This window comes from Kitasatospora sp. NPDC001132 (genome assembly GCF_053598415.1).
The window spans coordinates 1-110,499 of record NZ_JBSFKF010000026.1 but is presented as its reverse complement, the minus strand read 5'-3'; the positions used below and the strand labels follow the sequence as shown (position 1 = coordinate 110,499).

General features: G+C 73.5%; 108 protein-coding genes, 1 tRNA gene and 1 pseudogene (1 of these 110 only partly in view). 42 read left to right on the top strand and 68 right to left on the bottom strand.

From position 1 onward, the window contains the following. From kdpA to ACWDBE_RS28715, 4 genes are all read right to left on the bottom strand, one after another. A protein-coding gene (kdpA, locus tag ACWDBE_RS28730; RefSeq protein WP_449788138.1) for a potassium-transporting ATPase subunit KdpA crosses the window boundary here: on the bottom strand, positions 1–367 show its 5' end (the start). It extends 1,298 nt beyond the left edge of the window; only the first 367 of its 1,665 coding nucleotides appear in the window; its start codon is at positions 365–367; its stop codon lies off the left edge, out of view. Position 368: 1 nt separating this feature from the next. After that, positions 369–458: a K(+)-transporting ATPase subunit F gene (kdpF, locus tag ACWDBE_RS28725; protein WP_045693083.1), complete on the bottom strand. Its 90-nt coding sequence runs from the start codon at positions 456–458 to the stop codon at positions 369–371. Positions 459–954: 496 nt separating this feature from the next. Further along, positions 955–2,787, bottom strand: coding sequence for an APC family permease (locus tag ACWDBE_RS28720; protein ID WP_449809481.1), 1,833 nt, complete (start codon positions 2,785–2,787; stop codon positions 955–957). 380 nt (positions 2,788–3,167) lie between these two features. Then, positions 3,168–3,248, bottom strand: a tRNA-Tyr gene (locus ACWDBE_RS28715). Positions 3,249–3,469: 221 nt separating this feature from the next. Between ACWDBE_RS28715 and ACWDBE_RS28710 the strand changes: the two genes are divergently transcribed. Further along, positions 3,470–3,958: a YajQ family cyclic di-GMP-binding protein gene (locus ACWDBE_RS28710; RefSeq protein WP_355262984.1), complete on the top strand. Its 489-nt coding sequence runs from the start codon at positions 3,470–3,472 to the stop codon at positions 3,956–3,958. A gap of 104 nt (positions 3,959–4,062) precedes the next feature. Here the strand turns inward: ACWDBE_RS28710 and ACWDBE_RS28705 are convergent, their stop codons facing one another. Continuing rightward, positions 4,063–4,557, bottom strand: a complete 495-nt coding sequence (locus ACWDBE_RS28705; RefSeq protein ID WP_449788136.1) for a hypothetical protein — start codon at positions 4,555–4,557, stop codon at positions 4,063–4,065. 619 nt (positions 4,558–5,176) lie between these two features. Here ACWDBE_RS28705 and ACWDBE_RS28700 point away from each other — a divergent pair. From ACWDBE_RS28700 to mug, 3 genes are all read left to right on the top strand, one after another. After that, a complete protein-coding gene (locus ACWDBE_RS28700) occupies positions 5,177–6,256 on the top strand; it encodes a M24 family metallopeptidase (RefSeq protein ID WP_449788297.1) in 1,080 nt (359 codons plus the stop codon). 199 nt (positions 6,257–6,455) lie between these two features. Further along, positions 6,456–7,559, top strand: coding sequence for a phosphatase PAP2 family protein (locus ACWDBE_RS28695; RefSeq protein WP_449809480.1), 1,104 nt, complete (start codon positions 6,456–6,458; stop codon positions 7,557–7,559). Between the two features lie 14 nt (positions 7,560–7,573). Beyond that, positions 7,574–8,116: a G/U mismatch-specific DNA glycosylase gene (mug, locus tag ACWDBE_RS28690; protein WP_449788296.1), complete on the top strand. Its 543-nt coding sequence runs from the start codon at positions 7,574–7,576 to the stop codon at positions 8,114–8,116. Here the strand turns inward: mug and ACWDBE_RS28685 are convergent. Beyond that, a complete protein-coding gene (locus ACWDBE_RS28685) occupies positions 8,056–9,084 on the bottom strand; it encodes a LysR family transcriptional regulator (protein ID WP_449809479.1) in 1,029 nt (342 codons plus the stop codon). The genes mug and ACWDBE_RS28685 overlap by 61 nt on opposite strands. A 146-nt stretch (positions 9,085–9,230) precedes the next feature. Here ACWDBE_RS28685 and ACWDBE_RS28680 point away from each other — a divergent pair, with 146 nt between their 5' ends. Continuing rightward, positions 9,231–10,235, top strand: coding sequence for an NADP-dependent oxidoreductase (locus ACWDBE_RS28680; protein ID WP_449809478.1), 1,005 nt, complete (start codon positions 9,231–9,233; stop codon positions 10,233–10,235). 273 nt (positions 10,236–10,508) lie between these two features. Beyond that, positions 10,509–10,655, top strand: a complete 147-nt coding sequence (locus ACWDBE_RS28675; RefSeq protein WP_449809477.1) for a hypothetical protein — start codon at positions 10,509–10,511, stop codon at positions 10,653–10,655. Here the strand turns inward: ACWDBE_RS28675 and ACWDBE_RS28670 are convergent. The 13 genes from ACWDBE_RS28670 to ACWDBE_RS28610 all read right to left on the bottom strand — a co-directional run bounded on the left by ACWDBE_RS28670 (position 10,642) and on the right by ACWDBE_RS28610 (position 23,403). Then, positions 10,642–11,598 (bottom strand): M48 family metalloprotease, encoded by a 957-nt coding sequence (locus ACWDBE_RS28670; protein WP_449809476.1) that lies wholly within the window; start codon positions 11,596–11,598, stop codon positions 10,642–10,644. The two genes, ACWDBE_RS28675 and ACWDBE_RS28670, sit on opposite strands and share 14 nt — an antisense overlap. Positions 11,599–11,601: 3 nt before the next feature. Next, positions 11,602–12,027, bottom strand: a complete 426-nt coding sequence (locus tag ACWDBE_RS28665) for a BlaI/MecI/CopY family transcriptional regulator (RefSeq protein ID WP_449788130.1) — start codon at positions 12,025–12,027, stop codon at positions 11,602–11,604. 129 nt (positions 12,028–12,156) lie between these two features. Beyond that, a complete protein-coding gene (gene htpX / locus ACWDBE_RS28660; protein WP_392867550.1) occupies positions 12,157–13,020 on the bottom strand; it encodes a zinc metalloprotease HtpX in 864 nt (287 codons plus the stop codon). 198 nt (positions 13,021–13,218) lie between these two features. After that, entirely contained in the window at positions 13,219–14,763 is a 1,545-nt protein-coding gene (locus tag ACWDBE_RS28655) for an NADH-quinone oxidoreductase subunit N (protein ID WP_449788129.1), read from the bottom strand. Positions 14,764–14,819: 56 nt separating this feature from the next. Continuing rightward, positions 14,820–16,376 (bottom strand): complex I subunit 4 family protein, encoded by a 1,557-nt coding sequence (locus tag ACWDBE_RS28650; RefSeq protein ID WP_449809475.1) that lies wholly within the window; start codon positions 16,374–16,376, stop codon positions 14,820–14,822. A gap of 53 nt (positions 16,377–16,429) precedes the next feature. Further along, on the bottom strand, positions 16,430–18,490 hold the full coding sequence (locus tag ACWDBE_RS28645; protein WP_449809474.1) for an NADH-quinone oxidoreductase subunit 5 family protein: 2,061 nt from the start codon (positions 18,488–18,490) through the stop codon (positions 16,430–16,432). Then, a complete protein-coding gene (gene nuoK, locus ACWDBE_RS28640) occupies positions 18,487–18,879 on the bottom strand; it encodes an NADH-quinone oxidoreductase subunit NuoK (protein WP_449788126.1) in 393 nt (130 codons plus the stop codon). The genes ACWDBE_RS28645 and nuoK overlap by 4 nt, the downstream gene beginning before the upstream one ends. Beyond that, complete coding sequence (locus ACWDBE_RS28635; RefSeq protein WP_449788125.1) at positions 18,879–19,637, bottom strand: NADH-quinone oxidoreductase subunit J; 759 nt, start codon at positions 19,635–19,637, stop codon at positions 18,879–18,881. Before ACWDBE_RS28635 ends, nuoK begins: the two co-directional genes overlap by 1 nt. Next, positions 19,634–20,206 carry a NuoI/complex I 23 kDa subunit family protein gene (locus ACWDBE_RS28630; protein ID WP_392867566.1) on the bottom strand — a complete coding sequence of 191 codons (573 nt, stop codon included), beginning with the start codon at positions 20,204–20,206 and terminating at the stop codon, positions 19,634–19,636. The genes ACWDBE_RS28635 and ACWDBE_RS28630 overlap by 4 nt, the downstream gene beginning before the upstream one ends. Beyond that, the gene (gene nuoH / locus ACWDBE_RS28625; RefSeq protein WP_449788124.1) at positions 20,203–21,162 is read right to left on the bottom strand and encodes an NADH-quinone oxidoreductase subunit NuoH; all 960 of its coding nucleotides are present in this window, start codon (positions 21,160–21,162) and stop codon (positions 20,203–20,205) included. The genes ACWDBE_RS28630 and nuoH overlap by 4 nt, the downstream gene beginning before the upstream one ends. Then, positions 21,159–22,316 carry an NADH-quinone oxidoreductase subunit C gene (locus ACWDBE_RS28620; protein WP_449809473.1) on the bottom strand — a complete coding sequence of 386 codons (1,158 nt, stop codon included), beginning with the start codon at positions 22,314–22,316 and terminating at the stop codon, positions 21,159–21,161. The genes nuoH and ACWDBE_RS28620 overlap by 4 nt, the downstream gene beginning before the upstream one ends. After that, the gene (locus tag ACWDBE_RS28615) at positions 22,313–22,996 is read right to left on the bottom strand and encodes an NADH-quinone oxidoreductase subunit B (RefSeq protein ID WP_449788122.1); all 684 of its coding nucleotides are present in this window, start codon (positions 22,994–22,996) and stop codon (positions 22,313–22,315) included. Before ACWDBE_RS28615 ends, ACWDBE_RS28620 begins: the two co-directional genes overlap by 4 nt. Then, positions 22,987–23,403, bottom strand: a complete 417-nt coding sequence (locus ACWDBE_RS28610) for an NADH-quinone oxidoreductase subunit A (protein WP_392867575.1) — start codon at positions 23,401–23,403, stop codon at positions 22,987–22,989. The genes ACWDBE_RS28615 and ACWDBE_RS28610 overlap by 10 nt, the downstream gene beginning before the upstream one ends. Before the next feature lie 339 nt (positions 23,404–23,742). Between ACWDBE_RS28610 and ACWDBE_RS28605 the strand changes: the two genes are divergently transcribed. Beyond that, positions 23,743–24,912, top strand: coding sequence for a sensor histidine kinase (locus tag ACWDBE_RS28605; protein WP_449788295.1), 1,170 nt, complete (start codon positions 23,743–23,745; stop codon positions 24,910–24,912). Between the two features lie 136 nt (positions 24,913–25,048). Here the strand turns inward: ACWDBE_RS28605 and ACWDBE_RS28600 are convergent, their stop codons facing one another. Then, positions 25,049–26,116 carry a S1C family serine protease gene (locus ACWDBE_RS28600; protein WP_449788294.1) on the bottom strand — a complete coding sequence of 356 codons (1,068 nt, stop codon included), beginning with the start codon at positions 26,114–26,116 and terminating at the stop codon, positions 25,049–25,051. A gap of 242 nt (positions 26,117–26,358) precedes the next feature. On the opposite strand from ACWDBE_RS28600, the gene galE reads away from it, so the two are divergent. Next, entirely contained in the window at positions 26,359–27,345 is a 987-nt protein-coding gene (gene galE, locus ACWDBE_RS28595; RefSeq protein WP_449788121.1) for a UDP-glucose 4-epimerase GalE, read from the top strand. Between the two features lie 41 nt (positions 27,346–27,386). Here the strand turns inward: galE and ACWDBE_RS28590 are convergent, their stop codons facing one another. Beyond that, positions 27,387–29,759 (bottom strand): outer membrane protein assembly factor BamB family protein, encoded by a 2,373-nt coding sequence (locus ACWDBE_RS28590; protein WP_449788120.1) that lies wholly within the window; start codon positions 29,757–29,759, stop codon positions 27,387–27,389. 449 nt (positions 29,760–30,208) lie between these two features. Here ACWDBE_RS28590 and ACWDBE_RS28585 point away from each other — a divergent pair, with 449 nt between their 5' ends. Then, positions 30,209–30,856 carry a TetR family transcriptional regulator gene (locus ACWDBE_RS28585; RefSeq protein ID WP_049651546.1) on the top strand — a complete coding sequence of 216 codons (648 nt, stop codon included), beginning with the start codon at positions 30,209–30,211 and terminating at the stop codon, positions 30,854–30,856. Positions 30,857–31,074: 218 nt separating this feature from the next. Here the strand turns inward: ACWDBE_RS28585 and ACWDBE_RS28580 are convergent, their stop codons facing one another. From ACWDBE_RS28580 to ACWDBE_RS28555, 6 genes are all read right to left on the bottom strand, one after another. Next, positions 31,075–32,022 (bottom strand): beta-ketoacyl-ACP synthase III, encoded by a 948-nt coding sequence (locus ACWDBE_RS28580; RefSeq protein ID WP_449788119.1) that lies wholly within the window; start codon positions 32,020–32,022, stop codon positions 31,075–31,077. Between the two features lie 122 nt (positions 32,023–32,144). After that, positions 32,145–33,431, bottom strand: a complete 1,287-nt coding sequence (locus tag ACWDBE_RS28575; protein WP_449809472.1) for a L,D-transpeptidase family protein — start codon at positions 33,429–33,431, stop codon at positions 32,145–32,147. A 127-nt stretch (positions 33,432–33,558) separates the two neighbouring features. Further along, complete coding sequence (gene mqnE / locus ACWDBE_RS28570) at positions 33,559–34,722, bottom strand: aminofutalosine synthase MqnE (RefSeq protein WP_449788117.1); 1,164 nt, start codon at positions 34,720–34,722, stop codon at positions 33,559–33,561. Between the two features lie 52 nt (positions 34,723–34,774). After that, positions 34,775–35,737: a threonine ammonia-lyase gene (locus tag ACWDBE_RS28565; RefSeq protein WP_392867594.1), complete on the bottom strand. Its 963-nt coding sequence runs from the start codon at positions 35,735–35,737 to the stop codon at positions 34,775–34,777. A 3-nt stretch (positions 35,738–35,740) separates the two neighbouring features. Further along, positions 35,741–36,199: an Lrp/AsnC family transcriptional regulator gene (locus tag ACWDBE_RS28560; protein ID WP_030055719.1), complete on the bottom strand. Its 459-nt coding sequence runs from the start codon at positions 36,197–36,199 to the stop codon at positions 35,741–35,743. A 119-nt stretch (positions 36,200–36,318) separates the two neighbouring features. After that, positions 36,319–36,993, bottom strand: coding sequence for a UbiX family flavin prenyltransferase (locus ACWDBE_RS28555; RefSeq protein WP_392867597.1), 675 nt, complete (start codon positions 36,991–36,993; stop codon positions 36,319–36,321). A gap of 115 nt (positions 36,994–37,108) precedes the next feature. On the opposite strand from ACWDBE_RS28555, the gene ACWDBE_RS28550 reads away from it, so the two are divergent. The 4 genes from ACWDBE_RS28550 to ACWDBE_RS28535 all read left to right on the top strand — a co-directional run bounded on the left by ACWDBE_RS28550 (position 37,109) and on the right by ACWDBE_RS28535 (position 40,107). Then, on the top strand, positions 37,109–37,852 hold the full coding sequence (locus tag ACWDBE_RS28550; protein WP_449788115.1) for a cyclase family protein: 744 nt from the start codon (positions 37,109–37,111) through the stop codon (positions 37,850–37,852). Positions 37,853–37,919: 67 nt separating this feature from the next. Next, the gene (locus ACWDBE_RS28545; protein WP_449809471.1) at positions 37,920–38,639 is read left to right on the top strand and encodes an MOSC domain-containing protein; all 720 of its coding nucleotides are present in this window, start codon (positions 37,920–37,922) and stop codon (positions 38,637–38,639) included. Between the two features lie 258 nt (positions 38,640–38,897). Further along, positions 38,898–39,287 (top strand): glycine cleavage system protein GcvH, encoded by a 390-nt coding sequence (gene gcvH, locus ACWDBE_RS28540; protein WP_449788113.1) that lies wholly within the window; start codon positions 38,898–38,900, stop codon positions 39,285–39,287. A 64-nt stretch (positions 39,288–39,351) separates the two neighbouring features. Then, a complete protein-coding gene (locus ACWDBE_RS28535) occupies positions 39,352–40,107 on the top strand; it encodes an alpha/beta fold hydrolase (RefSeq protein ID WP_449788112.1) in 756 nt (251 codons plus the stop codon). A gap of 103 nt (positions 40,108–40,210) precedes the next feature. Here the strand turns inward: ACWDBE_RS28535 and mqnP are convergent, their stop codons facing one another. Both mqnP and ACWDBE_RS28525 read right to left on the bottom strand, forming a co-directional pair. Beyond that, the gene (gene mqnP, locus ACWDBE_RS28530) at positions 40,211–41,125 is read right to left on the bottom strand and encodes a menaquinone biosynthesis prenyltransferase MqnP (RefSeq protein ID WP_449809483.1); all 915 of its coding nucleotides are present in this window, start codon (positions 41,123–41,125) and stop codon (positions 40,211–40,213) included. Then, positions 41,104–42,561: a menaquinone biosynthesis decarboxylase gene (locus ACWDBE_RS28525; protein ID WP_392867623.1), complete on the bottom strand. Its 1,458-nt coding sequence runs from the start codon at positions 42,559–42,561 to the stop codon at positions 41,104–41,106. Before ACWDBE_RS28525 ends, mqnP begins: the two co-directional genes overlap by 22 nt. Positions 42,562–42,653: 92 nt before the next feature. Between ACWDBE_RS28525 and ACWDBE_RS28520 the strand changes: the two genes are divergently transcribed. From ACWDBE_RS28520 to ACWDBE_RS28505, 4 genes are all read left to right on the top strand, one after another. Beyond that, a complete protein-coding gene (locus ACWDBE_RS28520) occupies positions 42,654–43,067 on the top strand; it encodes a PLD nuclease N-terminal domain-containing protein (protein WP_449788111.1) in 414 nt (137 codons plus the stop codon). 452 nt (positions 43,068–43,519) lie between these two features. Continuing rightward, positions 43,520–45,121: an acyl-CoA carboxylase subunit beta gene (locus ACWDBE_RS28515; RefSeq protein WP_449788110.1), complete on the top strand. Its 1,602-nt coding sequence runs from the start codon at positions 43,520–43,522 to the stop codon at positions 45,119–45,121. An 86-nt stretch (positions 45,122–45,207) separates the two neighbouring features. Further along, on the top strand, positions 45,208–45,417 hold the full coding sequence (locus ACWDBE_RS28510) for an acyl-CoA carboxylase epsilon subunit (protein WP_392867631.1): 210 nt from the start codon (positions 45,208–45,210) through the stop codon (positions 45,415–45,417). 220 nt (positions 45,418–45,637) lie between these two features. Next, the gene (locus ACWDBE_RS28505) at positions 45,638–46,249 is read left to right on the top strand and encodes a ScbR family autoregulator-binding transcription factor (RefSeq protein WP_449788109.1); all 612 of its coding nucleotides are present in this window, start codon (positions 45,638–45,640) and stop codon (positions 46,247–46,249) included. Positions 46,250–46,313: 64 nt separating this feature from the next. Here ACWDBE_RS28505 and ACWDBE_RS28500 read toward each other — a convergent pair whose 3' ends face one another. After that, entirely contained in the window at positions 46,314–46,955 is a 642-nt protein-coding gene (locus ACWDBE_RS28500) for a ScbR family autoregulator-binding transcription factor (RefSeq protein WP_449809470.1), read from the bottom strand. A gap of 358 nt (positions 46,956–47,313) precedes the next feature. On the opposite strand from ACWDBE_RS28500, the gene ACWDBE_RS28495 reads away from it, so the two are divergent. Beyond that, entirely contained in the window at positions 47,314–48,426 is a 1,113-nt protein-coding gene (locus tag ACWDBE_RS28495) for a ScbA/BarX family gamma-butyrolactone biosynthesis protein (protein WP_449809469.1), read from the top strand. A gap of 6 nt (positions 48,427–48,432) precedes the next feature. On the opposite strand, the gene ACWDBE_RS28490 is transcribed toward ACWDBE_RS28495, so the two are convergent. The 7 genes from ACWDBE_RS28490 to hemL all read right to left on the bottom strand — a co-directional run bounded on the left by ACWDBE_RS28490 (position 48,433) and on the right by hemL (position 55,450). Next, positions 48,433–48,819, bottom strand: coding sequence for a hypothetical protein (locus ACWDBE_RS28490; protein ID WP_449809468.1), 387 nt, complete (start codon positions 48,817–48,819; stop codon positions 48,433–48,435). 139 nt (positions 48,820–48,958) lie between these two features. Continuing rightward, entirely contained in the window at positions 48,959–50,101 is a 1,143-nt protein-coding gene (gene ccsB, locus ACWDBE_RS28485; protein ID WP_449791043.1) for a c-type cytochrome biogenesis protein CcsB, read from the bottom strand. Between the two features lie 3 nt (positions 50,102–50,104). Further along, a complete protein-coding gene (gene resB / locus ACWDBE_RS28480; RefSeq protein WP_449791042.1) occupies positions 50,105–51,862 on the bottom strand; it encodes a cytochrome c biogenesis protein ResB in 1,758 nt (585 codons plus the stop codon). 2 nt (positions 51,863–51,864) lie between these two features. Next, a complete protein-coding gene (locus ACWDBE_RS28475; RefSeq protein ID WP_359902907.1) occupies positions 51,865–52,635 on the bottom strand; it encodes a cytochrome c biogenesis CcdA family protein in 771 nt (256 codons plus the stop codon). Between the two features lie 2 nt (positions 52,636–52,637). Further along, a complete protein-coding gene (locus ACWDBE_RS28470; RefSeq protein ID WP_449791041.1) occupies positions 52,638–53,255 on the bottom strand; it encodes a TlpA family protein disulfide reductase in 618 nt (205 codons plus the stop codon). Positions 53,256–53,397: 142 nt separating this feature from the next. After that, on the bottom strand, positions 53,398–54,048 hold the full coding sequence (locus ACWDBE_RS28465; RefSeq protein WP_449791050.1) for a histidine phosphatase family protein: 651 nt from the start codon (positions 54,046–54,048) through the stop codon (positions 53,398–53,400). Between the two features lie 73 nt (positions 54,049–54,121). Further along, positions 54,122–55,450 carry a glutamate-1-semialdehyde 2,1-aminomutase gene (gene hemL / locus ACWDBE_RS28460; protein ID WP_449791040.1) on the bottom strand — a complete coding sequence of 443 codons (1,329 nt, stop codon included), beginning with the start codon at positions 55,448–55,450 and terminating at the stop codon, positions 54,122–54,124. A gap of 439 nt (positions 55,451–55,889) precedes the next feature. On the opposite strand from hemL, the gene ACWDBE_RS28455 reads away from it, so the two are divergent. Continuing rightward, positions 55,890–56,372, top strand: a complete 483-nt coding sequence (locus tag ACWDBE_RS28455; RefSeq protein ID WP_374119985.1) for a hypothetical protein — start codon at positions 55,890–55,892, stop codon at positions 56,370–56,372. A gap of 93 nt (positions 56,373–56,465) precedes the next feature. Here the strand turns inward: ACWDBE_RS28455 and ACWDBE_RS28450 are convergent, their stop codons facing one another. From ACWDBE_RS28450 to ACWDBE_RS28435, 4 genes are all read right to left on the bottom strand, one after another. After that, complete coding sequence (locus ACWDBE_RS28450) at positions 56,466–56,957, bottom strand: MarR family winged helix-turn-helix transcriptional regulator (protein WP_449791039.1); 492 nt, start codon at positions 56,955–56,957, stop codon at positions 56,466–56,468. A 63-nt stretch (positions 56,958–57,020) separates the two neighbouring features. Continuing rightward, the gene (locus ACWDBE_RS28445) at positions 57,021–58,313 is read right to left on the bottom strand and encodes a glycosyltransferase family 39 protein (protein WP_449791038.1); all 1,293 of its coding nucleotides are present in this window, start codon (positions 58,311–58,313) and stop codon (positions 57,021–57,023) included. Positions 58,314–58,491: 178 nt separating this feature from the next. Beyond that, positions 58,492–60,165 carry an RICIN domain-containing protein gene (locus tag ACWDBE_RS28440; protein WP_449809467.1) on the bottom strand — a complete coding sequence of 558 codons (1,674 nt, stop codon included), beginning with the start codon at positions 60,163–60,165 and terminating at the stop codon, positions 58,492–58,494. 244 nt (positions 60,166–60,409) lie between these two features. Then, the gene (locus ACWDBE_RS28435; protein ID WP_449791036.1) at positions 60,410–60,649 is read right to left on the bottom strand and encodes a chaplin; all 240 of its coding nucleotides are present in this window, start codon (positions 60,647–60,649) and stop codon (positions 60,410–60,412) included. 494 nt (positions 60,650–61,143) lie between these two features. Between ACWDBE_RS28435 and ACWDBE_RS28430 the strand changes: the two genes are divergently transcribed. The 3 genes from ACWDBE_RS28430 (at position 61,144) to ACWDBE_RS28420 (ending at position 62,254) form a co-directional block, all read left to right on the top strand. Then, complete coding sequence (locus ACWDBE_RS28430; protein WP_449791035.1) at positions 61,144–61,386, top strand: chaplin; 243 nt, start codon at positions 61,144–61,146, stop codon at positions 61,384–61,386. Between the two features lie 110 nt (positions 61,387–61,496). Further along, positions 61,497–61,763: a chaplin gene (locus ACWDBE_RS28425; protein WP_449791034.1), complete on the top strand. Its 267-nt coding sequence runs from the start codon at positions 61,497–61,499 to the stop codon at positions 61,761–61,763. 113 nt (positions 61,764–61,876) lie between these two features. Continuing rightward, entirely contained in the window at positions 61,877–62,254 is a 378-nt protein-coding gene (locus tag ACWDBE_RS28420; RefSeq protein WP_449809466.1) for a hypothetical protein, read from the top strand. A gap of 77 nt (positions 62,255–62,331) precedes the next feature. Here the strand turns inward: ACWDBE_RS28420 and ACWDBE_RS28415 are convergent, their stop codons facing one another. Continuing rightward, positions 62,332–62,994 (bottom strand): hypothetical protein, encoded by a 663-nt coding sequence (locus ACWDBE_RS28415; RefSeq protein ID WP_449791032.1) that lies wholly within the window; start codon positions 62,992–62,994, stop codon positions 62,332–62,334. A gap of 299 nt (positions 62,995–63,293) precedes the next feature. Here ACWDBE_RS28415 and ACWDBE_RS28410 point away from each other — a divergent pair, with 299 nt between their 5' ends. The 3 genes from ACWDBE_RS28410 to ACWDBE_RS28400 all read left to right on the top strand — a co-directional run bounded on the left by ACWDBE_RS28410 (position 63,294) and on the right by ACWDBE_RS28400 (position 64,553). Next, entirely contained in the window at positions 63,294–63,638 is a 345-nt protein-coding gene (locus ACWDBE_RS28410) for a rodlet layer protein (protein ID WP_449791031.1), read from the top strand. Positions 63,639–63,724: 86 nt separating this feature from the next. Then, complete coding sequence (locus ACWDBE_RS28405; protein WP_449791030.1) at positions 63,725–64,072, top strand: rodlet layer protein; 348 nt, start codon at positions 63,725–63,727, stop codon at positions 64,070–64,072. 211 nt (positions 64,073–64,283) lie between these two features. Then, positions 64,284–64,553, top strand: a complete 270-nt coding sequence (locus tag ACWDBE_RS28400) for a hypothetical protein (protein ID WP_449791029.1) — start codon at positions 64,284–64,286, stop codon at positions 64,551–64,553. A gap of 85 nt (positions 64,554–64,638) precedes the next feature. Here ACWDBE_RS28400 and hemB read toward each other — a convergent pair whose 3' ends face one another. The 7 genes from hemB to ACWDBE_RS28365 form a co-directional block, all read right to left on the bottom strand. Further along, positions 64,639–65,619, bottom strand: coding sequence for a porphobilinogen synthase (gene hemB / locus ACWDBE_RS28395; protein WP_449791028.1), 981 nt, complete (start codon positions 65,617–65,619; stop codon positions 64,639–64,641). A 68-nt stretch (positions 65,620–65,687) separates the two neighbouring features. Next, on the bottom strand, positions 65,688–67,337 hold the full coding sequence (locus tag ACWDBE_RS28390; protein WP_449791027.1) for a uroporphyrinogen-III synthase: 1,650 nt from the start codon (positions 67,335–67,337) through the stop codon (positions 65,688–65,690). Next, the gene (gene hemC, locus ACWDBE_RS28385) at positions 67,334–68,341 is read right to left on the bottom strand and encodes a hydroxymethylbilane synthase (protein WP_392867700.1); all 1,008 of its coding nucleotides are present in this window, start codon (positions 68,339–68,341) and stop codon (positions 67,334–67,336) included. Before hemC ends, ACWDBE_RS28390 begins: the two co-directional genes overlap by 4 nt. A gap of 41 nt (positions 68,342–68,382) precedes the next feature. Then, positions 68,383–69,723: a glutamyl-tRNA reductase gene (locus ACWDBE_RS28380; protein ID WP_449791026.1), complete on the bottom strand. Its 1,341-nt coding sequence runs from the start codon at positions 69,721–69,723 to the stop codon at positions 68,383–68,385. Positions 69,724–69,748: 25 nt separating this feature from the next. Continuing rightward, positions 69,749–70,651 (bottom strand): redox-sensing transcriptional repressor Rex, encoded by a 903-nt coding sequence (locus ACWDBE_RS28375; protein WP_449791025.1) that lies wholly within the window; start codon positions 70,649–70,651, stop codon positions 69,749–69,751. A 101-nt stretch (positions 70,652–70,752) separates the two neighbouring features. Then, positions 70,753–71,502, bottom strand: a complete 750-nt coding sequence (locus ACWDBE_RS28370) for a 3'-5' exonuclease (protein WP_392867706.1) — start codon at positions 71,500–71,502, stop codon at positions 70,753–70,755. Positions 71,503–71,672: 170 nt separating this feature from the next. Then, positions 71,673–71,966: a glutaredoxin family protein gene (locus ACWDBE_RS28365; RefSeq protein WP_449791024.1), complete on the bottom strand. Its 294-nt coding sequence runs from the start codon at positions 71,964–71,966 to the stop codon at positions 71,673–71,675. Between the two features lie 102 nt (positions 71,967–72,068). On the opposite strand from ACWDBE_RS28365, the gene ACWDBE_RS28360 reads away from it, so the two are divergent. The 3 genes from ACWDBE_RS28360 to ACWDBE_RS28350 all read left to right on the top strand — a co-directional run bounded on the left by ACWDBE_RS28360 (position 72,069) and on the right by ACWDBE_RS28350 (position 76,035). Then, on the top strand, positions 72,069–73,085 hold the full coding sequence (locus tag ACWDBE_RS28360) for an HAD family hydrolase (protein WP_449791023.1): 1,017 nt from the start codon (positions 72,069–72,071) through the stop codon (positions 73,083–73,085). A gap of 567 nt (positions 73,086–73,652) precedes the next feature. After that, positions 73,653–74,474 carry an ECF subfamily RNA polymerase sigma factor, BldN family gene (locus ACWDBE_RS28355; RefSeq protein ID WP_449791049.1) on the top strand — a complete coding sequence of 274 codons (822 nt, stop codon included), beginning with the start codon at positions 73,653–73,655 and terminating at the stop codon, positions 74,472–74,474. 265 nt (positions 74,475–74,739) lie between these two features. Then, positions 74,740–76,035, top strand: a complete 1,296-nt coding sequence (locus ACWDBE_RS28350; protein ID WP_449809465.1) for a DUF5667 domain-containing protein — start codon at positions 74,740–74,742, stop codon at positions 76,033–76,035. 111 nt (positions 76,036–76,146) lie between these two features. Here the strand turns inward: ACWDBE_RS28350 and ACWDBE_RS28345 are convergent, their stop codons facing one another. The 5 genes from ACWDBE_RS28345 to ACWDBE_RS28325 all read right to left on the bottom strand — a co-directional run bounded on the left by ACWDBE_RS28345 (position 76,147) and on the right by ACWDBE_RS28325 (position 80,358). Next, positions 76,147–77,154, bottom strand: a complete 1,008-nt coding sequence (locus ACWDBE_RS28345) for a lysophospholipid acyltransferase family protein (protein WP_449791021.1) — start codon at positions 77,152–77,154, stop codon at positions 76,147–76,149. A gap of 7 nt (positions 77,155–77,161) precedes the next feature. Further along, positions 77,162–78,277 carry an NAD-dependent epimerase/dehydratase family protein gene (locus tag ACWDBE_RS28340; protein ID WP_449809464.1) on the bottom strand — a complete coding sequence of 372 codons (1,116 nt, stop codon included), beginning with the start codon at positions 78,275–78,277 and terminating at the stop codon, positions 77,162–77,164. Positions 78,278–78,425: 148 nt separating this feature from the next. Further along, positions 78,426–78,524, bottom strand: coding sequence for a 30S ribosomal protein bS22 (locus tag ACWDBE_RS28335; protein ID WP_003948845.1), 99 nt, complete (start codon positions 78,522–78,524; stop codon positions 78,426–78,428). Between the two features lie 191 nt (positions 78,525–78,715). After that, a complete protein-coding gene (locus ACWDBE_RS28330; protein ID WP_045699258.1) occupies positions 78,716–78,925 on the bottom strand; it encodes a helix-turn-helix domain-containing protein in 210 nt (69 codons plus the stop codon). A 236-nt stretch (positions 78,926–79,161) separates the two neighbouring features. Further along, entirely contained in the window at positions 79,162–80,358 is a 1,197-nt protein-coding gene (locus ACWDBE_RS28325; protein WP_449809463.1) for an acetoin utilization protein AcuC, read from the bottom strand. 178 nt (positions 80,359–80,536) lie between these two features. On the opposite strand from ACWDBE_RS28325, the gene ACWDBE_RS28320 reads away from it, so the two are divergent. Further along, entirely contained in the window at positions 80,537–81,061 is a 525-nt protein-coding gene (locus ACWDBE_RS28320; protein WP_449809462.1) for a hypothetical protein, read from the top strand. 124 nt (positions 81,062–81,185) lie between these two features. Beyond that, positions 81,186–81,716 (top strand): hypothetical protein, encoded by a 531-nt coding sequence (locus tag ACWDBE_RS28315; RefSeq protein ID WP_449791017.1) that lies wholly within the window; start codon positions 81,186–81,188, stop codon positions 81,714–81,716. A gap of 28 nt (positions 81,717–81,744) precedes the next feature. Here ACWDBE_RS28315 and ACWDBE_RS28310 read toward each other — a convergent pair whose 3' ends face one another. Together ACWDBE_RS28310 and proC are read right to left on the bottom strand one after the other, a co-directional pair. Next, positions 81,745–82,965: an MFS transporter gene (locus ACWDBE_RS28310; RefSeq protein ID WP_449809461.1), complete on the bottom strand. Its 1,221-nt coding sequence runs from the start codon at positions 82,963–82,965 to the stop codon at positions 81,745–81,747. 124 nt (positions 82,966–83,089) lie between these two features. Beyond that, positions 83,090–83,917 (bottom strand): pyrroline-5-carboxylate reductase, encoded by an 828-nt coding sequence (gene proC, locus ACWDBE_RS28305; RefSeq protein WP_449791015.1) that lies wholly within the window; start codon positions 83,915–83,917, stop codon positions 83,090–83,092. 186 nt (positions 83,918–84,103) lie between these two features. On the opposite strand from proC, the gene ACWDBE_RS28300 reads away from it, so the two are divergent. Continuing rightward, positions 84,104–84,553, top strand: coding sequence for a hypothetical protein (locus ACWDBE_RS28300; RefSeq protein ID WP_402405827.1), 450 nt, complete (start codon positions 84,104–84,106; stop codon positions 84,551–84,553). A 213-nt stretch (positions 84,554–84,766) separates the two neighbouring features. Next, positions 84,767–86,125, top strand: coding sequence for an SCO2583/SCO2584 N-terminal domain-containing protein (locus ACWDBE_RS28295; protein WP_449809460.1), 1,359 nt, complete (start codon positions 84,767–84,769; stop codon positions 86,123–86,125). Between the two features lie 3 nt (positions 86,126–86,128). On the opposite strand, the gene ACWDBE_RS28290 is transcribed toward ACWDBE_RS28295, so the two are convergent. From ACWDBE_RS28290 to ACWDBE_RS28255, 8 genes are all read right to left on the bottom strand, one after another. After that, positions 86,129–86,641: a hypothetical protein gene (locus tag ACWDBE_RS28290; RefSeq protein WP_449791013.1), complete on the bottom strand. Its 513-nt coding sequence runs from the start codon at positions 86,639–86,641 to the stop codon at positions 86,129–86,131. Positions 86,642–86,748: 107 nt separating this feature from the next. After that, positions 86,749–88,593, bottom strand: coding sequence for a dihydroxy-acid dehydratase (gene ilvD / locus ACWDBE_RS28285; protein WP_449791012.1), 1,845 nt, complete (start codon positions 88,591–88,593; stop codon positions 86,749–86,751). A 188-nt stretch (positions 88,594–88,781) separates the two neighbouring features. Next, positions 88,782–89,588: a class I SAM-dependent methyltransferase gene (locus ACWDBE_RS28280; protein WP_449791011.1), complete on the bottom strand. Its 807-nt coding sequence runs from the start codon at positions 89,586–89,588 to the stop codon at positions 88,782–88,784. Between the two features lie 53 nt (positions 89,589–89,641). Next, positions 89,642–90,445: a sugar phosphate isomerase/epimerase family protein gene (locus ACWDBE_RS28275; RefSeq protein ID WP_449791048.1), complete on the bottom strand. Its 804-nt coding sequence runs from the start codon at positions 90,443–90,445 to the stop codon at positions 89,642–89,644. Between the two features lie 662 nt (positions 90,446–91,107). Then, on the bottom strand, positions 91,108–92,070 hold the full coding sequence (locus tag ACWDBE_RS28270; RefSeq protein WP_449791010.1) for a Ppx/GppA phosphatase family protein: 963 nt from the start codon (positions 92,068–92,070) through the stop codon (positions 91,108–91,110). A gap of 146 nt (positions 92,071–92,216) precedes the next feature. Continuing rightward, positions 92,217–93,509 (bottom strand): SUKH-4 family immunity protein, encoded by a 1,293-nt coding sequence (locus tag ACWDBE_RS28265; protein ID WP_449791009.1) that lies wholly within the window; start codon positions 93,507–93,509, stop codon positions 92,217–92,219. Positions 93,510–93,705: 196 nt separating this feature from the next. After that, entirely contained in the window at positions 93,706–96,468 is a 2,763-nt protein-coding gene (locus tag ACWDBE_RS28260) for a toxin glutamine deamidase domain-containing protein (RefSeq protein ID WP_449809459.1), read from the bottom strand. Between the two features lie 105 nt (positions 96,469–96,573). Further along, on the bottom strand, positions 96,574–97,044 hold the full coding sequence (locus ACWDBE_RS28255; protein WP_449809458.1) for a hypothetical protein: 471 nt from the start codon (positions 97,042–97,044) through the stop codon (positions 96,574–96,576). Between the two features lie 328 nt (positions 97,045–97,372). On the opposite strand from ACWDBE_RS28255, the gene ACWDBE_RS28250 reads away from it, so the two are divergent. Further along, positions 97,373–98,194: a hypothetical protein gene (locus ACWDBE_RS28250; protein WP_449791047.1), complete on the top strand. Its 822-nt coding sequence runs from the start codon at positions 97,373–97,375 to the stop codon at positions 98,192–98,194. A 77-nt stretch (positions 98,195–98,271) separates the two neighbouring features. Here the strand turns inward: ACWDBE_RS28250 and ACWDBE_RS28245 are convergent, their stop codons facing one another. After that, complete coding sequence (locus ACWDBE_RS28245; protein ID WP_449809457.1) at positions 98,272–99,441, bottom strand: NADH-quinone oxidoreductase subunit D; 1,170 nt, start codon at positions 99,439–99,441, stop codon at positions 98,272–98,274. After that, entirely contained in the window at positions 99,438–100,454 is a 1,017-nt protein-coding gene (locus ACWDBE_RS28240; RefSeq protein WP_449791005.1) for an SAM-dependent methyltransferase, read from the bottom strand. The genes ACWDBE_RS28245 and ACWDBE_RS28240 overlap by 4 nt, the downstream gene beginning before the upstream one ends. Positions 100,455–100,583: 129 nt before the next feature. On the opposite strand from ACWDBE_RS28240, the gene ACWDBE_RS28235 reads away from it, so the two are divergent. From ACWDBE_RS28235 to ACWDBE_RS28200, 8 genes are all read left to right on the top strand, one after another. Beyond that, positions 100,584–101,816 (top strand): sensor histidine kinase, encoded by a 1,233-nt coding sequence (locus ACWDBE_RS28235; RefSeq protein WP_449809456.1) that lies wholly within the window; start codon positions 100,584–100,586, stop codon positions 101,814–101,816. Positions 101,817–101,852: 36 nt separating this feature from the next. Continuing rightward, on the top strand, positions 101,853–102,542 hold the full coding sequence (locus ACWDBE_RS28230; RefSeq protein WP_392867770.1) for a response regulator: 690 nt from the start codon (positions 101,853–101,855) through the stop codon (positions 102,540–102,542). Positions 102,543–102,642: 100 nt separating this feature from the next. Then, complete coding sequence (locus ACWDBE_RS28225; RefSeq protein ID WP_449791003.1) at positions 102,643–103,578, top strand: Rossmann-like and DUF2520 domain-containing protein; 936 nt, start codon at positions 102,643–102,645, stop codon at positions 103,576–103,578. Continuing rightward, positions 103,579–104,484, top strand: a complete 906-nt coding sequence (gene panC, locus ACWDBE_RS28220; RefSeq protein WP_449809455.1) for a pantoate--beta-alanine ligase — start codon at positions 103,579–103,581, stop codon at positions 104,482–104,484. 68 nt (positions 104,485–104,552) lie between these two features. Then, positions 104,553–105,002: an aspartate 1-decarboxylase gene (gene panD, locus ACWDBE_RS28215; RefSeq protein WP_392867777.1), complete on the top strand. Its 450-nt coding sequence runs from the start codon at positions 104,553–104,555 to the stop codon at positions 105,000–105,002. Positions 105,003–105,017: 15 nt separating this feature from the next. Continuing rightward, a complete protein-coding gene (locus ACWDBE_RS28210; protein ID WP_449791001.1) occupies positions 105,018–106,688 on the top strand; it encodes an L-aspartate oxidase in 1,671 nt (556 codons plus the stop codon). Between the two features lie 4 nt (positions 106,689–106,692). Then, positions 106,693–107,655 carry a carboxylating nicotinate-nucleotide diphosphorylase gene (nadC, locus tag ACWDBE_RS28205; RefSeq protein ID WP_449791000.1) on the top strand — a complete coding sequence of 321 codons (963 nt, stop codon included), beginning with the start codon at positions 106,693–106,695 and terminating at the stop codon, positions 107,653–107,655. Between the two features lie 48 nt (positions 107,656–107,703). After that, a complete protein-coding gene (locus ACWDBE_RS28200; protein WP_224283786.1) occupies positions 107,704–108,495 on the top strand; it encodes a type III pantothenate kinase in 792 nt (263 codons plus the stop codon). 7 nt (positions 108,496–108,502) lie between these two features. On the opposite strand, the gene ACWDBE_RS28195 is transcribed toward ACWDBE_RS28200, so the two are convergent. Further along, positions 108,503–109,468 (bottom strand): hypothetical protein, encoded by a 966-nt coding sequence (locus ACWDBE_RS28195; RefSeq protein ID WP_449809454.1) that lies wholly within the window; start codon positions 109,466–109,468, stop codon positions 108,503–108,505. 57 nt (positions 109,469–109,525) lie between these two features. After that, entirely contained in the window at positions 109,526–110,080 is a 555-nt protein-coding gene (locus ACWDBE_RS28190) for a SigE family RNA polymerase sigma factor (protein ID WP_449790998.1), read from the bottom strand. 162 nt (positions 110,081–110,242) lie between these two features. Here ACWDBE_RS28190 and ACWDBE_RS28185 point away from each other — a divergent pair. After that, positions 110,243–110,499, top strand: a pseudogene (locus ACWDBE_RS28185) (hypothetical protein); the annotation flags it as partial.

The window sequence follows — 110,499 nt, the reverse complement described above, 5'->3', positions numbered from 1 at the left end:
TCGCGGACTCGCCCGCGTAGGACTGCCAGTTGGTGTTGGCGACGAACGAGATGGCGGTGTTCCAGGCCTGGTGGCCCTCCATCTGCGGAACGCCCAGGCTCAGCAGCAGATAGCCCTGGAGGCGGATCAGACCGTAGAGGAAGAGGACGGAGACGGCCGAGAAGGCCAGCACCGAGCGGAGGTACACCGGCCACCGCTGATCGGCGTCGCCGTCGACGCCGATCAGCTTGTAGATGCCGCGCTCGACCCTGAGGTGCCTGGCGGAGGTGAGGAGCTTGGCGATGTAGTCGCCGAGGGGGCGGTAGCACAGGGCCAGCGCGCCGACGAGGGCGAGCACCTGCAGCCAGCCCGCGAGAGTGGATCCCATGTCAGAACTTCTCCGGGAAGATCAGCGCCACGACGAGATAGCCGACGAGCGCGACGGCCACGACCAGACCAGCGATGTTCTCGGCACTCATGCGGCCACCTCGCTGCGCTCGCTGGGCGCCTGGCGCAACACGCGCCCTCCGATGGTTCGTTCGCTGCGCTCACTCACAGCTTCTCCACCCCCCGCGCGATCAGGGCGATGACGGCGAACACGGCGACCGTGACACCGACGTAGATGAGATCGGACATGGGCTCCACCAGAGTGGTTCGGGAGATGCCGCGACCTGGGCCGGAGGGGCTCGCGCGGCACCGGCGGAAGACCGGCAGATGCAGCAAACCAGCCGTCAGGGGCGCGCTATGGGGCCCTGACGCCCTCCATACGGGTGATAGCGCGACGTTGACGCGACGTTGACGGGCGCTTCACCGGACCGAGACCGTCGTGATCGGGCCGAGACGTGGCCGGGGCCCGCGCAGCCGGCTCGGGCCGGCTCGGGAGCGGAAAACGGCGGGCCCCGGACGGCAGGCTGCCGTCCGGGGCCGCCCCGCTCCCCGTTCCCCCGTTCCCGGTCCCCCGTCCCCCGTCCCCGGTCACATCCGCATGCGCAGCCGGCAGACCACCGCGTCGGTGTGCCGCCGCAGGGCGCGGTCGATCACGGCGCCGCGCCGGTTCTGGAGCGCCCGCTGCCACCAGCGGGCCGGCTCCACCTCGGGGATCAGCACGGTCAGCCGGTCGTAGACGTGCTCCGCCCCCAGCTCGTTGACGAAGTCCGCGATCGGCCGGCCCAGCCGGCGGTGGACGTCCGGGACCTCCACCAGCGGCACGCCCGGCCGCCACAGCTCCCAGTCCCGGCGCAGTGCCTCCGCGACGGCCGGCTCGTGCACCACGGTCACCGCCATGACCTCGTCGCCGAGCGAGAGCGCCGCCGACAGGCCGTCCCTGGTCAGCCGGGTGATCGCGGTCACCGGGACGACGACCAGACTGCGCTGCCTGGTCACCGGGCCGGGCACCCGGCCCAGCTCCAGCCGCTCGCCGATCCGCCCGTAGCCGCGGTGGACCGCCTCGAACAGCACCACCAGCAGCGGCAGGGCCAGCACGATGCCCCAGGCGCCCTCGGTGAACTTGGTGCCGGTGACGACCAGCGCCGCGACGCCGGTGAGCAGCGCGCCGAAGCCGTTCAGCGCGGCCTTCCACCGCCAGCCGGACGGCCGGTGCAGCAGCCAGTGCCGGACCATGCCGACCTGGCAGACGGTGAAGCCGACGAACACGCCGATCGAGAACAGCGGCACCAGGCTGTTGACGTCCCCGCCGGAGCCGACCAGCAGCGCCGCCGAGACCGCGGCCAGGAACAGCACCCCGTACCGGTACACCTGGCGGTCCGCGCGCAGCGCGAACAGGTGCGGCAGGTGGTTGTCCCGGGCGAGCAGGTCGAGCAGCACCGGCAGCCCGCCGAAGGAGGTGTTGGCGGCGAGCCCGAGCAGCACCACGGTGGCGAACTGGACGACGTAGAAGCCGAACCCGTGGCCGAGTGAGGCGTCGGCGAGCTGGGCGAGCACCGTGACGCCCTCGACCGGCTGGAGGTGGAAGCGGCCGATCAGCACCGCCAGCCCGACCAGCATCACGCCGAGCAGGGCGCCGAGCGCGACCTCGGTGTGCTGCGCGCGCTTGACCCGCGGGGTGCGGAAGGAGGGAACGGCGTTGGCCACCGCCTCCACGCCGGTCAGCGCGGAACAGCCGGCCGCGAAGGCCCTGAGCAGCAGCAGCGCACCGACGGTGGTGGCGTTCTGGGCGAGGGCCGAGGCGTGGCCGGCGGCGGCCGCGGTGCTGACCGGGGCGTCCCGGAACAGGCCGACCACGACGATCGCCAGGATGGAGAGCACGAAGACGGCCGTCGGCGCCATGAACCAGCGCGCCGACTCGGCGATCCCGCGCAGGTTCACCGCGGTGACCAGCGCCAGCACGCCCAGACAGAGCCAGACGCGGTCGTCGTACAGGCTCGGGACGGCCGAGGTGAGCGCGGCGACGCCGGCGGTGACCGAGACCGCGACGTTCAGGACGTAGTCGACGACCAGCGAGGCGGCCGCGGTCAGCGCGGTCCGGCGGCCCAGGTGCGCCTTGGCCACCGCGTAGGAGCCGCCACCGTCCGGGAACGCCGCGATCACCTGCCGGTAGGAGGCGACCAGCACCGCCAGCAGCACCGCGATCGCCGCCGTGACCGGCAGCGTGAAGCCCAGCCCGTACGCCCCGGCGGCGGCCAGCACCAGCACGATCGACTCCGGCCCGTACGCGACCGAGGCCATGGCGTCCAGCGAGAGCGCGGCCAGCCCGCCGAGCGCGCTGAGCCGGTGCCGCTCGTCGCCCGCGCCGGTATCAGGCGGCGCGGGTTCGGCCGTGGCTGCCGGGGTGGCGGTGGCGCTGGACATCGGACGGGACCTCCGCAGTCGGTAGTTGGTCCGATCCTGCGGTCCGCGCGCCCACCGCCCCGGGGCCCGTACGCGTTCCTGACGCCGCCACGAGCGGCCTTGACACGCTCTTGACGGGGCCGTCACTCCGCGTCGGCCCCGTCCGGTGGCTGTTGGCGGGGGTGGGGCGAGCCGTTGTCCCGGCGGTCGCCGGCTGGGAAGACGATCAGCTCTGTCGAAGGACTCCCACCCCCGGGCACCACTCTGCTGCCTGCAACCCGTAATTGCAAGCAATGTGCAATAAGTCCGCCCGCCGCCCCGAGCCCGCCCGAGCCCGCCTCGAACAAGCAGAACGGCCCCCGATCCGCGTTTCCGCAGATCGGGGGCCGTTCTCTATCCTGTGGCTGGTGCAGGGTTCGAACCTGCGTAGCTTGCGCGACAGATTTACAGTCTGCTCCCTTTGGCCGCTCGGGCAACCAGCCAGGATTTTTCGTTCCCCGGGGCGTTCGCCCCGTTCGACTTGGTAAACCATACCCGATGCAGGGGGGTGCTCCGCCACTCGATAGATCACACGATGATCAAGGAGTCTCGGACGCCTGCTACGGGCGGGGCCGGTGTGGCGCTGGATAGGCTGGGCCTGCGGACACCCCGGCAGGGCGGACCCGTGTCAGTGAAGACCAGAGCATCAAGGAGACCTATACCCATGGCCGACTCCAGTTTCGACATCGTCTCGAAGGTCGAGTGGCAGGAGGTCGACAACGCGATCAACCAGACCTCCCGCGAGATCGCGACGCGCTTCGACTTCAAGAACGTGGGCGCCGAGATCAGCCGCTCCGGCGAGAAGATCGAGATGAAGGCGAACGGCGAGGAGCGCGTGCGCGCCGTCCTCGACATCCTCCAGACCAAGTTCGTCAAGCGCGGCCTGTCGCTGAAGGCTCTGGACGCCAACGAGCCCCAGCTCTCCGGCAAGGAGTACAAGATCTTCGCCAACGTCAAGGAGGGCATCACCACGGAGGACGCGAAGAAGGTCGCGAAGATCATCCGTGACGAGGGCCCGAAGGGCGTCAAGGCGCAGGTCCAGGGCGACGAGCTGCGCGTCAGCTCGAAGAGCCGCGACGACCTCCAGGCCGTGCAGGCCCTGCTCAAGGGCAAGGACCTGGACTTCGCGATCCAGTTCGTGAACTACCGCTGACCCTCCGGTCGGCCGGTCCGACGGACGACGGCGCGGCCCCGCTCCCGGGTTCGGGAGCGGGGCCGTTCGCGTGACCGGGGCGGTCCCGGCGGGCCGGGGGCGGGTCAGGCGGTCGGCTCCGCCCAGCCGCCGGTGGTGCGGTGCCGGCCCAGGCCGACCGACTCGAACTCGTCCACCCGGCCCTCCTCGGTGTGCGCGCCGAGCCGTCTGAGGGCGCGGGAGATCGGGGTGCCCTCGGCCGGGGACGCCTCGAACTCGCCGATGGTGAGCGGGCCGAGGGCGACCACGCCGTCCGCCCAGACGGCGGCGCGCTGGGTGCCGCTGCCGCCGAAGTAGTCCGCCTCGACGCAGGCGATCGGGCCGGCCTTCGACCAGGCGGCCAGCCGGAGCTCGAAGCCGTCCGAGTGCCAACCGAACCCGGCCCCACCGGCGCGCTTGCGCGCGGTGCCGTCCCCCTGGAGCGCGGCGAGGACGGCGGGGGTGACGGGGATCAGTGCCAGCCCCTGTGCCAACGGCACCACCCTGGCCGCCGGAACCTCCGCCGACGCCACCGTCATCAGCTCCAATGTTCCAATGAGCGCCTGGAGTTCGTAGGACATGGCGGACATGGTGTCCCACCGCACCGACAGTCGGCCCCGAATTTATGATTCCGTGCCCGGTCGGAGACCGCAGAGCAGACTGCGGGGCCGCATGACGGCTCAGGCCGCCTCTCCGGTCGCGCTGCCGGTCACCCGCTCGGACGCCTGCGGCATGCGGCGGCCGCGACACCCGGATGGACTGGCCCGGTACGGCCTCCACCGGCTCCTCCCCGTCTCCCGTACAGCCGGGTGCTTCCGGCCGGGGCCGTACGCAGGAGGACCGCATGCATTCCACGGACACACCCCCGCCGTACCGGACGACCACGACCATGGCGCTCCGCGGTCTGGCCCGCGCCGCCCTTCTCCGCCTCGCCCCGGCCCTCGTGCTCCTGCCCCCGACCGCCCCCGACCGGGTCGGCGGCGCGCCGCGCCGGGCCCCGGCGCGGCCGCCGGGGCCGCTCCGGCCCGCCGAGGGGCGGCCGGCCCGTCGTCCGGATCGCGCCGGTCCCTCCCCGAGGGCTTCGCCGACTCGGCGCGGAAGTGATGGAGTCGACCCGATGGCGTCTCGCCGAGCCCGTCCGGCCCCCGAGGAGGAACCGCCGTGCCCCGTCCTTTCACCGTCGAGGACCACACCGCCCGCATGGCCCGGGCCACCGCCGAGGCGACCGCCGCCGGGCTGGCCGGCCTGGTCGTCGCCCCCGGCCCGGATCTGGCCTACCTGTGCGGCTACACGCCCACCGCGGTCACCGAGCGGCTGACCGCCCTCGTCCTCGCCGCCGGACGCGAACCCGCCCTGGTGGTCCCCAAGTTGGAACGTCCGGACGCCGAGAAGGCGGTCGGCGCCCCGGCCGTCCGGCTGCTCGACTGGTCCGACGGCGAGGACCCGTTCGCCACCGCGGCCCCGCTGCTCGACCCGGCCGGGCGGTACGGCGTCTCCGACAACACCTGGGCGCTGCACCTGCTCGGCTTCCAGGGCGCGCTGCCCGGCGTCTCCTTCAGCTCGCTCACCGACAGCCTGCCGATGCTGCGGGCCGTCAAGGACGCCGAGGAGGTGGACCGTCTGGCCGCGGCCGGCGGCGCCGCGGACGCCGCCTACCGGGGCATCCTGGAGGTCCCCTTCGCCGGCCGCCGGGAGAACGAGGTGGCCGCCGACCTCGCCGCGCTGCTCATCCGGTACGGGCACAGCCAGGTCGACTTCACCGTGGTCGGCTCCGGCCCGAACGGCGCCGACCCGCACCACGAGGCCGGTGACCGGGTCATCCGTACGGGTGACACCGTGGTGCTGGACTTCGGCGGCCTCAAGGACGGCTACGGCTCCGACACCACCCGGACGGTGCACGTCGGCCCGGACGTCCCGGACGAGGTGCGGAAGGTGCACGAGCTGGTCCGGTCGGCCCAGCAGACCGCCTTCGAGGCGGTCCGCCCAGGGGTGCCGTGCCAGGAGATCGACCGGATCGCCCGCCGGGTGATCACCGAGGGCGGGTACGGTGAGTACTTCATCCACCGCACCGGCCACGGCATCGGCACCACCACGCACGAGCCTCCGTACCTGGTCGAGGGCGAGGAGCGGCCGCTGGTGCCCGGCATGTGCTTCTCGATCGAGCCCGGGATCTACCTGCCCGGCCGGTTCGGGGTGCGGATCGAGGACATCGTCACCGTCACCCCGTCGGGCGGGCGCCGCTTCAACAACACCCCGCACGAGTTGGCCATCGTGGCCTGACCGCCCCCGACCATCTCTGACCATTCCCGACCGTGCCCGACCGGATTTCGGACCGGGCACCCGACCGCCCGTCGAACCACCTGTCGAACCATCTGTCGGACCGCCCGTCGAACCGGGTGTCGACCGGATCGGACGTCCTTACGAACCGGTCATATTTCACCCAGAGACCTCCAAGTTTGGGTTGCTAGTTTCGGTGCGCATGACCAAGACCCTCCCCCCGGCCCCGTACGACGTGCGGGCCGGGCAGCCGCGCCCGGTGCCTCCGCCCCGTCCACGCGTGACGGGCTGGTCGAGACTCCGGTGGCTCGCCTGGCCGCTCTACCTGACGTGCTTCCTCTGGTTCCTGCGCACCGAGGGCATCCCCGCGGCCAACGACGTGCTGTTCCTCTGGCTGATCGCCGCCCTGCTGACCGCCGCCGTGCACAGCGGGCACGGCCCCCGCGGCTTCCTCCTGGTCCTGCGCGACTGGGTCCCGGTCATGGCCGTGGTGTGGACGTACTCGCTGCTGCGCGGCTACGGCGCGCACACCCCGTGGGCCCCGCACTGGCTGCCGCAGCTGCGCTTCGACGAGGTGCTCGGCTTCGGCGAGACCTGGACCGTCCGGCTCCAGCACGCCCTCTACACCTCCGGCTCGCCGCACTGGTACGACTACGCCGCGGTGGCCGTCTACCTCTCGCACTTCTTCGTCGTCTTCCTGCTGCTCGCGGTGCTCTGGCGGCGCGCCCACCACCGCTTCCGGCAGCTGCTCGCCGCCTACCTGGCGCTCACCTTCGCGGGCTTCGCCACCTACCTCCTCTACCCGGCCGACCCGCCGTGGCTGGTCTCCCAGGAGGGCAACCTGCCGCACCTGTCGCGGGTGGTCTGGGAGGTGATCTCGGTGAGCGGGCTGCCGCAGGCCGACTCGCTGCTGGAGAACGGCAGTCAGTTCGCCAACGACGTCGCGGCGATGCCCTCACTGCACTCCGCCTACCCGGCGATGCTGCTGTTCTTCTTCTGGCCCACCGCCAAGCGCTGGCTGCGGGCGGTGCTGGTCGCCTACCCGCTCGCGATGACCTTCACCCTGGTCTACGGCGCGGAGCACTTCATCATCGACGTCTTCGTCGGCTGGGCCTACGCGGCCGTGGTGGTGTTCGGCCTGCGCCGGCTGCACAACCGCCGGGCGGCCACTGCGGCTTCGGCCCCGGCTGCGGCTTCGGTCCCAGCTGTGGCTTCGGCTTCGGCCCCGGATGCGGCTTCGGATCCGACGTCGGCCCCGGCCACGGCGGAGAGCACGGCCAAGGGCAGGGCAGACTTGGCCGGGTGACCCCGAGCGCACCGATGAAACCCACCGCCGAGCAGCTGCTGGCCGCCAAGGACGGCACCATCCCGGACGTCTCCGGGCCCGGGCTGCGGGTGCTGTTCTGCGGCATCAACCCGGGCCTGTGGTCCGGCGCCACCGGGCACCACTTCGCCCGCCCGGGCAACCGCTTCTGGCCCGCCCTGCACCGCTCCGGCTTCACCCCGCGCCAGTACCGCCCGGACGAGCAGCAGGAGTTGCTCGCACTCGGCCTGGGCATCACCAACGTCGCCCCGCGCACCACCGCCAAGGCGGACGAACTGACCGCCGAGGAGCTGCGCGAGGGCGGCGCCGCACTGCGCGAACGGGTGCTGCGGCTGCGCCCGCGCGTCCTCGCCGTGCTCGGCATCGGCGCCTACCGGACGGCCTTCGGGCAGCGCCGGGCCGTGCTCGGGCGGCAGCCGGAGGGCATCGGGGACACCGAGGTGTGGGTGCTGCCGAACCCCAGCGGCCTCAACGCCCACTACACCCTGGACGGGCTGGCCGAGGAGTTCCGCAGGCTCCGCGAGGCCGTCGACGGCTGAACCCCGGACAGCCGAGCCGCGGCGGCCCGAGCCGCTGACGGCTGAGCCGTCGAGGCCTGACCGGCCGGGGGCCGGGCCGCCGACAGCCCTTCCGGCAAGGGCAGTTCGCGCAGCTCGCGGATCAGTGCCCGGACGGCGGCCGTCCCGGCGAGCTCGGGCGTGGTGACGTACCCGACGGAGCGGCTCGGCGGCCGCGGCCCGAGGTCGGTGACGGCGAGGGCGGCCGGAGCGCCCAGCAGGGCGGTCCGGGGCATGATCGCCATGCCGAGGCCCTGGGCGACCAGCGAGAGGGCCACCGTGTCGTCCTCCACGTCCACCGTCGCGGGCGGGATCCAGTCCTGCCGCCGCCACCAGTCCCGGGTGTACGAACCGCAGTTCTCGTCCCAGTCGACCAGCGGGAGCTCGCGCGGCGCCGGGTGGCCCAGCGGGTGCGCGAGCGCGTACGACTCCTCGTACAGCGGCACCGCGACCAGACCGGGGACGGCCGGCGGGCCGCCCGGGTCGAGCGTGGCCAGCCCCAGGTCGGCGCGCCCGTCGGCGACCTCTCCGGCGGTGCCGCGGCCGATCTCCCGGACGATCCGGACACGGGTGCCGAGCCCGGGGTGCCGCTCGGCCAGCCGGGCCAGGACGGACGGCAGCAGATGGGCGGCGGCACTGCGGAAGGCGGCGATCCGCAGCGTGCCGGTCAGCGGCCCGGCCACTCCCGCGCCGCGCACCTCGGGGCCCATCGCGTCCAGCAGCCGCAGGATCCGGCGGGCGTACGCCACCGCCCGCGCGCCGCCCTCGGTGGGGCGTGCGCCATGGCGTCCGCGCTCGAAGAGCACCGTGCCGAGCTTCCGCTCGCAGGCGCGCACGGTGTGCGAGACGGCGGACTGGGTGGTGCCCAGGCGTGCGGCGGCCGCCGTGAAGCTCCGCTCCTCCTCCACGGCGACCAGGGTCCGCAGCTCGTGCGGGGCGAGATCGGTCATGCGCCCGAACCTATCCCGACCGTCCGCGATCCATCGATCCCGCTCATGGATGCCGCCGTTCCATCGGCAGCAGCCTCTGCCCGGCCGCTCCCGCGCTTTCTACGGTGATCACGTCCCGCCATCACCCGCCCCTGGAGCAGCACCCGATGTCCCGTCCCACCGTCCACGCCGTCCACCTGGTGTCCCGCCCCGACGGCGCGCCCACCGCCGCGAACTTCGCCTTCGTCGACGAGACCGTCCCGGCCCTCGCAGCGGGCGAGGCCCTGGTCGAGAACCTCTACCAGTCCGTCGACCCGTACATGCGCGAGGAGATGGAGGAGGGCGGCTGGGAGCTGCACGCCCCGCTGGAGGGACGCACCCTCGGCCGGGTGGTGGAGTCCCGGGCCGACAGCCTGCCGGTCGGGGCGCTGGTCCGGCACCGCCAGGCGTGGCGCACCCACTCGGTGGTCACCGTGGAGCGGGCGAGCCTGCTGCCCGAGCTCGCCGGTGTCCCGCTCAGCGCCCACCTGTCGGTGCTCGGTGGCACCGGCCTGTCCGCCTGGGTGGCGCTTACCAGGATCGCCCGGCTCAGGGCCGGCGAGACGCTCTTCGTCTCGGCGGCCGCCGGCGGCGTCGGTACCGCCGCCGGACAGCTCGCCCGGCTGCTCGGCGCCGGCCGGATCGTCGGCAGCACCGGCTCCGCCGCCAAGGCGGCCCGGCTCGTCGAGCGGCTCGGCTTCGACGCCGCCTTCGACTACCACGACGGCCCGATCGCGGACCGCCTGCGCGAGGCCGCCCCCGAGGGGCTGCACGTCTACCTGGACAACGTCGGCGGCGACCACCTGGAGGCCGCCATCGGCGCCCTGCGCGAGCGCGGCCGGATCGCCTGGTGCGGCGCGGTCGCCCAGTACGACCGCCTCGGGGACCCGCCGGCCGCGCCGCGCAACCTCTTCGACGTGGTCGGGAAGAGCCTGCGGCTGGAGGGCTTCCTGGTCCGTGACCACCTCGACGCCCGGCCGGAGCTCTACGACTTCCTGGTCCCGCACCTGCGCTCGGGCGCCGTCGTCCCGGACGAGACGGTCGTGGACGGCTTCGAGCGGGTAGTGGACGCCTTCCTCGGCATGCTGCGCGGCGCCAACACCGGCAAGATGCTGGTCCGGATCGCCGACTGACCCGGCTCCGGCCCGGCCCGCCGTGCTCACCCCGGCGGCGCTCATCCGGGCAGGACGGCCGGTTCGAGCGCGGCGAGCCGGGCCGGGTCGACCACCACCTCGTAGCGGCCCCCCGGCCGTCGGCGACCGCCAGCCGCAACACCAGCCGCAGCCGCCCACCCTGGGCGATCAGGATGCCGGGCACCCCGTCCACCAGCGCCACCGCGCCGTAGCGGGCCCGGCGGCCGAAGACCGTGGTCTTCCCGGCGACGGTCCCCGCCGGAGAACCTCCACGTGGCCAACGCCGAGCTCACCAGGGCCGCGGACATCCCGGCGCTGAACGCCCTCCGGCCGCTCGCCGCCGAGTCGCCGGCGGCCGCCGAGGCCGCCCTCGACGAGTTGGCCGCGACGCTCCGGCCCCGGCGGACTACAGCGGGGTGACGGCCTTGAGCACCACCAGCAGGGCGATGGCGGCGTTGAGCGCGCACAGCGCCGACGCCGCCGTACCGATCGCCGCGACCATCGCCGCCAGGCCCGCCGGGGTCTTGGCCGGCGGCCAGTTGCGGGAGGTCGGCACCGGGCCGAGCAGGGCGGCGACCCGCCGCGGCACCGGACCGGCCGCGCCGGCCGGGGTGGCGAAGGCCGCGAAGCCGGGCGCCGGGGCGGCGTGCGAGACCAGGGCCGCCCGGGCCACCGCCCGCGCGGTGATCCGGCGGTCCCCGACGGCCTGCGCCGAGTCCTCGTCCGCCCACCGCTCCGCGCTGTACGCCACCGCGTCCTGCAGGGGCCGCAGGAACGGGTTGACGCAGGCGGCGAGCTGGGTGGCCAGCAGGTACCGGTGGTGCCGGTGGCGCAGGTGCGCCCGCTCGTGCGCGAGCAGCGCCTCGCGTTCGTCGGCGGCCAGGCCGTCCAGCATCCCGGTGGAGACCACCACCCGGCCCGGCGAACCGGGCAGCGCGTAGGCGTACGGGCTGCGGTCCGGCAGCACCGCGAGGTCACCGGACCCGCCCGGCCCGGCGGGCAGCCCGCTCAGCGCCCGCCGGGCCCGGGTCCGCACCCGCAGGTGGCGGACGACCGTCCGGGCGCAGGCGAGGCCCACCAGGGCCAGCAGCCACATCGCGGCCGTGCCGACCGTCTCGTGGTACGGCAGCGCGGCCCGCACCTCCGGGTCGGACCAGCTGTCCGGCAGCGGGTTGCCGGGGATCTGCGCGGTGCCCACCACGCCGATCAGGCCGAGGCAGAGCACGCTGCACACCGCCATCACGGCGCTGATCACGGTCATCAACCGGGTCGCGCCGCGCGGGTGCAGGTGCTGCTCGGTCAGACGCGCGATCGGGACCGCGGTGAGCGGCAGGACGAGCGGGAGGAAGACGAAGAGGCCCACGGATCAGCTCTCACGGTCGGGCGCTGCCGGATCGGCGGACGCGGCGTCCAGCAGCGCCCGGAGCAGTTCCTCGTCGTGCGGCAGCAGCGCGCTGACGAAACTGGCCAGGACGGCGTCCCGGTCCGCCTCCCCGTCGAGCATCCGGCGCATCCGCAGCGCGGCCAGCCCGGCGGCGTCCGAGGAGGCCTGCCACAGGTAGGAGCGGCCGGAGCGGGTCCGGGTCACGGCGTTCTTGGCGTGCAGCCGGGACAGGATGGTCATCACCGTGGTGTACGCCAGGTCGCCGTCCAGGCGTTCCTGGACCCATCCCGCGGCCGCCGGGCCGGGCGCCTGCTGGAGCACCGCGAGCACCTGCGCCTCCAGCTCGCCCTGGCCGCGTCGCCGGGTCGGCGCGTCCCCGGTCGTCGGGGCGTGCCTCTGGTCTGCCATGACGGCCCACTCCCTCCGGATGCCGCGCCCGGACCGACGGGCGCGGGTTCATCCTAACGAGCAAGGGGCCGCGCCGACCCGGTCGGAGGCGGGGGTTCGGGGGCGTACGGCGCCCGAGGCGCCCGGGCCCTACCGGCCGTGGCCCGCCATCCGCTCCAGGCGGGCGATGCGCTCGGCCATCGGCGGGTGGGTGGAGAAGAGCTTCGCGCCGGCCTCGCCGGGGCGGAAGGGGCTGGCGATCATCATGTGGCTCGCGGTCTGGAGCTGCGGCTCGGGCGGGAGCGGCAGCTGCCGGGTGCCGGCGTCGAGCTTCCGCAGGGCGCTCGCGAGGGCGAGCGGGTCGCCGGTGATCCGGGCGCCGTCGGCGTCGGCCTGGTACTCGCGGGAGCGGCTGACCGCCAGCTGGATCAGCCCGGCCGCGAGCGGGCCGAGGATCATGATGGCGAGCATCCCGAACAGCCCCGGGCCGTCGTCGTCCTCGCTGCGCCCGAACGGGATCAGCCAGGCGAAGTTCACCAGGAACATCACCACCGAGGCGAGCGCCCCGGCCACCGAGGAGATCAGGATGTCCCGGTTGTAGACGTGGCTGAGCTCGTGCCCGAGCACGCCCCGCAGTTCGCGTTCGTCCAGGATCCGCAGGATGCCCTCGGTGCAGCAGACCGCCGCGTTGCGCGGGTTGCGGCCGGTGGCGAAGGCGTTCGGGGCCGGGGTCGGGGAGATGTAGAGGCGGGGCATCGGCTGGCGGGCCGAGGTGGAGAGTTCACGGACGATCCGGTACAGCCCGGGTGCCTCGAACTCGCTGACCGGCCGGGCGCGCATGGCCCGCAGCGCGAGCTTGTCGCTGTTCCAGTAGGCGTAGGCGTTGGTCCCGAGGGCGACCAGCAGGGCGATCACGAAGCCGGTGCGGCCGAAGAGGCTGCCGATCACCAGGATCAGCGCCGAGAGGCCTCCGAGCAGGACGGCGGTCCTCAGTCCGTTGTGCCTGCTGTGCACGTCAGGCCCTCCAATGGTGCGGTGGGGAAGCCCTTTCTGCCTCGTCCCTCTTGCCCGGTCAACGGGTGGGGCCGGGGACCTTGTTCCCTTGTGACCGACGCGACACCGCCGGACCGCGGCCCGACACCGCAGGACCGCGCCCCCCGACGGTGCCCCGGGACCGCCCCGCCGCACCGCGGCCCGGTCCCGGCCGGGGGCTCAGAACAGCGAGCCGCCCGCCACCTGGAGGACCAGCTGCGGCGCCACCGAGAGGACCACGGCCGCCGAGGCGGTCAGCCCCAGGGTCGCGGTGAGGCTCACCGGCAGGCGGTGCCCGGCGGCGGCCTCCCCGAGGGGCGCGTCGCCCGCCGGGGCGAACAGCCGGGCCGTCCACAGCAGGTAGTAGTACAGGGCGACGACCACGTTGACGGCCATCACCACGGCCAGCCAGCCCAGCCCGGCGTCGACCGCCGCGCGGAACACCACGACCTTGCCGAACAGGCCGATCACGCCCGGCGGCAGCCCGGCCAGGCAGAGCAGGAAGAAGGCGAGCGCCAGCGCCGTCCAGCGGTTGCGGGAGAACAGGCCGCGGAAGTCGTCCACGCTGGTCCCGGCGCGGCGGCCGACGGCGGCGACCACCCCGAAGGCGCCGAGGTTCACCACGCCGTAGATCAGCGCGTACGCGGCGGTGGCGCCGAGCGGATCGACGCCGGTGGGCGCGTAGCCGGCGGCGGCGAGCGGCACCAGCAGGTACCCGGCCTGGCCGACCGAGGACCAGGCGAGCAGCCGCACCGCGCTGTAGCGGGTGTCGAAGCGCTGCCGCAGTGCGCCGACGTTGCCGACGGTCATGGTGACGGCGGCCAGCACGGCGAGCACCAGGCCCCAGGTGTGGGCGTACGGGCGGAACGCGACGGTGGTGGCGAGGGCGAGCCCGGACAGGCCGGCCGCCTTGCCGACCACCGAGAGGTAGCCGGCCACCGGCAGCGGGGCGCCGGTGTAGGTGTCGGGCACCCAGAAGTGGAACGGGACGGCGGCGACCTTGAAGGCGAAGCCGACCAGGGTCAGCACCGCGCCCGCTTCGGCCAGCGGCCTGAGCTGCCCGGGGGCGTGCTCCAGGCCCTGGGCGACGGCGCCGAGGTGCAGGCTGCCGCTCGCCGCGTAGACGAAGCCGACGCCGAGCAGCATCACGGCGGTCGCGGTCACCGAGGAGACGAAGAACTTGAAGGCGGCCTCCGCGCCCCGGCCGTCCCGGCGCAGCGCCACCAGGGCGAAGGCGGGCAGCGAGGCGACCTCCAGGGCGATCACCATGGTGGCGAGGTCCCGGGAGGCGGGCAGCAGGGCGGCGCCGGTGGCGCTGGAGAGCAGCAGGAACCAGTACTCGCCGCGCGGCAGCTTCTCGGTCTCCACCGTGTGCGCCGACAGCAGCGCCGCGATCAGCGCGCCGCCGAGGGCGAGCAGCTGGAACACCAGGGCGAAGTGGTCGGCGACGTACGAGCAACCGCCGTTGTCAGACCCCCCTGCTACGTTCTGCACGCAGAAGGTCGCTCGGGGTGATCCGCCGGTGAGGGGAAGGAGCGCGATGAGGGCGAGGGCGAGTCCGGCCGCGGTGAGGCGGCCGAGCCACCGCTTGTGCCGCTCGGGCAGGAACAGGTCCGTGAGCAGCACGGCGAGGGAGGCCACGGCGGCGATCAGCGGGGGCGCGATCGCCACCCAGTCCACGGACTGGATCAGGCTGCCCGGGTTGGCTACGGCGAGGGAGGTCACAGTGTGCTGCCCCGTGGAGTGAGGTCCGAGTGCGGCGGTCTGGGCTGCGAGCACGGTCAGCCACCCCCGAGGAGGTGCTTGACGGCGGGATCGGAGAGGCCGAGCAGCAGCGCGGGCCAGAGGCCGGCGAGCAGGGTGAGCGCGGCCAGCGGCGTCCAGCTGACGGCCTCGTACGGGCGCAGGTCGGCGAGCTCGGCCACCGGTGCGGGCTGCTCGGGGTCCCCCATGCAGACGCGCTTGACCACGATCAGGAGGTACGCGGCGGTGAGGAGGGTGCCGAGGCCGGCCAGGACCATGTAGGTGACGAACGCGGGGCGCGACAGGCCGTCGGCCGGGTCGAACGCGCCGAACATGGCGAGCAGCTCGCCCCAGAAGCCGGCCAGGCCGGGCAGGCCGAGGCTGGCGACGGCGGCGAAGGCGAGCAGCACGCCGAGCCGCGGGGCCCGGCCGTACAGGGCAGCTCCGGTGGTGCCGGCGAGGGTGTCGAGGTCGGCGGTGCCGTAGCGGTCCTTGAGCGCGCCGACGACGAAGAACAGCAGACCGGTGATCAGACCGTGGGCGATGTTGGCGAACAGCGCGCCGTTGACGCCCACCGGGGTGAGGGAGGCGATGCCGAGCAGCACGAAGCCCATGTGGCCGACGGAGGAGTACGCGATCAGGCGCTTGAGGTCGCCCTTGGCTCCGGGGCGGGCCAGCGCCAGGCAGGCCAGTGAGCCGTAGACGATGCCGACGGCCGCGAAGGCGCCCAGGTAGGGGGCCAGCGTGGCGGCGCCGTCCGGCACGACCGGGAGGAGGACGCGGACCAGGCCGTAGGTGCCCATCTTCAGCAGCACGCCGGCGAGCAGCACCGAGCCCACCGTCGGGGCGGCGGTGTGCGCGTCGGGGAGCCAGCTGTGCAGCGGCCAGGCCGGGGCCTTGACCGCGAGCCCGACCAGGATCGCCAGCGCGGCGATCACCTGGGTGGTGTGGCTCAGGCCGCTGCCGTGCGCGGCGGCCAGGGCCTGCATGTCGAAGGTGCCCGCCTTGCTGCCGATCAGCAGGAAGCCGAGCAGCATCACGGCCGAGCCGAGCAGCGTGTAGAGGATGAAGCGGTTGGCGGCCGGCACCTTCGCCCCGCTCCCCCAGCGGGCGATCAGGAAGTACATCGGGATCAGCACGATCTCGAAGGCCACGAAGAAGAGCAGGAGGTCCAGCACCGCGAAGGTGGCGAGCATGCCGACTTCGAGCAGCAGGAACAGCCCGACGAAGGCCTGCGCCGACGGGACGCCCTCCCCGTTCGGCAGCCTCTTCTCCGAGTACAGCGCGCAGAGGAAGGTGAGCAGCGCGGTCAGCACGACCAGCGGCAGCGAGACGCCGTCCACCCCGAGGTGGAGGCGCACGTGCATGGCCGGGATCCAGGACACGTCGGTGGTGGCCTGCATCCGGGCGGGTTCGTCGTGGTCGAAGGCGGCCGCGAGGGCGACGGTGAGCAGGAACACCGCGCCGGTGACGACGGTGTTCAGCCGCAGTGCCCGCCGGTCGGCCACGGCCCGGTCCGGCCCGAACACCGGCGCCAGGGTGAGTGCGGCACCGAGCAGCGGCAGCACCAGGAGGGCGATGAGGACTGCGTTCATCGGGGGCTCCCAGCAGCGGTCGAGGGGACGGAGGTGGAGGACAGCAGCACCGGCTACACCGCCACCAGGACGGCCAGCAGGACGACGGCGGCCAGCAGGGCGCTGAGGTACGTCTGGGCGTTGCCGGTCTGCGCGAGCCGGACGGCCCGGCCGAGCAGGTTGGCGCCCACCGCGCTGCCGCGCACGTAGGTCTCGACGACCTCGCGGTCGAGGAAGCGGACCAGCTTGGCGGCGGCGCCCACTGGGCGGACGAACAGCGCGTGGTACAGCCGGTCGACGCCGAAGCCGTGCCGGGCCGGGCCGAACAGCGGGCCGAGCAGGGTGCGCCCGGGGTCGGCGACGATCACCTCGGCGGCCGGGGCGGCGCCCTGCTCGGGCACCCGGCCGGCGACGGCCGGGGCCGGGCGGCCGGTGCCCAGTCGGGCGGTCGCCGAACGCCAGGCGCCGTACGCGGCGAGCGCGCCGACGACGGCGAGCCCGGTCCCGGTGACGGCGGTGACGGCGGAGGGCCGCAGCGAGCCGCCGTCCAGCAGCGCGGGCAGCCAGTCCGAGCGCAGGCCGGCGATGCCGAAGCCCATGGTCGGCACGGCCAGCACCCACAGCGGCCAGCGCATCGCGGGCGGTTCGGCGGCGGCCGGGTCGGCCTCGTCGAGCTCGGGCGAGTACGGCGCGTCGGCCTCGTGGTCGGCCGCGACGGTGCTCCGGTCGGCGGCGGGCAGCACCTGCGGGGCGGCCGCGGCGGCCCCGGCCGGGCTGTGGAACGCGACCAGGAAGAGCCTGGCCGCGTACGCGGCGGTGAGCAGCGCGGTGAGCCCGGCGGAGATCAGCACGATCCACCCGGCGGCCTGCGGCACCGCCGAGGCCGGGCCGAGCCCGTTGGTCAGCGCTTCGCCCTTGGCGGCGTGCTCGGCGGCGGTCAGCACCGCCTCCTTGCTGAAGAAGCCGGAGAACGGCGGCAGCCCGACCAGGGCGACCAGCGCGACGCCCATCGTCCAGTAGGCGTCCGGCACCCGCTTGCGCAGCCCCGGGATGCGGGACATCGCGGAGATCGAGTTGGTGTGCGCGGCGTGGATCACCACACCGGCGGCCAGGAAGAGCAGCGCCTTGAACGCGCCGTGGCTGACCAGGTGGAAGACCGAGGCCTCGCGGTCCCCGCTGGCCAGCGCGCCGGCCATGTAGCCGAGCTGGCCGACGGTGGAGTAGGCGAGCACCCGCTTGAGGTCGTCCTGGGCGAGCGCGCAGAGCGCCGAGCCGATCATCGTCACGGCGGCCATCACCGCGAGCACGACCAGCGCCGCGCCCGACAGCAGGAACACCGGCAGCAGCCGGGCGACCAGGTAGATGCCGGCCGCGACCATGGTGGCGGCGTGGATCAGCGCGGAGACCGGGGTCGGGCCGGCCATCGCGTCCGGGAGCCAGGTGTGCAGCGGGAACTGCGCGCTCTTGCCGGCCACGCCGGCGAGCAGCAGCAGAGCGGTCAGCGTGGGGTGGCCGAGCCGGCCCTCCGTCGCGGCCGCCAGCACGTCCGGGACGCGGAAGCTGCCGGCGTCCGCGCCGAGCAGGAAGATCCCGAACAGGAACGGCACGTCACCGAGCTTGGTGACCAGGAAGGCCTTCAGCGAGGCCGAGCGGGCGTCCGCGGTCTCCCAGTGGTGGCCGATCAGGAAGTACGAGCACAGGCCCATGACCTCCCAGCCGACCAGCAGCACGATCAGGTCGCCCGAGTAGACCACCAGGAACATCGCCGCGGTGAACAGCGAGACCAGCGCCGCGTACGAGGGGTAGCGCGGGTCCTTCTTGAGGTACGCGGTCGAGTAGACCTGGACGCAGGTGGCGACCAGGCCGACCAGCACCGAGATCAGCGAGCTGAAGCCGTCCAGGTGGAGCGCGAGCGCGATGTCCGGGCCACCGGTCGGGGTGAGCCGGGTGGCGGCGTCCAGCGTCTGGCCGGTGCCGAGTTGGAGGGCGACCACCAGGGCGAGCACCGCCGAGACGGCGACCGGGACGATCGCCAGCGGCCGGGCCAGCCCGGGCGCCTTCTTGCCGACGGCCAGGGTCGCGGCGGCGCCGAGCGCGGGCAGCGCCGGAACGAGTACGGGCAGGGCGAGGTTCATGCGGCGGCCCGGCCCTTCAGTGCCTCGGCTCCGACCGGCGCCTCGGCGTCGACCGGCGTCTCCTCGACGGCGAGCGCCTCGGCCGGGTCGCCGAGCGCGGTGGCCCGGTCGATGTCCGCGGTGCCCCGGGCCCGGAACAGCAGCAGGACGATGGCGAGTCCCAGCCCGATCTCGGCGGCGGCGACGGTGATGGTGAACAGGGTGAGCGCCTGCCCGGCGTGCAGCGAGTCCCGCAGCCAGGCGTCGAAGGCGACCAGGTTGAGGTTGACGGCGTTGAGCATCAGCTCGACGGACATCAGCACCAGGACGGCGTTGCGCCGGGCGAGCACGCCGTACACGCCGACGCTGAACAGCAGCGCGGCGAGGACGGCGGGGTAGGCGAGGTGCATCAGCCCTCCTGCTCAGAGGTCGACGGCTCGGCGGTCGGCTGCGCGGCCGTCGGCTGCTCGGCGGTCGAAGGCTCGGCGGTCACCGGCTCGGCGGCCGCCGGAACCGGCTTCGGCGCCGTCGCGGCGACCGTCCCGTTGGACCCGACCGGCCGCCCGGCGCGCAGCTTGCCCGCCCGGGGCGCCGGCACCCGCCGCTTGGCGCCGCGGGACAGCACGATCGCGCCGACCAGCGCCGCCAGCAGCAGCACGGACAGCGCCTCGAAGGGCAGCACCCAGTGCCGGAAAAGGCTGGCCCCGGTGACGGCGGCCGAGCCGCCGCCCTGGCCGAGGTCGATCCAGGAGGTCCGGAAGGCGTCGACCACCAGCGTGACCAGCGTCCCGGCCGAGGCCAGCGCCACGACCAGCGCCACCCAGCGGTTCTTGGAGTCGGCGTCCGGCGAGCGCCCGATCGGCGCCTTGGTGAGCATCAGCCCGAACAGCACCAGGACGACCACCGAGCCGAGGTAGATCAGCACCTGCACCCAGGCGATGAACTCGGCCGTGAGCAGCAGGAACTCCACCGCCAGCCCGCCGAGCGCGACCACCAGCCAGAGCGCGGCGTGCACCAGTTGCCTGGTGGTCACCGAGACCACGGCCGAGCCGAGCACGGCGATGCCGACCAGCAGGAAGACGATCTCCTGACCGGTCGGGGACAGGAACGAACGGGCGGCCGGCTCCAGGGAGCCGGTCGCCGCGAGAAGCGTGGTGGCACCGATCACGCGTCGTCACCCTTCTCCTCGGTAGCCGCTGCCGCGGCGGCCGCCGCGGCAGCGGCCGCCAGCTTGTCCGCCGCCTTGCGCGCGGTGGCGATCTCCTTGGGCTCCTCGGCCGCCGGGTCCAGCGCCGGCGGCGCGGGAACGGTCCACATCCACTCGCGGAGCTTCTCCCGCTCGTGGGTCAGCTCGTGGATGTCGGTCTCCGCGTACTCGAACTCCGGCGACCAGAACAGCGCGTCGAACGGGCAGACCTCGATGCAGATCCCGCAGTACATGCAGAGCGAGAAGTCGATGGCGAACCGGTCCAGCACGTTGCGGGTGCGGGCCCGGGCGTTCGGCTCGGCGGCCGGCAGCGTCTCCTTGTGGGAGTCGATGTAGATGCACCAGTCCGGGCACTCGCGCGCGCAGAGCATGCAGACCGTGCAGTTCTCCTCCAGCAGCGCGATGACGCCGCGCGAACGCGGCGGCAGCACCGGCTGCACGTCGGGGTACTGCGCGGTGACGCTCTTCCTCGTCATCGTCCGCAGCGTCACGGCCAGGCCCTTCGCGAGCCCGACACCGGGAAAACTCATGAGATCGCCACCTTGATGATGCCGGTGAGGGCCAGCTGGACCAGCGCGAGCGGGATCAGCACCGTCCACGCGAAGCGCATCAGCTGGTCCTCGCGCAGACGCGGGTAGGTGACCCGCAGCCAGATGACCACGAAGGCCAGCGCGAAGGTCTTGAGGATCATCCAGAGCCAGCCGAGCTGGTCCGGCAGCGGTCCGTGCCAGCCGCCCAGGAAGAGCACCGCGGTCAGCGCGGACACCACCAGGATGCCCGCGTACTCGGACAGCAGGAACAGGGCGAACCGCAGGCCGGTGTACTCGGTGTACGCGCCGAAGATGATCTCCGAGTCGGCGACCGGCATGTCGAACGGCGGCCGCTGGAGTTCGGCCAGACCGGCCGTGAAGAACACGAACGCGCCGATGATCTGCCAGGGCAGCCAGTACCACTCCCAGGCGTCCACGATCCCGGGCAGCGACAGCGTGCCGGCGGCCATCGCCACCGAGGCCGCCGCCAGCACCATCGGCAGCTCGTACGACATCAGCTGGGCGGCCGTGCGCAGCGCGCCGAGCAGCGAGAACTTGTTCGCCGAGGCCCAGCCGGCCATCAGCTTGCCGATCACGCCGACGCCCATCACGGCCAGCACGAAGAACAGGCCGGCGTCGACCGCCTGGCCGACGAAGCCGTCCGGGCCGACCGGGATCGCCAGCAGCACGAAGAGGTACGGCAGCAGCGAGACGGCGGGCGCCAGCTGGAAGATCCGGCGGTCCGCCCCGGCCGGGACGATGTCCTCCTTCTGCGCGAACTTCACGCCGTCGGCGACGAGCTGCGCCCAGCCGTGGAAGCCGCCCGCGTACATCGGGCCGAGCCGGCCCTGCATGTGCGCCATGACCTTGTGCTCGGTCTGGCCGATGACCAGCGGGAAGACCAGGAAGACGACGAGGGTGGCGACGCAGCGCAGCACCGTGTCGAGCAGGTTCACGCGCCGTCTCCGTCCTGGTCGGCCGCTCCGGCCGAGGTCTCGTCCTGCCGCCCGGCCGGCTCGCCCGACGGCTTCTCCTCGGACGGCTTCTCCTCGGACGGCTTCTCCTCGGACGGCTTCTCCTCGGACGGCTTCTCCTCGGACGGCTTCCCGTCCGAAGGCTTCTCGTCGTGGGCGGGCACCGGGTTGTGCCAGGGCGCGTCCGCGGACCGGGGCGCGTCGGAGGGCCGGGGCCGTACCGGAGCCGCGGGCCCGGCCGTCGGCTCGGCGGCCGGCTGGTCGGTCCCCTGGCCCACCGCCTGGCTGGCCGATCCCTCGGAGGCCGACCTGGTCCGCCGCGGCCGGTCCGCCCGCACCGGAGCGCCGCCCTCGGCCGGAACCGCCGCTGGGGCCTCGGCGGCCGCCTGGCTCGCCGACCCCTCCGACACCGACCTGGTCCGCCGCGGCCGGTCCGCCCGCACCGGAGCGCCGCCCTCGGCGGCGGCACCGGCAGCACCGGCAGCACCGGCACCGGCGGCCGCCCGGGGCGTCCGCGCCGCCGCACCCGCCGCCCGCGCACCGCGCGCGGGCCGTTCGGCGACCGGCGGCAGGGTGCCCTTGAGCGGCCCCCACTCGTTCGGGTCCGGCACACCGGCCGGCTGCATCTTGCGCCGGGCCGGCCCGCCGCCGTGGTCGGACTCGCCCGGCTCCTTGGCGCCCGGCCAGTCCTTGGCGACCCGGGCCGCGAGCACGAACTCCTTGCGCAGCGGGTGCCCCTCGAAGCCGTCCGGCAGCAGCAGGGTGACGAGGTGGGGGTGCCCGGGGAAGTCGATGCCGAACATCTCGTGGGTCTCGCGCTCGTGCCAGGCGGCACCCGCGTACACCCCGACGGCGGTCGGCAGCGCCGCCCCGTCGCGCGGCAGCCGGGTGCGCAGCGCGAGGTGCCGCACGCCCGGAGCCTCGACGGCGGCCAGGTGCGCGACCACGCAGAAGCCGTCGGCGAGCTCGTCGACGGCGCTCAGCCAGTCGAAGAAGCCCAGGCCCAGGACGTCGCGGGCGTTGGTGAGCGCCTCGATCCAGTGCTCGGCCGGGACGTCGACGGTGGTCAGCCCGTACGCCTCGGCGCCGGTCGCCCACTCCCCGACCGACGCCGCGTACTGCTCGGCGGAAGTCACGAGGCCCCTCCCTCGGTCGAAGGGCCGGCTCCCGCGGCCGGAGTGCCGGCCCCGGAAGCGGCCTGCGGCCCGGCCACCAGCGGGCGGCGCAGCGCCGCCGCGGGCGTGGTGTAGCGGTCCGGCAGGGACTCGGCGGCGATCTTCTCCTGGAGCTTGAGGATGCCCTGGAGCAGCGCCTCCGGCCGCGGCGGGCAGCCGGGCACGTAGACGTCCACCGGAATGATCTGGTCCACGCCCTTGGTGACCGAGTACGAGTCCCAGTACGGGCCGCCGGAGTTGGAGCAGGCGCCGAAGGAGATGACGTACTTCGGCTCGGGCATCTGCTCGTAGAGGCGCTTGACGGCGGGCGCCATCTTGTCGGTGACGGTCCCGGAGACGATCATCAGATCAGCCTGACGGGGGCCGGGTGCGAACGGGATGACACCCATCCGGATGAAGTCGTGCTTGGCCATGGACGCGGCGATGAACTCGATCGCGCAGCAGGCCAGCCCGAAGTTGAAGCACCAGAGGCTGTAGCGGCGCCCCCAGTTGAGCACCACCTTGACCGGGTCCGGCGCGAGCCGGGCCAGCGGGCCTATGCCGCGGCGCTCGACGGCGCCGGGGCGCGCCGGGTCCGGCAGCCCGAGCGGGACGGGACCGCCCTGCGCGCCGCCGTGGGAGTGGGAGTGCGTCACGTCCATTCCAGAACACCCTTCTTCCAGGCGTACAGCAGCCCGACCGCGAGGAAGCCGATGAACAGGAACATCTCGATCAGCGTTCCGGCGCCGTACCCGGCGGAGGCGAAGACGGTCGCCCAGGGGAACAGGTAGATCGCGTCCACCGCGAAGATCACGTACAGGAAGGCGTACACGTAGTAGCGGATCTGGGTGTGCGCCCAGTCCTCGCCCACCGGGTCCACCCCGCACTCGTAGGCGAGGAGCTTCTCGGGCGAGTACACCACGGGTCGCAGCAGCCGGTTGGCGGTGAACGCCACGGCGACGAAGAGCACCCCGACGACGGCCAGCAGGCCCATCGCGGCGTACGCGTCGAAGTAGCCGCTGCCGACCGCCGGGTCGGCCGCGACGGCAGCCGCGTGCTTCCCCTCCATGCCTTCGCCTCCACCTCGGCCGTGAATCCGCCCTCAGGACAGTTCTACGACGTTTGCTCTCACGGACCCAACCATGGCCAAAGCGTGAGTCTAAGGGGACCGCCGCGCTCCGCCCGAACCCTGCCCGCTTGGCAAGACGACCGCCGGACACCCCGGCGGACCTCCGGCACCCCCGCCCGGGGTGGGGTTAACCCCCGGCCGGGAAGATGTATCACCCCCATGGCCTGCACCGCCCGGCGTTCGGGAAGCTTGGTCCACCCGCACGACGAAGAGGGACGGTAGATCCGGATGAAGCCGCTGCACCGCGCCGTGGACGCCATCAAGGAGCAGGACGCTCGGATGGAGCGTCCGCCGCTGTACGGCACGAGGATGTGGCACCAGGTCGGCCGGCTGCTGCTCAACCTGCCGCTCGGCATCTTCGGCTTCGTGCTGGCGGTGACCACCCTGGCGGTCGGCCTGGGACTGTCGATCACCGTGATCGGTCTGCCACTGCTGGCCGGTGGCCTGGCCGTCTCCCGCTCCCTGGGCGCGCTGGGCCGGCAGCGGGCCCGGGTGGCGTACGGCTCCGGGATCGACGAGCCGGAGCCGGTGAAGCCGCGCCGCCCGGGGATGGTCGGCTACACCATCGCCCAGCTCACCGACCTGCTGAACTGGCGCTCGGCGCTCTACAACGTGCTGATGCTGCCGTGGGGCGTGCTCAGCTTCGCGCTGACCCTGGTCTCGGTGATCGTGCTCTGGCCGGTGCTGCCCTGGGTGGTCCGCGGGCTGGTGGCGGTCGACCGCATCCTGATCGAGTCGCTGCTCTTCCCGGGCGCCCTGGCCGAGCGGGTGCGCGAGCTGGAGGACGACCGCGGCACCGTGGTCGACACCGCCGCCGCCGACCTGCGCCGGATCGAGCGCGACCTGCACGACGGCGCCCAGGCCCGGCTGGTCGCGCTGGCGATGGACCTCGGCATGGCCAAGGAGCGGCTGCGCGAGGTGGAGAGCGAGGACGACATGGCGGCCGCCACCAGGATGGTCGACAACGCCCACGGCGAGGTGAAGCTGGCCCTCCAGGAGCTGCGCGACCTGGCCCGCGGCATCCACCCGGCGGTGCTCACCGACCGTGGTCTGGACGCCGCGCTGTCCTCGGTCGCCGCCCGCTGCACCGTCCCCGGCGGGGTCCGGGTGAACGTCGACCTGGCCGGCGCGGACGGGCAGCCCGAGCGCCCGGACTCGGCGGTCGAGGGCATCGCCTACTTCACCGTCAGCGAGCTGCTGACCAACGTCTCCAAGCACGCCGGCGCCCGCTCCGCCTCGGTCGAGGTCTGGCGCTCGGACGACCAGCTGATGGTGCTGGTCCAGGACGACGGCAAGGGCGGCGCGGCCCCCTACCCGGGCAGTGGACTGGCCGGACTGGCCGAGCGGATCCGCGCGGTGGACGGGGTCTTCCTGGTGGAGAGCCCCGAGGGCGGGCCGACCACCGTCACCGTCGAGCTGCCCTGGCGCACCCGCACCGCCCGCCGCTGACCGCCCCTCCCCCGGAACACGGCAAGGCGCCGGGACCCCGTCGTGGCAGAGACTGGGGTCCCGGCGCCGGTCCGGTACGGCACCCGGCCCGCTGAACCCTTGCGCGGCGTGCGGCCCGGTGTCCCCGTACCGGGGCTCAGGGCGAGGTCCGGGCGAGTGCCAGTTCGCCGAGGGTGACGGCGGCGGTCCTGGTCTCGCCGTTCCGGATGTACGTGACGGTGGTCTTGCTGCCCGGGCTGAGCGCGGCGAGCGCGGTGGTGAGCGCGTTCAGCGAGTCCACCTGGGTGTCGCCGATCTTGGTGATGACGTCCCCGACCTGGAGCCCCGCCGAGGCGGCCGCGCCGCCCGGGGTGACCGCCACGATGACCGCACCGGTGGGCTGGAACTGCTGGTTGAAGCTGGTCCGGGCGGTGATGCCGAGCGCGGCCCGGCCGGAGTTGGTGACCTTGCCCTGCTTGATCAGCTGGTCGGCGATGTTGGTGATGGTGCTCGCCGGGATGGCGAAGCCGATGCCGGGGGCGGCCGCGCCGTTGGTCTGCGGCTCGGTCGCGGCGAGCGTGTTGATCCCGATCACCTTGCTGTCCAGGTCGGCCAGCGCGCCACCGCTGTTGCCCGGGTTGATCGCCGCCGAGGTCTGCACCATGTTGCTGATCGTGGCGCCCGGCGACCCCGGCGCCTGGGGCTCGGAGACGGTCCGCCCGATGGCCGAGACGATGCCCTGGGTGACGCTGCCGGACAGGCCCAGCGGGCTGCCCATGGCAAGGGTGATCTGGCCGATCTGGACCTTGCTCGAATCGCCGAAGCTGGCCGGTTTGAGACCGCTCGGCGGGTTCTTCAGCCGGATCACCGCGAGGTCGGAGTCGGGGTAGCTGGCGACCAGGCCGGCGTCCAGCGCCGTGGTGCTGTTGGCGAGGGTCACCGTGAAGCCGGTCGCGGTGCCGACCACGTGGGCGTTGGTGACGATGTCGCCCTTGTCGTCGTAGACGATCCCGGACCCGAGGCTGTCTCCGGTGGTGATCTGCACCACGGAGGGCAGCACGTTGGCGATCACCGCCTGGTAGGCCTCCTGCAACTGGGTCGCGCCGTTCGTCGAGGCGGCCGGGGGCGAGGCGGTCGCCGGGGGCGAGGCGGTGGCGGCGAGGGTGGACGAGGAGGACGAGCCGCTGCTGCACCCGGCCGGCGCCAGCACGGCCACCAGCGCCATCGCGACGACTCCCGGCAGCCGCCGGCCCCGCGCCCACGGCCCGATCGGCCGCGGTCCGGCGGGCAGGGGGCTGGCGTGTTCCTTGTGACGGCGCACCTGGCTGCCTCCGATTCGTCACCGCGCCGAGCGGGCGCAGTCATGAACGCACGGAAATCCTTGTCAGCTTTTCACCGTTTTGTCCGCTTTGTTGTTCCGACTCGCCCGAACGTGGCGATCGAATCCGAGCGCCTAGGATTCGGGCCATGACTTGGTTGATCACCGGCGGTGCCGGATACATCGGCGGACACGTCGTCCGACAGCTGCTCGACGCCGGGGAGCGCGTCGCCGTCCTGGACGACCTCAGCACCGGCGACGCCTCCCGGCTCCCGGCCGGCGTCCCCCTGATCGAGGGCTCCACCCTGGACCGCGCCGCCCTGGACGCCGCGATCCGCGAGCACGGCGTCGAGGGCATCCTGCACTTCGCCGCCAAGAAGCAGGTCGGCGAGTCCGTCGAGCAGCCGTTCCTGTACTACCGCGAGAACATGATCGGCCTCCAGACCGTCCTGGAGGCCGCCGCCGAGGGCGGGGTGAAGCGTTTCCTCTTCTCCTCCTCCGCCGCGGTCTACGGCATGCCGGACGTCGACCTGGTCACCGAGTCCACGCCCTGCGCCCCGATGAGCCCGTACGGCGAGACCAAGCTGGCCGGCGAGTGGCTGGTCGCCGCGGCCGGCAAGGCCCACGGCATGTCCACCGTGGCCCTGCGCTACTTCAACGTGGCCGGCGCCGCCTCCCCCGAGCTCTCCGACGCCGGGGTGTTCAACCTGATCCCGATGGTCTTCGAGCGGCTCACCGCCGGCGAGGCCCCGCGGATCTTCGGCGACGACTACCAGACCCCGGACGGCACCTGCGTCCGCGACTTCATCCACGTCTCCGACATCGCCTCGGCGCACGTGGCGGCCGCCAAGCGGATGGCCGCCGACCCGGCCGGCGCGACCTCCCTGGTGCTGAACATCGGCCGCGGCGAGGGCGTCAGCGTCAAGGAGATGCTGGCGGTGATCGGCAAGGTCACCGGCTACGACACCGCCGCCGAGGTGACCCCGCGCCGCCCCGGCGACCCGGCCCGGGTGGTGGCCTCCGCCGACCTGATCCACCGGGAGCTGGGCTGGACCGCCCGTCACGACGTGACGGAGATGGTCTCCTCCGCGTGGGACGGCTGGTGCAGCCGCCACCCCGGGGCCCGCAAGGCCTGATCCGGCCCGACCCGGCCGACCGGCGGTGTCCGCCCCGCGCGTCAGCGGGCGGGCACCGCCGTTCCGTAGAAGGCGTCCAGCGCGTACACGCAGCGGTCCTTGGAGCCGACGAAGACCCGGCCGCCGACCGCCACCGGCGAGCCGGTGAGCTCGCCCTTGGTGCCGAGCTCCCAGCGCAGCTGACCGCTCGCCAGGTCCAGGGTGTGCAGCGAGTGGTCCCGGCTGCCCAGGTGGACCAGGCCGTCGGCCACCGCCGGGGAGCCGACGATCTCGCCGCGGGCGGTGTAGCGCCAGCGCTCACGGCCGGTGGCCGCCTCGAAGGCGTACAGCACCTCGCCGTTGCCGACCAGCACCATGCCGTCCGAGACCACCACCGGGTCGGCGCCCTGGCGGCGGCCGGTGACCCCGCGCCAGCGGTCCAGGCCGGTGGCCGCGTCCAGCGCGTAGACCGTGCCCAGGTAGTCGGCCACGTAGACCGCGTCGGCGTCCAGGGCGGGCGGGGTGAACAGCACCACCGGGGCCTCGAAGCGCCAGCGCTCGGCCCCGCTGGCCGCGTCCAGCGCGTACACCCGGGTGCCGGCCGACACGTACAGCACGCCGCCGCGCTCGACCGGGTGCGAGGGCACGTCCTCGCCGACCTGGAAGGACCAGCGCAGGCCCGCGCCCCGCGGGTCGACGCAGCGCAGCCGCCCGCCGCCGTAGTAGTAGGCGGCGCCGCCCACCAGGACCGGTCCCGACTGGGGGTTCTCGTAGTCCTGCTGGGCGTCGTCGGCGCGCCACAGCTCGGCGCCGTTGGCGGCCGAGCGGAGCTGGACGCCGCCGCCCCTGATCCCGCAGCAGAGCACGCCCTCGGCGGCGGAGAGCGAGTACACCCAGCCGTCCAGCGAGGTGCGCCAGCGCTCGGCGCCGTCCGCGGCGTCCACCGTGTACAGGTGGGGGCCGTCCGCGGCGTGCACCCGGCCGGCGTCCACCGCGAGCGCCCAGGCGACGTCCCGCGTCTTGTAGCGGCGCTCGCCGGAGGCGACGTCCAGCGCGTGCACCTCGAAGCTGGAGACGAAGAGCGTGCCGTCGGCGACCACCGGGGTGCCCCAGACGTCGTTGGACATCCGGAACCGCCAGGGACGCCAGCGGGCGACCGGCGGGGGCGGCGGGGTGGGGGCCCGGCGGACCCAGTCCGTCGTGGCCGGGGCGGTGTTCGGGCCCGGCTGCTCGTACTCGGCCCGGGGCCCCGGACCTATCCGCACCGAGGCGCCGGACAGCTGCACCTCGACGGAGCCGCCGGTCGGCGCCCGGTGCCGGTTCGGGTAGGCGACCTTCGCGGTCGGGATCTCGGCCTCGGAGGCCTGGCCCGGCCGCGGCAGGCTGTGCACCGGCCCGGCCGGCGGCTGCGCGTGCCGCCCGCCCGGGTTGGTGCGCGGGTCGGCCGGTGCCGGGTGCTGCGGCGGGAGGTGCGGGGGCGGCACCTGCGGGTGCGGGGGCGGCTGGGGCGGCGCGGCCGGCGGGCGCGGCGGCGGGGCGGCCGGGCGGCGGCCCCGCTTGCGCTCGATCAGCTCCAGCGCGTCGACCGGCAGCCAGTCCCCGGCCTCGCCGGAGGCGTCGTCCCGGGAGAAGAGGTGCGGGGCCAGCTCGGTCTGGATCTGCGCCGGCGTGGGCCGGCGCTCGGGGGCCTGCTGCATGCACGCGCGGACCAGGTCCATCAGCTCGGGCGGCATGCCGGTCAGGTCCGGTTCCTCGCGCAGCAGCTGGAACACCGTCTCGACCGGGTTGGTGCCCCGGTAGGGCGGGTGCCCGGTGGCGCAGAAGACCATCAGCGAGCCCAGCGAGAAGACGTCGCTGGCGCCCCTGACGGTCCGGCTGTCCCTGGCCTGCTCGGGGGACATGTAGGCGGGCGTGCCGACCGCGACGTTGGTCATGGTGAGCCGGGTGCTGGACACGCCGGCGGCGATGCCGAAGTCGATCACCTTCGGGCCGTCCTCGACCACCAGGACGTTGGAGGGCTTGAGGTCGCGGTGGATCAGCCCGGCCGCGTGGATGGACTGGAGGGCCTCCGCGATGCCGGCGACCAGCCAGCGGGTGGCCTCCACCGGCAGCGGGCCGCACTCCTCGACCAGGTCCTCCAGCGAGGGGGCCGGGATGTACGCGGTGGCCAGCCAGGGCACCCGGGCGTCCGCGTCGGCGTCCACCACGGCCGCGGTGTAGAAGCCGCCGACCGTCTTGGCCGCCTCGATCTCACGGGCGAAGCGGACCCGGAACAGCTCGTCCTCGGCCAGCTCACCCCGCACGGTCTTGATGGCGACCCGCCGCCCCGACGCGGAACGCGCCAGGTAGACCAGCCCCATCCCACCCGCGCCGAGCCGCCCCAGCACCTCGAAGGGCCCGATCCGCCTCGGATCGTGCGCCGTCAGCTGGTCCACTCCGCTGCCACCTCCCCGTTGTCCGCACCCGCCGCGTGGTGCCGGACCCGATTCTCCAATGCCGCCCCACGCATATCCAACCTCCCCCACCCGCCGGAACGCGCCGTTCGGGCCCGCACGGCGCCCCGGACAGGCCCCTGACCAGCGAGGACGGAACGGCCGGATCCTGACGCCCGCTCCGGGGCGGCTTGCGCGCGGAGCCGCGGACCGTCCACTTCCGGACGACCCCGCGATCCTCGGCCATCGTCACGCTCTGTCACCCGACCACCCCTCAGCGGACTCGCCGTCACGCTGTGAGGTCAAAAGCACACGGGGGGGCTTCAACAGGGGCTTCGAGGCCCGGTGAATATCCGTCCGAAGCGGTTCATGACGCTATAACCGACCCCCCGTGCGGAGTAATAGTCGCATCACCGAATCGCGCCAAGATCTTGCCACGGTAAGCTGACGGCATGACAGGACAAGTTCGCACCGTCGACGGTCGCGTCGCCGGGCGACGCGGACAGGAGACGCGGCAGAAGCTGCTCGATTGCCTCCGCGAGATGCTCAGCACGTCGCCCTATCGGGACGTCAAGGTCATCGACGTCGCCCGTATGGCGGGTACCTCCCCCGCGACCTTCTACCAGTACTTCCCGGATGTCGAGGGCGCTGTCCTCGAAATCGCCGAGGAAATGGCCAAGGACGCCGACCAGCTCAAAGAGCTGGTGGCCGGAAAGTCCTGGGCAGGGAAGTCCGGACCGACCACTTCGGAAGAACTGGTCGACGGATTCCTCGCCTTCTGGCGCAAGAACGACGCCATTCTCCGAGTGGTCACGCTCGGTGCCGCCGAAGGGGACAAGCGGTTCTTCAAGATCCGCATGACGGTCCTCAACGCGGTCGCCAAGCCGCTCGCCGAGGCCGTCAGGGAACTCCAGGCGAAGGGCCAGGCCGACAAGTCGCTCGACCCGAACGCCGTGGCCGGGGCCCTGGTCTCGCTGCTCGCCTCGGCGGCCGAGCACCAGAAGGCCTTCACCTCCTGGGGCGTCAAGGTCAAGGATCTCAAGCCCAACCTCGCTCCCCTGGTGTACCTGGGCGTCACCGGCAAGAAGGCGCCCAAGTAGGACCGTTCTCCGATCCACCATCCGCTCCGCGCGCAGCCCCGGCCTCCTGTCCGGGGTACGGCGGACGACGGCCGTGTCCTCGGGGGAGGTCCGCCGACGTACCCCACGCGCGCCAGACATGCCGGTGGGCGGGCACCCGCGACAGGGTGCCCGCCCACGGCGTGTTCGGGTCCGGACGGCGCCGCGGCGCATCCGGGCGGCCTCACGGGGCCATGGCGTCAGGGGCAGCGCACCACCTGGCCGGCGTAGGCCAGGCCGCCGCCGAAGCCGAAGAGCAGGACCGGGTCGCCGGGCGAGAGCTCGCCGCGCTCGACCAGCTTGGAGAAGGCGAGCGGGATCGAGGCGGCCGAGGTGTTGCCGGAGTGGACCACGTCCCGGGCCACCACCGCGTCCTCGCCGAGGCCCAGCTTGCCGGCGATCGCGTCGATGATCCGCAGGTTGGCCTGGTGCGGGACGAAGCCCTTCAGCTCGGACGGGTCGATCCCGGCCCGCTCGCAGGCCTGGCGGGCCAGCGGGGCGAGCTGGGTGGTGGCCCAGCGGAAGACCGACTGGCCCTGCTGGCTGATCACCGGGTCCCAGCCGGTGATCACCACGGCGTCGCCCCGCTCCGGCTCCGAGCCCCAGACCACCGGTCCGATGCCGGGCTCGGCACCGTCCTCCTGGGCCTCGACCACCGCGGCGCCCGCGCCGTCGCCGAAGATCACGCAGGTGGAGCGGTCGGTCCAGTCGAGGGTGTCGGACATCCGCTCGGCGCCGATCACCACGGCGCGGCGGGCCGCGCCGGCCCGGATCGCGTGGTCGGCGGTGGCCAGGGCGTACGAGAAGCCGGAGCAGACCGTGTTGATGTCGTACGCGGCGGGCGAGCGCACGCCCAGCCGGGCGGCGACGGCCGCGGCGGTGTTGGGGCTGCGCTCGATCGCGGTGCAGGTGGCGACCACCACCAGGTCGACCTCGGCCGCCGTCCGGCCGCTGTTGGCGAGCGCCTTCTGGGCGGCCTCGGTGGCGAGGTCGACCAGGGTCTCGTCCTCGGCGACGTGCCGGGTGCGGATGCCCACGCGGGTGCGGATCCACTCGTCGTCCGTGTCGACCAGCGCCGCCAGGTCGTCGTTGGTGAGGACCTTGGGGGGCTGGTAGTGGCCGAGTGCCACAATGCGCGAACCGCTCATACTGCCATGGAACCGGGTTACCCGCTGGTCAGCATGGCATGACCGGTGACAGGATCCGCCCTCTCGATCTGTAGGAGGTCCACAAGGGCCCTTGCGGCGCCCGGGTTCCGCGTACGCCGAGGTCAGGCGGCCAGAGTGGGTGCGTCGCCCATCACGATGACCGGGTGGGCCGCCGGGTCCAGGGTGCGGATCAACTGGGCCATCTTGTCCTCGGGGATCGACACGCAGCCGTGGGTCGGGCCGTCGTGGTCCACGTGGAGCCAGATGCCGCCGCCCTTCTTGGGGCCCATCGGGCGGCGCGGGTCGAGCGGGGACTTGCCGGCGACGCGGTTGTAGTTGATCGCGACCACGTAGTCGAAGGAGCCCTCCAGCTGGTCGCCGAAGAAGCCCGTGCCGGAGACCACGAAGCTCGGGTCCTTGTCGTACGGGAGCTTGCTGCCCGGGTCCGCCTTGCGGCCGCCCGCGTCGGTGAGGCCGAAGACTCCGATCGGGCTGCGCAGGTCGCCCTCGTTGTGGTCGGTGGTCCAGCCGTTCTTGCCGTTGTGGCCCTGCCAGGTCTCGCCGGCCAGCCAGCGGCCCTCGGGGGTGCGGGTCCAGAGGGTGACGGTGTTCTTGTCGGTGTTCTTGTCCTGGCCGGAGGCGACCACGACCTGGGTGGTCTCGGCGGGGATCTTCGCGGTGAAGGTCGCGCCGAGGCCGGGTATCGCGGCGACCGAGCCGTCCGCGCGGGTCTGGCTGCGGTCCGCGGCCGGGGCGGCGGCCTGCCGGTTGGAGGCGGCCTGGACGGCCGCGGGGGCCGGGGCGGGCTGGTCGGGCTTGCTGACGCCCTCCGGTCCTGGGCCGTCGGCGGCGGCGATGCCGGGCTTGGCGTCGTCCTGGCCGACGGCGTACCAGCCGGCGGTGGCGGCGACCAGCAGCGCGGTGCCGGCCATCACGGCCTTGCCGTGACGTTTCTGCTTGGCCTTGCGCCGCCGTCCCCGGGCGGCCGCCCGGGCACCCGGCGCGGGAGCGACGGGCGCGACGGCGAGCACGACGGGCTCGGGCTCATAGGCGAGCGGCTCGTAGGCGACGGGCTCGTGGTGGACGGGCTCGTGCTGGACCGGCTCGTAGGCGACGGGCTCGTGGTGGACGGGCGCGGCAGCGGGCTCCGCCTCGTAGTAGACGGACTCGGAGAGCGGCTCGGCGACGGGCTCGGCCTGGTACGGCTGGTACTGCGGGTACGGCTGGTCGTACGTCTCGTAGTACCCGTCAGACGCCTGGCCGTACGGCTGGTACTGGCCGTGGTCCTCTTGCCGGACCGGCTGCCGGTACGGCTGGAAGCCCTCGTCCTGCTGGTGTGGCATCAGGTCGACCGGCTCCTGCGACGGCTGGTGCGGCGGGTACGCGGTGGCACGATCAGAACCGGACATGCCTTCGATCCTGCCAAACGCCGCACCCGTTGGTAAACCCGGGCCCCGTGCGGAGGCCGTGAAGACAACCGCCGCCCCGGCCTTCGATCGGCCGGGGCGGCGGGTGGATCCGCGCGGGTGGAGCGGGTCAGAGGCGCATCGCCTGCGGGGACTCACGGCGCATCGGGTCCGGGCCTTCGTACTCGCGGATGACCTCGTAGCGGGTGTTGCGCTCCACCGGGCGGAAGCCGGCGTCGCGGATCAGCCCGAGCAGGTCGTCACGGCCGAGCTTGTTCGGCGTGCCGAAGTTGTCCGCGTCGTGGGTGATCTTGTACTCGACCACCGAGCCGTCCATGTCGTCCGCGCCGTGGCTGAGCGCCAGCTGGGCGGTGGTGACGCCGTGCATCACCCAGAAGACCTTGACGTGCGGGACGTTGTCGAAGAGCAGCCGGGAGACCGCGAAGGTCTTCAGCGCCTCGGCGCCGGTGGCCATCTCGGTACGGGCCATCAGCCTGTTGCGCACGACGCCGTCCTTGGAGTCGTGGAAGTCGTGCTGGTAGCGCAGCGGGATGAAGACCTGGAAGCCGCCGGTCTCGTCCTGGAGCTCGCGCAGCCGCAGCACGTGGTCCACCCGGTGGCGGGGCTCCTCGATGTGGCCGTACAGCATGGTGGCGGGCGTCTTGAGGCCCTTGCTGTGCGCGAGGCGGTGGATCCGCGACCAGTCCTCCCAGTGGGTGTCGTGGTCGACGATGTGCTGGCGGACCTCCCAGTCGAAGATCTCCGCGCCGCCGCCGGTCAGCGACTCCAGGCCGGCGTCGATCAGCTCGTCCATGATCTCGTCGGCGGACAGGCCGCTGATCTTCTCGAACCAGTGGATCTCGGTGGCGGTGAAGGCCTTCAGCGAGACGTTCGGCAGTGCCGCCTTCAGCTCCCGCAGCGAGCGCGGGTAGTAGCGCCACGGCAGGGTCGGGTGCAGGCCGTTCACGATGTGCAGCTCGGTGAGGGACTCGCTCTCCATCGCCTTGGCGAGGCGGACGGCCTCCTCGATGCGCATCGTGTACGCGTCCTTCTCGCCCGGCTTGCGCTGGAACGAGCAGTACGCGCAGGACGCGTTGCACACGTTGGTCATGTTGAGGTGGCGGTTGACGTTGAAGTGGACGACGTCGCCGTTCTTCCTCGTCCGCACGTGGTGGGCCAGCCCGCCCAGCCAGGCCAGGTCGTCGCTCTCGTAGAGCGCGATCCCGTCCTCGCGGGTCAGCCGCTCACCCGCGTAGACCTTCGCCTCCAGCTCGCGCTTGAGCCCTGCGTCCATGCGGTGCCCCGCCTCCTCCGACATTCGTTTCCTTGCCGGAACGAGGTTACGCCTATGCCCGGAGCAGCTCGGCGAGCAGTGTCGGGTCGACGTTGCCGCCGCTGACCACGGCCGCCACCACCTGGCCCCCGGTCTCGGCGGCGCGGTGGAAGTAGGCGGCCGGGGCGACCGCCCCGGAGGGCTCGGCGACCAGCCGGCCGCGTCGGGCCAGCACGGCCACGGTGGCCCGGATCTCGTCCTCGGTGACGGTGACGATGTCGTCCACGTAGGCGGTGACGTGCTCGAACGGCAGCACGCCGAGCGACGGGGTGCGCAGCCCGTCCGCGATGGTCCGGTAGGTGTCGGCGACCGGCCACTCGACCAGGCGGCCGGCCCGCAGGCTGGCCCGGGCGTCGGCGGCCAGCTCGGGCTCCACGCCGATCACCCGGATGCCGGGGCGGGTGAGCTTGAGCGCGGCCGCCGTGCCGCCGATCAGGCCGCCGCCGCTGACCGGCACCAGGACGGTGTCCAGCTCGGCGGGGGCGTCCTCGGCGATCTCCAGGCCGACCGTGCCCTGCCCCGCGATGATGAACGGATCGTCGTACGGGGGGACCCAGACGTAGCCGTGCCGCTCGGCCAGCTCGGCGGGCAGGGTGTCCCGCTCCTGCGGCGCGACCAGGATCACCTCGGCGCCGAACGAGCGGGTGGCCTCGACCTTCACCGCGGGCGAGGTGTCCGGCATCACGATCACGGCCTTGATGCCGAGCGTCCTGGCCGCGTACGCCACCGCCTGCGCATGGTTGCCGCTGGACTGGGCGACCACGCCCCGGGCACGCTCGTCCTCGGTGAGCGCGGCGAGCCGGTTGTAGGCGCCGCGGGTCTTGAAGGCCCCGGTCGGCTGGAGGTTCTCGGGCTTCAGCCAGAGCCGCCGCTCCCCCTCGGCCGCCCAGGGGGCGGGAACCAGCGGGGTGCGCACGGCGACCCCGGCGATCCGCTGCCGAGCCGCGCGCAGCTCCTCCAGTCCGACCAGTGCCATGCGTCACTCTCCTACAGGAGGAAGTTCACTCACCCGGTTCTCCCACTTCGTGGAGAGTACGACGGTGGTGCGGGTCCTGGCCACGCCCTTCGTGCCCGAGATCCGCTTGACCACCGATTCCAGGCCGGCCACGTCGGCCACCCTGACCTTGAGCATGTAGGAGTCGTCGCCGGCGATGAACCAGCAGTCCTCGACCTCGTTGAGGTCCTTCAGCCGGAACGCGACGTCCTCGTGGTCCGCCGCGTCGGTGAGTTGAAGGCCGATCAGGGCCGTGACACCGAAGCCGAGCGAGGCCGGGTTGACCGTCGCCCGGTAGCCGGTGATGACCCCGGCCTGCTCCAGGCGGTTGATCCGGTCCGTGACGCTCGGGCCGGAGAGCCCGACCAGGCGGCCCAACTCGGCGTAGGACGCGCGGCCGTTCTCCCGGAGCGCCTGGATGAGCTGTCTGTCCACCGTGTCCATATACCGTCCGCGTCCTTCCGAACCTCTCCAGACCCACAGATCATTATCCGGATTCAAAGGCGCCTCGCGCCGAAAGACCCGGATATCGCAGAGAACATACTCTCCCGCCCTCGGTCTCCTTACTCCCCCTCAGCCGCAGCGCCCTCGCCGTCGGCCGTCTTGCGGGCGGCCGCCCCCAACTCCCCTTCCCAGCGCAGGTACAGGGAATGCGGCACGTCGACGGCGTCCAGCACCCGTCCGGCCACGAAATCCACGAGTTCGCGCACGGTGGAGCCGCCGGCGTAGAAACCGGGTGCGGCGGGCAGCACGACCGCCCCCTGTGCGTCGAGCTCCACCAAGTGCTTCAACGTCACCCCGTTGAGTGGTGTCTCGCGCACGCAGACGACGAGCGGACGGCGCTCCTTGAGGGTGACGCTGGCGACGCGCTGCAGCAGGTCCTTGCTCAGGCCGAGCGCGATCCCGGCCACCGCGCCGGTGGTCGCGGGCACCACGAGCATGCCCTTGGCCGGGTACGAGCCGCTGGACGGGCCGGCCGCGAAGTCCCCGGCGGGCCAGTAGCGGACGTCGTCCAGCCCCCGGTCGCTCCCGAGCCAGGCGGCGAGGTCGGCGCGCCAGTGGGCGTCCCGGAAGGAGATGCCGGTCTCGTCCAGGATGGTGAGCCGGGCGGCGCGGCTGACGATCAGGTCCACCGCCTCGCCGGCGGCCAGCAGCGCACGGATCACCGAGGCCGCGTACGGCGTTCCCGACGCCCCCGAGACCCCGACCACCCACGGCTGACGTTTCGCAGTTCCCATGGGGCATTTCTATCCGGCTCCGTCCGCTCCGCTCACCAGCGCCCTCGCGGCGGGCCGGGTGGCGCCGGGAACCGGGGGGGTCCACGGGGTGGGCGGGGGCTGGGAGGATGGGCGCATGGCAGCGACCCTCGTCGACCTCACCCATCAGGTGACCACCGCGATGCCGGTCTACCCCGGCGATCCGGCCGTCCTGCTGGAGCCCGCGCTCACCACGGCCACCGCCGGGGTGAACGTGCTGGCCCTGCACCTCGGCTCGCAGTCCGGGACGCACGTGGACGCGCCGTACCACGTGGACGTCACCTGGCCGACCCTGGACGGGCTGCCGCTGGAGCGGTTCACCGGCCCGGCCGTGGTCGCCGACCTGCGCGGGCTGGAGCCCCGGACGGCCGTCACCCCCGAGCTGCTGGCGCCCGCACTGGAGCGGGCCGCCGAGGGCACCGTCCTGCTGCTGGCCACCGGCTGGGCCCGGCACTGGGGCACCGACGCCTACCTCGCCCACCCGAGCCTGACCCCGGCCGCCGCCGAGGCGATCGTCGCCGCCGGGGTGCGGACGGTCGGGGTGGACGCGCTCAGCGTCGACCCGACCCCCGACCCGGGCCCGGGCGATCCCGCGGTGGCCGCCCTGCTCGCCGACCTCACCGACGAGCACGACCACGGCACCGCCGACGAGCCCTCGCTCGCCGCGCACCGGGTGCTGCTGGGGGCGTCCGGCGGCGGGGTGATCGCCGAGAACCTGACCGACCTGCGGCCGCTGCTGGCCGCCCAGGAGGCCGGTCTGCCGGTGGAGGTCTCGCTGTTCCCGCTGCGGCTGGTCGCGGCGGACGGCGCGCCGGTGCGGGCGGTGGCCCGGCTGGGCTGACCGGGCGGTAACCCTTGCGGTACTTGGTCTAGACCATCCCCCGTCAACGCCAGTACGCTTTCCGGCCATGGCTGAGATCATCGGAGTGATCGAGCGACTCTGGCGCTACCCCGTGAAATCCGCCGGCGGCGAGCGGCTCGACTCCGTCGAGGTGGACGAGCGCGGCCTGGCCGGCGACCGCCTCTACGCCGTCCGCGACGCGGCCGGCAAGCTCGGCTCGGGCAAGAACACCCGCCGCTTCCGCCGGATGGACGGACTGCTCCGCCTCTCCGCCCGGCTCGGCCACCGGATCGACGGGCCCGAACTGTTCGACCCGCTCGGCCGCCCGGTCGACCGCCCGAACGCCTTCCTGCGCGCCTACCTCCAGCGCGAGGACGTCGAACTCGCCCGCGAGGACGCCGTCTCCCACTTCGACCGGCTGCCGGTCAGCGTGCTCAGCACCGCCACCCTGGACTGGGTCCGCGAGGCCGTCCCGTTCGCCGTGGTCGACGAGCGCCGGTTCCGCCCCAACATCGTGCTGCGCACCCCGCCCGGCACCCCGCCGTTCGTCGAGGACGCCTGGCTCGGCCGCCAGGCGTCCGGCGAGGCCCCCGGCAGCGCCCGGCTCTCCTTCGTCGCGTCCAGCGAGCGCTGCGCGATGACCGGCGCCCCGCAGCCCGGGCTGCCGCACGCGCCGGAGATCCTCAAGGCCGTCGTGCACGCCCACGACGGCCTGCTCGACGCCCTCGCCGAGGTCGCCGCCCCTGGCCGCCTGCGGGTCGGCGACCGGCTGCTCCTGATGGGCTGACGGGCGCCGGCCGACCCGTCGTCGCGCCCCCTTCCGGAGCCGCCGTGCCGCCGGCCCGCTTCGCCCCCGGCTTCCGGCAGGCGCTGTCCGCCCGATCGCCCTCGGTCCGCTCCCCGAGCACGCCCCGGCCTTCGCCCGGCGCGACGCCTGATTTCACCCGATCGGGTGAGCTTGGCGGCGCAGGGGCGGCGGCTGTAGCAGGCTCCTCCTCGGACCTGTCGACCCGTCAGCTCCGATGCCGACTCCCCGGAGGCCGCCATGAGCACCATCCCGACGAACCTCAAGTACACCAGCGACCACGAGTGGGTGGAGACGGTGGGGAAGGACCGGGCCCGCGTCGGCATCACCGACTACGCCCAGAAGCAGCTCGGCGACCTCGTCTTCGTCGAACTCCCCTCAGTGGGCGACAAGCTCGAAGCCGGCCAGGTCTTCGGCACGGTGGAGTCGGTCAAGTCGGTGAGCGAGCTCTACGCGCCGCTGTCCGGGACGGTCGCCGCGATCAACACGGAGCTGAGCGACGAACCCGAGGTGCTCAACGGCGACGCGTACGGCGACGGCTGGATCATCGAGCTCACCGTGACCAAGGCCGACGAACTGAAGGACCTGCTCTCGGCGGCCCAGTACAAGGCCCTCGTCACCGAGGCGTAGCGGGCCGACCGCTCCCCGCGAACCGTCCGTTCGGGCGGGCGGATCGCGGGGAACGACCGTTGGCATGACGATCCCTCACCACCTGGTCGGCACCGGAGACCACCACGTCCTGGTCCTGCACGACTGGTTCGGCACCAGCGCGGGCTGGGGCCCGTTCCTCGACTACCTCGACGGCGACGCGTTCGGCTACGCCTTCCTCGACTACCGCGGCTACGGGCGGCGCAAGGACGTCCCCGGCGCGTACACGCTCGCCGAGATCGCCGCCGACGCGCTCGCCCTGGCCGACCAGCTCGGCTGGGACCGCTTCTCGCTGGTCGGCCACTCGATGGGCGGCAAGGCGGCCCAGCAGGTGCTCGCCGAGGCGCCGCTGCGGGTGCGCAAGCTCGTCGGGCTGGCCCCGGTGCCCGCCGGGCCGTACCAGCTGGACGAGGCCGGCGAGGCGCTGTTCCACGGCGCCGCCGAGGACCGGGAGAAGCGCTTCGCGATCCTGGACCTGGTGACGGGCCAGCGGGCCGGCCGGGTCTGGCTCGACCGCATGGTCGACCAGTCCCTGCGGCTGTCCACCCCCGAGGCCTTCGGCGGCTACGTCCGCGACTGGACGACGGCCGACCTGCGGCCCCGGATCGACGGCAACCCGGTGCCGGTGAAGGTGATCGTCGGCGAGCACGACCTCGCCCTCACCGCCGAGGTGATGCGCGGCACCTTCCTCGGCCACTACCCCAACGCCGAGTTGGAGGAGCTCGCCGGCAGCGGGCACTACCCGATGTACGAGGCCCCGGTGGCCCTGGCGGCGTCGCTGGAGGGCTTCCTGCACGGCTGAGACCACCCCGGACGGGACGCGTGCCGCCCCGGTCGACCGAGCGGCCGGGGCGGCACGGTCGTCCGCCTGCCGCCCCGGTCGCTCGCTCGACCGGCCTCCGGGATCAGATCCCGAGCCCGCGGACGAGCAGGTCCACCAGGGCGAAGAAGAAGAGCGAGATCCCCACGAAGCCGTTCGTCTGGAAGAACGCCCGGTTGAGCTTCGAGAGGTCGTTCGGCTTCACGATGGTGTGCTCGTAGACGAACGCGCCCGCGACGACCGCCAGGCCCATCCAGAACGCCACCCCGGCGTCCGTCAGGACCGCGAACCAGCCCAGCAGGAGCGTCGTCAGGACGTGGCACACGCGCGCGCCCCGGATCGCCGCCGGCACCCCGAACCGCGCCGGCACCGAGCGCACTCCGTGCTCGCGGTCGGACTCGACGTCCTGGCAGGCGTAGACCAGGTCGAACCCGCCGATCCAGATGCCGACGGCCACGCCCAGCACCACCGCGTCCCAGGACCAGCTGCCCGTCACCGCGAGCCAGGCGCCGACCGGGCCCATCGCCTGGGCCAGGCCGAGGATCGCCTGCGGGAAGTCGGTGAACCGCTTGCCGTACGGGTAGACGACCATCGGCACCACGGCCACCGGCGCGAGCGCCAGGCAGAGCGGGTTGAGCATCGCGGCCGCGCCGAGGAAGACCACCAGCGCGACGGCCGAGCCGACGTACGCGGTCCTCAACGAGACCGCGCCGGTGACGAGTTCGCGCGTGGCGGTCCGCGCGTTCCGGGCGTCGATCTCGCGGTCGATGATCCGGTTCGCGGCCATCGCGAAGGTGCGCAGCCCGACCATGCAGACCGTGACGATGAACAGTTCGCCCCAGTGCACCCGCCCGTCCGCGAGGAACATCGCGGACAGCGCGGCGATGTAGGCGAAGGGCAGGGCGAAGACCGAGTGCTCGATCATCACCAGGCGCAGGAAGGCCTTCGTGCGCCCGGGGGTCTCGACGGCGGCCGTGCTCACAGTCCGTACTCCTTCCAGCGGCGCGACACCAGGGCGGCCGTGGCCGGGTCCGAGGACACCATCTCGGGCCAGCCGCCGTCCCGGGTGTAGCCCTCCTCGGGCAGCTTGCGGGTGGCGTCGATGCCGGCCTTGCCGCCCCAGAACTGCTGGTACGAGGCGTGGTCGAGGTGGTCGACCGGGCCCTCGACGACGGTGAGGTCGCGGCTGTAGTCGACGTTGCCGAAGGCCCGCCAGGCGACTTCCTGGTAGTCGTGCACGTCGCAGTCGGAGTCCACCACGATGATCAGCTTGGTCAGCGACATCATGTGCGCGCCCCAGATCGCGTGCATCGTCTTCTGGGCGTGCTTGGGGTACTTCTTGTCGATCGAGACGATCACGCAGTTGTGGAAGCCGCCGGCCTCGGGCAGGTCGTAGTCGACGATGTCCGGGATGATGATCTTCAGCAGCGGCAGGAAGAAGCGCTCGGTGAACTTGCCCAGCGGGCCGTCCTCCGTCGGCGGGCGGCCGACCACGATGGACTGGAGGATCGGCCGGCGGCGCATCGTCACGCAGTCGATCTTCAGCGCCGGGAACGGCTCCTGCGGGGTGTAGAAGCCGGTGTGGTCGCCGAACGGGCCCTCGGGCAGCATCTCGCCGGGCTCCAGCCAGCCCTCCAGGACCACCTCGGCGTCGGCCGGGACCTGGAGCGGCACGGTCTTGCAGTCGACCATCCGGACCCGCTCCCCGGCGATGAAGCCGGCGAAGAGGTACTCGTCGATGTCCCCGGGCAGCGGCGCGGTGGCCGCGTAGGTGACGGCGGGCGGGCAACCGAAGGCGATCGCGACCGGGAGGCGCTCGCCGCGCCTGGCCGCGACGGCGTAGTGGTTGCGGCTGTCCTTGTGGATCTGCCAGTGCATGCCGATGGTGCGGCGGTCGTGCCGCTGGAGCCGGTAGAGGCCCAGGTTGCGGATGCCGCTGTCCGGGTCCTTGGTGTGGGTCAGGCCCAGGTTGAAGAAGGAGCCGCCGTCCAGCGGCCAGGTGAAGAGGGCGGGCAGCTCGTCCAGGTTGACGTCGTCGCCGGTGAGCACGACCTCCTGCACGGGGGCGTCGCCGGACTTCACGTGCCGGGGCGGGACGTGCGCCATCGAGGCGAGCTTGCCGAAGGCGTCCCGGAAGCCGGTGAAGCCCTGCGGCAGCTCGGGCTTGAGCAGGCCGGCGATCTTCTCGGAGATGTCGTCCGGGCCCTTGAGGCCGAGCGCCTTGGCCAGCCGCCGCTCGGTGCCGAAGACGTTCATCGCCAGCGGCATCGACGAGCCCTTGACGTTCTCGAAGAGCAGCGCCGGGCCCTTGGCCTTCTGCACCCGGTCGACGATCTCGCCGATCTCCAGGTGCGGGTCCACCTCGGCCTTGATGCGCTTGAGGTCACCCTCGCGGTCGAGGGCGCGGAGAAACGAGCGGAGATCGTCGTATGCCATGCCTGTCAGTATCCGCCACCCGATAACCTGGCTCGGTCAAGGGCCCCTGGTAGGCGCCCGCCGCCGCCGTCGCCCGGGGGGAGATCCCAGCCGTGCCGAGGATTCTTCTGACCATCATCCTTCCGCTCGCGCTCTGGGTCTGGGCGTTCGTGGACTGTCTGACCACCCCCGAGGACGAGGTGAAGCACCTGCCCAAGGTGGTCTGGGTGCTGATCGTGCTGCTCTTCCCGCCACTGGGCCCGATCGCCTGGCTGATCGCCGGCAAGCAGCGCGGCTTCCTGCGGGCCGCGTCCGCCGGGGCCCGCACCGGGTACCCGGCCGACGACCGCCCCGGCCGCCCCGGCGGACGCCCGCTGGCCCCCGACGACGACCCCGAGTTCCTCGCCTCGTTGAAGAAGAACGACAAAGATCACGAGGACATGCTCAAGCAGTGGGAGGCCGATCTCCGTCGCCGCGAGCGGGATCTGCGCGACCGCGACGAACCCGAGGACGGCAGGAAGAGCTGATCGCGGCAGGTCCGCACGCTCGCCCGGACAGCCCACCCCCAGCACACGGGGTGGGCTGCGGTGTTTTTGGCGCTTCCCTACGACTCGCGACCCCCTCACCCCGGCGGCGGGCCCCCGACAGCCGGGCTTGAGCGGACCTTGAGCGCGCCACAAGAGGACCGACTTACAGTACCGGGAGACGGCCCTGACCTGCGCTTTTATTCATGCTCAGATCATCGGACCATCATCTGTTCGACAACCCCCGGTATCCAAGCGAACACCGAGCGCTCAGTGACCACACCGACCGCTTCTGTGCAGGCCTGACAGCTAAACGAACCCGACCTTGTACGGAATCGACGCCGAAACCAGCGCACGGCCCCTCGTACAGTCATAAGTGAAGAAAGTGATTCGCAGCCGGGGGCACAGCAGACGTTGGCTGTCGGACAGTTCCCTCACCCTTGGAGTGGTTCGAGATGACGGTTGTGCATGAGGCGCCGGTCGACGGCGAGGTTCCCGAGATTCCGGCCGACGCCCGCGGACGGGTCGCCGAGTTGCACGAGCTGCGCGAGAAGGTCCGCCGCGGCCCCAGCGACAAGGCCACCGAGGCCCAGCACGCCAAGGGCAAGCTGACCGCCCGCGAGCGCATCGAGCTGCTGCTGGACGAGGGCTCCTTCCAGGAGGTCGAGCCGCTGCGCCGGCACCGCGCCCAGGGCTTCGGCCTGGAGGCCAAGAAGCCGCACACCGACGGCGTGATCGTCGGCTGGGGCACCGTGCACGGGCGCACCGTGTTCACCTACGCGCACGACTTCCGGATCTTCGGCGGCGCGCTGGGCGAGGCCCACGCGCAGAAGATCCACAAGATCATGGACATGGCCATCGCGGCCGGCGCCCCGCTGGTCTCGCTGAACGACGGCGCCGGCGCCCGCATCCAGGAGGGCGTCACCGCCCTGGCCGGTTACGGAGGCATCTTCCAGCGCAACACCAAGGCCTCCGGCGTCATCCCGCAGATCTCGGTGATGCTCGGCCCGTGCGCCGGCGGCGCCGCGTACTCCCCCGCGCTGACCGACTTCGTCTTCATGGTCCGCGAGACCTCGCAGATGTTCATCACCGGCCCCGACGTCGTCCAGGCGGTGACCGGCGAGAAGATCACCCAGAACGGCCTCGGCGGCGCGGACGTCCACGCCGGCGTCTCCGGCGTCTCCCACTTCGTCTACGACGACGAGCAGTCCTGCATCGAGGAGGTCCGCTACCTCCTGTCGCTGCTCCCGCAGAACAACCGCGAGATGCCGCCCTCCGTCGTCAGCGACGACCCGGTCGAGCGCCGCAACGACAGCCTGCTGGACCTGGTGCCCGCCGACGGCAACCGCCCGTACGACATGCGCAAGGTCATCGAGGAGATCGTCGACCACGGCGAGTACCTGGAGGTCCACGAGCGCTGGGCCACCAACGTCCTGTGCGTGCTCGCCCGCGTCGACGGCCACGTCGTCGGCATCATCGCCAACCAGCCGCAGTCGCTGGCCGGCGTCCTGGACATCAACGCCAGCGAGAAGGCCGCCCGCTTCGTGCAGATGTGCGACGCCTTCAACATCCCGCTGGTCACCCTCCTCGACGTCCCCGGCTTCCTGCCCGGCGTCGACCAGGAGCACGGCGGCATCATCCGCCACGGCGCCAAGCTGCTCTACGCGTACTGCAACGCCACTGTGCCGCGCATCTCGCTCATCCTGCGCAAGGCCTACGGCGGTGCCTACATCGTGATGGACTCCCGCTCCATCGGCGCCGACCTGTCCTACGCCTGGCCGACCAACGAGATCGCCGTGATGGGTGCCGAGGGCGCCGCCAACGTCATCTTCCGCCGCGAGATCAACGCCGCCGAGGACCCGGACGCCATGCGCGCCCAGAAGATCAAGGAATACAAGAACGAGCTGATGCACCCGTACTACGCGGCCGAGCGCGGCCTCGTGGACGACGTCATCGACCCCGCCGAGACCCGCCAGGTGATCGCCTCCGCCCTGGCCATGCTCCGCACCAAGCACGCCGACCTGCCCAGCCGCAAGCACGGCAACCCGCCGATGTAGCGGAGCGGCTCCACCGCACGCGCGCACCGCAGCCTTCCGTACCGGCACCCACCTCAGACCACAGCAACCGGGGGAGAAACCAGGACATGACCGCTTCCGCCGAACCCCTCGTCCGCATCGTCCGCGGCAGTCTCACCGACGAGGAACTCGCCGCCCTGACCGCCGTCCTCGCCGCGCGCGCAGCCGTCGCGCAGCAGGCCGCAGCCGCCGCACCGGTCGAGCCGATCGCCAGCTGGCAGCGCCTGGAGCGCCGCCCGGCGTACTACTCGCCGTTCAGCTGGCAGCAGGCCGCCTGACGGTCCACGGCCCGAGCCGACGGCCGGTCACCCCACCCGGGTGGCCGGCCGTCGGCGTTCGCCCGGGGCCGGGCCGGCGGCGCCACCGCGTGGTCGGCCGGGGCCGGAAGGGCCCGCGGCGGGCTCGGTAGGATGCGTACTGGACGGCATGCGTCCGCCACCAGGTCCGCCCCCGTAGGATCGGCCGCTGCCGAGACCAGAACTTTCCAGGGAGGCTGCGATGGCCAGGCAGGCCCGCGCGCTGGCGACCCGCCAGGCGGTACTCCTCGCGGCGGCCGAGGTGTTCGACGAGCGGGGCTACGCCGCCGCCACCATGTCCGAGATCCTGGACCGCGCCGGCGTCACCAAGGGCGCGCTGTACTTCCACTTCCGCTCCAAGGAGGAGCTGGCGCTCGCCGTCATCGAGGGCCAGGGCATCTTCATCTCCGGCTGGTCACCGGCCTCGGACAGCCCGGTGCAGAACCTGATCGACCTCGCGTACGCCTTCGCCCGCGCGCTCCAGACCGACCCGCTGGTGCGCGGCAGCATCCGGCTGACCATCGAGCACGGCAGCTTCACCCAGCCGCAGCTCGCGGCCTACCAGGGCTGGATGGACATGGTCCGCGAGCTGCTGGCGCGCGCCCAGGAGGCCGGCGAGCTCCACCCGGGGATCGACCTGACCGCGGCCTCCGGGGTGATCACCGGGGCCGTCACCGGCATCCAGCTGAGCTCCCAGGTGCTGACCGACCGGCAGGACCTGATCCAGCGGCTGGCCGACCTCTGGACGCTGCTGCTGCCCGGCCTGGTCCAACCGCACGCGCTCGCCCGGCTGAGCGTCGCCGAGCGCGGCTGAGCGTCGCCGAGCGTCGCCGAGCGTCGCCGGGCTACCGGCTCTGATCGCCGGCCCGGGCCGGCGATCAGAGCCGGTAGCCCGCCCGCCGTTCCGACGGCACCAGGGCCGGCAGCGCGGCCGTCCAGAGCCGGCTCACGTCCTCCGGCCCGGGCCGGCCGGCCTCCTCGCCCGCGAGCAGCACCTGGCCCGCCGCCACCGCGGTGAGCAGTTCCGCGGCGGTCCGCCGGTCCACCCCAGGGCACAGCTCCCCGGCGTCCGCGGCGCGGTCCAGCAGCCGGTGGACGACGGCGGCGAGGCCGCGCCAGGCGACCTCGGGGGCCACCGGAGCAGACCCGCCCGCCCCCTCCCGGAGGCCGCCCCGGCTCGCGCCCGAGCGGCCCAGCCGGACGCCGGCCCGCACCACCACGTCCTCGCGCAGCAGCCGGGCCAGCTCGTGCGAGAAGTCGATCAGGCCCTGGAGCGCCGGGCCGTCGGCCCGCAGCGCGCGCAGCGCGGCCGAGCCGACCTCCCGCCCGGAGGCGCGCCGCACCCCGTCGGCGAGCGCCTGCTTGGAGACGAAGTGGAAGTACAGGGCGCCCTTGCTCACCCCGGCCCGGCGGCTGATGTCGACCAGGCTGGCGGCCTCGAAGCCCACCCGCGCGAAGGTCTCGGCGGCGGCGAGCAGTACGGCCTGCCGGGTCCGCCCAGCCCGTTCCTGCTTGACCACTGGCCCCCTCCGGACTCGACCGGGCGCGATCCCCGCCCCGCCCGGCAGCTGTCGGCGCGGCCCCTTCGGGAGCGGCGCTCGCATGCGGACGGCATCTTCCGAAACCGCATGGTTGGTATCTAATCTAGCGCCTGCAACGCGCTCGCCGTCCCCGCCGTCCAGCGGGTACGGGCCCCCACCGATGGTCCGAGACCCTCCGAACGGGCATTCCCCCAGTCCACGGGGCGGGTAGCGTGATCAGGCCGGCGAGTGCGGCCCGGGCACCCCCAGTCGCCGAACACAAACCGGGTGGTATGTATGTTTTGCTCGGACGGCCGTAGCGGCCGCTCCGACCGACACCCTGAAGCGGGGGCCCGTCATGCCATCGATCGTAGAGCCGGACCCGCTCGGCCCGTGCGCCCACCCCGGCCCGGGCAGCGGCGGCGGCTTCGACCTCTTCCACGACGGCCCCGCGACCGGCTACGACTTCCACGACCGGACCGTCTCCCGGCACCTGGTGCACCGCGCCTCGGTGTCCGAGGTCTTCCTCACCGGCTGGCAGGCCACCGGCCCGTACGACTTCCTGCTCGGCGCCCAGTGGCCCCGGCTGCACGGCTTCTACCGGCTGCCCGGGGACCGCTACCACGACCCGGTGCTGCTGGCCGAAACGATCCGCCAGGCGGGGCTGCTGGTCGGCCACGCCGGGTTCGGGGTGCCGCGCGGCCACCACTTCGTGCTGGAGGACCTCTCCTACGCGCTCGACGGGCCCGGGCTGCCGGGCCTGGCCGTCGGCGCCGGCCCCGCCTCGCTGATGCTGGCCGTCGGCTGCGAGGACGTCCGGATCCGGCACGGCGAACTGGCCTCGCTGCGGGTGTGCGTCGACGCCACCCGGGACGGCCGGCCGGTCGGCCACGGCAGCGGTCGGCTGCGGGTGCTCTCCCCCGCCTCGTACGCCCGGCTGCGCGGCCCTGAGCGGCGCGCCGCCCCGCCGCGGCCGCCGGCGCCGGCCGCACCCCAGCTGGTCGGCCGCGCGCAGCCCGCGGACGTGGTGCTCAGCCCGACCCTCGCCCCGGACACCTGGCTGCTGCGGGCCGACGCCACCCACCCGGTGCTGTTCGACCAGGAGCTGGACCACGTGCCCGGGATGCTGGTGCTGGAGGCCGCCCGGCAGGCCGCCCAGCGGCTGCGCCACCCCGAGCCGGTGGTGCCGGTCGAGCTGGTGACCTCCTTCGAGCACCACATCGAACTGGACCGGCCCTGCTTCGTCCGGGCGGTCCCCGAGCCGGCCTCCGGGGCGACCGGGGCGGGCGGACGGCTGCCGGTTCGGGTCCTGCTGGTCCAGGACGGCCGGACGGCGGCCGAGTGCGTGCTGCTCACCGCGCCGTTGGACGGGCCGGTCGAGAGCCCGACGGCGCCGGCCCGGCGGGACGCCTGCGAGGGCCGCCCCGCCGCTCCGGACCTCGACGGCACCCGGCTGCCGCTCGCGAGCTGACCCCCGTCAGGCGGCCATCAGGGCGGCCGGCCGGCCCGCGTGCATCACGCTGAGGTTGGTCGCCAGCCGGGCCGGGTCCTGGGCCAGCCAGAGCCGCAGCGCCGCGCCCAGGGCGGCACTCGCGGACTCGATCCGGACGTCGGTGATCTGGGCGATCCGGGCCGCGCCGGGCACCAGCAGGTCGGCCAGCGGGGCTGGCAGCCAGACCGTCAGGGCGCACGGCGCGGGCACCACCAGCGCCCCCAGCAGCCGGTAGGCGTCCCCCGGCGCGCTGAGCGCGGGGATGATGTCCAGCAGCGCGTCGGACACCACCTCGGACACGTCGCTCCGGTGTCCCTGGGCGAGCCTGCGGAGCAGCATGCGCTCGGCGGCGGTGATTCGGACGGTCAGCATGACCTCGTCGCACTCCATTGCGCGATTTCCTCCTCAATTCCCTCTCGCGCCGGCCGGCGGCCGGCACGCACTACCCCTGTCGCACCTCGGCCCGGCTACCTGTGGGAGAGCCGGGCCGGTGGGTGATCGTGTGCCCCGGTCAGATCCCCGCGTAGGAGTGCTTTCCGGTGACGAAGATGTTCACGCCGTAGTAGTTGAAGAGCCAGCAGGCGAACGCCGCCAGCGCCAGGTAGGCGGCCTTGCGGCCCTTCCAGCCGGCCGTCGCACGGGCGTGCAGGTAGCAGGCGTAGGCGACCCAGGTGATGAACGACCAGGTCTCCTTCGGGTCCCACTCCCAGTACTTGCCCCAGGCCGCCTCGGCCCAGATCGCGCCCGCGATGATGGTGAAGGTCCACAGCGGGAAGACCAGGGCGTTGATCCGGTAGGACAGCTTGTCGAAGGTGGACGCGGCGGGCAGCCGGCGCCAGATCGAGGCCGAGGTGCCCAGCGGACCGGTGGTGAGGCCGGCCGCCATGCGCTTGTCGAAGGAGTCCTTGCCGAGGTACAGCAGCGTCGCGATGAACGCCGCGTAGAAGGCGCCGCCGCAGAAGATCGCGGTGGAGACGTGGATCGCCAGCCACGGCGAGTGCAGTGCAGGGACGAGCTGCTCGGAGTCCGTGTACAGCACCGTGGTGGCGATGCCGAGGGTCAGCAGCCCAGCGAGGACGACCGGCAGGCCGAGCCAGCGGACGTTCTTCTTCGCGGCCAGCAGCACCAGGTACGCCGCCGTCATGGCGAAGGCGAACGCGCACGAGAACTCGTACATGTTGCCCCACGGCCAGCGGGAGACCGACAGGCCGCGGGTGACGATCCCACCCACGTGCAGCAGGGCCGCGAGCACGGTGAGCGAGATGGCGATCCGGCCGGCCAGGTCGGCCTTCTCGTTGGTGCCGGCCGCGCCCGGGCCGTCCACCTCGTCGGCGCCGCGCCCGCTGGTGACCACCGTCGCGCCCTCGCCCGCGACCGCGGTGCGGGTGAGCGTGGTGGTGCCGCCGCCGGCTCCCGCCACGGTGACCGTGACCTTCTTCGCGGCCTTGTCCGCGGCCTGCTGCCCGGCCGCGGCGACGGTCTCGGCGAGGCTGCCCGCCTGTTCCTTCGAGCGGACGGCGACGCCGCCCCTGCTGCCGAAGGTCCACTCGATCATGTGGGCGAACATGGCGAGGGTGTAGACCACCATCGCCGAATAGATCAGCTTGTTGGAGAGGTCGGCCAACTGTGGGTCGACCGCCGAGGCGAGTTGCACCGTCTACTCCTTGGAGTTCTGGTCGGCAGGGGCTGCGGGGGCCGGGGACGCCTTCGGGGCGGTGGGGTCCCCGGGCTCCTCGGGTACGTCCGTTTCGGTGGCGTCGTCCTCGTCCTCGTCCTCGGAGGCCGGGGCGTCGTCCTGGAGGTCGACCGCGAGCTCCGCCAGCTCCTCGGCGATCTTCGCCGACTCGCTGCGGGCCAGGCCGGCCAGCTCCACCTGGGTGCCGCCGCCGGGCAGGGCGACCGCCCGCACCCAGATCCGGCGGCGCTGGATGAACAGCGAGCCGATCAGGCCGAGGATCGCGAGCACTCCGCCGGCCAGGGCGATCTCGTTGCCCGGGCGGTGCGTGATGTTGAAGCTGGCCCACTGCTTGTAGCCCTCGAAGGTCACCGAGCCGTAGCCGTCCGGCAGGGTCCAGCCCTGGCCGGGCTTGAGCCTGGCCTTGGCCGGCTGGCCGTCCTGGGTCAGCTGGGTGAGCTTGCGGGTGTTGAGCTGGTAGACGTTCTGCGGCAGGCCGGAGTCGGTGCCGAGGTCGCCCGCGAAGGCGTTCAGCACCAGCTCGGGGGCAGCGTCGCCGGGGAACAGCGAGACCGGGCCGGTGCCCTCGAAGCTCAGCGGGGCGGTCGGCAGGAAGAAGCCGGAGAAGCCCATCTGGGTCTTGTTGCCGTCGGGGCCCGCGCCGTAGTCGGAGACCTTCACGACGCCGGTGGAGGTCAGGTTGCCGTCCTGCGGCAGGAACGGGACGGCGCCCTGGTAGACGACCTCGCCCTTGCCGTTCCTGACGGTGACGAACGGGGCGTAGCCGTGGCCGATCAGGTAGACCTTGCTGCCGCCGACCTCCAGCGGGTGGTTGACCTCGATGGTCGACTTCTTCAGCTTCGACTCGTCGCTGCCCTCGTAGTACTCGACGTTCGCGGTGAACTGCCGGGCGGCGCCGATCTGGTCGCCCTTCTCCTGGAAGCGCGAGGTGAAGCCGTTCAGCTTCAGGTAGAAGGGGTCGAGGTCCTGGCTGCCGTAGAAGCGGGTGCCGGTGAAGTCGTCGAGCTGGGTGATGGTGTTCGAGTAGCCCTCGCCCTCGATCATCAGCTTGCCGCCGGTACCGGCGGCCAGGCTGGACCAGGCGAAGCCGCCGAGCAGCGCGAACAGCGACAGGTGGAACAGCAGGTTGCCGACCTCGCGCAGGTACCCCTTCTCGGCGGACACCGCGCCGCCGGACAGGTGGGCGCGGAAGCCGCGCTTGCGCAGCAGCCGGTGCGCGGCGGCGTTCACCTTCTCGGCGTCCGCCGAGGTGCGCCAGGCCGCGTGCACCGGCATCCGGGTCAGGTTGCGCGGGGCGGCCGGCGGCTGGGCGCGCAGCACGCCGACGAACTGCCAGGTGCGCGGGACGATGCAGCCGGCCAGCGAGACGAACAGCAGGATGTAGATCGCGGAGAACCAGACCGAGCTGTAGACGTCGAACAGCTGGAGCTTCTCGTAGATCGGCGCGACCGTGGTGTGCTGCGCCTTCCAGGTCTGCACCTTGAACTGGTTCTGCCCGTTCTGCGGGATCAGCGAGCCGGGGATGGCGGCCAGCGACAGCAGGAAGAGCAGGATCAGGGCGACCCGCATCGAGGTCAGCTGGCGCCACATCCAGCGCGCCCAGCCGAACGCCCCTATGCCGGTCGGGCCCTCGGACTCGACCGGTGCGGTGCTGAGCCGCTCGGCGGCGCTGTCGTCCGGCGCCGGGGGCTGCTCGGTCTCGGTCGTGGTGTTGCTCACGGTCAGATTCCGATCTGGAAGTCGGCGGTCCAGGACTGCAGCTGGCTCATCATCGAGTCCCAGATCCCGGTGACGAGCAGCAGACCGACCGCGACGAGCATGCCGCCGCCGATCCTCATGACGAGCGGGTAGTGCCGCTTGACCCAGCCGAAGGCGCCCAGCGCCCGGCGGAACGCCACGGCGGCCAGGATGAACGGTACGCCGAGGCCCAGGCAGTAGAAGGTGGTCAGCAGCGCGCCACGCTGGGCGTCGGCCTGGTTGAGGGCCAGGTTCTGGACGGCGGTCAGGGTCGGGCCCATGCACGGGGTCCAGCCGACGCCGAAGACCACCCCGAGCATCGGGGCGCCCAGCAGGCCGACGGCCGGACGGCGGTGCGAGCGGACCTCGCGCATGCTCAGCCCGGGCACCAGGCCCATGAACGCCAGGCCCATCACCACGGTGAGCGAGCCCAACACGATGCTGATGATCCGCTTGTAGTCCTGGAGCTCCTGGCCGAAGTAGCCGAACAGGGCGCCGGTGGAGACGAACACCGCGGTGAAGCCGAGGATGAACAGCACGACGCCGAGCAGCATCCGGCCGCGACGCGAGCCGCGGGCGTCCGCGAGGTCGGCGGCGGAGAAACCGGTCACGTACGACAGGTAGCCCGGGACCAGCGGCAGCACGCACGGCGAGAAGAACGACGCCAGCCCCGCCACCAGCGCGACCGGGGCGGCGGCCAGCAGCGCGCCGCTCTGGACGGTCGAGGTGGCGTCGGCGAGGTGCAGCGGCGGCAGGCTCACTGCTTCTGCTCCGCGACCACCGGCTGGAGGATCGACTCCAGCGCGTCCTCGGTGGTGCCGCCGACGGCGCGGGCGGCCAGCTTGCCGTCCCGGTCGACGACCAGGGTGGTCGGGATGGACTGGGGGTTGAGGCTGCCCTTGGGGAACTTGAGCAGCTGGGTGCCGGCCGGGTCGAACAGGCTCGGGTAGGTGACGCCCTGCTCCTGCTCGAAGCGGAGGGCGTTCTGCTTCTCGGTGTCCCGGGTGTTGATGCCGAGGAACTGGACGCCCTGGTCCTTGTACTTCTCCGAGACGGCCTGGAGGCTCTTGGCCTCGGCCCGGCACGGGCCGCACCAGGAGCCCCAGACGTTCAGCACGACGACCTTGCCCCGGTAGTCGGAGAGCTTGGCCGCGGTGCCCTCCAGGGTCTCCCCCGTGATGTCCGGCGCGTCCCCGCGCTTGCCCGCCTCCGCCTTCGACAGGTTGGTGCCCTTGACCGTGACGAAGCCGACCTGGCCCTCGCCGCTGCCCGACGAGCCCGAGGAGGCACAGCCGGTGAGGGCGAGCGCAGCGGCGGCGACGGTGGCGGCGGCTGCTGCGGCGACACGGGGACGGGGGCGCGTCATGGCAGACATGTGAAAAGTTTCGCATGGAGTTCCGGGCGGGTTCGCCGGGGTCCTGCCTTGCGCGTCGCACCCCCTCTGACCTGCGACGAAATCGGGTCACCCGGCGTTCGCCAGGTGACCCGAAGTCATACTTACACGCCGCTTACGGAGGCTAGGCGCCGAAGCTCTTGCCCACCGGCTTGTCGCCCTTGCGGCCCTTGCCCACCAGGTGCGCGGGCAGCAGGTCGCGGGCCGGCTCGCGGTAGCCGACCGAGACGATCCTGTCGCCCTCGAAGGTGAAGCTGGTCAGCGAGGCCAGCGAGCACTGCCGGTTGCGCGGGTCGTGCCACAGCCGGCGGCGCTCGACGAAGGAGCGCAGGATCCAGATCGGCAGCTGGTGGCTGACGCAGACCGCCTCGTGCCCGCGGGCGGCGTCCCGGGCGGCGCCGAGCGCACCCATCATCCGCACCACCTGGTCGAGGTACGGCTCGCCCCAGGAGGGCTTGAACGGGTTGGTGAGGTACTTCCAGTAGCCCGGGTTCCGCAGCGAACCGTCGCCGACCCCGAAGGTCTTGCCCTCGAAGACGTTCTCCGCCTCGATCAGCCGCTCGTCCACCGCGACGGCCAGGCCGTGCGCCTCGGCGATCGGCGCGGCGGTCTCCTGGGCCCGCTCCAGCGGGGAGGCCACCACGTGGGTGACGTCCCGGTCGGCCAGGTCCTCGGCGACCCGCTCGGCCATCTTCCGGCCCAGCTCGGACAGGTGGTAGTCCGGCAGGCGCCCGTACAGGACGCCCTCCGGGTTGTGCACCTCGCCGTGCCGCATCACGTGGACGACGGTGATCTCTTTGGCGCTCACTTCTCGACTACTCCTGGGAATCGGGTTAGGGCCGCGGCGGTCAGGCCGTGGCGGCGGCAGCGGCGCGCGCGGCGGCCGGCAGGGCGGCGGCGATCCGCTCGATCGCCCGCTCGTCGTGGGACGCCGAGACGAACCAGGACTCGAAGGCGGACGGCGGCAGGTAGACGCCCTCGGCCAGCATGGCGTGGAAGAAGGCGGTGAAACGGTACGCCTCCTGGGTCTTCGCCTCGTCGTAGTCGGTGACGGCGGCCTCGGTGAAGAACACCGAGAACATGTTCCCGGCGGTCTGCAGCCGGTGCGCCACGCCCTCCTTGGTGAGCGCGTCGGCGACCAGGCCGGAGACCTCGGCGGCGACCTTGTCCACCGTCGCGTACACCTCGTCGGTGCAGCCGCGCAGCTGGGCCAGGCCGGCCGCGGTGGCGATCGGGTTCCCGGACAGGGTGCCCGCCTGGTAGACCGGGCCGGCCGGGGCCAGGTGCGCCATCACGTCCGCGCGGCCGCCGAAGGCCGCGGCCGGGAAGCCGCCGCCCATGACCTTGCCGAAGGTCAGCAGGTCCGGCGCCCAGCCCTCGTTCGCCGCCTCCAGGCCGTACCAGCCGGCCCTGGAGACGCGGAAGCCGGTCATCACCTCGTCGGAGATGAACAGCGCGCCGTTCTCCCGGCAGAGCCGGGCCAGGCCGCCGTTGAAGCCGGGCAGCGGCGGGACGACGCCCATGTTGCCGGGCGAGGCCTCGGTGATCACACAGGCGATCTCGCCCGGGTGGGCGGCGAAGGCCCGCTCGACGGCGGCGAGGTCGTTGTAGGGCAGCACGATGGTGTCGCCGGCCTGGGCGCCGGTGACGCCCGGGGTGTCCGGCAGGCCGAAGGTGGCGACGCCGGAACCGGCGGCGGCCAGCAGCGCGTCCACGTGGCCGTGGTAGCAGCCGGCGAACTTGACCACCTTCGCCCGGCCGGTGAAGCCGCGGGCCAGCCGGATCGCGGACATGGTGGCCTCGGTGCCGGAGGAGACCAGCCGGACCTGCTCGACCGGGGCGACCCGGGCGACGATCTCCTCGGCCAGCTCGACCTCGCCCTGGCCGGGGGTGCCGAAGGAGGTGCCCTTGGAGACGGCCCGCTGGACGGCGTCGACCACCGCGGGGTGCGCGTGGCCGAGGATCATCGGACCCCACGAGCACACCAGGTCGACGTACTCGCGGCCGTCGGCGTCGGTGAGGTAGGGGCCGGTACCGGACACCATGAAGCGCGGCGTGCCGCCGACCGCGCGGAAGGCGCGCACCGGGGAGTTGACGCCGCCGGGCGTCACGACGGAGGCGCGGTCGAACAGCGACTGGGACTGGGGGGCTTCGTAGGGGTAGCTCACAAAAGACATGGTCTCAAATCGTGTCCTCGCGCTCTGCATGTCCGACCCGATCATCTGGAACGATGATCCGGGCACCGTTGTCTGTACGGTTGTCCGTACAGCAGGGGCCGCTGACTGCACCGGACCGGGGACCAGTCAGACTGTGTACACAGAGTGCGCAGGGGCTCCGGTTTGTGTGCAGGGGTGTGGAGAGGACTGCCGCGTACCGCGAATGGGTACGGCGGCGCATGACGGGTAAGGAGCACGTCCGGTGGGCGCCGGATGTGCGGGGGTCTGTCGATTCCGGCGAATTCCGGTGAGGATGGTCCGAGTGTCCGAGGCGCAGGACGGCTACGACGAGGCCGCGGGGGGCTCCCGACGGCCCGCCGAGGCCGCACGCGGGGGTACGGGAGCGGGTACGGGTCGCGGTCGGCGCGGGGGTGAGAGGCGGAGCGAGGGACGCGTGGGGGTGACCTACAAGTACTTCGGAGCCCCGGACCGCGCGACCGCCGCCAGGGTTCCCACCGCCCTCGGCCCGGGCGGGCTCGGCCTGGACGCCGGCGAACTCGGCGCGCTGGGGCGGCTCGGCGACCTGATGGAGACCAGCGGCTCCCCCACCGGCCACCTCTCCACCAAGATCAAGCCGGAGACGATGAGCGCCATGGTGCTCACCGGTATCCAGGGCGTCCCGCTGCACCAGGTGCCGCCGCTGGAGCTGGTCGTGCTGCACCCCGACTACGCCGTCGTCCAGCTCCCCCACAACGTCGTCGAACCGCTGCGCAAGGCCGACGAGACCGAACTCGGCGCCGCCGCCTTCATCTGGTCCACCGTGCCGGACCGGCGCGGGCCGCGGGACGCCTTCGTGATCTACAGCATGCTGCACGAGTGGCAGGACTTCGCCAACCGGCTGCACGAGGCCGGGCACCAGCTGTACTGCCTGGTCTGGCCGTGACGCCCCGTCTCGATCCGCCGCTCGAACACGGGTCGCGGCCGGGCGAGTTGACCGATCGCCAGTTCTGACGCCCGGAAGGCGCCGCCCGGGGGCCTACCCCCGGGCGCGGCGGGCGCGGCGGACGGTGCGCTCGACCTCGACCGGCTCCGCGAGGTGGCCGTCCACCAGGTGGGCCAGGGCCGAGACGAACACCTCGCGCTCGGACTCCGGCAGCGACTCCAGCAGCTCGCGGTGCACCCGGTCGGCGATCGCGGTGCCCCGCGCCACGGCCCGCTCGCCCGCCTCGGTGACGGACACGATCCGGGCCCGCCGGTCGGTCGCGGACGGGCGGCGCTCGGCCAGGCCCGCCTTCTCCAGCTCGTCGACGGTGACCACCATGGTCGTCTTGTCCAGGTCCGCCAGCTCGGCCAGCTGGATCTGGGTGCGCTCGGCCTCCCGCGCGTGGAACAGCACGCAGTAGGCGCGCGGGGTGATCCCGAGCTCGGTGAAGGCGGCCGCCATCCGGGTGGCCAGCACGTGGCTCGCGTGGTCCATCAGCCCGGAGATGTCGCGGATCTGGCGCACGGGCGGCGGGGTCGTCGTCATGCGTCCGAGGTTAGCAACGGCCCGTCTGCTGCCGGATGATCCCGTTGCCAACCAACGCCGGGTCTACGGGATGCCCAACTCGAACAGCGCATACCCGGCGTACCAGCCCGCCGCGAGGACCGGCATCGCGAGCAGCCCGGCCAGCGAGGAGGTCCGCACCCGGCGCAGCGCCACCGCCAGGCCGATGCAGAGCGGGAAGGCGGGCAGCAGGTAGCGGGAGATGTTGCCGAAGATCTGGTTGCTGCTCAGCGCGGTGGCGATGGTGAGCGCGGTGTAGACCCACAGCACCAGCGGCGGCCGGGTGCGCCAGAGCAGCACCAGCAGTCCGGGCAGGGCCATCAGCAGGGCGATCGCGATCAGGTCCGGGACGGGGTTGGACTGCCAGAAGGTCCAGTGGCCGGTGATCACGTCCATGATCGTGCGCAGGGTGGAGGCACCGCCGTCGAAGTAGCGGTTCCAGGCGCCCTGCTGGAGCTTGAAGTAGCCGCCCCAGTCGCCCATCCGCCAGCCGACCCAGGCGATGTAGCCGATCAGGCCCCAGGGGGTGATCAGCATCGCGGTCAGCGGGCGGGCCACCCCGTCGGTGCGGCGGACCAGCGCGACCAGCGCGGCGATCGAGACGGCGGCGATCAGCGCGGCGGCGGTCGGCCGGTTGAGGCCCGCCGCCAGCGCCAGCAGGCCGGCCGCGAGCCAGCGGCGGGTCATCACGCAGTAGCAGGCCCAGGCGGACAGCGCCACGAACAGCGAGTCCGAGTAGACCGCCCACTCCACGCCGGAGCCCGGGAACAGGCCCCAGAGCACCGCGGCGATCACGCCCGCCCGGCGGCCGCCGAGCCGCTCGGCGACCGCGAAGATCCCGGCCGCGGCCACCAGTGAGGCGAGCACCGAGACCACGATCCCGGAGCCGTACGGGCCGAGCCCGGTGACGGCTCCGACCAGCCGCATCAGCCAGGGGTAGAGCGGGAAGAAGGCGGCGGAGTTCTCGTAGTAGGTGGCCAGCGGGAAGCCGTGCAGCGGGATCAGCTGCGGGTCGTACCCGTTCTCGGCGATCCGCTGGTACCAGACGCCGTCCCAGGTGCCCAGGACGTCCCAGGCGTTGGCGCCGCCGCCGCGGCCCGGCTGCTTCTTCAGGTAGTCGCCGGTGTGCGAGAGCAGCAGCATGAAGACGGTCAGGCCGATGGCCTTGACCACCGCGTACGCGCCCAGCGCGGGCGCGAAGCGGTCCACCAGTGCCCCGAACCGCCCGGGCGCCCGGCCCGCGCGCTCCTCGGAGGCCTCCGCGCGCGCCGTCTCGGACGCCGTCTCGGGCACGTCGGGCTGGGTGCTGGACGACTCGGTGCTCGATGCCGTGCTCATCTGGTCTGGGTACTCCCCGCCCCGCTCGTGGTCCGCGCGGCTCCGGCGCAACGATTTTCCCGTGAGCCTACGGCACGCCTCCGAACCGGGAACCCCCTGGCGCCCCGGACCCGGGCGGGAACGAGGCCGCCGCCGCCCCGGGCGGGGACGGCGGCGGCCCGAAGGATCCCCGGTTGGATCAGCCGTGGACGTAGACGATGCCGAGCTTGGTGAGCTGCCAGAGCTGGCCGGCGGCGCCGGTGTCGGTGGCGAGCTCGACGTAGGGGTTGCCCTTGGCGTCGAGGGTGCTGCCGACGGCCAGGACCTTGCTCTGGTCCTGGGAGTCGGCGATCTTGTAGCGGCCGTCGCCGGCCGGCTTGAACACCCAGCGCTGGTTGCCGCCACCGTTGCAGCTCCACTGCTGGATCCGGGTGCCGGGGGCGGTGGAGGCGGCGTTGGCGTCCAGGCACATGTCGCGGTTGCCGCTGAAGTCGACCTCGTAGCTGCCGCCGGCCTTGGCCTCCAGGACGAAGGACTGGTTGAGCCCGCCGGTGGCCGGGTAGCTGATCGCGGCCCGCCCGTTGGTGGAGTCGCCGTAGCTGCCGCCGCCGGTGAGGTCGAGCGCGTTGCCGGTGGCCGCGTTGGTCAGCTGGTACCAGGAGCCGTCCTCGGGAACGTCGCCGAACGGCCGGCCCGGACTGAGCGGCTGGATCGAGGTGGCGTTCTGCTGGTTGAGCGTGCAGTACGCCTGCGCCAGCTCGGGCCGGGAGTAGAACTGGCCGAGGCAGACGCCCTCACCGCGGTAGCCGGCCACCCGCAGGTGGTACGACTGGCGGACCATGTTCATGCACAGCCCGGGGATGCCGATCTGCGAGTCGCAGCCGTTGCGCACCCACTCGGAGAGGTTGATGACGTCCCCGTTGGTGTACTCGTACGGGGAGCTCGTCCACTCCGCGCAGACCTCGTGCCCGAAGGCGACCCGCCGCTGGTCCAGGTAGCGGACGCCGGGCACCTGCTCGGCCGCGCCACGCAGCGCGTCGCTGAGGGTCGGCACCACCCAGTTGTGGCCCCAGGCGAGGTCCTCGGGGAAGGCCGGGCAGCCGTCGGCGACTTTGCCGACGTAGTCGTTGCGCCGGATGTCCGGGGTGATCGGGTTGAAGTACGACTGGTAGACCAGCTGGTACGAGGAGTCGGCGTAGCCGGCCCTGCGCATGGTCTGACGGATGTTCTGGAGCGCCGCGACCACCTTGGGCTGGACGCCCTTGGCGCGACGGCGGATCTCGTCACTGCCGATGGTGTCCCGGCAGCCCTGGTCCTTGGGGATCGGGAAGTACTGCGCCAGGCAGTGCATCATGATGCCGCTGAAGTCGAAGTCGTCGTTGGCGCCGATGGTGACGACGACCATCTTGACGTCGTACTTCGCCGCCGTGTCGGCCAGCTTGACGTCCTGCTTGGGCTCGCCGAAGTCGCCGCTGCCGGGGCCGGTGATCTTCGCCAGCTCCGGGTCGCTCACCAGGTCGCCGGTCTGGGCGCCGGAGCAGGCGAGGTCGATCGGGGTGACCCCGGGGATGTCGGTGACGAAGATCTCCGACTTGGGGTGGCGGTGGCAGTAGTTGGTGGGGCTGTCCGTCTCCGGGAAGTAGCCGTCGTTGGTGTCGGTGCCGGCGCCCTCTCCGGAGATGGCGCTGTCGCCGAGGGCGACGATCGCGGCCGGACGGGTGGCCGCGGGCGCGGCCGGGGCGGGGTCGGCCAGGGCGGCGGGGGCGCCGGCCAGGCCGAGGGTGGCGAGGAGGGCTCCGGTGGCGAGCAGCGCGGCGCACCGGGACGCGCCCGTGCGCGTTCGCCGCGCCGCCGACAGTGGGGACCTGGTCACACGCGACTCCTTGCGGGGTGGGGGGACCGCCCTGGCGGGGAGCCGAGCGGTGCGGAGCAAGAGAGGAGCAGGAAAGGTGAGCAGGTCTCGCATTCTAGGAACTGACAAGTAACACAACAAGACTCGTGACATCGCCGGGAACTGACGGAGCGCCGGATTCCCGGCAAGCGAAGAGCCGCCGTCCCGCGCCCCAGGAGGGAAGCACGGAACGGCGGCTCGCACCGGCCGAACCGGGTGTGCGGGATCAGCCCACGTTCGCGCACTTGTTGCCGAACGCCGGGTTCAGCAGGCCGACGATGTCGATGGTGTTGCCGCAGACGTTCACCGGGAGGTGCACCGGGACCTGGATCTGGTTGCCCGAAACGACACCGGGGGAACCGGCGGCGACGCCCTGGGCGCCGGAGCTGGCCATCGCGGTGCCGGCGCCGGTGGCCACGATGCCCACCACGGCCGCGCCGACGGCGGCGGTCTTCTTGATGCTCATACGAGCCTCCTGACTGTTCGACAGATATGCACGGGGAGTGCGACATCTAGAACGAGACCCCACGGGACCGGTTGCGACGGGCCCCGCACTGTCACCCATCCGGAGCAATCGCGTCGCCGGCAGCGGCATTCGGGTGATGGACGGATCGGACCGTTTCCCCTCGGGCGGCGCCTCGTTCTCCCTGACGGAACCCGGTCTCCACCGGCCCCCACGCGGCGGGCCTCCCAAACCCGGCGTCCGGCAACCCGTGCCGGAACGCCCGACCGGAATTCCATCTGGTCGCGTCTTTCTCCGAACCTTTCCCGGCCGTGCGGGAATCGTTTCGAGAGGCAATGCGACCGCGCAGCCGCGGCCGCGCCCGAGCCATGGGCGAAACACGCCGACGTGCGCCGACCGAGTGACAATCACGGCAATCCCTGAAGCCTTCGGGTGAGTATTCGTGCTCGCCCGGCTCCCGACATTCCCCTTCCGTCGGGCCGAAATCGGAGGAATACATGCGCAACATCAAGAAGGCCGCGGCCCTGTCCCTGGCCGCCAGTGGCCTGGTGGTCGGTGCCGCCGGTGGCGCGTTCGCCAGCGCGGGCGCCGAGGGCGTCGCCGCCGGCTCCCCGGGCGTGCTCTCGGGCAACCAGATCCAGGTGCCGATCCACCTGCCGATCAACCTGTGCGGCAACACCATCGACATCATCGCCCTGCTGAACCCGGCGTTCGGCAACGAGTGCGCCAACATCGGCTGAGCCCGCGGTCGCCGCACCGGCGACCGCCGATTCACCCGAGCCCGTGCCGCGCCCCGCAGCGCCGGGGCGCGGCACGCTCCCCCCGTGTGTGATCGAGGAGATCAACCCCCATGCAGAACATGAAGAAGGCCGCCGTCCTCTCCGCCGCCGCTGCCGGCCTGGTGCTCGGCGTGGCCGGCTCCGCCGCCGCCAACTCGACCGCCGAGGGCGTCGCCGCCGGCTCCCCCGGTGTCATCTCCGGCAACCAGATCCAGGTGCCGCTCGACGTCCCGATCAACCTGTGCGGCAACAGCATCGACATCGTCGGCCTGCTGAACCCGGCCTTCGGCAACGCCTGCGCCAACGTGGAGCTGCCGCCGCCCGCGGACGACTGCTGATCCCCGACCGGTACGCGTTCCGGCCGTCCTGCCCCCCGACCGATCGGCCGGGGGGCAGCTCGGCGTCCCCGGACAGCCGTCCGGGCTCCCCGATCCACCGAAGGGTGATCACGATGGTTTCGAAGAAGAGCGCGGCCGCCCTGGCCGCCGCCGCGGGAGCCGCGGTGCTGCTCGGCGCCGGCACGGCGCAGGCCGCCACCGCGCCCGACCAGGCGGCCCCCGGCCAGGCCACGCTGACCAAGACCGACGTCGGCCAGGCCCTGAACGGGACGACCACCGGCCTCGGCTACGGCATCGCGCCGATCAAGAGCCTGCGGCTGGACCCGTGGGCGAACTCCGCGGCCGACTTCCTCAACAACGGCGCGGCCCTCCAGCCGGACCAGGGCCTGCCCGAGATCGGCACCGGGACGCTGACCGGCCCGCTGAGCGCCGGCGGCGGCGTCAAGGACCTCCCGCTGGTCGGCGGGCTGACCGGCCTCCTCCCGGGCTGAGCCCCCTCCGGGCGTACGAGAGCCCGGCGTCCCGCCGCGCGGTCGGGGTGCCGGGCTCTCGTACGCCCGCGGGCCGGTCAGGACTCGGCGAGGTCGGTCAGGCCGGTCTGCTCCACCACGCCTCCGGTCATCACGGTGGCGGTCCCGGCCAGGGCGCCCGCCGTGTCGGTGAGGGAGAGCCGGCTGTCCTCGCCGCCCAGGCTGGCCTTGGCCCCGGGGACCACCTGTACCGCGCCGGAGATCAGGCGGGGGTCGATCTCGTCCAGCTTCAGCCGGCCGTCGGCGAGCTGGCCGGCGCCGTCCTGGGCGAGGGCGAGCGGCTGGCCGAGGGTGAGCCCGGGGGTCTTGGCGTGCAGCGGCGCGGCCGGAGCGTCCAGCAGCACCTTGCCGAGGTCGGCGCCCTGGTCGACCAGCGGGAGCGGCAGCTCGGCGTTGGCGCTCGGGCCGACCTTGCCGGTGCTCAGCTGGGGGACGATCTGCTCCGGAAGCAGCGCGCCGCCGGTGCTGGTGGTCGGCCCGGGCACCGGCGGCATCAGCAGCGAGGTCGGGATGCCGGCCGTGAGGTGGCTGCCCAGCGGGGCGAGCGGGACGTCGGCCGGGACCTGCTGGGTGGCCAGCGCGTCCTCCAGCGCGCCGACCTGGTCGAGACCGGCGGGGGCGGCGGAAGCCGCTCCCTGGGAGGCGAGCACACCGGCACCGACCGCCAGCAGCATCGCGCCGGCCCGCTTGGAGAACTTCATGCTTTTCACCGTTCTGCTGTCCGTACTGGAGATCACTGGAAGGGCTGCGGGAGTCGCAGCCGGAAATCGATCTGCTCAACGAGTGAGCGGGAGCACGGATTGCACCGGTTAACCGGTTCGGGTTAATAATCCGACCGGATTCCCGTCGCCGCCGCGCCTCCGGGACTCTTTTCAAGAATCCCCGTAACCTTCCGTGCCGTCGTTCTTTGATCTGGACGTCAGTGACTGCAGACCGGGTCTGAGCGTTCTCAGCGTTGTACGCACGGAATCCAAAGAGCATTTCAGAGAGGGATCTCGCCATGATCCAGAAGTCCTTCGCCGCCGCCGGCCTGGCCGTCGCCGCGCTGGCCGGTGCCGCCGCGCCGGCCTACGCCATCGGTGACGCGGACGGCGCCGCCGCCTCGATCGAGGGCAACGGCGGCACCAACTTCACCGGCACGGTCGGGAACAACAGCCCGAACTTCCACTTCCTGGACAACCCGAACATCTGCCTGCCGGAGATCCACAACATCGCGGTCGCCGTGGCCGGTCTGGCCGTCCCGGTCGAGGTCCCGGTCGCCAACACCGGTGGCAAGCAGTACTGCACCATCGGCCAGGGCACCCAGAGCCAGGGCGACGGCGGCGTGTCCCACCTGATCGGCTGACGGCTCCCCGCTCTGCTCTCCCTGTACCACCCCTCTGATCCACCCCACGAATCGCTCCCCGATTCACCTCGAGAGGAAAACCGGAAATGATCAAGAAGACCCTCACCGCGGCCGGCCTGGCCGCCGCCGCGCTCGCGATGTCCGCGGGCTCGGCCTCCGCCATCGTCGACTCGGACGGCTCCGCCACCTCCGTCCAGGGCAACGGCGGCACCAACCACACCGGCACCATGGGCAACGGCAGCCCGAACAACCACGTTCTGGACAACCCGAACATCTGCCTGCCGGAGATCCACAACGTGGCCGTCGCCGCCCTCGTCGGCGTCGCGGTGCCGATCGAGGTCCCGATCCTGAACAACCAGCCGAAGCAGATCTGCGACGTCGGCCAGAACACCCAGTCCTCGGGCGACGGCGGTGTCTCGCACCTGATCGGCTGATCAAGGGGCACAGCACGGTCGGAGGGCCCGGGGAGGAACACCTCCCCGGGCCCTCCGGGCTGTGCGGACGAGGTGTCCGGCCGGCCGCGCGGCAGCGCGGTCCGGACGGGTGAGCGCGGTCCGGTCCGGCGCGTAGATCGCCGATCAGGACCGCCGGTTGTGATCACGTGTCAGAGCGCCCGCGGGGCGCTTCGAGAGAGAGGGCAGTTCCATGAAGAGCAAGCTGGCCAAGGCCGCCCTGACCGCCGCCGCCGCTCTGGCGCTCGCGGGTGCCGCCACCCCGGCCTTCGCCCACGTCGGCGTCGCCGGCGGCGGCGAGTTCGTCGCCTCCGCCGACCAGCCGTTCCTGGCCGGAGAGGCCTTCGGCCTCGCCCACGCCGGGGACACCGCCGCCGGGGGCTTCGGTGGCGGCGCCGCCACCGCGACCGACCTGGTCGGCGGCGGCGTCGGCTTCGCGCACGCCGGAGACGTCGGCATCTAGGCGACGCCGGCATCCGGCCGGAGACCCGGAAGGCCGGGCCGCTCCCCCACGGGGGGCGGCCCGGCCTTCCGTCGTACGCGGTCCGCTACTTCAGCATCGCGGCGGCTTCGAGGGCCCAGTAGGTGAGGATCTGCTCGGCGCCCGCGCGGCGGATCGAGGTGAGCGTCTCCATGATCATCCGATCCCGGTCGATCCAGCCGTTCGCGGCGGCCGCCTCGACCATCGCGTACTCGCCGGACACCTGGTACGCGGAGACCGGCACCGGGGAGGCGTCGGCGATCTGGCGCACGATGTCCAGGTAGGACATGGCCGGCTTGACCATCACCATGTCCGCGCCCTCGGCGATGTCCTGCGCCAGCTCGCGCAGCGACTCGCGGGCGTTGGCCGGGTCCTGCTGGTAGGCCTTGCGGTCGCCCTTGAGCGAGGAGCCGACGGCCTCGCGGAACGGGCCGAAGAAGGCCGAGGCGTACTTGGCGGTGTAGGCGAGGACGCCCACGTCCTGGTGCCCGGCCTCGTCCAGCGCCCGCCGGATCACGCCGATCTGGCCGTCCATCATGCCGGACGGGCCGACCAGGTGGACGCCGGCGTCGGCCTGCACCCGGGCCATCTCGGCGTAGCGCTCCAGGGTGGCGTCGTTGTCGACGCTGCCGTCGGCGGCCAGCACGCCGCAGTGGCCGTGGTCGGTGTACTCGTCCAGGCAGAGGTCCGACATGATCACCAGGGAGTCGCCGACCTCGGAGACCACGTCCCGGATCGCCTGCTGGAGGATGCCGTCCGGGTTGGTGCCCTCGCTGCCGATCGCGTCCTGCACCTCGGGGACGCCGAACAGCATGAGGCCGCCCAGGCCCGCCTCGGCCGCCTCCACCGCGGCCTTGCGCAGGGTGTCGCGGGTGTGCTGGACCACGCCCGGCATCGAGGTCACCGGGACGGGCTCGCTGACGCCCTCGCGGACGAAGAGCGGCAGGATCAGCTCCGCCGGGTGCAGCCGGGTCTCGGCCACCAGGCGGCGCATCGCCGGGCTCTGTCGCAGCCGGCGCGGGCGTACGTACGGGAATTCAGCGGACACGGCTTCTCTCTCCGAACGGTTGTGCAGTACCGGGGGTGACGGTCGGCCGCCCCCGGTTGTGAGGGATGTCAGCGGGCCTTGCGGCGGGAGCCGGGACGGCGCTCGCTGGGCCGGTAGACCGGCTCACCGGCGGCCGTCGCGGTGTCGCGCCGCTTGGCCCCGAAGTCTGCCAGCGCCTGGGCCAGCGCGGCCGCCGACGGCGCCGGGGCCATCACGTCGACCCGCAGGCCGTGCTCCTCGGCGGTCTTGGCGGTGGCCGGGCCGATGCAGGCGATGACGGTGACGTTGTGCGGCTTGCCCGCGATGCCGACCAGGTTCCGGACGGTCGAGGACGAGGTGAACAGCACCGCGTCGAAGCCGCCGCCCTTGATCGCCTCGCGGGTCTCGGCCGGCGGCGGCGAGGCGCGCACCGTCCGGTACGCCGTCACGTCGTCGACCTCCCAGCCCAGCTCGACCAGGCCGGCCACCAGGGTCTCGGTGGCGATGTCGGCGCGCGGCAGCAGCACCCGGTCGATCGGGTCGAAGACCGGGTCGTACGGCGGCCAGTCCTCCAGCAGGCCGGCCGCGGACTGCTCGCCGGAGGGCACCAGGTCCGGCTTCACGCCGAAGTCCACCAGCGCCTGCGCGGTGGTCTCGCCGACCGCCGCGACCTTGATCCCGGCGAACGCGCGGGCGTCCAGGCCGTACTCCTCGAACTTCTCCCGGACGGCGCGCACCGCGTTCACCGAGGTGAAGGCGATCCACTCGTAGCGGCCGGTGACCAGGCCCTTGATGGCCCGCTCCATCTGCTGCGGGGTGCGCGGCGGCTCGACCGCGATGGTCGGCACCTCCTGCGGCACCGCGCCGTACGAGCGCAGCTGCTCCGACAGGCCGGTGGCCTGCTCCTTGGTGCGCGGCACGAGGACGTTCCAGCCGAACAGCGGCTTGGTCTCGAACCACGAGTGCGAAGCCCGGTGGGCGACCTGCTCGCCCACCACGGCTATCACCGAGGTGGCCGGGTCGACCGGGGCGGAGACCGGCGAGGGCAGCACCCGGGCGGCCTTCAGGTCGGCCGCGATGCCGGACAGCGTGGAGGTGAAGGTCCGCTGGCGGGTGGTGGTGCCGGAGAGCGTGGCGCTCAGCGCCGACTCCGGCTTGCGGCCGCCCGCGACCAGGGCCGCGGCGGTGGCGGGCAGCTGGCCCAGGGTGGTGCGGACCACCAGGGTGGTCTCCGGCACCCCCAGGTCCACCGGGCCGCCGGCCAGCAGCGCGGCGCCGTCCACGAAGCGCACGTCGGTGCCGGAGCCGGCCCGCAGCGGGACGCCCGCGTACGCCGGGACGCCGACCGACTGGGCGACGCCCGGGATCACCTCGAACGGGATCCCGTCGCCCGCGCAGCTGAGCATCTCCTCGGCGGCGCAGCCGTCCAGACCGGGGTCGCCGTCGACGGTGCGGACCACGTGCTTGCCGGAGCGGACGGCCTCGGCGACCAGCTTGGCCAGGTCGAAGTCGGCGCCCTCGGCGACCGGGGTGTGCACCAGCACGCCGGCCGGACAGTGGCTGCGCACGGCGGCGGCGGTCAGCGGGTCCGCGACCAGCACGTCGGCGGTGGACAGCACCTCGACCGCGCGCAGGGTCAGCAGGCCCGGGTCCCCGGGGCCCGCGCCCAGGAAGGTGCACCGTCCGGTGGCGGGCTGTCCCGCCGGGAACAGGGCGTCGGTGGCGGCGGTGGGGCTCATCGGGCTCGCTCCCCCATCAGGGCGGCCGCGCCCGCGGCGAGCAGCCGGTCAGCCAGCGCGCGGCCGAGGGCCGCCGCCTGCTGCTCGGCGTTCTCGTCGAGGACGATCGGACCGTTGGCGGACATCTTCAGCAGGGCGGTTCCGTCGGGGTCGCCGACCACGCCGTCCAGCCGCAGTTCGTTCTCCCGGCCCCAGGTGGCCAGCGCGGCCACCGGTGCCGAGCAGCCGGCCTCCAGGGTGGCCAGCAGGGCGCGCTCGGCGGCCACGGCGACCCGGGTGGGGGCGTGGTCCAGCGCCGCGAGCGCGGCGGTCAGCGCGGTGTCGGCGGCGGTGCACTCGATCGCGAGCGCGCCCTGGCCGGGAGCCGGGATCATCACCTCGGTGTCGAGGTGCTGGGATATCTCGGCGCTGCGGCCGAGCCGGTTCAGGCCGGCCGTGGCCAGCACCACCGCGTCCAGCTCGCCGTTGGTCACGAAGCCGATCCGGGTGTCCACGTTGCCGCGGATCGCGACGGTCTCCAGCTGGACGCCGCGGGCGGCGGCCCAGGCGTTCAGCTGCGCCATCCGGCGGGGCGAGCCGGTGCCGATCCGGGCCGGACGGCCGGCGCCGGCCAGCTTCTCCACCAGCTCGTCCAGTGCCAGGCCCTCGACCGCGACCAGGGCGTCCCGGACGTCCTCCCGCTCGGGGACGGCGGCCAGCGCCAGGCCCTCGGGGGCGGCGGTGGGCAGGTCCTTGAGCGAGTGCACGGCGAAGTCGATCCGGCCCTCCAGCAGCGCGTCGCGCAGCGCGGAGACGAACACCCCGGTGCCGCCGATCTGCGCCAGCGACTCCCGGGAGGTGTCGCCGTAGGTGGTGATCTCGACCAGCTCGACGGGGCGCCCGGTGACCCTGGTCACCTCGCGGGCCACCATGCCCGACTGCGCCATGGCGAGGGCGCTGCGCCGGGTGCCGAGCCGCAGGGCCGCGGTGGCCGAGGGCTGCTCCGTGATCGGTTGACCATTCATGAGGTGATCGTCCCGGTGGTACTCGTGGGATGGCTGACGGTTCATCTGGTGCCCCCGGCCGAGGGCTGGGGCGCGCCGCCGACGGGCGTGCCCGACACGGCGTGCACGGCCGCCGGGTCGAGGTCGAACAGTTCCCGCAGCGCCTCCGCGTAGGAGGCGCCGCCGGGCTCGGCGGCCAGCTGCTTCACCCGGACGGTCGGGGCGTGCAGCAGCTTGTCGACGACGCGGCGGACGGTCTGGGTGATCTCGGCGCGCGAGCGCTCGTCCAGGTCGGGCAGCCGGGAGTCCAGCCGGCCCAGCTCGGCGGCGACCACGTCGGAGGCCATCGAGCGCAGCGCGACCACGGTCGGCGCGATCCGGGCGGCCCGCTGGGCGGCGCCGAAGGCGGTCACCTCGTCGGAGACGATCCGGGTGACCTGGTCGACGTCGCCGGCGCCGGGGCTGGCGGCGTGTGCGTGGGAGAGGCTCTCCAGGTCGACCAGCAGGGCGCCGGGCAGCTCGTGCACGGTGTGGTCGACGTCGCGCGGCATGGCCAGGTCGAGCAGGGCGAGCGGCTCGGGCGAGCGGCGGGAGGCGACCGCGGCGGCCACGTCCTCGGCCCTGATCACCACGCCGGCCGCGCCGGTGCAGGAGATCACCAGGTCCACGTCGGCGAGCGCCTCCGGCACCTTGGCGAGGTCCAGGACCCGGGCCACGTCCGGGCCGAGGATCTCGACCAGCCGCTCGGCGCGGGCCGGGGTCCGGTTGGCGATCAGCAGGTCGGTCACGCCGGAGCGGACCAGGGTGGCGGCGGCCAGCGAACTCATCGATCCGGCGCCGACCACCAGCGCGCGCTTGCCGGCGATCTCGCCCGCGCCAGCCGCGACCTGCTCCAGGCCGAAGGTGACCAGCGACTGGCCGGCCTTGTCGATACCGGTCTCGCTGTGCGCCCGCTTGCCGACCCGCAGCGCCTGCTGGAACAGCTCGTTCAGGCCGCGCCCGGCGGTGTGCTCCTCCTGGGCCTTGGCCAGCGCGTCGCGCAGCTGGCCGAGGATCTGGCCCTCGCCGACCACCATGGAGTCCAGACCGCAGGCCACCGAGAACAGGTGGTGGACGGCGCGGTCCTCGTAGTGGACGTACAGGTGGGAGGTCAGCTCCTCCAGGTCCACCCCGCTGTGGTGGGCCAGCAGCAGCGACAGCTCGGCGACGCCGGCGTGGAACTTGTCCACGTCCGCGTACAGCTCGATCCGGTTGCAGGTGTTCAGCAGCGCGGCCTCGCCCACCGTCGCGGTGGCGGCCGCGTCGTGCAGCAGCCGGGTCGGTACGTCACCCGTCAGCGCGGCGCGCTCCAGCACCCCGACCGGGGCCGTGCGATGGCTCAGCCCTACGACGAGAAGGCTCATGCCCGCCCCCCACAGCTCTCGGTGTTCATGCGGGCATCACCGCGGAGAGATCCCCGTCGCCGCCCTTGGCGGACTTTCCCTTGGCCTGCTCGGCCTGGTCCTTGGCCGTCGACTCGACGGCGCCCCGGGCCTTGCCGCTGCCGCCGGCCGCACGGCGCAGCTTGGCGGCGGCCGCCCGGACCGGACCGGGGGCGCGGTCCAGCACCGACTCGGCGCGGTCGTCCGGCTCCTCGCCGGCCTTGCGCTGCTCGTGGAAGGCGAGGATCTGGAGCTCGATGGAGAGGTCCACCTTGCGCACGTCCACGCCGTCCGGAACGGTCAGCACGGTCGGGGCGAAGTTCAGGATGCTGGTGACGCCGGCCTCCACCAGCCGGTCGCACACCTGCTGGGCGGCCCCGGGCGGGGTGGTGATCACGCCGATGGAGACGTGCTGGCTCTCGACGATCGACTCCAGCTCGTCCATGTGCCGCACCGGAAGTCCGGCCGCGGTGGAACCGACCACGTGGGGATCGGCGTCCAACAGGGCGGCCACCCGGAAACCGCGGGAGGCGAACCCGCCGTAGTTGGCGAGCGCGTGGCCGAGGTTCCCGATGCCGACGATGACGACCGGCCAGTCCTGGGTCAGGCCCAGCTCGCGGGAGATCTGGTAGACGAGGTACTCGACGTCGTAGCCGACGCCGCGGGTGCCGTAGGAGCCGAGGTAGGAGAAGTCCTTGCGCAGCTTGGCCGAGTTCACACCGGCCGCGGCGGCCAGCTCCTCGGAGGAGACGGTCGGCACCGAGCGCTCGGAGAGCGCGGTGAGGGCCCGCAGATAGAGGGGCAGGCGGGCGACCGTCGCCTCCGGGATGCCCCGGGCACGCGAGGGTCGGCGCGCGGCGCCCTGGTCGGGCGTCTGCGAACTGCTCTGTGGTGATCGGCCGATTGCCACGGTGCTCCTGTGGGTGAAGCTGGGCTTTGGCAGCCAGGCTATGCGTTTGTGAACGTGTGCACAAAGATGGTGTCCGTTTTGTCCCCGCACAGTGATGCGCATCACGCCATCGAACCCATAGCACCGGAGTGGGTCAGCAGCACCTCCGGGGCCTCGGAATCCGGCAGCCAGGGGCCGTACGGAGCCTCCCGGCGCAGCAGCGGGACGGCGGCCGCGGACGGGCGGGAGCGGGCCCGTCCCAGCCGGGGCCAGGGCACCCGGGCGGCCTCGCGCAGCGGGCCGGTCCAGTCGTCCGGCGGGCAGGACGGCGCGTCCAGGCAGTGCAGCAGCAGCTCGGCGGTCACCCGGGCGTCGCCCAGCGCGGTGTGCGCCGGGTACCAGCCGAGGCCGGCCGCCTCCGCGCAGGCCGCCAGGCCGTGGCCGCGGGCCTGGGGCAGGTGGGCGCGGGCCAGCCGCATCGTGCACAGCAGCGGGACGGGCGGCAGCGGCACCCCGATCCGGGCGAACTCGCGATCGAGGAAGGCGTGGTCACAGCTGACGTGGTGGCCGACCAGCACCCGGCCGGCCAGCAGCTCCAGCAGCCGCGGGGCGATCTCGCGGAAGCGCGGGGCGCCCTCGACGTCGCACTGCCGTATCCGGTGCACATGGGTCGGGCCGACCGGGCCCAGCGGATCCAGCAGGGTGGCGAACTCCCCCTCGGGGCGCAGCCGCTCGTCGAGCAGCACCACCGCGACCTCGACCACCCGGTGCCGCCACGGGCTGCGGCCGGTCGCCTCCACGTCCACCACGGCGAAGCCCCGGGGGCTCCCGGACGGGACTCCGGGCGTGCCTGGGACAGGGCCGGGAAGCATGGCGCACTCCTCGTGTGCTCAGCCCCCCACGGGCGCAAACGCGTTCGATCGTAAGCCGACCAACCCGCCCCACCCCAGGCCGGAACGGCGTGTCTTCGGCAACGATTCGGCGAACCGACCCCGCCGTTCGGCGGGGTCGGTGTACGGACGAACGCCGGGTCAGAAGCCGCTCAGCCGCCCAGCGCGCTGCGCAGCCGGCGCTCGTCGACCCGCCAGAAGTCGTGCTGGCGGCCGTCGATCAGGGTGACCGGAATCTGCTCCCAGTAGCGGCGGAACAGCTCCTCGTCCTGGGTGATGTCCCGCTCCTCGAAGGACGCGCCCAGCTCCCCCGTCACCCGGAGGATCACCTCGCGCGCCTCGTCGCACAGGTGGCAGCCGGGCTTGCCGACCAGGGTCACGGTCCGGTCCGCGGGCCGGGGGCTCTTACGTCGCAGCAGTGGGCTCACCGCCCCATTCTCCGCCATCGCGCCCACCCTCTCCGGGCGCCGGCACCCGGGGGAGCTGTTCACCTCGCGGGCACGGCTCCGTCACGGCCGCCAGGCGGCCGGCTGGCTATCCTCGATGACATGGCCGTGCTCAGAAGGCTCACCCAGGCAAGGCGTTCCAGCAGCGAGCGGAGCGCCCTGGCCGGCGAAGCCGCGGCCGAGGCGGCCGAGGCCGCGCTGCGGGCCGAGCCCGGGCCGGCACCCGCCCCGGGGCCGGAGGGCGACGCCGGAACGGACGGCGCCGGGACAAAAGCGCCGGCCGCGGGCAAGTCCGGCAAGGCCCCCAAGGCCCCGGCCGGGAACCACACCCCGGACCAGGACGACCCCCACGCCGCCGCCTTCTTCGACTGCGACAACACCATCCTGCGCGGCGCCGCGATCTTCTACCTCGGCGTCGGCCTCTACCGCCGCGGCTTCCTCACCCGCCGCGACGTCGCCCGCTTCGCCTGGCAGCAGGCCTGGTTCCGGCTGCACGGCGCCGAGGACCCGGAGCACATCTCGGACGCCAAGCAGTCCGCCCTCGGCATCGTGGCCGGCAAGCCCACCGCCGACCTGGAGGCGATCTGCGAGGAGATCTTCGAGGACGTCGTGGCGGACAAGATCTGGCCCGGCACCCGCGCCCTGGTCCAGATGCACCTGGACGCCGGCCAGCGGGTCTGGCTGGTCACCGCCGCCCCGCTGGAGGTGGCCCGGATCATCGCCCGGCGGCTCGGCATGACCGGCGCGCTGGGCACCGTCGCCGAGGCCACGGACGGCCACTACACCGGCCGGCTGGTCGGCGACCTGCTGCACGGTCCGGCCAAGGCCGCCGCCGTCCGCGCGCTGGCCCGGCGCGAGCGCCTCGACCTCGACCGCTGCGCCGCCTACAGCGACTCGGCCAACGACATCCCGATGCTCTCGCTGGTCGGCCACCCGTACGTGGTGAACCCGGACGGCGCGCTGCGGCGCCACGCCCGCGCCCAGGGGTGGCGGGTGCGGGACTTCCGGACCGGGCGCAAGGCGGCCCGGGTGGGGCTGCCGGCGGCGGCCGCGCTCGGGGTGCTGGCCGGCGCGACGGCGGCCGGGGTGGCGCTGAACCGACGGCGACGGCGCGGCTGAGACCGCCCGAAGGCCGCCTGGGGGCCGCCTGGGGGCCGCCTGGGGGCCGTCCGGGCGGGCTCGCCCTGACGAGTGAGCGGGCGTCAACACGGCCTCTGACCTGGCCCCTCTTACGGGCGAACTCCCCCGCACCGCACGGCAGTCCGGGCCGCCTGCGCGAATCTGTCGCCGGGCGACCGGTTCTGATCGTTCGCCAGTCCGGGAAAGTCGGGGATTGCCGAGCCCCAAGGCTGGGAAACCGCCCCCCAGGCCGCCGAATTGGTCACCCTGGGCGCCCGTTCGATCACGTTGAGCCGGATGAACGATGACAGCTCCGGTCGGTATCAGCCGAATATGCACAACAAATGGATCCCAAACGACCACTTCGACCACACGGTGTAGCTGTCATTGCACAAAGCGTTATTCTCTCCTGGATGCACGCCACCACGCGTCCCGCTCGAACGGACGCCGCGGGGGTGCTCTCCGCGCAGGCGGAGGTGATCCGTCCACAGTTCTGCCTCTGGGAGTCCCGTGTACCCACCCGTCCGGAACGACGCGCCTGCACCCTCCCGCCCGTCGTCCGCGCCCCTGCGCCCCCGCATCGGCCTGCGCGGCCGGCCGACCGTCGAGCGGCAGATCTCCACCGGCCTGGACCTGTTGCGCACCCTGCTCCGCACCCAGCTCCCCACCTCGCCCCAACCGGCGCTCGCCGGCGGATCGTTCGGCCAGCCCGCGACATCCGGCCCGGCGCTGCGCACCACTGCCGCCGGCTCGGCCGGCACCGGCTCACGCGGCCGCACCGGCAGCGCGGGCACCGGCCGGGGCCGCACCCGGACCGCGCCCAGCCCCGGCTACGAGACCGAGCACAACCCGATCATGGAGCTGGTCGAGCGGGCCCAGGCCGGTGAGAGCGAGGCCTTCGGCCGGCTCTACGACCACTACGCGGACACCGTCTACCGGTACATCTACTACCGGGTCGGCAGCCGGGCCACCGCCGAGGACCTCACCAGCGAGACCTTCCTGCGCGCCCTGCGCCGGATCGGCACCTTCACCTGGCAGGGCCGGGACTTCGGCGCCTGGCTGGTCACCATCGCCCGCAACCTGGTCGCCGACCACTTCAAGTCCAGCCGCTTCCGGCTGGAGGTCACCACCGGCGAGATGCTCGACTCCAACGAGTGCGAGCGCAGCCCGGAGGAGTCGGTGCTGGAGTCGCTCTCCAACGCCGCCCTGCTGGACGCGGTGCGCCGGCTCAACCCGCAGCAGCAGGAGTGCGTCACCCTGCGCTTCCTGCAGGGGCTCTCGGTGGCCGAGACGGCCCGGATCATGGGCAAGAACGAGGGCGCCATCAAGACCCTCCAGTACCGCGCCGTCCGCACCCTGGCCCGGTTGCTCCCGCCCGACGCGCGATGAGCCGCGCCGCGGACGGCACCGGCGCCATACGCCCTACCGGGCCGTCATCGTTCGCGCCCGGCCGACACGTCAGGGTGAACGGTCGATCCGATGATCAGCCGTGCGTAACCGACCGCCCGCACCGCTCGTTTTCCAGCGTGCAAGCCCCCACCAGGCGTACGGTCAAGTCGAATTGCGGCCTATCACCCGATGGAGTGGCTTTGGCCAGCCGGGGCAACCGTCCGGCAGGCCGGGGTGTCGACAACGACGAAGGGAGGTGTGGCCCGTGACGGCAAACGTGCTTGAGCACCGGCGGGCGAAGGCCTTCGCCGAGGCGCTGGAGGCCCACCAGGCGGAGCAACGCGCTGCGGCCAACACCGAATCGGACAGCGCCGCTGTCACCGGCGCCGGTCCGGTCGCGATGGCCGAACTGGTCGGTCTGACCGATGCGCTGGGGGCGCTGCCCGGGCCGGTGCTGGACCGGGAGGTCCGCACGGTCCAACGCGCCCAGCTGATGGCCGCGTTCGAGCAGGCCTTCGCCGGCGGGACGGGCACCGCGGTGCCCCGCCAGCGCCGCCACCGGGCGATCCGGACGGCGCCGCGCGGCCGCTGGAGCCGACGGTTCGCGATCGGCGGGCTGGTCGCCGGGCTCGCCGTCGGCAGCCTGGCCGGCGCCGCCGCGGCCAGCTCCAACGCCCTCCCCGGGGACACGCTGTACGGCCTCAAACGCGGACTGGAAGGGCTCCGGCTCGACCTCGCGGGCTCCGACTCCGAACGCGGCGAACTGCTGCTCGACAACGCGGCCACCCGGCTCGGCGAGGCCAAGACGCTGGTCGGCCGCGCCGGCCCGGCCGGCGCCCTCAGCCCGGCCACCGTCGAACAGGTCCGCCGCGCCCTGGACGACATGCACGCCGACGCCCTCAAGGGCCGCGAACTGCTGCGCTCGGTCTACCGCAGCAACGGCTCCCTCGACCCGATGCGGGCCCTGGCCGGCTTCGCCCACGACGAGGACGGCCGGTGGAGCGAGCTGCAGGGCAAGCTGCCCGTCCAGCTCACCCGGCAGGCCGACCTGGTGAACCGGCTCTTCGACGACATAAGCGAGGACGTCGCGCCCCTGCGCCTGGTCCTGCCCCCCGCCCAGGGCGGCGGCGCGACCGGCACCGGAGCGGGCGACGGCTCGGCCCACTCGACCGGCGGTTCCCCGGCCGGCTCCCCGGCGGCCGGTTCCGGCACCACGGCCGGCGCCGGCCAGGCCCCGGGCTCCGGCGCCGCCGGCAACCGCCCCGGCGCCACCGAGCACCCCCCGGCCTACCCCGGCTCCGGCGCCTCCGGCAACGGCGGCAAGGGCGGCGTCCTGCCGGACACCCTGCCCAGCAGCGCCCCGGACGCCGTCAACGGCCTGGTCGGCGGCCTCACCAACGGCCTCACCGGCACCAGGCCCTCACCGAGCGCCGACGCGGCCCCGCCGCAGGCGCCGCAGCAGGCCGCGCCCAGCGCCCCGAACGCGGCCCAGCCGCAGGGCGTCGAGGTGCCGCCGCTGCTCCCCGACCTGCTGCCCGGTCTGCGGATCCTGGGCGGCTGACAGCAGGGCGGTGGGGGCCCGGCGGAGTGCGATATCCGCCGGGCCCTCGCCGTGTCCGGGGCCGGTCCGGGCGGCGCCGCTCGGCGGGCGTCCGTCATCGGCGGGGGTCCGTCAGAAGAACACCGAGCGCCGCTGCACCAGCAGTTGGTAGAGGCTGTGCTGGATGGTCTCGCGCACCTCGTCGGCCAGGTCGAAGACCAGCATCGGGTCGTCCGCCGCCTCCGCCGGGTAGGCGTCGGTGGCGATCGGCTCGCCGAAGCGGATCGTCCACTTGGTCGGCAGCGGCAGCATCCCGAGCGGGCCCAGCCAGGGGAAGGTCGGGGTGATCGGCACGTACGGCAGGCCCAGCAGCCGGGCCAGCGTCTTCACGTTGCCGATCATCGGGTAGGTCTCCTCGGCGCCGACGATCGAGCAGGGCACGATCGGCACCCGCGCCCGCAGCGCGGAGGCGACGAAACCGCCGCGGCCGAACCTCTGGAGCTTGTAGCGCTCGGAGAACGGCTTGCCGATCCCCTTGAAGCCCTCCGGCCAGACCCCGACCACCTCGCCGCGCTCCAGCAGGGCCTGGGCGTCCTCGTTGCAGGCCAGCGTGTGGCCGGCCTTGCGGGCCAGCTCGTTGATGCCGGGCAGTACGAAGACCAGATCGGCGGCGAGCATCCGCAGGTGCCGCCGGGCGGGGTGGTGGTCGTGGATGACCACCTGGGTCATCAGGGCGTCCAGCGGGATCGTCCCGGAGTGGTTGGCGACGACCAGCGCACCGCCCTCGGCCGGGATGTTCTCCACGCCCTGGACGTCGATCCGGAAGTACTTCTCGGCCAGCGGACGCAGCAGCGAGAGCAGCACCTCCTCGGTGAGCTCCCGGTCGAAGCCGAACTCGTCCACCTCGTAGTCGCCGGTCACCCGGCGGCGCAGGAAGGCCAGCCCCTCGGCGGCGCGGCCCTCCCAGCCCTTGCCGAACAGCCGGGTGGCGGCCTGGCCGAGCGGCCCGGACAGCGCCCCGCCGACGGCCTCGGCGAGCCGGTCGGCCGGTTTCGGCCCCTCGGGTGAGGTCCAGCTGGGGGCGGACTCGATCGGGATGACCCTGGCCTCGCCCGGCGCGTTCTCGGCTGCGGCACTCATCGCGGGTTCAGCTCCTCGGTCGGCGGGGGCGGTTCGGCAGGGCGTCCGGTCCGGTGGCGGGCCCAGCGGCGCGCTCCGGGCCGAGCAGGGCGGTCAACCGGTCGGCGACGGCGGCCAGCCGCTCGGGCGGCAGCAGGCCCGGGCCGCGGGCGGCGGCGAAGTCGGCGAAGGCCTCCGGCGTGCTGAACGCCGGACGGTAGCCGAAGGTGTCGCGCAGCCGCGCGGTGTCCACCACCCGGCCGTGGGTGAGCAGCCGCAGCTGCTCGGGCGAGACGTCCACCAGCCGGCTCTGCCGGGCGAGCACGGCCATCCAGCTGACCGCGGGCAGCAGCAGCGGCAGGGTGGGCCGGCCGAGCCGGCGGGCGCACTGGGAGAGCAGCAGGACGCCCTCCCCCGCCACGTTGAAGGTCCCGGTGTTGACGGTGCCAGGCGCGGGCTCGTCGGCGGCCCGGCAGAGCACCGCAACGGCGTCGTCCTCGTGGACGAACTGCAGCCGCGGGTCGTAGCCGAGGACGGTCGGCAGCACGGGCAGGGCGAAGTACTCGCTGAGCGGGGTGTCCGCGTCGGGGCCGACGATGTTGGCGAAGCGCAGCACCGTCACCGCGACGTCCGGGCGGCGGCGGGCGAAGCCGCGCACGTAGCCCTCGACCTCCGACGCGTCCTTGGCGAAGCCGCCGCCGGGCGGGTCCTTGGGCTGCATCCGCTCGCTGAACACCGCCGGGTCGCGGGGCGCGGAGCCGTAGACCCCGGTGGTGGACTTCACCACCAGCCGGCGCACCCCGGGGGCCTTCTGGCAGGCGCCGAGCAGCTGCATGGTGCCGATCACGTTGGACTCCTTCACCGCGGAGCGGTTGGTGGAGCCCAGGCCGGTGGCGCTGACGCTGAGGTGCACCACGGTGTCCACCCGGTGCTCGGCCAGCACCCGGGAGAGCGCCGGACGGCGCAGGTCGAGCTGGTGGAAGCGGTACGGGGCGGCCGGGCCGGCCGGTTCCCCGGGCGGCAGCCGGGGCGGCTGCACGTCCACACCGACCACCAGGTCGACGCCAGGACGGCGGCGGACCTCGGCGGCGAAGCGGGCACCGAGATGGCGTGCCACGCCGGTGACGAGCACGACCACGCCCACGGTGATGCCCCCATTTCCCGGCCCCGGCGGCCTGCGTGCACCGTACCGCGCCGCCCCGCCGGGCCGTGAAACGACACCGCCCGCCCAGGCCGTGACGGGCTGGGCGGGCGGTGGAAGCGCTGGGCGCGCCAGGCGCGGCCGGGGGCGCTTACTTCTTGTTGCGACGCTGAACGCGAGTCCTCTTCAGAAGCTTGCGGTGCTTCTTCTTGGCCATACGCTTGCGACGCTTCTTGATGACAGAGCCCACGGAACAACCCTCGCTCACTGAGACTCTCGCCCGTGAGAGACGGAGTCCATACGACTGACGTGAGGGCCTAGCCTACCTTCCGGTTGCCCGGGGCTGTAAATCGCGCCCCCGGCAACCGGAGAACTCGGGGGAAATCCCCGGCGAACGGGTGCGGGGCCCACCGGTGTGGACCCCGCACCCGCGCGCCCGCGCTACGCGCTCTCGAGCCGCACGTAGGACTCCTTGAGGTACTCGTGCACCGCCTGCTGGGGCACCCGGAAGGACCGTCCGACCCGGATGGCCGGCAGCTCTCCGCTGTGCACCAACCGATACACCGTCATCTTGGACACCCGCATGACCGCGGCGACCTCCGCCACGGTCAGGAAGACGACTTCCTGAAGGGGGCGCTCGACGGAACTCATGACCATCACCCGACCCTTACCCGTGTGCAAGGCACCGGCTTCCCCTCCGGTGACTCCACCGGCACACGTGTATCCCCAGAGTAGTTATGGGTGGTACCAGTGGGAAGAGGGGAAGTGCAGTCCTCGTACGGTGAGAGATAGGACTGTTGCAGTACGTAGCCGACCGGCGGATGGCACCGCTCGGCGTACGCACGGCCCCGCCGGGACGCGGCCCGGGCGCGGCCGGGAAGGCGGATTCAGGCCAGCAGTCCGTGCAGCGGGAACACCGCTCGCCGGGTGGCGAGGATGGCCTGATCGAGCCGGTCGGCCGGATCGTAACCCGAGTCGAAGTCGCGCCAGACCGGGCGGGCGCCGTCGGTCATCCGCAGCGGGGCCGGGCGGCGGGTGCGGCGGTAGACCTCGGCGCGCCAGGACTCCGGGGTCTCGGTGGCCGGGTCGACGGGCCGGGCGGCGGCGGTGGCGACCAGGTGGGTCCAGGTGCGCGGGACGACGTCCACCACCGCGTAGCCGCCCCCGCCGGTGGCCACCCAGCGGCCGCCGGCGTACTGGTGGGCGAGGTCGTGCAGCGTCTCGGCGATCAGCCGCTGGGCGTCCACGGTGACGGCGAGGTGGGCGAGCGGGTCCTCCAGGTGGGTGTCGGCGCCGTGCTGGGTGACCAGGACCTGCGGCCGGAAGGCGTCGAGCAGTTCGGGCACCACGGCGTGGAAGGCGCGCAGCCAGCCGGCGTCGCCGGTGCCGGCGGGCAGCGGGAGGTTGGCGGCGGAGCCGGGGGCGTCCTCGCCGCCGGTCTCGATCGACCAGCCGGTCTGCGGGAAGAGCGTGGCGGGGTGTTCGTGCAGCGAGACGGTGAGCACCCGGGGGTCGTTCCAGAAGGCCGCCTGGACGCCGTCGCCGTGGTGCACGTCCACGTCCACGTAGGCGACCCGCTCGGCGCCGAGTTCCAGCAGCCGGGCGATGGCCAGCGCCGGGTCGTTGTAGACGCAGAAGCCGGAGGCCTTGCCGGGCATCGCGTGGTGCAGCCCGCCGGTGAAGTTGACGGCGTGCGGGGTCTCGCCGCGCCAGACCGCCTCGGCGGCGGCCACGGACTGGCCGGCGATCAGCGCGGAGGCCGAGTGGATCGCCGGGAAGGACCAGTTGTCGTCGGTGCCGAGTCCGTGCAGGGGGTCGGAGCGTTCGGGGTGGGCGGCGGCATTGCGGACCGCCTCGACGTACTCCCGGGTGTGCACCAGCCGGAGGGTGGACTCGCCGGCCGGCGGTGCGGCCCGGACGGTCACCCCGGGCCCGCTGCTCAGCCCGAGGTCCTCGACCAGGCGCATGGTGAGGGCCAGCCGGGTCGGGTCCATCGGGTGGCCGGGGCCGAAGTCGTAGGCGGTGACGGCCTCGTCCCAGAAGAGGTGCAGGCCGCAGGGGGTGTCACGCTCGGCTTCGGGCATGGCCTCCACCGTAGCGGGTGGCGGTGGCCGGACCGCTGCCAGGGCACGCCGGGCCGGTGCCCGGCGGCGGCCGAGCGGGGCGGGTGCGCGATGAGACCACGGACGTTGTGGGGCGGCTGTGGAGGCGGGTGTTGAGGCGGTACAGACAAAAGCTTTGAGACTCCATATCCTCTCCGCCATGAAGCCATTCAGCGTGCAACGCCTTGGGGTAATTCTCGCTGCAATACTGGGATTTGGCGTCTTCTTTGCCGCCCAGCCGGCCTCCGCCGCGGTCGCCGGCACCACCTTCGCGGTCGACAAGTCGGCGGCCAAGGCGGGAGACCAGCTGACCCTGACGCTGTCGCTCACCAACAGTGAGAACAGCCCCATCTACTTCGCCTACGAGTCCGTCCAGCCGACCTGGCCGGCCAACACCCAGGCCGGAGCGTTCACCATCACCGGCTGCACCGGCGACACCTCCGACTGCGTGACCAACGGGAACAGCGCCAACTTCCACTTCAACGCGCCGATCGCGCCCGGGGCGACGAAGAGCGTCACGCTCACCGTCAAGATCACCGACACCCCGGCGTGGGGCACCGCGCCGTACACGCTGAACTGGGCACCGTACGTCTACTACGAGTTCGGCCAGGTCGGCGGCACCACCACGGCCAAGGACCAGAGCTGGACCTACGGGGTGCCCGAGCTCCAGACCGTGATCAGCTGACCCCACGTCCCGTCGACCGCCCCCGCCGTCACCCGACGGCGGGGGCCGGGGCGTGTCGGCGGCAGTCGAGGGCGATGTGAAGGCGTTGCAGACAAGTCCTTCACAGGTCCCTATCCTCTCCGCCATGAAGCCATTCAGCGTGCAACGCCTTGCGGTAATTCTCGCTGCGATACTGGGACTTGGCGTGGTCTTCGCCGCCCAGCCGGCCTCCGCCATCCCCCAGATCGGCGGCACCGCGTTCTCCGTCGACAAGAAGACGGCGGCGCCGGGCGATCAGCTGACCTTGACCCTGTCGCTCACCAACACCGAGCCCAACGCCATCTCCTTCGCCTACCTGTACGTCCAGCCGACCTGGCCGACCAACCAGCGGGCCGACGTGGTCACCACCACCGGCTGCGGCGGCGAGAGCGTCGACTGCTCGTACGGCGGCTTCAACAACGGCGCCGCCTTCCACCTCACGACGCCGATCCCGCCGGGCGCCACCCGCACCGTCACGGTCACCGCGCGGATCACCTCCACACCGACCTGGACCGGGTCGTACACGCTGAACTGGGCCCCGTACGTCTACGCCGAGTACGGCTCGGACGCCCCGGGCTTCAACAAGGACGGCCTCTGGGCAGGAGGACTGCCCGAACTGGAGACCGTGATCAGCTGACCCCACGTCCCGTCGACCGCCCCCGCCGTCACCCGACGGCGGGGGCCGGGGCCGGAACCGGCGCCGGGGCGAAGCGCTCGGCCAGCGGCAGGACGGCGAGCACCAGCAGCATCGGAGCGAGCAGCGCCCAGCGGTACGAGCTCGCGTCCGCGATCGCCCCGACCAGCGGCGAACCGAGCAGGAAGCCCACGTAGTTGAAGAGGTTGAGCCGGGCCACCGCGGCGTCCGAGTCGGCCGGGAAGAGCCGGCCGCCGGCCGCGAACACCTGCGGGATGATCGCGCAGATGCCGAAGCCCAGCACGGTGAAGGCGGCGACGCCCGCCCAGGCGGCGGGCGCGACCGCGGCCAGCCCGAAGCCGAGGGCCGCCAGCGCGGCGCCGGCGCGGACCACCGGGACGGCACCGAAACGCTGCACCGCGCGGTCGCCCAGGGCCCGGCCGAGCAGCATCGCGACCATGTAGCCCAGGTAGGAGAGCTTGGCGAGGTCCTCCCGGCTGCCCAGCCCGTCGGTCAGGTACTTGACGCTGTAGTTGGAGACCGAGGCGTCCGCGATGTACGCGAAGGCCATCGCCAGGCAGAGCGGCAGCAGCGGACGCCAGGGAACGGACCGCGCGGCGGCCTCGGCGGCCTCCCGGACGGCGTCGCCGAGTTCGGCCGGTCCCGCGAACCGCGTGCCGGTCAGCAGGGCGAGCGGGGCGATCACCGCGGCGGCCGTGCCGAACAGCACCGGCAGCCCCAGGTCGTAGTGCGAGCCGAGGCCCGCCAGGGTCGCGCCGAGGATGCCGCCGAGGCTGAACGCGGCGTGGAAGCCGATCATGATCGAGCGGCCGTAGCGGTGCTGGAGCCCCACCCCGAGCATGTTCATGCTGGCGTCCAGCGCACCCACCAGCAGCCCGAACGCGCCCAGCGCCAGCGCGAGTTGCCACAGCGTGCCGCCCAGCCCGGCGGCCGCCAGGCTGAGGCAGACGGCGGGCTGGACCACCCGCAGCACGGCCCGCGCGCCGGTGCGCCTCACCAGCTGCTCGGAGGCGATCGACCCGACTCCGGCGAGCACCGGCACGGCGGCCAGGAAGACCGGCAGCAGCCCGTCGCTCAGCCCGTACCGGTGCTGGATCTCCGGGATGCAGGTGACCAGCAGGGCGAAGACGGTGCCCTGGAGCAGGAAGCTGACGGCGAGTGCGGCCCGCCCGGCCCGCAGGCCGGGCGCCACGGGGGACGGGACGGGCCGTGCGGACGGTGCGGCACTCACGCGGACCTCCAGGCGGACTCCACACGGACCTCGCTGACGTCGCCGGCCCCACTACCGACCGGTAGGACGATGTTGGCGAGAGCGTAGGGGGTGCGCCGCGATTACGGGAGGGGTCGCGCAGCGGTCACTTTCCGCCCGAGGCCAGCTCCCGGGAGCGGTCCCTGGCCGCCTCCAGGGCACCGAGCAGAGCGGCCCGCACCCCGTGGTTCTCCAGCTCGCGGATCGCCGCGATGGTGGTGCCGGCCGGCGAGGTGACCGCCTCGCGCAGCTTCACCGGGTGCTCGCCGGAGTCGCGCAGCATCACCGAGGCGCCGATCGCGGACTGCACGATCAGGTCGTGCGCCACCTGCCGGGGCAGGCCGAGCAGGATGCCGGCGTCGGTCATCGCCTCGACCAGGAAGTAGAAGTAGGCCGGACCGGAGCCGGACAGCGCGGTGGCCGCGTCCTGCTGCGACTCGGGCAGCCGCAGCGCCTTGCCGACCGAGCTGAAGATCTCCTCGGCGCGCGCCAGGTGCTCCTCGCCCGCGTGCGAGCCGGCCGAGATGACGCTCATCCCCTCGTCCACCAGGACCGGGGTGTTGGGCATCACCCGGACCACCGGGGTGCCGGCCGCCAGCCGCTCCTCGAACCAGGCGGTGGGGACGCCGGCCGCGGCCGAGATCACCAGCCGGTCCGCACCGACGTGCGGGGCCAGCTCGTCCAGCAGGGTGCCCATGTCCTGCGGCTTGACCGCGAGGATCAGGGTGTCGGCGAGCTTGGCGGCCTCGGCGTTGGAGACGGCCACCACGCCGTAGCGGGCGGCGAGTTCGACCGCGCGCTCGGGGCGGCGGGCGGTCACCAGGACGTCGGCCGGGTCCTTGCCGGCCCGCAGCAGACCGGAGAGCAGGGCCTCGCCGATCTTGCCGGTGCCCAGGAAGGCGATCTTCTGTCCGTGTGTTGCGCTGCTGCCCATGGTCCGCTCCTTGCCTCGGTACTACGGCCTTGCCCCGGTGCTGCGGCCATCCTCGCACCGCCCGGCGGCGTACGCGGGGACCGTCCGTTCCGTGGTCGCCACGGACCGGAACGGCCTTGCCCCTAGGGAGGAAAGTCGGGGGTTTCCCCTATGGCCTCCGCGCTCCGGCAGGCGCACCGTGGAGCCATGGCACACGACGAAATGTCCCGACGTGAGAACCGGCAACTCGCCGTCGCCTCGGCGACCGTGGGCCCGTGGCGGACCGCCGCGGGGGTCGGTGCGGTGGTGGGGGCGACGGCCCTGGGGATCGAGGCGATCTCCGGGAACTGGTCGCTGAGCATGCTGGCCTCACCGGCCGGCTGGGGTCTGTTCTTCTTCTTCCTGGTCGGCACCGTCGGCGGCCGGCTGCGGCACGACACCACCGACCGGCGGCTGCGCCGCTGGGCGGACGAGCACCCGTGGCAGTCGGCGCTCCCGGCGGCCGGCGGACTGCTGGCCCTCAACACGCTCGCCCAGCTGTTCCTCGGCGACGAGGGGCTGTTCGGCGCCTTCTTCGTCTCGCTGCTGCCGGCCGGTCTGCTGCTGGCGATCGCCGGGGTGGTCGGCTCGGTCAAGCAGGCCCGCGGCAAGGGCTGAGCGGGACGGACCCGGGCGACGGACCGTCCCGGGCGGAGGCCCGGCCCCGGGCGACGAACGGCCCGGGCGGCGGCGGTTCCGGACGACGGACGGACCCGGGCGGCGGCGCGGTTCCGGACGAACCGGGGTGAACTGTCACCCGATCCGCACGAGTTCACCACGTGGTGTGCCCCCGATCGGCGCACCGTCACCCCCCGTCGTCATACTGGCGCGATGCCGATAGCCGAAGATCCGGAACCGCGCCCCTCCGGGGGCGACGAGCCGGGCGGGTCCGACCCGTCCGGGACGGGCGAGAAGGACCCGTTCGCCGACCTCGTCCTGGACGAGGAGTTCATCAGGGGCGCCGCCGTCAAGGAGCAGAGCGGGCGCACCCGCATGCTGTCCGCCCGGTGGAAGCACACCCCGCCCGTCGACCCGGGCGGCCGCCGCTCGATCAACGACGGCCCGCAGGCGTCCAAGCGCCGGTTCGGCCGCAAGCCGAAGCCCGCCGCGCCCGACCCGTGGGGCAACCCGCGCCCGCGCCGCCGGCTGGAGTGGCGCGCGCCGCTGTTCGTCGCGCTGGCCGTCGCCGTGGTGCTCGCGGCGCTGAACGTCGACGCGCTGCGCGACTGGTACTCGTTCCGCTGGGGTGCGGGCGCCGCGGCCCAGCACTCGCCGGTGCCCACCGTCGCCCCGGAGACCGCCAAGCCGACGACCGCGCCGCCGAAGACCCGTGAGGAGCAGCCGACCGTGGACCACCCGTGGGCCGGCTCCCCGGCCGAGGGCTGGCCGAACGGCGCGGAGGCCTTCGTGCTCCCCGAGGCCAAGGCCACCGGCGTCTTCTCCGCCGACCAGGTCGCCGCCCAGCTGCAGCTGGTCAAGGACTACCTGACCGCCGCCGACCTCGACCCGAAGACGGTCGGGGGCGGCCGGCCGGACGCCGCGCTCGCGCTGCTGCTGCGGGAGGAGCGCGACGGAGCGGTGGCCGCTCTGGACAACCCGTCCGAGAAGAACGACCCGACCAGCTGGTTCAGCCGCTTCGACCCGCGCGACGCCATTCCGGTGGGCGACGTGGTCAAGGTGCAGGGCCGGATGACGTACGAGGGCGACGGCGACAAGGGCGTCCTCGTCCACACCGACTTCAGCTTCGTGTACGCGCTGCGCCCCGGTCCGGACGCCGCCAAGCGGGCCATGTCGCCCAAGCCGCCGACCGGCGCCCCGCAGCCGACGAAGCCGACCGCGCCCCAGGACGGCGCGGCCAAGCCGGCGGGCCTGCTCACGCCGAGCGGCGACGTGTCCGGGGACACCTGGACCACCCGCACCATCGTGCGCCGGGTGGAGACGTTCCGTTTCTACGACCCGGGCCGCTACCCCGTCGATCCGAGGAAGATCGCGTTCGGCGAGAGCCAGACGGACCCCGCCAACTCGGCCTGTGGCGTCTACGACGGCTACTTCCACCCGCAGTTCGACCAGTTCGCCGAGCTGCAGTCGGACGCTCCGGGCTCCCGGCCGACCGGTCCCGAGGTCGACCCGTACGACCGCAGCAAGGACATCCAGCCGGCCGACGAGTGCGGATCCGTCAGCCGGACCTGACGATCAGCCCTTGCGCTTCCCGCCGGGTCGGCCGCTGCGGCCGGCCCGGCGCTTCTCGTACTGCTCGACGGCCCGCTGGTGGGCGGCCCGCCGGACCGCCTCGCCCGGGGCCTCGACCAGGCTGCGGGCGAAGTAGGCGAGGAGCGAGCCGGCCCCGCCGATCATCCACACCGCGCCGAGCGACTTGTCCTCGGCCATCCAGCCGGTCAGCTTGTCCTTGCCCTCGGTGAGCACCTTCCAGGTGCGCCGCACGGCCATCATCGAACAGACCACGATGGCGGCGGTCAGCAGCCCGTTGAGGAAGCCGCCGTTGTCGGAGAGCGCGACGCCCTCGACGCCGAAGCGCAGCAGCAGCACCGCGGCGGCGGCCGCGACCAGGGAGCCGACCGACACGGCGACCCGGCGCAGCCAGTAGCCGTTGTCCCGGTTCAGCCAGGTGGTGCCGAACCAGCGGATGGGCTCCGGCTCGGGGGCGCCGGCGGGAGTGGGGGCGGGGGTGGGGGGCTGCTCGCTCACACCGTCGATTATCACCCGACCGCCGCACACGGCGGAGGAGCCGTCCCGGCCGGCGGGACGGCTCCTCCTCGTTCCGTACGAGGTGCCCCGTACGGGCCCGTACGGGCTCAGCCCAGCTTGGAGACGTCGCGGACGGCGCCCTTGTCGGCGGAGGTTGCCATCGCGGCGTAGGCGCGCAGGGCCTGGCTGACCTGGCGGTCGCGGTTCTTCGGCCGGTAGCCGCCCGAGGCCTCCAGGGCGCTGCGGCGCTCGGCCAGGACCTCGTCCGGGACCTCCAGGGAGATCCGGCGGCCCGGGATGTCGATGGCGATGGTGTCGCCGTCCTCGACCAGCGCGATGGTGCCGCCGGAGGCCGCTTCCGGGGAGGCGTGGCCGATGGACAGGCCAGAGGTGCCGCCGGAGAAGCGTCCGTCGGTGACCAGCGCGCAGGCCTTGCCCAGGCCCCGGCCCTTCAGGAAGGAGGTGGGGTAGAGCATCTCCTGCATGCCCGGGCCGCCCTTGGGGCCCTCGTAGCGGATGACGACGACGTCGCCCTCCTTGACCCGCTTGGCCAGGATCGCCTCGACCGCGTCCTCCTGGGACTCGACCACGACGGCCGGGCCGCTGAAGGTCCAGATCGACTCGTCCACGCCGGCGGTCTTCACGATGCAGCCGTCCTCGGCGAGGTTGCCGTACAGCACGGCCAGGCCGCCCTCGACCGAGTAGGCGTGCTCGACGCTGCGGATGCAGCCCCCGGCGGCGTCGGTGTCCAGCGACTCCCAGCGCTCGGACTGCGAGAAGGCCTCGGCGGAGCGGACGCAGCCGGGGGCGGCGTGCCACAGCTCGACGGCCTCGGCGGAGGGCGAACCGCCGCGCACGTCCCAGGTCTTGAGCCACTCGGCGAGCGAGTCGGCGTGCACGGTGTGGACGTCCTCGTTGAGCAGCCCGCCGCGGTACAGCTCGCCGAGGATGGCCGGGATGCCGCCGGCCCGGTGCACGTCCTCCATGTAGTACGAGCCGTTCGGCGCGACCTTGGACAGGCAGGGCACCTTGCGGGAGATGGCGTCGATCGCCCGCATGTCGAAGTCCAGTTCCGCCTCCTGGGCGGCGGCCAGCAGGTGCAGGATGGTGTTGGTCGAGCCGCCCATGGCGATGTCCAGGGCCATGGCGTTCTCGAAGGCGGCGCGGGTGGCGATCGCCCGGGGCAGAACGGAGGCGTCGTCCTGGCCGTAGTGGCGGTTCGCGATCTCGACCACCGTCCGCCCGGCCCGCTCGTACAGGTCCTTGCGGGCGGTGTGGGTGGCGAGCACCGAGCCGTTGCCGGGCAGCGAGAGGCCGATCGCCTCGGTCAGGCAGTTCATCGAGTTGGCGGTGAACATGCCGGAGCACGAGCCGCAGGTCGGGCAGGCGTTCTCCTCGATGATCGCGATGTCCTCGTCGGAGACGTTCTCGTTGACCGCCTGGGAGATCGCGTCGACCAGGTCGAGCTTGCGCACGGTGCCGTCGACCAGGGTGGCCTTGCCGGCCTCCATCGGGCCGCCGGAGACGAACACGGTCGGGATGTTCAGGCGCAGCGCGGCCATCAGCATGCCCGGGGTGATCTTGTCGCAGTTGGAGATGCAGATCAGGGCGTCCGCGCAGTGGGCGTTGACCATGTACTCGACCGAGTCGGCGATCAGGTCGCGCGAGGGCAGCGAGTAGAGCATGCCGCCGTGGCCCATCGCGATGCCGTCGTCCACGGCGATGGTGTTGAACTCGCGCGGGATGCCGCCCGCCCGCTTGATCGCCTCGGAGACGATCCGGCCGACCGGCTGGAGGTGGGTGTGGCCGGGGACGAACTCGGTGAAGGAGTTGGCGACCGCGATGATCGGCTTGCCGAAGTCCTCGCGGGCTACGCCGGCCGCCCGGAGAAGCGCCCGGGCGCCTGCCATGTTGCGACCGTGGGTGACCGTACGGGACCTCAGCTCGGGCACTGTGCTCCACTCCTTCGGGGCTCTCGCGGGCACCCCGCTGCTGGGAGGGTTCGGGGCCCGCTGTGGATACCGAGCCTACGCCCGCCGTCCGGCCGGGTGGACGGTCCGTCCGCGATGCGGGCAGGCGGCAGGGCGGGCAGGCCGTGGGGTGGGCAGGCGGCAGGGCGGGCAGGCGGCGGGGCGGCGGCTCAGTGCCGCACGACGGCCACGGTGAGGTCGAGGACGTACGGCTCGACCACCTGTCCGTCCGGGAACTCGGCCAGCAGCGCCGCGCGCTCGCCGGCGAGCAGCGGCTCGCGCCGCTCCGGGGTCAGCGAGGCGAAGTAGGAGCGCGAGGTGAGGTTGTCGACCACCTGCTCGACGGACACCCGCCGTTGCCAGCGCAGCCGGGTGCGGCGGACCTCCAGCCCGGCGGCGGCGAAGGGGGCGGTCAGGTCGGCCACCCGGCCGTAGCCGTGGTAGCGGCCGGACAGCTCGACGGACAGCCGCTCGTCCCGGGCGCGCACCCACGGGACGGTCTCGTCGAAGAGGTTCCACCAGGTGGCGAGGGCCCCGCCGGGCCGCAGTACCCGGACCGCCTCGGGGACGGACCGCCCGGGGTTTGTCCAGTGGAAGGCCTGGGCGTAGGTGATCAGGTCCGCGCAGTGGTCGTGGAAGGGCAGGTCGTCACCGCCGCCGCGGACCAGCGGGAGCTGCGGGGAGACGGCCTGGAACTGCGCGGCCATCCCGGCGGACGGCTCGACGGCGACGACGTCCGCGCCACGGGCGGCCAGCAGGCGGGTGGCGATGCCGGTGCCGGCGCCGACGTCGAGGACCCTGGCCCCCTTGAGCCCCCGGCCCCAGAACCGCTCCAGCTCGTCGAACAGTTCCTCCGGGTAGCCGGGGCGGCCGCGGTCGTACTCGGCGGCCACCGCGCCGAAGCTCCCGGCCAGCTCGCGGAAGTTGCGGAGTCCACTGAACTCCCGGCTCTCCTTGCCATCTTGACTGTTCGTCACTTCTCTCCCTCAGCAGGGCGGTCGGCGGTTCGCACCCGCTCCGGCCGGACGGCTCAGCGCACGTGCGACGGGGTGGCCAGGTGCAGGCGGGTGAAGGCGAGGGCCTCGGCCAGGTCGGCCTCGCGTTCGGCGGGCGAGGCCGAGCGGCGGGTGTTGACCTCCAGCACCACGTGGCCGTCGAAGCCGGTGCGGGCGAGGTGCTCCAGCAGCTCGGCGCAGGGCTGCTTGCCGCGGCCGGGGATCAGGTGCTCGTCCTTGCCGGAGCCACTGCCGTCGGCCAGGTGGACGTGGGCGAGCCGGTCGCCCATCCGCTCGACCATGGCGAAGGTGTCGATCCGGGAGGTGGCGGCGTGCGAGAGGTCGATCGTGAAGTGCCGGTACTCCTCGTCGGTGACGTCCCAGCCGGGGGCGTACGCGAGCATCTCGCGGTCGCGGTAGCGCCACGGGTACATGTTCTCGACGGCGAAGCGGACGTCGGTCTCGCCCGCCATCCGGTTGATGCCCTCGACGAACTCCCGGGCGTACTGGCGCTGCCAGCGGAACGGCGGGTGGACGACCACGGCGCTCGCGCCGAGCTTCTCGGCGGCCGCCCGGGCCCGGACCAGCTTGGTCCACGGGTCGGTGCTCCACACCCGCTGGGTGATCAGCAGGCAGGGCGCGTGCACGGCCAGGATGGGCAGTCGGTGGGCGTCGGAGAGCCGGCGCAGGGCGTCGATGTCCTGACTGACCGGGTCGTTCCAGACCATCACCTCGACCCCGTCGTAGCCGAGCTTGGCGGCCAGCTCGAAGGCGACGGCGGTACTCGCCGGGTACACGGAGGCGGTGGACAGCACCACCTTGGTGTCGGGGATGTGCAGGGCCGGATGCCGGGGCAGCACCAGCCGGTCGGTGGTGCGCAGCAGCGGCGGGCGGGCGGCGTCGCGCTTGGCGGCCTTGACCGAGCGGACGGACTGGACGGCGGCCTTGGCGGCGCCGGCGGCCCGGGCGGTGCGGGTCTCCTTCGGGGCGGACTGCTGCGCGGCGGGGGTCCCGGCGGTGGGCTGGTGCCCGGGGGCCGGCTTCGGCCTCTTCGCGGCGTTCGCCGTCTTGGCCGTCTTGGCCGTCTTCGCCGTCTTGGCTGCGGCGGTCGTGGCGGCGGTCGTCTTCGCCGCTGCGGTCTTCGCGGTGCGCTGGGCGGCCTTGACGGCCTTCGCGGCCTGCTTGGCGGCCTGGGCGGCGGTGGCGCCCGTGACCGCCTTGCCGAGTCGGCGGCGCGGGCCGTCCGGCCGCGACTGCCCGTTCCCGGGAGTGCGGCCCTCCTGCGTTCCGTCCTCGTCCGCTGGTTGCACCACGGGAGACAGCGTAAGCGGAGCACGCGGCGAACGGGACGGGATGACCGGCACAGTGACCATCGGCACGTTGTCCCGGGCCCGGGCGGTCGGCGGTCCTCCGGGGCGCCCCCGGCTCCGGGGCGGGGCGGACGGGGGCCGGGCGGCCGCCTGGCGCGGCCGGGGCGCGGACTACGGGCCGCGCGCCCGGCTTACGAGGTGAGCGCCGGGCGGCGGCGGTCGGCCGAGCCGTCCATCGCGTCCAGGCGGCGCAGGATGATGCCCTCGCGCAGCGCCCACGGGCAGACGTCCAGCTCCTCCAGCCCGAACAGGTCCATCGCGGCGTCGGCGACCAACGCGCCGGCCAGCAGCTGCTTGGCCCGCCCCTCGGAGACGCCGGGGATCCGGGCGCGCTCGGCGACGGTCATCGCGGACAGCCGGGGCAGCCAGGAGGCCAGCCCGCTGCGGGTGAGCCGGCGGTCGGTGTACGGACCGGCGTCGGCGGGGGCGGCGCCGGTCATCCGGGCCAGCTGCTTGAAGGTCTTGGAGGTGGCGACGGCGTGCCGCGGCGGGCCGAGCCGGGTGATCTCGCCGATCACCGTGGCGAGCTCGGCCCGGATGTGGCGTCTCAGCTCGCGCAGCCCGTCCGGGTCGGCGACGTCCCCGGGCAGCCAGCGGGCGGTCAGCCGGCCGGCGCCCAGCGGCAGCGAGCAGGCGACGTCCGGCTGCTCGTCCAGACCGCAGGCGATCTCCAGCGAGCCGCCGCCGATGTCCAGGTTGAGCAGCCGGCCCGAGGACCAGCCGAACCAGCGGCGGACGGCCAGGAAGGTGAGCCGGGCCTCGTCCTGCCCGGAGAGCACGCGCAGCTCGACACCGGTCTCGGCGGTCACCCGGCGCAACACCTCCTCACCGTTGGCGGCCTCGCGCACGGCGGAGGTGGCGAACGGGAGGATGTCGACGACGCCCTTGTCCTCGGCGACCCGCAGCGAGGAGGCGACGTGGCCCACCAGCCGCTCGATGCCAGCCTCCGTTATCGCGCCGTCCGCGTCCAGCAGCTCGGCCAGGCGCAGCTCGGCCTTGTGCGAGTACGCGGGCAGCGGAGCAGCGCCCGGGTGGGCGTCCACCACGAGGAAGTGGACCGTGTTGGAACCTACGTCGAGCACACCGAGTCGCATAACTCTCCACGCTACGCGATCCGGGAGCCGCCGAGCGGGGGTGTGACGGTAGTCGCGCTGGTCCGGGACCGGTCGGCGGGCGGCGGAGCGGGGGGCCGCCGGCCCCGGGCGCCCCTCACAGCGGGCCGTCCCTCACAGTCCGTCCCTCACAGCAGTCCGTCCCACAGCTGCTCCACGATGACGGCCCACCAGTTCTCCGGGTCCGCGAAGACCGTGCCGTCCACCGCCGCCAGCGCCAGCTGCAGGGCGTCCACCGCCCCGCCGGCGGCCACCGGGTCGAGCCCGCGCAGAGCGGGCCACCAGCCGGCGAACACCTCCAGGCAGCGGACGAAGGCGCGCAGGTCGGCGTTGCAGTGGCGGGCGGTCGCGTAGTCCGGGTCCACCGCCCGGACGGCTCCGGCCACCGGGTCGAGGGCCAGCAGCGCCCAGCCGTCCGTCCCCAGCAGCAGCTGCCCGGCGAGCGCCAGGCGCTCCCGCTCGGCCACCCTGGTGCCGCGGCCCAGCTCGGCCAGGTGCCCGGCGAGCGGGGGCAGGACGCCGCCCTGGCGGGTGCCGTCGACGATCGCGTCCGGCCCGGGGTGGTGCAGGGCGAAGAACCCCGGCACGGCCATCGGGACGCCCACCGTCAGCAGCAGCGCGGCCGCGTCCCCGGGCAGCTCGGCGCGGGCGACGTCGGCCGGCTCGAAGCGCTGGACGCCCGCCGGGCCGAACCGCTCCGCGAGCCGGGCGGCGAGCGCCGCGTCGGGCTCGTCGGGTGCGGGGCGCACCGTGCGGGGGAAGGGCACCCGGTTGCGGGCCGGACCGTCCGGCGACGCGGGCAGCGCCCGTACGGCGGCGGCCCGGTGGTCGAAGCGCGGGCCGTACGGGAGCTCGAAGTCGATCCGGGCGTGGGGCAGTTCGGCGGCCAGCGCGTACGACCAGTAGCCGCCGGGCAGGGCGCTCGGCCGCAGGTCGGTCCGGACGGCCAGCACGTCCCCGGCGGCGATGCCCTGCTCGCGCAGCCACCACCAGCCGCGCAGTGCCGGGTGCGGCAGGCCCGCCGCGGAACGCAGGGCCAGCGACCGCTCCTCGCCGGTGCCGTCCCGGTAGGTCAGCTCGGCCCGGGCACCCCGGCCGGTCGCTGGCGGGAGGGTCGGGTCGTAGCCGCCCGCGCCGACGAAGTCCCGGTACAGCCCGACCACTTCGTCCACCGGCACCGAGGGCCACACCGTGAACCGTCCGCTCTCCCGGTCCACCACGGCGCAGGCCGCCCCCACCTCCTCGGGCGCCCGCCGCTCCCCTGTCCGCGGATCCACCACCACCCGGGCGGGCTCGGCCCACACCACCCAGCCGAGCTCGAACTCATGGGTGCACACCCGCCGCACCGCCCCGGCCCCCTGCGGCAGATCCCCGTTGATCCACCGGTGCCCCGCCTCCACCGCCTGCGCCCGCGCAATCACCCGACCACCCCGTCCGTCCACTCCCAGCCCCATCCCGACCTGACCCGCGACCCTACGCCCCCATCACCACCTCCTGCGCGAGAAGTGGGAGTGTCATGGATCAGGTGGACACCCTGATCAAGGGAGACACCGATCTCGTGGTTCCCGCCGGGGTGGGGGCGCGGGGAGTCGGGGGCGGCTTACCGGTGGGGGCGGGTCAGGGGGTGGGGGTGAGGGGGCGGCCTTCGGGGGTGAGGGCGATGGCCCAGAGGCCGTGGGTGGCGGGGTGGAGGGGGGTGGGGGCCTGGCGGGCGAGTTGGTGGTCGAGGTAGGTGACGGTGTCCTGGTGGTTGACGGCGTTCCAGGCGTGCGGGCGGCCGTAGGCGTCGAGGGTGAGCAGTACGGCCTGGGAGCCGTGGCCGGCGCGGCGGAGGTCGTCGGCGAGGCGGTCGAAGGCCGGGCCGCCGTCGCCCAGGTCCCGGAAGCGGGCGCCGAGTTCGCGTTCCGCGCGGTCGCGGCCGCCGCGTTCGCCTGCGTCGCCCTCGGTGGGGATGCGCGGGGCCGCGCAGGTCGGGCGGCCGGTGTAGCACTCGACCGCCGAGAGGGCGATCTCCAGGCTGTTGTTGGCCCGGCCCGGCTCGCGGTGGCCGCCGTCGTTGACGACCTCCGCCCAGCCGCCGACCGCCGGGTCGGGGTGGCGGACGGGCAGGCCGTCCTCGTCCCGGGGCATGCGGCGTTCGACCTCGGCCTGGTGCTCCGGGTCGACCGGCCCGAGCCCGCCCGGCAGGCCGTACGGTCGGCTGTCGGTGATGCTGCGCGGCCGGACCGCCGGGTCCTGCGGCTGGGCTCCGCGCCGTGCCCGCAGCGCGAGTTGGAGGGCCATCGCGTGGGCGGTCGCAACCGGCACCGCGCCCCAGGCGAGGGTGGGGTCGGCGAGGCCCGCCGCGTTCTCCCGCCGCCGGGCCTCCCCCGGGTGCGGCTCGGGCCGGCCGATCACCGGGGTGGTCCCGACGATCGGGGGTGCGGCCGGAGGCGGCGGGGCGGCGTGGACCGGCGGTCCGACGACCGGGTTCGGCGCGGCGCCGGCCGGGGTCCTGGCCCCCGGAGCGCCGGGCTGCGGCCCGCCGACGGCCGTACCGCCGCCCACCACACCCCCAGGGCTGCCGGACGCGCCCGCCCCGACGCCGCTGCCGAACGGAGCCGCCACGTTCACGGGCCCGCCGCCGCTGCCCGCCAGCGGCCCGGGCCCGACGGTGCCGACCGGCCCGGGCACCGGGTACCCGCCGTGCCCGCCGTACCCGCCGCCGTACGCCGGGGCCGCGAACTGCCCGGGCGCCACGACCGGCCGGACCGTCGGCGGGGCCTCCGGTGCCGGGCCGTGCGAGGGACCGCCGGCGGACGGCGCCGTGACGGGCGCGACCGGCGCACTCACCGAGTCCGTCCGTACGGTCACCGGCCCGCCGCCACCGCCCCCGACCGCACTGCCGTGCGAGGAGGCCGCGGGCGCCTGGAGCGGGTAGTCCCCGTCCGACCAGCCCACCGACCCGCCGCCCTGCCGGACCGGAGCGGCACCGGACGGCACCGACGGCACCGACGGCACCGAGTTACCGCCGCCACCGCCGCCCGCCGCCCGGTGCTGTCCCGCCGAGCCCCAGAGGCCACCCCCGCCCCCAGCCGCCACCGCACCCGAGCCCGCACCCGGACCCGAGCCCGCACCCGCCGAAGCGCCCGCCGCCACCGCCACATCCGGCCCGCCGACCACCGCCCCCGGGTCCGCCACCGCGACCGAGGCCACCGTCACGGCCCCCGGCACCTTCGGATCCGCCGGCCCGTCGGGCGTCCCACCCGCCGACGGCCTGTCGCTGCCGGGCTTGTCGCCACCCGGCCCGTCCGCCCCGGGCGTGAGCCCGGCGATCGGCACCCCGCGGACCGCCTTGCCGTCCTCGTCGGTGAGCACCGGCCGCCCGTGCTCGTCCAGCCGGACGGCCAGGTCCGCGACCCCGACCACCGGCTTCCCGTCCGGCCCGGGGACGACCAGCAGCCCGGCGGCGTCGGCCACCGGCGTGCCGTCGGCGCGCAGGATGACGGGCTGCCCGTCCGGGCCGAGGACCGGCTTGCCGTGCTCGTCCACCTTGACCGTGAGCCCGGGTACGCCGACCAGCGGCTTGCCGTCCTTCCCGGCGAGCAGGACCAGCCCGGAGCCGTCCGCGCCGAGCACGCCGGGTTCGCCGAGGGCGGCGGGCAGTCCGGCGGCGAGCGGGTCGAACGCGCCGGCGCGGTACGAGGCGGCGGTGATCCCCGTGCCCTGCGCGGTGCCGAGCTTCAGCAGGGCGACGGCGGCGGGCTCCTTGAGTGCGCCGGACAGGCCGTCCTTCATGGCGCGGCCGAGTTCGGCGAGCAGTCCGCCGATCTTCAGCGCGGCGGCCTCGACGGCGACGGCCGCCACCCCCGCCGCGACCTGCTCGGCGGCGGCGTTCTTCAGCTTGGTGGCGAGGCCGCCGACGGTGGTCTCCAGTCCGCCGACCACCCCGCTCTTCGTCGGGTCGCCGTCGACCGCCGCGGCTGCCCGGCCGGCCGCCTCCCTGGCCTTGGCCGCCTGCTCCTCGGCCTGCTGGAGCTCGGCGGCGAGCTGCCGCAGGGTCACGATGATCTCGGCCTTGCAGGTGTCCACGGCCCGCGCGGCGGTGTCGAAGGCACCGGCGACCAGCCCGACCGCGCTGTGCGCGTCGTCCAGGTGGCCCCTGCCGCCGCCGCTGAAGCCCTGCCAGTACGCGCCGAAGGCCTCGACCGCGTGGCCGGAGTTGTCGGCGGTGACCCGCCGGACGGACTCGCCGCAGCGCCGGGTGAGCCGGTCGGCCTCCTTGCCGAACTCACGCCAGACCCCGGCGGCCTTGCGCAGGCCCTCCTCGTCGGCCTGCGGCCACTGCTGGCCGGTCCTGGCCAGCACCGGGGCCAGTTCCTCGGGCAGTTTCCTGGACACGCGCTTCCCCCTTCGAGCCGGTCCGCCTTCGAACCGGTCCGTCTCGGACCGCTCCGTCCCGGAGCCGGTCCGTCCTGGAGCCGGTCCGTCCTGGAGCCGGATCGGTCAGACCGACTTGTCCCCGGGGACGACGGGAACGGCCCCCGGGGTTGCCTCGGGCACCGTCGAGTACACCGCGGACGTCACCGCCGACACCCCCGAACCAGCCGACACCCCCGGGCCCACCGGCACCGCGGTGGCCCCGAACCCGCTCGCCGCCGAGCTGTCCGTGTCCGCCGTCCGCGCGGCCATCGTGTGCAGCCCGGCCCCGACCCCGGTCACCCGACCGGCCAACCCCCGCAGCCCGCCGACGAGTTCGCCGCGCGCCTGCCCGTACACGGTGGCGAAGCCGCTGCCCGGCTGGTCCGCGCCCCAGGGCGCGCCGATCGCGGCGAGCCCCTCCTCCAGGGCGGTGACGGCCTTCGCCAGTTCGCCGCCGAGCTTCTCGAACTCCCGCCCCTCGCCGTGCAGTTCCCACGGCCTGAGGACGAACTCCCCACCCGCGCGGCCGGACGCCCCGGTGCTGCCGCCTGCCATCCCCGTACCTCCCCGTAGCGGGCCCGTAGCGGACCGGCCGCCATCCTAGGCACGCCGCCGGGCCCGACCGCACGCCCCTCCGGACCTCTTCACCCCGCCTTCACCCCGACGTCCCCACGGCCGGGGGCCGCCATCCGCCCCGCCATCCGCCCCGCCCGCGGAACCGCCCCCGGTACCGCCGCCGGAAGCACCCCCGGAACCGCGACCGGTCCCGCCACCGCGCCACCACCCCCGAAAGCTCTACCCTTGCTGAGTGGCACCAGCAGAAACGTCCAAGAAGAAGGCCAAGGCGAAGCCCAAGGCCTCCCCCGCCCCCGTCGACCTCGCGATGCCGACCCTGCGCCGCGAGATCCCGCGCGACGAGGTCCCGCTCGACTTCCCCCGCGCCTGGGTCGAGTTCGCCGACCCCGCCGACGAGGAGCAGGTCTTCCGCTGCGACCTCACCTGGCTGACCTCCCGCTGGTCCTGCGTCTTCGGCCAGGGCTGCCACGGCATCCGCGAGGGCCGGGGCGAGTCGGACGGCTGCTGCACGCTGGGCGCGCACTACTCGGACGAGGACGACGAGCAGCGCGTCCTGGGGCACGCGGCCCGGCTGACCCCCGAGCTGTGGGAGAACTTCGCCGAGGGCACCGACGCCGAGGGCCGGATCAGGTCCGACGGCGGCATCACCATGCTGGACGAGGACGGCGACCGCCAGACCCGCCGGGTCGGCGGCGCCTGCATCTTCGTGAACAGCCCGGACTTCGCGGGCGGCGCCGGCTGCGCCCTGCACTCGCTCGCGCTCAAGGAGGGCCGCGAGCCGCTGGAGACCAAGCCGGACGTCTGCTGGCAGCTGCCGATCCGCCGCACCTACGACTGGATCGACCGCCCCGACGACACCCGTTACCTCCAGGTGTCGATCGGCGAGTACGACCGCCGCGGCTGGGGCCCGGGCGGCCACGACCTGCACTGGTGGTGCACCGGCGCCCCGGCGGCCCACCAGGGCGCGGAGCCGGTGTACGTCAGCTACCGCCCCGAGCTCACCGAGCTGATGGGCAGGGCCGGCTACGAGGTGCTGGCCCGGCTGTGCGAGGAGCGGATCGCCACCAAGGGCGACCGCAAGGTGGCCCCCCACCCGGCCGACCCGGTCAAGAAGCCCAAGAAGGCCTGACGGGGGTCCCAGGGCGTCCGGCCCACCGGACGTCCTGGTCGGCCGGAGCCCGGAAACCCGAGGCCGGGCCCGGGGCCCTACTTGTCGATGTCCCCGACCACGAAGAACATCGACCCCAGGATCGCCACCATGTCCGCGACCAGCGTCCCCGGCAGCAGCTCGGTCAGCGCCTGGATGTTGTTGAAGGACGCCGAGCGCAGCTTGAGCCGCCACGGCGTCTTGTCGCCGCGCGAGACCAGGTAGTAGCCGTTGATCCCGAGCGGGTTCTCGGTCCACGCGTAGGTGCTGCCCTCGGGTGCCTTGAGCACCTTGGGAAGCCGCTGGTTGACCGGGCCGGGCGGCAGCGCGGCGAGCTTGTCGAGGCAGGCGTCGGCGAGGTCCAGCGAGTTGAGGGTCTGCTCCAGCAGGCACTCGAAGCGGGCCAGGCAGTCGCCCTCCTCGCGGGTGACCACGGTGAGCACCTGCCGCAGTTCCTCGGAGCCGTACGCGAGGTACGGCTCGTCGCGGCGCAGGTCGAGGTCCAGGCCGCTGGCCCGGGCGATCGGGCCGCTGACGCCGTACGCCTCGGCCTGCGCCCGGGTGAGGACGCCGACGCCGGCGGTGCGGGCGCGGAAGATCTCGTTGCCGAGGACGAGGTCCTCGAAGACCGGCAGCTGCGAGCGCACGGTGACGACGGCGGTGCGGACCCGGCCGAGCCAGCCGGCCGGCAGGTCCTCCTTGAGGCCGCCGACCCGGTTGAACATGTAGTGCATCCGGCCGCCGGAGGCCTCCTCCAGCACGTGCTGGAGGTCCTCGCGGCCGTTGAAGGCGTGGAAGACGGGGGTGATCCCGCCCAGCTCCAGCGGGTACGAGCCGAGGAACATCAGGTGGTTGAGCACCCGGTTGAGTTCGGCGAGCAGGGTGCGGATCCACACCGCCCGCTCGGGGACCTCCATGCCGAGCATCCGCTCGACGGCCATGACGACGCCGAGTTCGTTGGAGAAGGCGGAGAGCCAGTCGTGCCGGTTGGCCAGCATGATGATCTGCCGGTAGTCGCGGGCCTCGAACAGCTTCTCGGCGCCCCGGTGCATGTAGCCGATCACCGGCTCGGCGCTCACGATGCGCTCGCCGTCGAGCAGCATCCGCAGCCGCAGCACGCCGTGGGTGGCCGGGTGCTGCGGGCCGATGTTGAGCACCATGTCGGTGGTGCCCGCCGCGCCGGTGAAGTTCTCGGCTCCCGCCCCGATGCCGACCGTGGTCTCCCTCATGCCCCCAGAGTCTGCCATCCCGGCAGGCCCGCCAAGCTCACCGGTTCCGGCATGCGGACGGCCTGCACCAGCCACCCGAAGGCGCCGAGGCCGCCCGGGTCGGTCAGCTCGGCCCCCTCCCCCGCCCCACCGAGCGCCCGCAGGTAGCCGGCCGGGTCGCTGGAGGCCAGCGCGAGCGCCGGGCGCTCGCCACTCACGCCGAGCGCGCGCAACGCCTCCCGCTGGGTTGTCCACAGGCTGTGGAGACCGGGCACGGCGGCGGAGTCCAGCGCGACGTGCGCGGTGACGTCGCAGGAGCCGTCCGGCACCGGGGCCACCTCCCGGCCGTCCCGGAAGCCCGCGTACGTGCCGAACGGCGGGCGCCGCCCGGCGGTGTGCCCGTAGTCGACGGCGACGGCCAGCCCGCGCTCCAGCCCGGCCACGGCCCGCGCCCAGGCGGCGTCGCGGGGAGCGCCGAACTCCACCACCTCGCCGGGCTCCGCGGCCGGCCACCAGCGGCCGGCCCAGGCCGCGTCGGCCGCCGAGACCGGCTCGCCGAGGCGCTGTTCGCCGGTCCCGGTGTCCACCTCGAGGTAGCGCAGCACCCCGTCCTCGTCCACCTCGCCGGCGTCCAGCGGGACGTTGTCCAGCCACTCGTTGGCGAACAGCAGCCCGGTCACCCCGCGCGGCGGCTCGTCCGTCCACAGGGCTGTGGGCGGCAGGCCGGCCGGACGCCCGGCGATCTCCACGCCGTACGGGCGCAGCCGCGCCAGCACCGGCGCGGGCAGTTCGGCCAGGACCCCGGTGAGCAGTTCGCCCCGCCCGGCCCCCATGTCGACCAGGGCCAGCTCCTCCGGACGGCCGAGGGCCTCGTCAACCTCCAGCAGCAGCCGGGCCACCGCACGGGCGAACCTCGGTGAGGCGTGCACGGAGGTGCGGAAGTGCCCGGCCGGGCCCTCCGGCCTGCGGTAGAACCCCTGCCCGGGGTCGTACAGGGCCTGTTCCATGGCGGGCGCCCACCGCATCCAAGTCATGGGGCCGGACGCTACCCGGCGGGGGAAGGACCCTCCCAATCGGATCAGGTGCTTCTCCGACCTACGGAGTAGGGCGGATCGCCCTACTGGCGGACCTTGGCACACCGGGCGACTGCCTACGCTGGACACGTGCATCGACTCAACGCCTGGCTCCGCCGTCACCCCATGGTGGTCGACGCCGCCTGGGCGGCGATCGTGCTGTTCTTCGGCCTGCTCCCGAACGGGGCCAACGTCGACGAGGGCTGGCGCTTCGACGCCTCGATCGCGCTCGCGGTGCTGCTGCCGCTGCTGATGGTCTTCCGGCGGCGCTTCCCCGACCTCACGGTGGTCGCCGCCACCTGCGTCGGCGTCGGCCAGGTGATCGCGGGCGTCGCACCGGGCTTCTCCTCGATCGCCTACCTGGTCTTCGGCTACACGGGCGCCGCCTTCGGCCACAAGTGGACCTCCCGACTGGCCCTGGCGGCCGGCCTGTCCGCCGGGCCGCTGGTGTTCTGGCAGATGAAGCCGGTGAAGACGGTCTTCGACGGGGCCGGCGACGCCCACACCCGCCCGTACGGCTTCGGCGAGGCGGCGATGATCACGCTGCTGATGAGCACGCCGTTCATCCTCTGCTGGGCCTGGGGCCGGCTGACCCGGGTCCGCCGCGCCTACCTGACCGAGCTGGAGGACCGCGCCGCCCGGCTGGAGCGCGAGCGGGACGCCCAGTCCAAGGTGGCGGTCGCCGCCGAGCGGGCCCGGATCGCCCGCGAGCTGCACGACGTGGTCGCCCACAACGTCTCGGTGATGATCGTCCAGGCCGACGGCGCCGCGTACGTCCTGGACAACTCCCCGCAGCAGGCGAAGGAGGCGCTCGGCACGATCGCCTCCACCGGCCGCCAGGCACTGGTCGAGATGCGCCGGCTGCTGGGCGTGCTGCGCACCGCCGACACCAAGGCCGAGGAGTACGTGCCGCAGCCGGGCGTCGAGGAGCTGCCGGAGCTGCTGGAGCAGGTCCGCACGGCCGGGCTCGACGTGGACTACGCCACCTCCGGGCAGCCGCGCGAGCTGCCGCGCGGCGTCGAGCTGACCGTCTACCGGATCGTCCAGGAGGCGCTCACCAACGTCCGCAAGCACGGCGGCCCCGACGTGCACGCCCGGGTCGCGGTCGACTTCGGCGAGCGCGAGCTGGCCGTCCTGGTGGAGGACGACGGGCGCGGCAGCACCGACGAGCACCTGGCCGCCGGCGGCGCGGACGGCCTCGGCCACGGCCTGATCGGCATGCGCGAACGCGTCGGCATGGTCAGCGGCAGCCTCGACGTGGGCCCCCGCCCCGGCGGCGGCTTCCGGATCCGCGCCGTCCTGCCGCTCAAGGCGGCCCACTAGCCCAGTCCGCCGTCCACCCCTCCAAGGAGTCCCACCTTGACCATCCGCGTGATGCTCGTCGACGACCAGGAACTGCTGCGCACCGGTTTCCGGATGATCCTCCAGTCACAGGGCGACATCGAGATCTCCGCCGAGGCGGGCGACGGCGCGCAGGCCCTGGAGAAGCTGCGTCACACCGAGGTGGACGTGATCCTGATGGACGTCCGGATGCCGCGGCTGGACGGCGTGCAGGCGACCCGCCGGATCTGCCTGGCCGAGGACGGCAGCCCGCTGCCGAACGCCCCGCACGTGCTCATCCTCACCACCTTCGACCTGGACGAGTACGCCTTCGCCGCGCTCAAGGCCGGCGCCAGCGGCTTCCTCCTCAAGGACGTCCCGCCGACCGAACTGGTGGCCGCGATCCGCGCGGTGCACGGCGGGGACGCGGTGGTCGCCCCGACCACCACCCGCCGGATGATCGACCGCTTCGCCGAGGTGCTGCCCACCCCGCAGAGCGCGCCCGGCTCCGACGCCCTCGGCCCGCTGACGGAGCGCGAGCGGGAGGTGTTCCTGCTGGTCGCCCAGGGCCTGTCGAACGGCGAGATCGCGGCCCGGCTGGTGCTCTCTGAGGCCACCGTGAAGACCCACGTCGGCCGGATCCTGGCCAAGCTGGGCCTGCGCGACCGGGTCCAGGCCGTGGTCCTGGCGTACGAGGCCGGGCTGATCCGGGCCGGGGCCGCGGACTAGCCACCTCGGGCCCGGGCGGGCCGCGGCGGCGCCCGTACACTGGGGCGGTACGTCCGGTACCCGTCGCGGACCGGAACGGTCATTCAGGACAAGGGTGGACATGAGTTCGTCCGACTTCAGCGAGTTCGCCCCGTTCGGCGACCCCGGTGACCCCGGCAACCGGCCCGCCCGGCTGGCCGTCGGCGTGGTCGGCACCGGCCGGGTGGGCCCCGCGCTGGGCGCGGCGCTCCAGCTCGCCGGGCACACCGTGGTCGCCGCCTCCGGGGTGTCCGCCGTCTCCCGCCGCCGCGCCGAGGCGCTGCTGCCGGGCGTGCGGATCGTCACCCCGCCGCAGGTCCTGGCCGCCGCCGACCTGGTGCTGCTGACCGTCCCGGACGACGCGCTGGCCGACCTGGTGGGCGGCCTCGCCGCCACCGGCGCCGTCCGCCCCGGGCAGCTGCTGGTGCACACCTCCGGCGCGCACGGCGTCGGCATCCTGGAGCCCGCCACCCGGGCCGGGGCGCTGCCGCTGGCCCTGCACCCGGCGATGACCTTCACCGGCACCTCGGTGGACCTGGCCCGGCTGGCCGGCTGCCCGTTCGGCGTGACCGCCCCCGAGGAGCTGCGGCCGGTCGCCGAGGCCCTGGTGGTGGAGATGGGCGGCGAGCCCGAGTGGGTGCCCGAGGAGGTCCGCCCGCTCTACCACACCGCCCTCGCCCACGGCTCGAACCACCTGGTCACCCTGGTCGCCCAGGCGATGGACCTGCTGCGCACGGCCGGCGTCGCCGAGCCGGGCCGGATGCTCGGCCCGCTGCTGGGCGCCGCCCTGGACAACAGCCTGCGCTCCGGCGACGCGGCCCTCACCGGTCCGGTCGCCCGGGGCGACTCGGGCACCGTACGGCGCCACCTGACGCAGCTCAGTACGGTGTCCCCGGACATCCCGGCGGCCTACCGTGCGATGGCCCGCGCCACCGCACAGCGGGCGCTCGCCAACGGGACGATCGACGAAACGTCGGCGGCGGCGCTGCTGGACGTACTGAACGAGGAGAAGCCCTAGATGGCACGCGGTAAGCAGTCGAACAAGCCCCAGCGGACGCCGAAGGTCCACCGGGCCGTCGTCACCCGCACCGTGGACGAATTCGAGGCTGCGTTCTGGCCGGACGAGCAGCCGGTGGACAACGCCGTCGTGATGACCATGGGCGCGCTGCACGAGGGCCACGCCGCGCTGATCCGGGCTGCCCGCAAGCAGGTCGGCCGGGACGGCCGGGTCGCGGTGACGGTCTTCGTCAACCCGCTCCAGTTCGGCGCGGGCGAGGACCTGGAGCGCTACCCGCGCAGCCTCGACGAGGACGTGCGGCTGGCCGAGGAGAACGGCGCCGACGTGGTCTTCACGCCGTCCGTCGAGGAGGTCTACCCGAACGGCGAACCGCAGGTGCGCCTGGTGGCCGGCCCGATGGGCGAGCGCTACGAGGGCGCCACCCGGCCCGGCCACTTCGACGGCGTGCTGACCGTGGTCGCCAAGCTGCTGCACATCACCGACCCGGACTTCGCGTTCTTCGGCGAGAAGGACGCCCAGCAGCTGGCGATCATCCAGCGGATGGTCGCCGACCTGGACTTCGACGTCGAGATCGTCGGCGTGCCGACCGTCCGCGAGGAGGACGGCCTGGCGCTGTCCTCGCGCAACCGCTACCTCTCGGCGGAGGAGCGCGCCCACGCGCTCGCCCTGTCCAGGGCCCTGTTCGCCGGCCGGGACGCCGCCGCGCAGGGCCCGAAGGCCGTCCGCGAGGCCGCCTCGGCCGCCCTGGACGGCGCCGAGGGCGTCACCCTGGACTACCTCGCCCTGATCGACCCGCACGACTTCTCGGAGGCGGCGGACGACTTCCAGGGCGAGGCGGTGCTGGCCGTCGCCGCGAAGGTGGGCCCGACCCGCCTGATCGACAACGTCCGCATCATCGTTCGCTGAGACACCGGCAGCGACACCCGCAGCAACACCCCCCTTCAGGCATGCACTCACAGGAGGCGTGACCCGCAATGCTCCGCACCATGCTCAAGTCCAAGATCCACCGGGCCACCGTGACCCAGGCCGACCTGCACTACGTGGGATCCGTCACGGTGGACGAGGACCTGCTCGACGCCGCCGACCTGCTCCCCGGCGAGCTGGTCCACATCGTCGACATCAACAACGGCGCCCGGCTGGAGACGTACACCATCGCCGGCCCGCGCGGCTCCGGCGTGATCGGCATCAACGGCGCCGCCGCCCGCCTCGTCCACCCCGGCGACCTCGTCATACTCATCGCCTACGGGCAGATGGACACGGCCGAGGCCAAGGGCTACGAGCCGAGGATCGTCTTCGTGGACGAGCGGAACCGGATCACCGGCCTGGGCGGGGACGCCGCCGAGGCCCAGGAGGGCACCGGGCTGCTCCGGGGGGACAGGGCGTACGGTGACGGCAACGGCGCGGCCGACGCCGCCTCGCGCTGAAGGAGCCACCCACCCATGTCCACGCACCGCCTCACCGCCCCGGCCCCCGGCTGGACCGCCACCACCGACGTGGTCGTGGTCGGCTCCGGGGTCGCCGGTCTCACCGTCGCGCTCAACGTCCGCAAGGCCGGCCTGCGGGCCATGGTGGTCACCAAGGCGATGCTGGACGACGGCTCCACCCGCTGGGCCCAGGGCGGCATCGCGGCCGCCCTGGGCGAGGGGGACACCCCCGAACAGCACCTGGACGACACCCTGGTGGCCGGCGCCGGGCTCTGCGACGAGGAGGCCGTGCGCACCCTGGTCACCGAGGGCCCGGACGCCGTCCGCCGGCTGATCGCGGTCGGCGCCGCCTTCGACCGCGGCGCGGCCGGCGAGATCCTGCTGACCCGCGAGGGCGGCCACCACCGCAACCGGATCGCGCACGCGGGCGGGGACGCGACCGGCGCCGAGATATCGCGCGCCCTGGTCGCCGCCGTCCGCACCGACCCGGCCATCGAGCTGATCGAGCACGCGCTGGTGCTCGACCTGCTGACCGACGCCGAGGGCCACGCCGCCGGGCTCACCCTGCACGTGATGGGCGAGGGCGCGCGCGACGGCGTCGGCGCCGTCCGGGCCCGCGCGGTGGTGCTCGCCACCGGCGGCATGGGCCAGGTCTTCTCGGCCACCACCAACCCGGCGGTCTCCACCGGCGACGGCGTGGCGCTCGCGCTGCGGGCCGGCGCCGCCGTCACCGACCTGGAGTTCGTCCAGTTCCACCCGACCGTGCTCTGGCTCGGCCCGGAGGCCGAGGGCCAGCAGCCCCTGGTCTCCGAGGCCGTGCGCGGCGAGGGCGCCCACCTGGTGGACGCGGACGGCGTCCGGTTCATGCTCGGGCAGCACGAGCTGGCCGAACTGGCCCCGCGCGACATCGTCGCCAAGGCGATCACCCGGCGCATGCAGGAGCAGGGCGCCGAGCACATGTTCCTGGACGGACGCCACTTCGGCGCCGAGATGTGGGAGCGCCGCTTCCCGACCATCCTCGCCTCCTGCCGCGCCCACGGCATCGACCCGGTCACCGAGCCGATCCCGGTCGCGCCGGCCGCGCACTACGCCTCCGGCGGCGTGCGCACCGACCCGCACGGCCGCACCAGCGTCCCCGGCCTGTACGCCTGCGGCGAGGTCGCCTGCACCGGGGTGCACGGCGCCAACCGGCTGGCCTCCAACTCGCTGCTGGAGGGCCTGGTCTTCGCCGAGCGGATCGCCGCCGACCTGGCCGCGCGGCACGGGGCCGGCGAACTTCCCGAGCGCACCGTGGACGTCGAGGCCGCCCGGTCGGCGCACGCCGTCCCGCTGCCCGCCTCCGAGGCGCGCGCCGAGATCCAGCGGCTGATGTCGCGCGGAGCGGGCGTGCTGCGCTCGGCCGCCTCGATGGCCGACGCCGCGGCCGGCCTCGCCCTGATCGCCGAGCAGGCGTACGCGCACGTGTCGGAGGAGAAGCCGGCCGACCCCCGGGTGGAGACCTGGGAGGCCGCCAACCTGCTGCTGGTCGCCACCTCCCTGGTCGCGGCCGCCGCGCAGCGCGCGGAGACCCGCGGCTGCCACTGGCGCGAGGACTTCCCCGAGCGCGACGACGCCCACTGGCGGCGCCACCTGATCACCACCCTCGCCGCCGCCGGCGGCCCGGTCAGCACCCCTGAGGAGCAGTAGAACCATGACCCACTCCCACGAGGAACTCCCGATGGCCGGCGGCTGCGGCGACGGCTGCGCCTGCGGGGACGGCGAGGGCTACGAGACCGGCCTGGACCCGCAGCTGGCCGAGTTGCTGGAGCAGGCCGGGCTGGACCCGGTCGAGGTCGAGGACATCGCCACCCTGGCGCTGGCCGAGGACCTGGCCGGCGGCGAGGACGTCACCTCGGTGGCGACCGTGCCCGCCGAGGCCGTCGCGACCGCCGACTTCACCGCCCGCCAGGCCGGCGTGGTGGCCGGCCTGCGGGTCGCCGAGGCGGTCGTCTCGCTGATCTGCGAGGAGGAGTTCGAGGTCGAGCGGCACGTCGAGGACGGCGACCGGGTGGAGGCCGGCCAGGTGCTGCTCTCCGTCCGCTCGCGCACCCGCGACCTGCTGACCGCCGAGCGCAGCGCGCTCAACCTGCTCTGCCACCTGTCCGGTATCGCCACCGCGACCCGCGCCTGGGCGGACGCCCTGGAGGGCACCGGCGCGGTGGTCCGGGACACCCGCAAGACCACCCCTGGCCTGCGCGCGCTGGAGAAGTTCGCGGTGCGCTGCGGCGGCGGGGCCAACCACCGGATGGCGCTCTCGGACGCCGCGCTGGTGAAGGACAACCACGTGGTCGCGGCCGGCGGCGTGGCCGAGGCCTTCCGGGCCGTCCGGGCCGCGTACCCGGAGCTGCCGGTCGAGGTCGAGGTGGACACCCTGGAGCAGATCCCGCCGGTGCTGGAGGCCGGGGCGGACCTGATCCTGCTGGACAACTTCACCGTCGGTCAGCTGAAGGAGGCCGTGGCGCTGGTGGCCGGCCGGGCGAAGCTGGAGGCCTCCGGCGGACTGACCCTGGCCAGCGCGCGCGAGGTCGCCCAGACTGGTGTCGACTACCTGGCCGTGGGCGCGCTCACCCACTCCTCGCCGATCCTGGACATCGGCCTGGACCTGCGCGCCTGACCGTCAGCGGTCGAGCACAGACCCGTCCCGACTCGCAGAAAGCGCCCCATGCTCCTCACCATCGACGTCGGCAACACCCAGACCACGCTCGGCCTGTTCGACGGCGAGGACGTGGTGGAACACTGGCGGATCTCCACCGATCCGCGCCGCACGGCCGATGAACTGGCGGTGCTGCTGCAGGGGTTGATGGGCAACCACACCGCGGTCCGGGAGGCCGCGGTGGAGGGCCTGGCGATCTGCTCGTCCGTCCCCGCCGTGCTCCACGAGCTCCGCGAGGTGACCCGCCGCTACTACGGCGACGTCCCCGCGGTGATCGTGGAGCCCGGCGTGAAGACCGGGGTGCACGTCCTGATGGACAACCCCAAGGAGGTCGGCGCCGACCGGATCGTCAACGCACTGGCCGCCAACCACCTGTACGGCGGCCCGTGCATCGTGGTCGACTTCGGCACCGCGACCACCTTCGACGCCGTCAACGCGCGCGGCGACTACGTCGGCGGGGCGATCGCCCCCGGCATCGAGATCTCGGTCGAGGCGCTCGGCGTCCGCGGCGCCCAGCTGCGCAAGATCGAGCTGGCCCGCCCGCGCAACGTGATCGGCAAGAACACCGTCGAGGGGATGCAGTCCGGCATCCTCTACGGCTTCGCCGGCCAGGTCGACGGCCTGGTCGAGCGGATGGCCCGGGAGCTCGCCAAGGACCCGGACGACGTCCAGGTGATCGCCACCGGCGGTCTCGCCCCGCTCGTCCTCGGCGAGGCCACCACCATCGACGTGCACGAGCCCTGGCTGACCCTGATCGGCCTGCGCCTGGTGTACGAGCGCAACCGGCCCGCCGCCGGCTGAGCGGCGCTCAGCTTCCGGGGGCCGGGAAGGCGGGCAGCGTGACCGGTCCCGACGCCGGCCCCGCGTAGGGGTACACGATGCCGCTCCACGCGGACTCCCCGGGGAGGGGCAGGGGAGGAGCCGGCCGGAGGGTCATCCCGGACGGCGACGACAGCGGGAGGGTCGCTCCCGGGGTCGGCTTCCCCGCCCGCGAGTCCTTGATCGCCGCCGCGACCTCCTTCCAGCGCGGGTCCTTCACCACCGCGGCGAGCTGCTCCGGCGTCAGCGGCGGGTCGGCCCGGGTGATCGGGGTGCCCTGTTCCAACGGCTTGCGGTTCCACTCCTGGAGCATCGTCTGGTAGCCGTCCCCGGCCAGCTTGGCGGACCAGGCCTTCGACCCCTCCGGCTCGCCGCTGCGCGTGCCGGCCTGGTAGACGGTCAGCCGGGTGCCGTCCGGAAGGACCGACGAGGAGCAGGCGTCCGCGGTCGGCTGCCCGGCCGGCAGCTCGGTCGGCACGCCGGCCGGGCAGTCCATGTCGGCCCCCTTGCCCCCGAATTCGATGATCCAGAACAGGTACTGCACCGGGCCGTGGCCGTCGTCCAGCACCAGCCGCAGCTGCGGGCTGCCGCCCTCGGCGCCCCGGGCCTCGCCCACCGTCACCGCCCCCTGCGGCAGCAGTTCGGTGAGCATCCGCAGGAACTCGGGGCCGGAGACCGGGGCGGCGGACGGGTGGCTCGACGCCGTACCGCCCGACGCCGCGCCCGGCCCGGGCAGCAGGCCACCGAGCGCGGCGCCGCCCACCCCGGCCAGGGCCAGGGCGGCGGCGCCCGCCGCGGTGCCCACCCGCCGCCGGCGGCGCAGCCGGCGGCCGTACGACCAGCCGGTGTCGACCAGCCGGGTGCCGTCGGTGTCGTAGGCCCCGCCGGCCCGGCCGAGGGCCTCGGTGAAGGCCCGCTCGAACCGCTCGTCGGGCAAGTCGTGCTCTGCGGACATGCTGAACCAACCTCTCTACCATATGAGTTGACGTGACGAATGGGCGGCCCTGCGGCTTCAGCGCCCGGCCAGTTCGCCGATGCCGTCGCCGAGCACCGTCCGGATCCGGCCGAGCGCGCGGTGGGACTGGGTCCGGACGGCGCCCGGGGTGAGCCGCAGGACGGCCGCGGTCTCCTCGACGCTGCGGTCCTCCCAGTAGCGCAGGACCAGTACGGCCCGGTCGCGGGGCGCGAGCCGTCCGAGCGCGTCCACCAGGGCCAGCCGCAGGTCCGGGTCCCCTTGCGGGGCCGCGCCGTCCGGCACCTCGTCGACCGGCCGCTCGCCGCTGGAGCGGCGGCCGCGGTGCGAGAGGAAGGCCCGGACCAGCACGGTGTGCGCGTACCCGGTCGGGTTGTCGATCCGGCGCTTGGCCCCGAACCACGAGGTACGGTGCCACTGGGCGTAGACCCGCCCGAGCGCCTCCTGCACCAGGTCCTCGGCGAGGTGGGTGTCCCCGCCGGTGAGCAGGCAGGCCGACCGGTAGAGCGGTCTGGCGCGGGCGGCTGCGAAGGCCTGGAATTCCTCGTCCCGCCGCCCGCCCCGGGCCGCCTTCCCCTGACCGTCCGGTTGCATCCTGCCCGGCCCCCTCGCTCGTTCTCCCCTGACACCTGGATGACCAGGTGGCCCCCCGACGGCGTTACAGGTGGCGGCGAAAGGCTTCTTCGCCGGGCCGAACGTGGGTGGTTCGGCGCGACGTTACCGACAAATCGGATATTCCTCACGTAGTGTCAGCCCATGCCTACGCCACACGGATCGCGCGGCGGCATGGCCTTCAGCGCCGACGAAGTCCGCGTGCTGCGCCGCGCCCTCGCCCAAGCCCTGCACCCCGCCGTCCCCGTCCACCTCCAGGGGCCCGACCGGCCGGCGTTCGCCGGGCCGGGCGCCGAACTGTGGGCGGAGGACGTCCAGGACGCCCTGCGCCTGACCGAGGCGATCGACGAGGCCGTCCAGGAGGGCGGGCGGCTGCGCGCCTTCCTGCTCGCCGACCTCGG

What these genes read in the sequence shown, in the direction of transcription:
- kdpF (WP_045693083.1), bottom strand. Translation starts at nt 458, where the DNA reads ATGAGTGCCGAGAACATCGCTGGTCTGGTCGTGGCCGTCGCGCTCGTC.
- ACWDBE_RS28720 (WP_449809481.1), bottom strand. Translation starts at nt 2,787, where the DNA reads ATGTCCAGCGCCACCGCCACCCCGGCAGCCACGGCCGAACCCGCGCCG.
- ACWDBE_RS28710 (WP_355262984.1), top strand. Translation starts at nt 3,470, where the DNA reads ATGGCCGACTCCAGTTTCGACATCGTCTCGAAGGTCGAGTGGCAGGAG.
- ACWDBE_RS28705 (WP_449788136.1), bottom strand. Translation starts at nt 4,557, where the DNA reads ATGTCCTACGAACTCCAGGCGCTCATTGGAACATTGGAGCTGATGACG.
- ACWDBE_RS28700 (WP_449788297.1), top strand. Translation starts at nt 5,177, where the DNA reads ATGGCCCGGGCCACCGCCGAGGCGACCGCCGCCGGGCTGGCCGGCCTG.
- ACWDBE_RS28695 (WP_449809480.1), top strand. Translation starts at nt 6,456, where the DNA reads ATGACCAAGACCCTCCCCCCGGCCCCGTACGACGTGCGGGCCGGGCAG.
- mug (WP_449788296.1), top strand. Translation starts at nt 7,574, where the DNA reads ATGAAACCCACCGCCGAGCAGCTGCTGGCCGCCAAGGACGGCACCATC.
- ACWDBE_RS28685 (WP_449809479.1), bottom strand. Translation starts at nt 9,084, where the DNA reads ATGACCGATCTCGCCCCGCACGAGCTGCGGACCCTGGTCGCCGTGGAG.
- ACWDBE_RS28680 (WP_449809478.1), top strand. Translation starts at nt 9,231, where the DNA reads ATGTCCCGTCCCACCGTCCACGCCGTCCACCTGGTGTCCCGCCCCGAC.
- ACWDBE_RS28665 (WP_449788130.1), bottom strand. Translation starts at nt 12,027, where the DNA reads ATGGCAGACCAGAGGCACGCCCCGACGACCGGGGACGCGCCGACCCGG.
- ACWDBE_RS28650 (WP_449809475.1), bottom strand. Translation starts at nt 16,376, where the DNA reads ATGAACGCAGTCCTCATCGCCCTCCTGGTGCTGCCGCTGCTCGGTGCC.
- ACWDBE_RS28645 (WP_449809474.1), bottom strand. Translation starts at nt 18,490, where the DNA reads ATGAACCTCGCCCTGCCCGTACTCGTTCCGGCGCTGCCCGCGCTCGGC.
- nuoK (WP_449788126.1), bottom strand. Translation starts at nt 18,879, where the DNA reads ATGCACCTCGCCTACCCCGCCGTCCTCGCCGCGCTGCTGTTCAGCGTC.
- ACWDBE_RS28630 (WP_392867566.1), bottom strand. Translation starts at nt 20,206, where the DNA reads ATGAGTTTTCCCGGTGTCGGGCTCGCGAAGGGCCTGGCCGTGACGCTG.
- ACWDBE_RS28615 (WP_449788122.1), bottom strand. Translation starts at nt 22,996, where the DNA reads ATGGACGTGACGCACTCCCACTCCCACGGCGGCGCGCAGGGCGGTCCC.
- ACWDBE_RS28610 (WP_392867575.1), bottom strand. Translation starts at nt 23,403, where the DNA reads ATGGAGGGGAAGCACGCGGCTGCCGTCGCGGCCGACCCGGCGGTCGGC.
- ACWDBE_RS28605 (WP_449788295.1), top strand. Translation starts at nt 23,743, where the DNA reads ATGGAGCGTCCGCCGCTGTACGGCACGAGGATGTGGCACCAGGTCGGC.
- ACWDBE_RS28600 (WP_449788294.1), bottom strand. Translation starts at nt 26,116, where the DNA reads ATGGCGCTGGTGGCCGTGCTGGCGCCGGCCGGGTGCAGCAGCGGCTCG.
- galE (WP_449788121.1), top strand. Translation starts at nt 26,359, where the DNA reads ATGACTTGGTTGATCACCGGCGGTGCCGGATACATCGGCGGACACGTC.
- ACWDBE_RS28585 (WP_049651546.1), top strand. Translation starts at nt 30,209, where the DNA reads ATGACAGGACAAGTTCGCACCGTCGACGGTCGCGTCGCCGGGCGACGC.
- ACWDBE_RS28580 (WP_449788119.1), bottom strand. Translation starts at nt 32,022, where the DNA reads ATGAGCGGTTCGCGCATTGTGGCACTCGGCCACTACCAGCCCCCCAAG.
- ACWDBE_RS28575 (WP_449809472.1), bottom strand. Translation starts at nt 33,431, where the DNA reads ATGTCCGGTTCTGATCGTGCCACCGCGTACCCGCCGCACCAGCCGTCG.
- mqnE (WP_449788117.1), bottom strand. Translation starts at nt 34,722, where the DNA reads ATGGACGCAGGGCTCAAGCGCGAGCTGGAGGCGAAGGTCTACGCGGGT.
- ACWDBE_RS28565 (WP_392867594.1), bottom strand. Translation starts at nt 35,737, where the DNA reads ATGGCACTGGTCGGACTGGAGGAGCTGCGCGCGGCTCGGCAGCGGATC.
- ACWDBE_RS28560 (WP_030055719.1), bottom strand. Translation starts at nt 36,199, where the DNA reads ATGGACACGGTGGACAGACAGCTCATCCAGGCGCTCCGGGAGAACGGC.
- ACWDBE_RS28555 (WP_392867597.1), bottom strand. Translation starts at nt 36,993, where the DNA reads ATGGGAACTGCGAAACGTCAGCCGTGGGTGGTCGGGGTCTCGGGGGCG.
- ACWDBE_RS28550 (WP_449788115.1), top strand. Translation starts at nt 37,109, where the DNA reads ATGGCAGCGACCCTCGTCGACCTCACCCATCAGGTGACCACCGCGATG.
- ACWDBE_RS28545 (WP_449809471.1), top strand. Translation starts at nt 37,920, where the DNA reads ATGGCTGAGATCATCGGAGTGATCGAGCGACTCTGGCGCTACCCCGTG.
- gcvH (WP_449788113.1), top strand. Translation starts at nt 38,898, where the DNA reads ATGAGCACCATCCCGACGAACCTCAAGTACACCAGCGACCACGAGTGG.
- ACWDBE_RS28535 (WP_449788112.1), top strand. Translation starts at nt 39,352, where the DNA reads ATGACGATCCCTCACCACCTGGTCGGCACCGGAGACCACCACGTCCTG.
- ACWDBE_RS28525 (WP_392867623.1), bottom strand. Translation starts at nt 42,561, where the DNA reads ATGGCATACGACGATCTCCGCTCGTTTCTCCGCGCCCTCGACCGCGAG.
- ACWDBE_RS28515 (WP_449788110.1), top strand. Translation starts at nt 43,520, where the DNA reads ATGACGGTTGTGCATGAGGCGCCGGTCGACGGCGAGGTTCCCGAGATT.
- ACWDBE_RS28510 (WP_392867631.1), top strand. Translation starts at nt 45,208, where the DNA reads ATGACCGCTTCCGCCGAACCCCTCGTCCGCATCGTCCGCGGCAGTCTC.
- ACWDBE_RS28505 (WP_449788109.1), top strand. Translation starts at nt 45,638, where the DNA reads ATGGCCAGGCAGGCCCGCGCGCTGGCGACCCGCCAGGCGGTACTCCTC.
- ACWDBE_RS28495 (WP_449809469.1), top strand. Translation starts at nt 47,314, where the DNA reads ATGCCATCGATCGTAGAGCCGGACCCGCTCGGCCCGTGCGCCCACCCC.
- ACWDBE_RS28490 (WP_449809468.1), bottom strand. Translation starts at nt 48,819, where the DNA reads ATGCTGACCGTCCGAATCACCGCCGCCGAGCGCATGCTGCTCCGCAGG.
- ACWDBE_RS28470 (WP_449791041.1), bottom strand. Translation starts at nt 53,255, where the DNA reads ATGTCTGCCATGACGCGCCCCCGTCCCCGTGTCGCCGCAGCAGCCGCC.
- ACWDBE_RS28465 (WP_449791050.1), bottom strand. Translation starts at nt 54,048, where the DNA reads ATGCGGCACGGCGAGGTGCACAACCCGGAGGGCGTCCTGTACGGGCGC.
- hemL (WP_449791040.1), bottom strand. Translation starts at nt 55,450, where the DNA reads ATGTCTTTTGTGAGCTACCCCTACGAAGCCCCCCAGTCCCAGTCGCTG.
- ACWDBE_RS28450 (WP_449791039.1), bottom strand. Translation starts at nt 56,957, where the DNA reads ATGACGACGACCCCGCCGCCCGTGCGCCAGATCCGCGACATCTCCGGG.
- ACWDBE_RS28445 (WP_449791038.1), bottom strand. Translation starts at nt 58,313, where the DNA reads ATGAGCACGGCATCGAGCACCGAGTCGTCCAGCACCCAGCCCGACGTG.
- ACWDBE_RS28435 (WP_449791036.1), bottom strand. Translation starts at nt 60,649, where the DNA reads ATGAGCATCAAGAAGACCGCCGCCGTCGGCGCGGCCGTGGTGGGCATC.
- ACWDBE_RS28430 (WP_449791035.1), top strand. Translation starts at nt 61,144, where the DNA reads ATGCGCAACATCAAGAAGGCCGCGGCCCTGTCCCTGGCCGCCAGTGGC.
- ACWDBE_RS28425 (WP_449791034.1), top strand. Translation starts at nt 61,497, where the DNA reads ATGCAGAACATGAAGAAGGCCGCCGTCCTCTCCGCCGCCGCTGCCGGC.
- ACWDBE_RS28420 (WP_449809466.1), top strand. Translation starts at nt 61,877, where the DNA reads ATGGTTTCGAAGAAGAGCGCGGCCGCCCTGGCCGCCGCCGCGGGAGCC.
- ACWDBE_RS28415 (WP_449791032.1), bottom strand. Translation starts at nt 62,994, where the DNA reads ATGAAGTTCTCCAAGCGGGCCGGCGCGATGCTGCTGGCGGTCGGTGCC.
- ACWDBE_RS28410 (WP_449791031.1), top strand. Translation starts at nt 63,294, where the DNA reads ATGATCCAGAAGTCCTTCGCCGCCGCCGGCCTGGCCGTCGCCGCGCTG.
- ACWDBE_RS28405 (WP_449791030.1), top strand. Translation starts at nt 63,725, where the DNA reads ATGATCAAGAAGACCCTCACCGCGGCCGGCCTGGCCGCCGCCGCGCTC.
- ACWDBE_RS28400 (WP_449791029.1), top strand. Translation starts at nt 64,284, where the DNA reads ATGAAGAGCAAGCTGGCCAAGGCCGCCCTGACCGCCGCCGCCGCTCTG.
- ACWDBE_RS28390 (WP_449791027.1), bottom strand. Translation starts at nt 67,337, where the DNA reads ATGAGCCCCACCGCCGCCACCGACGCCCTGTTCCCGGCGGGACAGCCC.
- hemC (WP_392867700.1), bottom strand. Translation starts at nt 68,341, where the DNA reads ATGAATGGTCAACCGATCACGGAGCAGCCCTCGGCCACCGCGGCCCTG.
- ACWDBE_RS28380 (WP_449791026.1), bottom strand. Translation starts at nt 69,723, where the DNA reads ATGAGCCTTCTCGTCGTAGGGCTGAGCCATCGCACGGCCCCGGTCGGG.
- ACWDBE_RS28370 (WP_392867706.1), bottom strand. Translation starts at nt 71,502, where the DNA reads ATGCTTCCCGGCCCTGTCCCAGGCACGCCCGGAGTCCCGTCCGGGAGC.
- ACWDBE_RS28365 (WP_449791024.1), bottom strand. Translation starts at nt 71,966, where the DNA reads ATGGCGGAGAATGGGGCGGTGAGCCCACTGCTGCGACGTAAGAGCCCC.
- ACWDBE_RS28360 (WP_449791023.1), top strand. Translation starts at nt 72,069, where the DNA reads ATGGCCGTGCTCAGAAGGCTCACCCAGGCAAGGCGTTCCAGCAGCGAG.
- ACWDBE_RS28345 (WP_449791021.1), bottom strand. Translation starts at nt 77,154, where the DNA reads ATGAGTGCCGCAGCCGAGAACGCGCCGGGCGAGGCCAGGGTCATCCCG.
- ACWDBE_RS28330 (WP_045699258.1), bottom strand. Translation starts at nt 78,925, where the DNA reads ATGAGTTCCGTCGAGCGCCCCCTTCAGGAAGTCGTCTTCCTGACCGTG.
- ACWDBE_RS28325 (WP_449809463.1), bottom strand. Translation starts at nt 80,358, where the DNA reads ATGCCCGAAGCCGAGCGTGACACCCCCTGCGGCCTGCACCTCTTCTGG.
- ACWDBE_RS28320 (WP_449809462.1), top strand. Translation starts at nt 80,537, where the DNA reads ATGAAGCCATTCAGCGTGCAACGCCTTGGGGTAATTCTCGCTGCAATA.
- ACWDBE_RS28315 (WP_449791017.1), top strand. Translation starts at nt 81,186, where the DNA reads ATGAAGCCATTCAGCGTGCAACGCCTTGCGGTAATTCTCGCTGCGATA.
- proC (WP_449791015.1), bottom strand. Translation starts at nt 83,917, where the DNA reads ATGGGCAGCAGCGCAACACACGGACAGAAGATCGCCTTCCTGGGCACC.
- ACWDBE_RS28300 (WP_402405827.1), top strand. Translation starts at nt 84,104, where the DNA reads ATGGCACACGACGAAATGTCCCGACGTGAGAACCGGCAACTCGCCGTC.
- ACWDBE_RS28295 (WP_449809460.1), top strand. Translation starts at nt 84,767, where the DNA reads ATGCCGATAGCCGAAGATCCGGAACCGCGCCCCTCCGGGGGCGACGAG.
- ACWDBE_RS28270 (WP_449791010.1), bottom strand. Translation starts at nt 92,070, where the DNA reads ATGCGACTCGGTGTGCTCGACGTAGGTTCCAACACGGTCCACTTCCTC.
- ACWDBE_RS28255 (WP_449809458.1), bottom strand. Translation starts at nt 97,044, where the DNA reads ATGGCAGGCGGCAGCACCGGGGCGTCCGGCCGCGCGGGTGGGGAGTTC.
- ACWDBE_RS28250 (WP_449791047.1), top strand. Translation starts at nt 97,373, where the DNA reads ATGCCGACCCTGCGCCGCGAGATCCCGCGCGACGAGGTCCCGCTCGAC.
- ACWDBE_RS28245 (WP_449809457.1), bottom strand. Translation starts at nt 99,441, where the DNA reads ATGAGGGAGACCACGGTCGGCATCGGGGCGGGAGCCGAGAACTTCACC.
- ACWDBE_RS28240 (WP_449791005.1), bottom strand. Translation starts at nt 100,454, where the DNA reads ATGACTTGGATGCGGTGGGCGCCCGCCATGGAACAGGCCCTGTACGAC.
- ACWDBE_RS28225 (WP_449791003.1), top strand. Translation starts at nt 102,643, where the DNA reads ATGAGTTCGTCCGACTTCAGCGAGTTCGCCCCGTTCGGCGACCCCGGT.
- panC (WP_449809455.1), top strand. Translation starts at nt 103,579, where the DNA reads ATGGCACGCGGTAAGCAGTCGAACAAGCCCCAGCGGACGCCGAAGGTC.
- panD (WP_392867777.1), top strand. Translation starts at nt 104,553, where the DNA reads ATGCTCCGCACCATGCTCAAGTCCAAGATCCACCGGGCCACCGTGACC.
- ACWDBE_RS28210 (WP_449791001.1), top strand. Translation starts at nt 105,018, where the DNA reads ATGTCCACGCACCGCCTCACCGCCCCGGCCCCCGGCTGGACCGCCACC.
- nadC (WP_449791000.1), top strand. Translation starts at nt 106,693, where the DNA reads ATGACCCACTCCCACGAGGAACTCCCGATGGCCGGCGGCTGCGGCGAC.
- ACWDBE_RS28200 (WP_224283786.1), top strand. Translation starts at nt 107,704, where the DNA reads ATGCTCCTCACCATCGACGTCGGCAACACCCAGACCACGCTCGGCCTG.
- ACWDBE_RS28195 (WP_449809454.1), bottom strand. Translation starts at nt 109,468, where the DNA reads ATGTCCGCAGAGCACGACTTGCCCGACGAGCGGTTCGAGCGGGCCTTC.
- ACWDBE_RS28190 (WP_449790998.1), bottom strand. Translation starts at nt 110,080, where the DNA reads ATGCAACCGGACGGTCAGGGGAAGGCGGCCCGGGGCGGGCGGCGGGAC.